Origin of the sequence: Capnocytophaga gingivalis ATCC 33624 (genome assembly GCF_000174755.1) — a bacterium.
Classification (GTDB): Bacteria; Bacteroidota; Bacteroidia; order Flavobacteriales; family Flavobacteriaceae; genus Capnocytophaga; species Capnocytophaga gingivalis.
In genome coordinates this window covers 1-115,343 of the sequence record NZ_ACLQ01000023.1, presented here as the reverse complement: position 1 = coordinate 115,343, position 115,343 = coordinate 1, and the positions used below count along the sequence as shown (strand labels likewise).

106 protein-coding genes, 4 tRNA genes and 1 pseudogene (1 of these 111 running past the window's edge) are annotated in these 115,343 nt (G+C 42.4%); 54 read left to right on the top strand and 57 right to left on the bottom strand.

The features are described 5' to 3' along the window. A protein-coding gene (locus CAPGI0001_RS09620) for an FKBP-type peptidyl-prolyl cis-trans isomerase (protein WP_040360167.1) crosses the window boundary here: on the bottom strand, positions 1-316 show its 5' end (the start). It extends 494 nt beyond the left edge of the window; the window shows 316 of its 810 coding nt (coding positions 1-316); its start codon is at positions 314-316; the stop codon falls past the left edge of the window. Positions 317-475: 159 nt separating this feature from the next. Here CAPGI0001_RS09620 and CAPGI0001_RS09615 point away from each other — a divergent pair, with 159 nt between their 5' ends. The 3 genes from CAPGI0001_RS09615 to CAPGI0001_RS09605 all read left to right on the top strand — a co-directional run bounded on the left by CAPGI0001_RS09615 (position 476) and on the right by CAPGI0001_RS09605 (position 2,491). Continuing rightward, on the top strand, positions 476-871 hold the full coding sequence (locus CAPGI0001_RS09615) for an RNA-binding S4 domain-containing protein (RefSeq protein ID WP_002669201.1): 396 nt from the start codon (positions 476-478) through the stop codon (positions 869-871). A 463-nt stretch (positions 872-1,334) separates the two neighbouring features. Next, complete coding sequence (locus tag CAPGI0001_RS09610; protein WP_002669258.1) at positions 1,335-1,823, top strand: phosphoribosyltransferase family protein; 489 nt, start codon at positions 1,335-1,337, stop codon at positions 1,821-1,823. Positions 1,824-1,831: 8 nt separating this feature from the next. Beyond that, entirely contained in the window at positions 1,832-2,491 is a 660-nt protein-coding gene (locus CAPGI0001_RS09605; RefSeq protein WP_002669260.1) for a hypothetical protein, read from the top strand. 171 nt (positions 2,492-2,662) lie between these two features. Here CAPGI0001_RS09605 and CAPGI0001_RS09600 read toward each other — a convergent pair whose 3' ends face one another. Further along, positions 2,663-3,526, bottom strand: a complete 864-nt coding sequence (locus CAPGI0001_RS09600) for a geranylgeranylglycerol-phosphate geranylgeranyltransferase (protein ID WP_002669148.1) — start codon at positions 3,524-3,526, stop codon at positions 2,663-2,665. Between the two features lie 9 nt (positions 3,527-3,535). Then, the gene (locus tag CAPGI0001_RS09595) at positions 3,536-4,414 is read right to left on the bottom strand and encodes a cell division protein FtsX (protein ID WP_002669228.1); all 879 of its coding nucleotides are present in this window, start codon (positions 4,412-4,414) and stop codon (positions 3,536-3,538) included. A 185-nt stretch (positions 4,415-4,599) separates the two neighbouring features. Between CAPGI0001_RS09595 and CAPGI0001_RS09590 the strand changes: the two genes are divergently transcribed. Beyond that, positions 4,600-5,565, top strand: coding sequence for a hydrogen peroxide-inducible genes activator (locus tag CAPGI0001_RS09590; RefSeq protein ID WP_002669207.1), 966 nt, complete (start codon positions 4,600-4,602; stop codon positions 5,563-5,565). A gap of 90 nt (positions 5,566-5,655) precedes the next feature. Here CAPGI0001_RS09590 and CAPGI0001_RS09585 read toward each other — a convergent pair whose 3' ends face one another. Further along, a complete protein-coding gene (locus CAPGI0001_RS09585) occupies positions 5,656-6,546 on the bottom strand; it encodes a Ppx/GppA phosphatase family protein (RefSeq protein ID WP_040360164.1) in 891 nt (296 codons plus the stop codon). Positions 6,547-6,650: 104 nt separating this feature from the next. Beyond that, a complete protein-coding gene (gene hemB / locus CAPGI0001_RS09580; RefSeq protein WP_002669315.1) occupies positions 6,651-7,637 on the bottom strand; it encodes a porphobilinogen synthase in 987 nt (328 codons plus the stop codon). Positions 7,638-7,908: 271 nt separating this feature from the next. On the opposite strand from hemB, the gene CAPGI0001_RS09575 reads away from it, so the two are divergent. The 6 genes from CAPGI0001_RS09575 to CAPGI0001_RS09545 all read left to right on the top strand — a co-directional run bounded on the left by CAPGI0001_RS09575 (position 7,909) and on the right by CAPGI0001_RS09545 (position 17,018). Then, positions 7,909-8,595 carry an outer membrane beta-barrel protein gene (locus CAPGI0001_RS09575; RefSeq protein ID WP_002669303.1) on the top strand — a complete coding sequence of 229 codons (687 nt, stop codon included), beginning with the start codon at positions 7,909-7,911 and terminating at the stop codon, positions 8,593-8,595. A gap of 62 nt (positions 8,596-8,657) precedes the next feature. Continuing rightward, positions 8,658-9,038, top strand: a complete 381-nt coding sequence (mscL, locus tag CAPGI0001_RS09570; protein ID WP_002669282.1) for a large conductance mechanosensitive channel protein MscL — start codon at positions 8,658-8,660, stop codon at positions 9,036-9,038. Positions 9,039-9,696: 658 nt separating this feature from the next. Then, entirely contained in the window at positions 9,697-11,142 is a 1,446-nt protein-coding gene (locus tag CAPGI0001_RS09565; RefSeq protein ID WP_002669293.1) for an RNA-binding domain-containing protein, read from the top strand. A 275-nt stretch (positions 11,143-11,417) separates the two neighbouring features. Then, complete coding sequence (locus CAPGI0001_RS09560) at positions 11,418-12,782, top strand: hypothetical protein (protein ID WP_002669286.1); 1,365 nt, start codon at positions 11,418-11,420, stop codon at positions 12,780-12,782. A 302-nt stretch (positions 12,783-13,084) separates the two neighbouring features. Beyond that, on the top strand, positions 13,085-16,336 hold the full coding sequence (locus CAPGI0001_RS09550) for a hypothetical protein (protein ID WP_002669278.1): 3,252 nt from the start codon (positions 13,085-13,087) through the stop codon (positions 16,334-16,336). A 4-nt stretch (positions 16,337-16,340) separates the two neighbouring features. Then, complete coding sequence (locus tag CAPGI0001_RS09545; RefSeq protein WP_002669232.1) at positions 16,341-17,018, top strand: SIR2 family NAD-dependent protein deacylase; 678 nt, start codon at positions 16,341-16,343, stop codon at positions 17,016-17,018. Here the strand turns inward: CAPGI0001_RS09545 and hemE are convergent. Beyond that, the gene (gene hemE, locus CAPGI0001_RS09540) at positions 17,005-18,033 is read right to left on the bottom strand and encodes a uroporphyrinogen decarboxylase (RefSeq protein WP_002669197.1); all 1,029 of its coding nucleotides are present in this window, start codon (positions 18,031-18,033) and stop codon (positions 17,005-17,007) included. The genes CAPGI0001_RS09545 and hemE overlap by 14 nt on opposite strands. Before the next feature lie 3 nt (positions 18,034-18,036). Beyond that, entirely contained in the window at positions 18,037-18,705 is a 669-nt protein-coding gene (locus CAPGI0001_RS09535) for a uroporphyrinogen-III synthase (protein ID WP_002669183.1), read from the bottom strand. Positions 18,706-18,885: 180 nt separating this feature from the next. Here CAPGI0001_RS09535 and CAPGI0001_RS09530 point away from each other — a divergent pair, with 180 nt between their 5' ends. After that, a complete protein-coding gene (locus CAPGI0001_RS09530) occupies positions 18,886-19,524 on the top strand; it encodes a C40 family peptidase (protein WP_002669209.1) in 639 nt (212 codons plus the stop codon). Positions 19,525-19,817: 293 nt separating this feature from the next. Next, positions 19,818-21,089, top strand: a complete 1,272-nt coding sequence (gene serS / locus CAPGI0001_RS09525; protein WP_002669193.1) for a serine--tRNA ligase — start codon at positions 19,818-19,820, stop codon at positions 21,087-21,089. Positions 21,090-21,228: 139 nt separating this feature from the next. Here the strand turns inward: serS and gpmA are convergent, their stop codons facing one another. The 11 genes from gpmA to tsaD form a co-directional block, all read right to left on the bottom strand. Continuing rightward, entirely contained in the window at positions 21,229-21,975 is a 747-nt protein-coding gene (gene gpmA / locus CAPGI0001_RS09520; RefSeq protein ID WP_002669230.1) for a 2,3-diphosphoglycerate-dependent phosphoglycerate mutase, read from the bottom strand. 90 nt (positions 21,976-22,065) lie between these two features. Then, positions 22,066-22,848, bottom strand: a complete 783-nt coding sequence (locus tag CAPGI0001_RS09515; protein WP_002669165.1) for an ABC transporter permease — start codon at positions 22,846-22,848, stop codon at positions 22,066-22,068. Next, positions 22,841-23,551, bottom strand: a complete 711-nt coding sequence (locus CAPGI0001_RS09510; RefSeq protein ID WP_002669335.1) for an ABC transporter ATP-binding protein — start codon at positions 23,549-23,551, stop codon at positions 22,841-22,843. The genes CAPGI0001_RS09515 and CAPGI0001_RS09510 overlap by 8 nt, the downstream gene beginning before the upstream one ends. A gap of 27 nt (positions 23,552-23,578) precedes the next feature. Then, positions 23,579-24,829 (bottom strand): nitrous oxide reductase family maturation protein NosD, encoded by a 1,251-nt coding sequence (locus CAPGI0001_RS09505; protein ID WP_002669169.1) that lies wholly within the window; start codon positions 24,827-24,829, stop codon positions 23,579-23,581. A gap of 15 nt (positions 24,830-24,844) precedes the next feature. Beyond that, positions 24,845-25,312, bottom strand: a complete 468-nt coding sequence (locus CAPGI0001_RS09500) for a nitrous oxide reductase accessory protein NosL (RefSeq protein WP_002669152.1) — start codon at positions 25,310-25,312, stop codon at positions 24,845-24,847. Positions 25,313-25,403: 91 nt separating this feature from the next. Continuing rightward, positions 25,404-26,003 (bottom strand): hypothetical protein, encoded by a 600-nt coding sequence (locus tag CAPGI0001_RS09495; RefSeq protein ID WP_040360161.1) that lies wholly within the window; start codon positions 26,001-26,003, stop codon positions 25,404-25,406. Positions 26,004-26,063: 60 nt separating this feature from the next. Next, positions 26,064-28,034 (bottom strand): Sec-dependent nitrous-oxide reductase, encoded by a 1,971-nt coding sequence (gene nosZ / locus CAPGI0001_RS09490; protein ID WP_002669350.1) that lies wholly within the window; start codon positions 28,032-28,034, stop codon positions 26,064-26,066. A 106-nt stretch (positions 28,035-28,140) separates the two neighbouring features. Further along, positions 28,141-28,674 carry a c-type cytochrome gene (locus tag CAPGI0001_RS09485; RefSeq protein WP_002669323.1) on the bottom strand — a complete coding sequence of 178 codons (534 nt, stop codon included), beginning with the start codon at positions 28,672-28,674 and terminating at the stop codon, positions 28,141-28,143. A gap of 262 nt (positions 28,675-28,936) precedes the next feature. Further along, a complete protein-coding gene (locus tag CAPGI0001_RS09480) occupies positions 28,937-29,347 on the bottom strand; it encodes a hypothetical protein (protein ID WP_002669205.1) in 411 nt (136 codons plus the stop codon). Between the two features lie 120 nt (positions 29,348-29,467). Continuing rightward, positions 29,468-30,583, bottom strand: a complete 1,116-nt coding sequence (gene bshA, locus CAPGI0001_RS09475) for an N-acetyl-alpha-D-glucosaminyl L-malate synthase BshA (protein WP_002669206.1) — start codon at positions 30,581-30,583, stop codon at positions 29,468-29,470. Between the two features lie 116 nt (positions 30,584-30,699). Further along, on the bottom strand, positions 30,700-31,719 hold the full coding sequence (gene tsaD, locus CAPGI0001_RS09470; protein ID WP_002669352.1) for a tRNA (adenosine(37)-N6)-threonylcarbamoyltransferase complex transferase subunit TsaD: 1,020 nt from the start codon (positions 31,717-31,719) through the stop codon (positions 30,700-30,702). Between the two features lie 174 nt (positions 31,720-31,893). Between tsaD and CAPGI0001_RS09465 the strand changes: the two genes are divergently transcribed. From CAPGI0001_RS09465 to CAPGI0001_RS09420, 10 genes are all read left to right on the top strand, one after another. After that, positions 31,894-32,313 carry a lipocalin-like domain-containing protein gene (locus CAPGI0001_RS09465; RefSeq protein ID WP_002669284.1) on the top strand — a complete coding sequence of 140 codons (420 nt, stop codon included), beginning with the start codon at positions 31,894-31,896 and terminating at the stop codon, positions 32,311-32,313. Positions 32,314-32,488: 175 nt separating this feature from the next. Further along, positions 32,489-36,865 carry a translocation/assembly module TamB domain-containing protein gene (locus tag CAPGI0001_RS09460; protein WP_002669221.1) on the top strand — a complete coding sequence of 1,459 codons (4,377 nt, stop codon included), beginning with the start codon at positions 32,489-32,491 and terminating at the stop codon, positions 36,863-36,865. After that, a complete protein-coding gene (prmC, locus tag CAPGI0001_RS09455) occupies positions 36,865-37,710 on the top strand; it encodes a peptide chain release factor N(5)-glutamine methyltransferase (RefSeq protein WP_002669212.1) in 846 nt (281 codons plus the stop codon). Before CAPGI0001_RS09460 ends, prmC begins: the two co-directional genes overlap by 1 nt. A 236-nt stretch (positions 37,711-37,946) precedes the next feature. Beyond that, positions 37,947-39,062, top strand: a complete 1,116-nt coding sequence (locus tag CAPGI0001_RS09450) for a hypothetical protein (protein ID WP_002669272.1) — start codon at positions 37,947-37,949, stop codon at positions 39,060-39,062. A gap of 24 nt (positions 39,063-39,086) precedes the next feature. After that, entirely contained in the window at positions 39,087-40,163 is a 1,077-nt protein-coding gene (locus tag CAPGI0001_RS09445; protein ID WP_002669287.1) for an AI-2E family transporter, read from the top strand. Position 40,164: 1 nt separating this feature from the next. After that, the gene (locus tag CAPGI0001_RS09440) at positions 40,165-41,358 is read left to right on the top strand and encodes a THUMP-like domain-containing protein (protein WP_002669329.1); all 1,194 of its coding nucleotides are present in this window, start codon (positions 40,165-40,167) and stop codon (positions 41,356-41,358) included. Between the two features lie 31 nt (positions 41,359-41,389). Continuing rightward, positions 41,390-42,643, top strand: a complete 1,254-nt coding sequence (locus CAPGI0001_RS09435) for an ABC transporter permease (protein WP_002669158.1) — start codon at positions 41,390-41,392, stop codon at positions 42,641-42,643. A gap of 15 nt (positions 42,644-42,658) precedes the next feature. Beyond that, positions 42,659-43,324, top strand: coding sequence for a M15 family metallopeptidase (locus CAPGI0001_RS09430; protein ID WP_002669235.1), 666 nt, complete (start codon positions 42,659-42,661; stop codon positions 43,322-43,324). Between the two features lie 102 nt (positions 43,325-43,426). Continuing rightward, positions 43,427-44,194, top strand: coding sequence for an OmpH/Skp family outer membrane protein (locus CAPGI0001_RS09425; RefSeq protein WP_002669210.1), 768 nt, complete (start codon positions 43,427-43,429; stop codon positions 44,192-44,194). A gap of 95 nt (positions 44,195-44,289) precedes the next feature. Continuing rightward, a complete protein-coding gene (locus CAPGI0001_RS09420) occupies positions 44,290-44,823 on the top strand; it encodes an OmpH/Skp family outer membrane protein (protein WP_040360157.1) in 534 nt (177 codons plus the stop codon). A 263-nt stretch (positions 44,824-45,086) separates the two neighbouring features. Here the strand turns inward: CAPGI0001_RS09420 and CAPGI0001_RS09415 are convergent, their stop codons facing one another. The 3 genes from CAPGI0001_RS09415 to glgP form a co-directional block, all read right to left on the bottom strand. Next, positions 45,087-45,770 carry a DedA family protein gene (locus CAPGI0001_RS09415; RefSeq protein WP_002669254.1) on the bottom strand — a complete coding sequence of 228 codons (684 nt, stop codon included), beginning with the start codon at positions 45,768-45,770 and terminating at the stop codon, positions 45,087-45,089. Positions 45,771-45,786: 16 nt separating this feature from the next. Next, positions 45,787-47,181 carry a tetratricopeptide repeat protein gene (locus tag CAPGI0001_RS09410; protein WP_002669279.1) on the bottom strand — a complete coding sequence of 465 codons (1,395 nt, stop codon included), beginning with the start codon at positions 47,179-47,181 and terminating at the stop codon, positions 45,787-45,789. 745 nt (positions 47,182-47,926) lie between these two features. Then, complete coding sequence (gene glgP, locus CAPGI0001_RS09400; protein ID WP_002669369.1) at positions 47,927-52,117, bottom strand: alpha-glucan family phosphorylase; 4,191 nt, start codon at positions 52,115-52,117, stop codon at positions 47,927-47,929. A 264-nt stretch (positions 52,118-52,381) separates the two neighbouring features. Between glgP and CAPGI0001_RS09395 the strand changes: the two genes are divergently transcribed. From CAPGI0001_RS09395 to CAPGI0001_RS09365, 7 genes are all read left to right on the top strand, one after another. Further along, on the top strand, positions 52,382-53,206 hold the full coding sequence (locus CAPGI0001_RS09395) for a metallophosphoesterase (RefSeq protein ID WP_002669170.1): 825 nt from the start codon (positions 52,382-52,384) through the stop codon (positions 53,204-53,206). After that, entirely contained in the window at positions 53,203-53,493 is a 291-nt protein-coding gene (locus CAPGI0001_RS09390) for a cyclic-phosphate processing receiver domain-containing protein (protein WP_002669295.1), read from the top strand. Before CAPGI0001_RS09395 ends, CAPGI0001_RS09390 begins: the two co-directional genes overlap by 4 nt. 184 nt (positions 53,494-53,677) lie before the next feature. Continuing rightward, positions 53,678-54,613, top strand: a complete 936-nt coding sequence (locus CAPGI0001_RS09385; RefSeq protein WP_002669234.1) for a helix-turn-helix transcriptional regulator — start codon at positions 53,678-53,680, stop codon at positions 54,611-54,613. Between the two features lie 108 nt (positions 54,614-54,721). Next, on the top strand, positions 54,722-55,690 hold the full coding sequence (locus tag CAPGI0001_RS09380) for a GSCFA domain-containing protein (RefSeq protein WP_002669348.1): 969 nt from the start codon (positions 54,722-54,724) through the stop codon (positions 55,688-55,690). A gap of 83 nt (positions 55,691-55,773) precedes the next feature. Further along, positions 55,774-56,391 carry a DUF4230 domain-containing protein gene (locus tag CAPGI0001_RS09375; protein ID WP_002669346.1) on the top strand — a complete coding sequence of 206 codons (618 nt, stop codon included), beginning with the start codon at positions 55,774-55,776 and terminating at the stop codon, positions 56,389-56,391. Positions 56,392-56,459: 68 nt separating this feature from the next. Beyond that, entirely contained in the window at positions 56,460-57,821 is a 1,362-nt protein-coding gene (locus CAPGI0001_RS09370) for a Na+/H+ antiporter NhaC family protein (RefSeq protein WP_002669334.1), read from the top strand. Positions 57,822-57,888: 67 nt separating this feature from the next. Next, positions 57,889-58,803: an alpha/beta hydrolase gene (locus tag CAPGI0001_RS09365; protein ID WP_002669364.1), complete on the top strand. Its 915-nt coding sequence runs from the start codon at positions 57,889-57,891 to the stop codon at positions 58,801-58,803. Positions 58,804-58,820: 17 nt separating this feature from the next. Here CAPGI0001_RS09365 and CAPGI0001_RS09360 read toward each other — a convergent pair whose 3' ends face one another. The 16 genes from CAPGI0001_RS09360 to CAPGI0001_RS09285 form a co-directional block, all read right to left on the bottom strand. Then, complete coding sequence (locus tag CAPGI0001_RS09360) at positions 58,821-59,912, bottom strand: DUF6688 domain-containing protein (protein ID WP_002669154.1); 1,092 nt, start codon at positions 59,910-59,912, stop codon at positions 58,821-58,823. A gap of 110 nt (positions 59,913-60,022) precedes the next feature. Then, complete coding sequence (locus CAPGI0001_RS09355; RefSeq protein WP_002669328.1) at positions 60,023-62,161, bottom strand: S46 family peptidase; 2,139 nt, start codon at positions 62,159-62,161, stop codon at positions 60,023-60,025. 38 nt (positions 62,162-62,199) lie between these two features. Next, positions 62,200-62,406, bottom strand: a complete 207-nt coding sequence (locus tag CAPGI0001_RS09350) for an SGNH/GDSL hydrolase family protein (protein ID WP_002669202.1) — start codon at positions 62,404-62,406, stop codon at positions 62,200-62,202. A gap of 142 nt (positions 62,407-62,548) precedes the next feature. Beyond that, on the bottom strand, positions 62,549-63,271 hold the full coding sequence (locus tag CAPGI0001_RS09345; RefSeq protein WP_002669262.1) for a DUF4262 domain-containing protein: 723 nt from the start codon (positions 63,269-63,271) through the stop codon (positions 62,549-62,551). Positions 63,272-63,333: 62 nt separating this feature from the next. Continuing rightward, on the bottom strand, positions 63,334-64,578 hold the full coding sequence (locus CAPGI0001_RS09340) for a peptidase U32 family protein (RefSeq protein WP_002669179.1): 1,245 nt from the start codon (positions 64,576-64,578) through the stop codon (positions 63,334-63,336). Between the two features lie 189 nt (positions 64,579-64,767). After that, positions 64,768-66,240, bottom strand: coding sequence for an SGNH/GDSL hydrolase family protein (locus CAPGI0001_RS09335; protein WP_002669249.1), 1,473 nt, complete (start codon positions 66,238-66,240; stop codon positions 64,768-64,770). 72 nt (positions 66,241-66,312) lie between these two features. Then, positions 66,313-66,999 carry a TIGR02117 family protein gene (locus tag CAPGI0001_RS09330; RefSeq protein WP_002669181.1) on the bottom strand — a complete coding sequence of 229 codons (687 nt, stop codon included), beginning with the start codon at positions 66,997-66,999 and terminating at the stop codon, positions 66,313-66,315. After that, on the bottom strand, positions 66,999-67,487 hold the full coding sequence (locus CAPGI0001_RS09325; RefSeq protein WP_002669172.1) for an SMI1/KNR4 family protein: 489 nt from the start codon (positions 67,485-67,487) through the stop codon (positions 66,999-67,001). Before CAPGI0001_RS09325 ends, CAPGI0001_RS09330 begins: the two co-directional genes overlap by 1 nt. Positions 67,488-67,549: 62 nt before the next feature. Then, the gene (locus CAPGI0001_RS09320) at positions 67,550-68,233 is read right to left on the bottom strand and encodes an RloB family protein (protein WP_002669321.1); all 684 of its coding nucleotides are present in this window, start codon (positions 68,231-68,233) and stop codon (positions 67,550-67,552) included. A 5-nt stretch (positions 68,234-68,238) separates the two neighbouring features. Continuing rightward, positions 68,239-69,498 carry an AAA family ATPase gene (locus tag CAPGI0001_RS09315; protein WP_002669274.1) on the bottom strand — a complete coding sequence of 420 codons (1,260 nt, stop codon included), beginning with the start codon at positions 69,496-69,498 and terminating at the stop codon, positions 68,239-68,241. Between the two features lie 75 nt (positions 69,499-69,573). Then, positions 69,574-70,158: a GrpB family protein gene (locus CAPGI0001_RS09310; protein ID WP_002669217.1), complete on the bottom strand. Its 585-nt coding sequence runs from the start codon at positions 70,156-70,158 to the stop codon at positions 69,574-69,576. Positions 70,159-70,168: 10 nt separating this feature from the next. Further along, complete coding sequence (gene polA / locus CAPGI0001_RS09305; protein WP_002669156.1) at positions 70,169-72,964, bottom strand: DNA polymerase I; 2,796 nt, start codon at positions 72,962-72,964, stop codon at positions 70,169-70,171. Between the two features lie 16 nt (positions 72,965-72,980). After that, entirely contained in the window at positions 72,981-73,673 is a 693-nt protein-coding gene (locus tag CAPGI0001_RS09300) for a YceI family protein (RefSeq protein WP_002669271.1), read from the bottom strand. 94 nt (positions 73,674-73,767) lie between these two features. After that, complete coding sequence (locus CAPGI0001_RS09295) at positions 73,768-74,337, bottom strand: YceI family protein (RefSeq protein ID WP_002669299.1); 570 nt, start codon at positions 74,335-74,337, stop codon at positions 73,768-73,770. A gap of 64 nt (positions 74,338-74,401) precedes the next feature. Then, the gene (locus tag CAPGI0001_RS09290) at positions 74,402-75,445 is read right to left on the bottom strand and encodes an FAD:protein FMN transferase (RefSeq protein WP_002669187.1); all 1,044 of its coding nucleotides are present in this window, start codon (positions 75,443-75,445) and stop codon (positions 74,402-74,404) included. Further along, entirely contained in the window at positions 75,446-75,769 is a 324-nt protein-coding gene (locus tag CAPGI0001_RS09285) for a hypothetical protein (protein ID WP_050769241.1), read from the bottom strand. A gap of 286 nt (positions 75,770-76,055) precedes the next feature. Between CAPGI0001_RS09285 and CAPGI0001_RS09280 the strand changes: the two are divergent. From CAPGI0001_RS09280 to CAPGI0001_RS09265, 3 genes and pseudogenes are all read left to right on the top strand, one after another. After that, positions 76,056-76,745: pseudogene (locus CAPGI0001_RS09280) on the top strand (DNA alkylation repair protein); the annotation flags it as partial. Between the two features lie 791 nt (positions 76,746-77,536). Further along, the gene (locus CAPGI0001_RS09270) at positions 77,537-80,263 is read left to right on the top strand and encodes a calcium-translocating P-type ATPase, PMCA-type (RefSeq protein ID WP_002669204.1); all 2,727 of its coding nucleotides are present in this window, start codon (positions 77,537-77,539) and stop codon (positions 80,261-80,263) included. Positions 80,264-80,346: 83 nt separating this feature from the next. Next, positions 80,347-80,418 (top strand) — tRNA-Arg (locus tag CAPGI0001_RS09265). 39 nt (positions 80,419-80,457) lie between these two features. Here CAPGI0001_RS09265 and CAPGI0001_RS09260 read toward each other — a convergent pair. Further along, complete coding sequence (locus CAPGI0001_RS09260) at positions 80,458-80,769, bottom strand: hypothetical protein (RefSeq protein WP_002669185.1); 312 nt, start codon at positions 80,767-80,769, stop codon at positions 80,458-80,460. Between the two features lie 194 nt (positions 80,770-80,963). Between CAPGI0001_RS09260 and CAPGI0001_RS09255 the strand changes: the two genes are divergently transcribed. From CAPGI0001_RS09255 to CAPGI0001_RS09240, 4 genes are all read left to right on the top strand, one after another. Further along, positions 80,964-81,037, top strand: a tRNA-Ala gene (locus tag CAPGI0001_RS09255). A gap of 94 nt (positions 81,038-81,131) precedes the next feature. After that, positions 81,132-81,914: an ADP-ribosylglycohydrolase family protein gene (locus CAPGI0001_RS09250; protein ID WP_002669160.1), complete on the top strand. Its 783-nt coding sequence runs from the start codon at positions 81,132-81,134 to the stop codon at positions 81,912-81,914. Positions 81,915-82,275: 361 nt separating this feature from the next. Further along, positions 82,276-84,861, top strand: coding sequence for an ATP-dependent chaperone ClpB (clpB, locus tag CAPGI0001_RS09245; RefSeq protein ID WP_002669173.1), 2,586 nt, complete (start codon positions 82,276-82,278; stop codon positions 84,859-84,861). A gap of 202 nt (positions 84,862-85,063) precedes the next feature. Continuing rightward, positions 85,064-85,333: a transcriptional regulator gene (locus CAPGI0001_RS09240; RefSeq protein ID WP_002669266.1), complete on the top strand. Its 270-nt coding sequence runs from the start codon at positions 85,064-85,066 to the stop codon at positions 85,331-85,333. Positions 85,334-85,409: 76 nt separating this feature from the next. On the opposite strand, the gene CAPGI0001_RS09235 is transcribed toward CAPGI0001_RS09240, so the two are convergent. The 4 genes from CAPGI0001_RS09235 to CAPGI0001_RS09220 form a co-directional block, all read right to left on the bottom strand. After that, positions 85,410-85,483: transfer RNA gene (locus CAPGI0001_RS09235), tRNA-Ile, on the bottom strand. 98 nt (positions 85,484-85,581) lie between these two features. Continuing rightward, positions 85,582-85,818, bottom strand: coding sequence for a DUF6327 family protein (locus CAPGI0001_RS09230; RefSeq protein ID WP_002669290.1), 237 nt, complete (start codon positions 85,816-85,818; stop codon positions 85,582-85,584). Between the two features lie 4 nt (positions 85,819-85,822). Continuing rightward, positions 85,823-86,173 (bottom strand): hypothetical protein, encoded by a 351-nt coding sequence (locus tag CAPGI0001_RS09225; protein ID WP_002669195.1) that lies wholly within the window; start codon positions 86,171-86,173, stop codon positions 85,823-85,825. 17 nt (positions 86,174-86,190) lie between these two features. Beyond that, complete coding sequence (locus tag CAPGI0001_RS09220) at positions 86,191-86,517, bottom strand: YtxH domain-containing protein (protein ID WP_002669188.1); 327 nt, start codon at positions 86,515-86,517, stop codon at positions 86,191-86,193. Positions 86,518-86,801: 284 nt separating this feature from the next. Between CAPGI0001_RS09220 and accD the strand changes: the two genes are divergently transcribed. Next, entirely contained in the window at positions 86,802-87,656 is an 855-nt protein-coding gene (accD, locus tag CAPGI0001_RS09215; protein WP_002669238.1) for an acetyl-CoA carboxylase, carboxyltransferase subunit beta, read from the top strand. A gap of 44 nt (positions 87,657-87,700) precedes the next feature. On the opposite strand, the gene dtd is transcribed toward accD, so the two are convergent. The 3 genes from dtd to epsC are packed head-to-tail and all read right to left on the bottom strand — an operon-like array spanning position 87,701 to position 89,992. Then, on the bottom strand, positions 87,701-88,156 hold the full coding sequence (dtd, locus tag CAPGI0001_RS09210) for a D-aminoacyl-tRNA deacylase (protein WP_002669264.1): 456 nt from the start codon (positions 88,154-88,156) through the stop codon (positions 87,701-87,703). A gap of 56 nt (positions 88,157-88,212) precedes the next feature. Further along, the gene (gene cysK, locus CAPGI0001_RS09205) at positions 88,213-89,136 is read right to left on the bottom strand and encodes a cysteine synthase A (protein WP_002669337.1); all 924 of its coding nucleotides are present in this window, start codon (positions 89,134-89,136) and stop codon (positions 88,213-88,215) included. 31 nt (positions 89,137-89,167) lie between these two features. After that, positions 89,168-89,992, bottom strand: a complete 825-nt coding sequence (epsC, locus tag CAPGI0001_RS09200; RefSeq protein WP_002669366.1) for a serine O-acetyltransferase EpsC — start codon at positions 89,990-89,992, stop codon at positions 89,168-89,170. A 252-nt stretch (positions 89,993-90,244) separates the two neighbouring features. Between epsC and CAPGI0001_RS12985 the strand changes: the two genes are divergently transcribed. The 11 genes from CAPGI0001_RS12985 (at position 90,245) to CAPGI0001_RS12620 (ending at position 101,347) form a co-directional block, all read left to right on the top strand. Continuing rightward, the gene (locus CAPGI0001_RS12985; RefSeq protein ID WP_002669269.1) at positions 90,245-90,367 is read left to right on the top strand and encodes a hypothetical protein; all 123 of its coding nucleotides are present in this window, start codon (positions 90,245-90,247) and stop codon (positions 90,365-90,367) included. A gap of 36 nt (positions 90,368-90,403) precedes the next feature. After that, positions 90,404-91,117, top strand: coding sequence for a pyridoxine 5'-phosphate synthase (locus tag CAPGI0001_RS09195; RefSeq protein WP_002669372.1), 714 nt, complete (start codon positions 90,404-90,406; stop codon positions 91,115-91,117). A gap of 9 nt (positions 91,118-91,126) precedes the next feature. Beyond that, positions 91,127-91,897, top strand: a complete 771-nt coding sequence (locus CAPGI0001_RS09190) for an alpha/beta fold hydrolase (RefSeq protein WP_002669219.1) — start codon at positions 91,127-91,129, stop codon at positions 91,895-91,897. A 7-nt stretch (positions 91,898-91,904) separates the two neighbouring features. Beyond that, entirely contained in the window at positions 91,905-92,240 is a 336-nt protein-coding gene (locus CAPGI0001_RS09185) for a phage holin family protein (protein WP_002669168.1), read from the top strand. Positions 92,241-92,311: 71 nt separating this feature from the next. Next, positions 92,312-93,025, top strand: coding sequence for a type IX secretion system protein PorG (gene porG / locus CAPGI0001_RS09180; RefSeq protein ID WP_002669354.1), 714 nt, complete (start codon positions 92,312-92,314; stop codon positions 93,023-93,025). Positions 93,026-93,097: 72 nt separating this feature from the next. Then, on the top strand, positions 93,098-93,826 hold the full coding sequence (gene uppS / locus CAPGI0001_RS09175) for an undecaprenyl pyrophosphate synthase (RefSeq protein WP_002669331.1): 729 nt from the start codon (positions 93,098-93,100) through the stop codon (positions 93,824-93,826). A gap of 1 nt (position 93,827) precedes the next feature. Further along, positions 93,828-96,449: a BamA/OMP85 family outer membrane protein gene (locus CAPGI0001_RS09170; RefSeq protein WP_002669339.1), complete on the top strand. Its 2,622-nt coding sequence runs from the start codon at positions 93,828-93,830 to the stop codon at positions 96,447-96,449. A gap of 82 nt (positions 96,450-96,531) precedes the next feature. Beyond that, complete coding sequence (locus tag CAPGI0001_RS09165; RefSeq protein ID WP_002669241.1) at positions 96,532-99,123, top strand: DNA gyrase/topoisomerase IV subunit A; 2,592 nt, start codon at positions 96,532-96,534, stop codon at positions 99,121-99,123. A gap of 267 nt (positions 99,124-99,390) precedes the next feature. Continuing rightward, positions 99,391-100,353: a hypothetical protein gene (locus tag CAPGI0001_RS09160; protein WP_002669297.1), complete on the top strand. Its 963-nt coding sequence runs from the start codon at positions 99,391-99,393 to the stop codon at positions 100,351-100,353. A gap of 18 nt (positions 100,354-100,371) precedes the next feature. After that, positions 100,372-100,773: a DUF4279 domain-containing protein gene (locus CAPGI0001_RS09155; protein ID WP_002669147.1), complete on the top strand. Its 402-nt coding sequence runs from the start codon at positions 100,372-100,374 to the stop codon at positions 100,771-100,773. 34 nt (positions 100,774-100,807) lie between these two features. Then, on the top strand, positions 100,808-101,347 hold the full coding sequence (locus CAPGI0001_RS12620) for a YceI family protein (protein ID WP_002669150.1): 540 nt from the start codon (positions 100,808-100,810) through the stop codon (positions 101,345-101,347). 55 nt (positions 101,348-101,402) lie between these two features. Here CAPGI0001_RS12620 and CAPGI0001_RS09145 read toward each other — a convergent pair whose 3' ends face one another. The 6 genes from CAPGI0001_RS09145 to CAPGI0001_RS09120 all read right to left on the bottom strand — a co-directional run bounded on the left by CAPGI0001_RS09145 (position 101,403) and on the right by CAPGI0001_RS09120 (position 104,816). Next, complete coding sequence (locus CAPGI0001_RS09145) at positions 101,403-102,254, bottom strand: DUF2911 domain-containing protein (protein WP_002669301.1); 852 nt, start codon at positions 102,252-102,254, stop codon at positions 101,403-101,405. Between the two features lie 169 nt (positions 102,255-102,423). Then, entirely contained in the window at positions 102,424-102,750 is a 327-nt protein-coding gene (locus CAPGI0001_RS09140; RefSeq protein ID WP_002669307.1) for a DMT family transporter, read from the bottom strand. 25 nt (positions 102,751-102,775) lie between these two features. Then, positions 102,776-103,060 carry a hypothetical protein gene (locus CAPGI0001_RS09135; protein ID WP_002669250.1) on the bottom strand — a complete coding sequence of 95 codons (285 nt, stop codon included), beginning with the start codon at positions 103,058-103,060 and terminating at the stop codon, positions 102,776-102,778. 28 nt (positions 103,061-103,088) lie between these two features. Next, a complete protein-coding gene (locus CAPGI0001_RS09130) occupies positions 103,089-103,316 on the bottom strand; it encodes an Imm74 family immunity protein (protein ID WP_002669246.1) in 228 nt (75 codons plus the stop codon). Between the two features lie 181 nt (positions 103,317-103,497). Beyond that, positions 103,498-103,722, bottom strand: a complete 225-nt coding sequence (locus tag CAPGI0001_RS09125; RefSeq protein WP_002669199.1) for a hypothetical protein — start codon at positions 103,720-103,722, stop codon at positions 103,498-103,500. Positions 103,723-103,727: 5 nt separating this feature from the next. Beyond that, entirely contained in the window at positions 103,728-104,816 is a 1,089-nt protein-coding gene (locus CAPGI0001_RS09120; protein ID WP_002669162.1) for a YARHG domain-containing protein, read from the bottom strand. 224 nt (positions 104,817-105,040) lie between these two features. Here CAPGI0001_RS09120 and CAPGI0001_RS09115 point away from each other — a divergent pair. Then, positions 105,041-105,116 (top strand) — tRNA-His (locus CAPGI0001_RS09115). 94 nt (positions 105,117-105,210) lie between these two features. Here the strand turns inward: CAPGI0001_RS09115 and bioB are convergent. Next, complete coding sequence (bioB, locus tag CAPGI0001_RS09110) at positions 105,211-106,272, bottom strand: biotin synthase BioB (RefSeq protein WP_002669371.1); 1,062 nt, start codon at positions 106,270-106,272, stop codon at positions 105,211-105,213. A 219-nt stretch (positions 106,273-106,491) separates the two neighbouring features. Here bioB and CAPGI0001_RS09105 point away from each other — a divergent pair, with 219 nt between their 5' ends. The 4 genes from CAPGI0001_RS09105 to CAPGI0001_RS09090 are packed head-to-tail and all read left to right on the top strand — an operon-like array spanning position 106,492 to position 108,928. Continuing rightward, positions 106,492-107,406 (top strand): ribonuclease Z, encoded by a 915-nt coding sequence (locus CAPGI0001_RS09105; protein WP_002669344.1) that lies wholly within the window; start codon positions 106,492-106,494, stop codon positions 107,404-107,406. Positions 107,407-107,465: 59 nt separating this feature from the next. Beyond that, positions 107,466-107,906 carry a hypothetical protein gene (locus tag CAPGI0001_RS09100; RefSeq protein WP_002669342.1) on the top strand — a complete coding sequence of 147 codons (441 nt, stop codon included), beginning with the start codon at positions 107,466-107,468 and terminating at the stop codon, positions 107,904-107,906. Position 107,907: 1 nt separating this feature from the next. Then, positions 107,908-108,387, top strand: a complete 480-nt coding sequence (locus CAPGI0001_RS09095) for a regulatory protein RecX (RefSeq protein ID WP_002669189.1) — start codon at positions 107,908-107,910, stop codon at positions 108,385-108,387. Then, a complete protein-coding gene (locus CAPGI0001_RS09090) occupies positions 108,380-108,928 on the top strand; it encodes a TatD family hydrolase (RefSeq protein WP_002669222.1) in 549 nt (182 codons plus the stop codon). Before CAPGI0001_RS09095 ends, CAPGI0001_RS09090 begins: the two co-directional genes overlap by 8 nt. 116 nt (positions 108,929-109,044) lie before the next feature. Here the strand turns inward: CAPGI0001_RS09090 and CAPGI0001_RS09085 are convergent, their stop codons facing one another. The 5 genes from CAPGI0001_RS09085 to CAPGI0001_RS09065 all read right to left on the bottom strand — a co-directional run bounded on the left by CAPGI0001_RS09085 (position 109,045) and on the right by CAPGI0001_RS09065 (position 114,474). Continuing rightward, positions 109,045-109,998: a hypothetical protein gene (locus tag CAPGI0001_RS09085; protein ID WP_002669252.1), complete on the bottom strand. Its 954-nt coding sequence runs from the start codon at positions 109,996-109,998 to the stop codon at positions 109,045-109,047. Positions 109,999-110,193: 195 nt separating this feature from the next. Then, entirely contained in the window at positions 110,194-111,153 is a 960-nt protein-coding gene (locus tag CAPGI0001_RS09080) for a hypothetical protein (RefSeq protein WP_002669358.1), read from the bottom strand. Between the two features lie 195 nt (positions 111,154-111,348). After that, positions 111,349-112,311: a hypothetical protein gene (locus CAPGI0001_RS09075; protein WP_002669186.1), complete on the bottom strand. Its 963-nt coding sequence runs from the start codon at positions 112,309-112,311 to the stop codon at positions 111,349-111,351. 221 nt (positions 112,312-112,532) lie between these two features. Next, positions 112,533-113,162 (bottom strand): porin family protein, encoded by a 630-nt coding sequence (locus tag CAPGI0001_RS09070; RefSeq protein ID WP_002669305.1) that lies wholly within the window; start codon positions 113,160-113,162, stop codon positions 112,533-112,535. 289 nt (positions 113,163-113,451) lie between these two features. Further along, positions 113,452-114,474: a TlpA disulfide reductase family protein gene (locus tag CAPGI0001_RS09065; RefSeq protein WP_002669330.1), complete on the bottom strand. Its 1,023-nt coding sequence runs from the start codon at positions 114,472-114,474 to the stop codon at positions 113,452-113,454. A 260-nt stretch (positions 114,475-114,734) separates the two neighbouring features. On the opposite strand from CAPGI0001_RS09065, the gene CAPGI0001_RS09060 reads away from it, so the two are divergent. Further along, a partial coding sequence (locus CAPGI0001_RS09060; protein ID WP_002669318.1) for an FAD-dependent oxidoreductase occupies positions 114,735-115,343 on the top strand: 609 nt, incomplete at its 3' end.

Genomic DNA, 115,343 nt, shown 5'->3' with positions numbered 1-115,343 from the left:
CTTGTAGGATAAGGTAGTACATCGTATGGTTGATGTAGTTGCCGTGTATATCAGGCACTTTCAGGGTCTTACGCTTTAGGTTGGGGCTGTCCCATAGGGAGGTCTTCCCTGTATTGCCCGCCAGAGTGCCTAAGACTATATTCTTATCAGCGTCCAATTCGCAATAATGACTCTTGAGGTAGGCTTGTATGTCATTGTCATTCTCCACCACCACCTCGGACATTTCTCGTAATTTCTGGCTGTCATCACCACTTTTCTTGCAGGAAAACAAGGAGATAGCCCCACAGCTAAGTAATAGCAAACTTCTTCTAATCATCTTATGAAAAATAAATATTCGAATTTGGGCGCAAGTTACGAAAAATTCTTGTATTTTTGCATGATTTTTTAATCAATTTAGGTTTCGGTAGGCAGTCAGTGGTGAGTACAGAATAGAGTTCATCCTCTCCTATTACCTAACCCCCAACCCCTAACTAAAGTGAGAATAGACAAATACCTATGGTGTGTGCGGTATTATAAGACACGCAACATCGCTACGGAGGCCTGTAAGAAAGGACATGTCCGCATCGGAGGGGAAATCGCCAAAGCCTCCAAGGAGGTCTTCCCACAGGATAAGATACAAGTACGCAAGGGTGCGATTACCTACGAGATAGAAGTCTTGGACATCCCCACCAGTAGGGTAGGGGCTAAGCTTGTAGGGCTCTATTGTATAGACCACACCCCTGAAGAAGCCTTTGAACAAGAGGAACTCCGACAGCTCGCCCAAGAGTATTATCGCAAGAAAGGCGAAGGTCGCCCTACCAAAAAAGACCGCCGCGACCTCGACGATTTCTTCTCAAGCGAAGAAGACGAAGAGTGGGGGAGTGAGCAGTGAACAGAGGTCAGTGAACAGTGAACAGAGGTCAGTGAGCATTAATCATTGAACATTAATCATTAATCATTAATCATTGAACATTAATCATTGATATTAGGCATGAGTGCTTTTGCGTTCTGTCGTAGGGGCGATTTGCAAATCGCCCTATGTCGGCACATGAGGGAGTGAAAAATGAAAAATGAAAAGTGAAGAGTGAACAGAAGTCAGTGATCATTAATCATTGAACATTAATCATTAATCATTGATATAGGCATGAGTGCTTTTTCGTTCTGTTGTAGGGGCGATTTGCAAATCGCCCTATGTCCGCACATGAGGGAGTGAAGAGTGAAAAATGAAAAATGAAAAATGAAGGAGAATCAGAGGTAATTATCAATACCTAAGCTCTTTTTCCTTTTAATTTCTAAGACCTTATAACCCTTAATTTCTATAATTCTAAAACCTAAAACCTAAAACCTAAATCTCTATGACTATCATTTTAGATGCAACCCAGATAGAACATAAGATTCGCCGTATCGCCTATCAGATATACGAGGCGAATATTCACCAAGAGCGCTTTATCCTTGCGGGGATAGCCGAAAATGGCTATATTTTAGCCGAAAAGCTCTATGAGCAACTGCAACAGTTTTGCCCAATTCCTATCACCCTGTGCAAGGTCTTTGTCAAGAAAACAGACCCCTTAGCCCCTGTGACCACCTCTCTGCCGGAAGAAGCCTACCGAGGAGAATCCGTGGTTTTGGTCGATGATGTGCTCAGCAGTGGTGCTACCCTGATCTATGGGGTACGACACTTTCTCTCTGTCCCTCTCAAGCAGCTCAAAACAGCCGTTTTGGTGAATCGTAATCATAAGAAATATCCTATCAAGGCCGATTTCAAGGGTATCTCCCTATCCACCTCCTTACAAGAACATATCGAGGTGAGTTTCGAGGGCGACCCTGTGGCCTTTTTACAATGATTAAAACAATGCTTTATCTTTTACTTTTTTGTATTCTTATCAATTCCGTGCTCAAGTTGAGCTTCTGGAAGTTCTGGCAGGTAGGAATCTTCTCCTTGGGAGTAGGTGCCTTTCTCTATGGAGTATCTGACTTTGCTACAGAACAATCGCAACTGACTATCTCTCAATGGCTTAGCGATACCAAGGTGCTGAGCAATATGGCCGTACTGGTCACCATAGAGTCGGTCATAGGGCTCTTCTTCTGCTTTATCTCCCTCAAGGCCTTCTATGAGGAGAAGCGCAACCGCTGGGCAAGAATTTTGCTTTGGTTCCCAGGAGTGCTACTCTTCCCATGTCTTTTCTTGGGGCTTACAGAGAGTTTCTTTTTCTTTTCAGGAGTTGATTTTGGGGAAGTTACATTTGCATTCATCGCTCTTACCATAGCAGGTTTTCTTCTGGGAGCTTGGGGATTCCGCGCCTTGGTACCCGAGCGTGAACTTCGCTTGGAACTACATTTGCTCATGAGTATATGGGTAACCCTGATGGGATTGGCGATGACTGCCAGTGGACAGATTGTCTATGTGCCTAAGAGTGAGCCTATCAACCTATGGCTCATAGGGAAAGTATTTCTTTTCTTCACCTCTCTTTTCTTCTTGGGCTGGCTTCTAAGCAAAATAAGAAGACGCTGAATAATGAATAATGTTCAATGATTAATGAACAATGATTAATGATTTGTGTATGATAGGGTCTTGGTAGAGATGCCTATTAGGGTGATGCAATTTCACTCTTCACTCTTCACTTTTCATTCTTCACTCTTCACTTTTCATTCTTCACTTTTCACTCTTCACTCAAAACGTTTTTCATCGCCTGATGAGCGCAATGCAGAATACCCCTACCACGATGATAACTTTCAGGAGGTTTCTCAGAAAAGCATAATGTATCTGGGTGCGTCCCTTCCAGAGTATTGGCAAAAAGCCCCCCAGAAGGATGATGGCTGTCAGAATAAAGTAGTACTTCATACTGCCCGTGTCCGGAAAGGCTGTCAGAAAGTAGATGCACACAAGGGTAAGACCAATGAGCACAGTGATGAGCTGCTTGGAACTACGCTCCCCATAGTCGGTGGCGATGGTATGGTAGCCTAAGGCAAAATCCCCTTTGATATTCTGCAAGTCCTTCACAAAATCCTTAGCCAAGAGTAGGTAATAGAGAAAAGCGGCATGGACAAAGATAATCTTTTGGAAATTGTGATAATATACAAAAATAGCAAAGAAAGGAATAATGGAGAGTATCCCTGATACGATATTTCCTACCAATACTATCTTCTTGATTCTGTGGGAGTAAAACCACATCATAAAGATATAGATAGAGAAGAACAACACCGCTCGGAAGGATACATAACTGGCCACTATTACAGAAAGAAAATTCAGTATAAAGTATAGCGAGAGCTTAGTATGCTGCCCTACCATGCGCTCCATCAGGGTACGTGTAGGCTTATTGATTAGGTCTTTTTCTTGGTCATAAAAAGCATTGATGATATATCCACCGGCCACCGCCAAAGCTCCTGCCAAGACAATGGCAAAAAGGCGTGGATCCAATAACACCTGCCTTAGTGGCTGGCGCGAAAGGATAAAGATGGCCGTCAGATACTGGGCGATACAGATCATCATGATATTATACCCCCTGACCACCGAAAAAAGGCCTATGAATTTTTCAAATGGTAGCATAGTGTTGCTTTAGTAATAAAGCTCGTCGGTATGTAGGTTCAAGAACCGCTGAGCTGCAAAATAGGTACTGATCCAGCTGAGGAACACCCCAATAAGGAACAGGGCAGCACCCACCCAGATAAAATCTCGATAGTGCATGATAAGCCCCCATTCTGGCCACGATTGGTCTATGGCATAGAAGGTAAAAGCCAAGGCTGCACATGCCAATATAGCACTGAGAATCCCCAACCAGATGTTGGTGATGATAAAGGGACGCCTGATAAAGGCTTTGGTAGCTCCTACCAGCTGCATAGTCTTGATAATAAATCGCTTAGAGTATACGGAGAGTCGTATAGAAGCATTGATAAGCAGCATGGCCACCACGGTAAAAATCGCCGAAACTGCCAGAATGACCAAGCTGATACTCTGTATATTGGAGTGTATCTTCTTGACCGAATCCTTGTCATAGTTCACTTCCTTGACCGAGGCATTCTGCAGGATACTCTCCTTGACTTCTTCCATCTTCTGAGGGGTTACATAGTCGGCTTTCAGTGCCAGATCAAAAGAGTTCCCCAGAGGATTGTCCCCTATGAAGGAGATAAAGTCCTCCCCAAGCTCCTCACTGAAGGACTGGGCGGCTTGCTCCTTGGAGATAAACTCTACCTGCTTGGTATACGAGGCTAAGGAAAGACTCTTTTGCAATTGCTCTATGTCGGCTTCCTTGGCCGTATCCTTGAGAAAAACATTGATAATTAGGTGTTCCTTATAACTATCGGTCAAGTTTTTCACATTGATAAGTAAAAAACCCAATAACCCTAAGAGGAATAAAACTAAGGTAATACTCAGGGTGACAGAAAAATAAGAAGAAATGAGCTTCCTACGATTGTGACGTTCGGTTCGGGTATGCACTTTTTAATCTACTTAGAAAATGAGCGTAAAAGTAATAAAAATCCTTTACTTAGCAGCTTTATTAGTGTAGATACACATAAGTTTAACGTTTGTTAGTTTTTTTTTAAGAGTAAACAAAGGGAATTATAGCGATTAGGTATTTATTTTTTTGTACATTTGCCCAAAATTTAATCACTATTCTTTTTATGACAATAGTACAGTTTCAATATATATTAGCTGTAGCTCAGTATAAGAATTTCAGTGTGGCCGCCCAGAAGTGTTTCGTCACTCAGCCTACACTCAGCATGCAAGTACAGCGCTTGGAGGAAGAGCTGGATGTGCTTATTTTTGACCGTGCCAAAAAGCCTCTTCGCGTCACAGAAGTAGGGGAGAAGATCCTTCAGCAGGCCGAGAGCATTGTCAGTGAGTCCGAACGTATCAAGGACATTATTGCCCAGCATAAGGGGTTCATAGGTGGGCGTTTCCGATTGGGGATTATCCCTACAGTAGCACCAACCTTGTTGCCTATGTTTCTGAACAATTTTACTAAGAAATATCCTAAGGTGGAGCTCAAGGTGGAGGAGATGACCACCCGAGAGTGTATCCGTGAGCTTGCAGAAGGTACCCTGGATGTGGCTATTGTGGCTACTCCCTTGCACGAAAAGCATCTTATAGAGCGCCCTCTCTACTATGAGCCTTTTGTCGCTTATATCCCCAATGCAAAATACCACCTGACTGAAAATCAGAAAATCCAAGTCTCTGACCTTCATCTCAACGATATCCTTATGCTACAGGATGGACACTGTTTCCGCGAGAGTGTATTGAATATCTGTCAGGAGAATGGCTCCTCGGATAAGGGCAGGGACAACAGCCTTGAGATCAAGAGTGGTAGCTTTGAGACCTTGATCAAGCTTGCCAATGAGGGCATGGGCATGACCCTCTTGCCTTATCTACATACCTTAGATCTCTCTGAGGCAGAAAAGAAAAACCTTCACTACTTCGAGGAACCCTCTCCCGCTCGTGAGATAAGTCTGCTGTATCATAGCAACGAACTCAAAATAAGCATTATAGATGCACTATACAATGTCATTTCAGGGGTCATAAGGGGGGCTATCACCTTCGAAAATCTCAATATCATAGACCCTATCCTTAAGAAGAAAAAGAAACAGTGAACAGTGAGCAGTGAGCAGTAAGCGGTAAGCGGTGAGCAGTAAGCCTGACAACTGATCCCTGACAACTGATCCCTGATCACTGACCCCTGCTCACTGCTCACTGGACAAATAGAGTTGTCTTACAATCCCATCGGCCAGACCGACTTTCGGAACGAGGATATGCTTTATCTTTGCCCATTTCATGGCTTTGATGTAGATAGGCAATGCCAAAGGAAGGATATCTGCGCGGTCAGGGTTGAGTTCTAAGTCACGGATACGCTCCTCATAGCTCAGTGAGTTGATTTCCTTGAGGTAATCCTCCAAGAAATGCAGCGAAAGAGGGCTGTCCTTGCGCTTGCCGGAGACCTTGAATATCTTGTTGATATTGCCTCCAGAGCCTATGGCCTCTATTGTTTTGAGCCCTTTGGTATGGATGTGTATCCACTCCTTGAGCTCCTCCCATACTTGCTCGTCGGCTTTCCCTTTCAGTAGGCGCACCCCTCCTATGGGAAAAGACCTGGCAGCACGTACCTCTCCTTGACTATAGATGGTGAACTCAGTACTACCCCCTCCCACATCTATATACAAATAGTTTTTATCACTTTCCACAAGGGTATGCAGGTCAGTATTGGCGATAATCGCTGCTTCCTCTGCCCCTCCTATAATCTCTATTTGCACCCCTGTATGCTGCGCTATCTCTCGGACAATCTCTGTGCCATTGGTAGCCTCGCGCATGGCTGAGGTAGCACAAGCACGATAAGCCTCCACTCCTTGTACCTTCATGAGCAAGTGATAGGCCTGCATGGTATCACTCAGGCGTGAGGCATTCTCAGCACTTATACGCCCCTGTTCGAAGACATCGGCACCCAAGCGAATCGGCACTCTCACAAGGCTCCCTTTGGAGAAAATAGGTGTCTTGCCTTCTTCTTCTAATATGTTGGCAATCAGTAATCGAACCCCATTGGAGCCAATATCGATACCTGCAAATTTCCGGATATTCATAACTATTTTTTTTGCAAAGCTACAATAATAAATGGAAAAATAAAAAAATCCTCCCATAATTTTTTACAGGAGGATTTTAAAATTAAGTAGAATGAAAAAGAAATCTATAACAATTTGACAACATCCTTGGCAAAGTAGGAGGCGATAAGGTCGGCTCCCGCACGCTTGATAGCGTATATCTGTTCAAGCATGATAGCATCATGGTCTAACCATCCGTTTTGGGCAGCGGCTTTGATCATGGCATATTCTCCAGATACTTGGTATACGGATACAGGTACATTCACAGCATTCTTCACCTCGCGTACTACGTCCAAATATACGATACCAGGTTTTACCATTACCATATCAGCACCTTCTTCCACATCCATAATCACTTCCTTGATTGCTTCTAAGCGGTTGGCATAGTCCATCTGGTAGGTTTTCTTATCCTTAGGGATATCCTGCTCATCTACAGGAGCGCTATCCAAGGCATCTCGGAAAGGACCATAGAGAGCAGAAGCATATTTGGCAGAATAAGCCATGATACCTGCGTTGGTATAATTGTATTTGTCTAAGAAAAGACGGATTTGCTCTATACGCCCATCCATCATATCGCTGGGAGCTACCCAGTCAGCCCCTGCTCTTACATGCGAAAGGCTCATTTGTGCCAATATCGATACGGTAGTATCGTTCTCTACCACCCCATTTTTGATAATACCATCATGTCCGTAGATGGAATAAGGGTCAAGTGCGACATCAGTCATCACCAGCATATCAGGAGTCGCCTCTTTGACAGTCTTGATGGCTCGTTGCATAAGTCCATCAGGGTTGATTGCTTCTGTTCCTTCGTTGTCCTTAAGGTGATCTGGTACTTTGACAAAGAGCAATACGCTCTTGATCCCCAAGCTCCAGAGTTCTTTCACCTCTTGGGCTAAGTAGTCCAAGCTATAGCGATAATAATTAGGCATGGAAGGAATCTCCGCCCTGATACCAAGCCCCTCTACTACAAAAAGAGGCACAATAAAATCATTGGGTGTTATGGTTGTTTCCCTTACTAAGGCTCGTATAGTTTCATTTACACGAAGCCTACGGTTTCTTCTGAGTATATTCACTTTTATAAAGGATTAATTTTTCACTGCTTACTGCTCACCGTTCACTGTCCCTCACAACAGCATAGGACGATTTGCAAATTGCTCCTACAACAGGACGCAAAAGCCCTCATGCCAATATAGGGAAACCTCTCTTCACTCTTCACCACATACCCAGCTGTGGGCACTCGCTGGCTACACTCTTCACTCTTTACTCGCGCAAAGGTACGTTTTTTTTTGTTAAAAAAGAAATTATATTTGTTAGATTTTGTACTTTTGCTTCAAATTTTTTTTCATGAGGAATTATATACTATGGATAAGCCTGTTCTTGGGAATGGTTAGCTACGGACAATCGGATTCTTTAGCCTTGGACAACAAGTACTTAGAAGACCAATTCCACATAGGGATCAGTTATGATTGGGTGGTTTCCAGACCATCAGGGGTGAGGCAACACAGCTTCTCGCGAAGTCTCTTTGGGGGCTATCAGCGAGACATTCCTCTGAATAAGCAGCGCAATATAGGTTTTGCCGCAGGGGTCAGTTACAGCTATGACCTTCTGTATCTGAACATACAAGCCAAGGAGATCGGGGGGCAGATGTCCTATGAGATCATCTCTATCAGCGATAAAAAAGTAGAAGATTCTTACTACGAACAGCATTCGATAGGCTTTCCTATTGAGTTCCGCTGGCGTACCTCCACACCCTATTCCCATAAGTTCTGGAGGATATATACAGGGGTGAAGCCTACCTATACCTTTGCCTCACGCTACAAATTCTCAGGTAGTGAAGGGAGCTATAGCCTTTCCGACCCCAACCTTAAGGGATATATGGATGCAAAACTCTATATAGCTGTCGGGCATAATACTTGGAATGTGTATCTACAATATGCACTTCGCCCCCTATTCAAGGGCGAAAATTCACAAAATGGGCAAAATTTGCAAAGTAATATCCTAAAAATAGGGCTTATTTTTTATATTTTATAATTTTTCTTTGTCAATTCAAATAAAACATTTATTTTTGCCCCCAAAATATAATAGATTTTGTTATGGGATTTTTAAAAGAATTCAAAGAATTTGCTGTAAAAGGCAATGTAGTTGATTTGGCCATCGGGGTAATCATCGGGGGTGCTTTTGGAGCGATTGTCTCTTCCTTAGTTGCCGATGTGATTACACCACTACTACTTACTCCTGCTTTCAAGGCTACAGGTGCTGAAAACCTACAAGACCTTGTATGGAATGGGGTAGCGTATGGAAAATTTTTAGCTGCCGTGATTAATTTCTTGTGTGTAGCTTTCGTATTGTTTATGTTGGTTAAAGGAATCAATAAGTTCAAAAAGAAAGAAGAACCAGCTCCTGAAGCTCCAGCAGGACCTACTCAAGAAGAACTTTTGACTGAGATCCGTGACCTACTGAAGAAAAACAACTAATTTTTTTTCTTATTATCAAACTTAAGAAGTTAATATGATAAAATTGCCCTCCCTCCAAAGGAGGGTAATTTTTTTATATATAATTATAGCTAAGTCTGAGAAAAATTAGTATTTTTGCAGACTATTATCACAGAATTTGTTTATGACTCATTATCCTAAAATCACAGCAAATAGTTATATTATTTCATTGGGAAATACAAGTGCACGCTTGAGTGATCCCCTGTGCTATTGTACAAGTGCTCTCTTATGAATTGGGTAAGGGTCAAGGATACTATAGCATACTCAGCTAAATGGTTAAGCGATACCACCTTACTCTTTTTATAAAACCAAGAATGTAATTTTTTATTTGATGGTCATTTGACAGAACAGACCTTTTAAAAATTAAATCATTGATATTCAATGAGTTTTTATTTGATGGTCATTTGATAGAAAAGCCCTTTTTAAAAATAAAACATTGATAATCAATAACTTTTTATTTGATGGTCATTTGATAGAAAAGCCCTTTTAAAAATTAAAACATTGATAATCAATGAGTTTTTATTTGATGGTCATTTGATAGAAAAGCCCTTTTGAAAATTAAAACATTGATAATCAATAACTTTTTATTTGATGGTTATTTGATAGGATGGAAGGAATGTAAAAATGAAAAAATGAAAAGATGGAAAAAGAACACTTAATAGAATTGGTAAATCAATTGGTACAACAGCCACACGAAAGTGAGTGGTTAGAATTTAAACTCAATTTCCATTCTGTGGAAGAGATCGGCGAGCGCATTTCAGCCTTGTCCAATGGGGCTTGTATCCATAATCAGCTTTATGGATATTTAGTTTTTGGAGTAGAAGACCAGACACATACTATAAAAGGCACTTCTTTTAAAGCAAAAACGTACAAGAAAGGAAACGAAGATTTAGAACATTGGCTACTTACTCGTCTCAGTCCAAGAATCGATTTTTCCATTTATGAATTTGACTATCAGAAAGGGGTACACATCTCTATTTTTATAATTCCTGCTGCTAAAAATCAACCTATTGAGTTTTTACATCAGTCATATATCCGTGTAGGAAGTATTACTCGGAGACTAAATGATTTTCCTCAAAAACAAGCTAAAATATGGAATAATAAAGAAATCCCTTTTGAAAAGGAAATAGCGAAAGATAACCTTTTGGCTTCTGAAATCATTCAGTACTTAAGTACACAAACCTATTTTGATTTGATGAAAATTCCATACCCCACCAACCAACAAGGGGTAATCGAAAAATTTATTGAAGAAGGTTTTATAATCAAAAACAAACAATATGCTATTACAAAATTGGGTGCTATTTTGCTAGCAAAACAGCTAAAAGACTTTGACGGTTTAGAGAGAAAAGCCTTGCGAATCATTGTTTATAAAGGTAAAAATAAAATAGAAACCCAACGAGAACATATAGAAACTCAAGGATATGCTGTCGAACTAAAGACACTGATAGAATGGATAAATAGTCAATTGCCAGCCAATGAAGAAATTGGTAAAATATTGCGAGAAGATAAGCGAATGTATCCTGAAATAGCTATCAGAGAGCTCGTAACTAATGCCGTCATACATCAAGATTTTTCTGAAAAAGGGTTTCCAATGGTAGAAATTTTTAAAGATAGGATAGAGATTTCAAATCCAGGTACCCCTTTGGTTACTCCCGAGCGATTTATTGATGCGTACTTGTCAAGAAATGAAAAATTGGCCGACCTGATGCGAAGAATGGGATTTTGTGAGGAAAAAGGTAGTGGATTAGACAAAGTTATTTTCTATAACGAACTTTATCAACTTCCTCCCATTAATGTTACAATTGTAGAGAATAGGACAAAAGTTGTAATGTATAGTTATAAAACACTCAATGATTTAGATAAAAAGGAAAAAATTCAGGCTTGTTATCAACATGCTTGCTTGAAATACGTCTCAAATGAAAAAATGTCTAACCAAAGTCTAAGAGAACGTTTTGAAATAGATGATAAAAATGCCGCTACTGCCTCTCGTATTATCAGAGATGCCTTGGACGAAAAAGCCATCAAGGAAGATGACCCTGAAAATAAATCAAGAAAATTTAAATATTATATCCCTTTTTGGGCATAATTTTTATTTGATGGTCATTTGATAGAAAAGCCCTTTTAAAAATTAAGCCACTGATAATCAATTAGTTTTTATTTGATGGTCATTTGATAGAAAAGCCCTTTTTAAAAATAAAACATTGATAATCAATAACTTTTATTTGATGGTCATTTCATAGAAAAGTCCTTTTAAAAACAAGAACCCTTGATAACCAATAAGTTTTTATTTGATAGATGTAAAAAGGTTTTTGTCCATTTTTTTTACTATTTTTGCTTCATGGTATCTCTAATTGATTAAATATGAAAAAAACTACCATTCTTTTTGTACTGCTTTGTTTCTCAATCTGTTGGGGACAAAGAAAGGTTGTGCTGGATGATGTTCAAAGAATAATCAACCAACGAATTGATGATGCTAAGCTAAAGGCTACTACTAATCTTTTCTTTTCCAATTATACAACCGCTAAGCCTATCAGCCGCGCTGAATTAATGGAAAGCAAGGTGGGTATCTGTATAGATGTACTCCCACAGAAGAATAGCCTTGTATATTATCCAGCGAAGTTCGATGTTAATTATGCAACTTTTGACACCAATGTCTTTAGTATAGAAGACAACAAGGACAAAGAAGCCCAAAAGAAGTATATTCAGTGGTTCCAAAAAGGAGAAAGAAGCAAAATACAAAAGTCTACTTACTTTGACCATGTCAAGTATCAGTATTTGAACCAAAAAACTGAAAAAACAACTATCTATACCGACGATATTTTTATCCGAAATAAGCGTTATGCCACTTTCCTTAGAAGCCAAGGAGATTATATCTATGGCTTGGCTGTGGACAACAAGCATGATGGTAATTTCGAAGATGCTATTCTCAAATTGTATATCTTTGATAAAAAGCTCCTTTCAGAAAAGGACTTGATAGAAATTAATGACAAGAGAAAAGAAGCATTAAGTGCTACAAGAGACGACTATTCTCTCTATCATGAAAAACGTATCAACGAGTTAATTACCCTCTTGGAAAAGCTCTTTGAAACCTTTCCCTCTTATAAGAATGACCCCAAACTTGTAGCTGCTTATGAGAAACTGAAAGAACAAGAGCCTTTAGACAAGGGAAGTCTTTGGCTTGCAAAGGATATACTCCCTTATCTGGCTGATTTGAAGATAGAAGAGTCTCAAGGTAGAATGCTACTATATAATTTGCAGAACATAGCACACTTAGCAGCACACTCATTGGCTGACATCTACTATGGGAATAAAGAATATGACAAGGCAGAAAAATATTTTCTAAAAGCCTTATATGAGGCACCTTACGAGCAAACAAGCGCCACCACTGTAAAAAAAGACAACGAACGCATATTCTTTGACCTGATAAGTATTTACCAAGGGACAACAGACAAAACAAATAAGATTATTGCCTACTCATTCCCTCTATTAGTATCCTTTTACTATCAGAAAGAGAGTAATGAACTACTCATTGCCTATATTCCTGAAGGCAAGAAAGCGCGTGTCGCTTTCAAGGGAGAAGTAGATAAAGCCTTGCACTCAGCCATTACAACTGATAATGGCGATATAGAAATAGTTTTCAAAGGAGAGAAAGTACGCTTTTGGTATTATGGGATAAAACAATTTGTAGAGGGAGTTAAAGGTAGTGATTTTTATAAAAAGTTGTGATTTTCTCATTTTATTCACTATCTTTGCTCCATAGTTTTTTAGAAGCCAATGCTTTATAGTCAATCAGAAATGGTTCGTGAACTGTAGGGGCGAATTGCAATTCGCCCTCTTATAGGAAGCGATTCGTCCTTTCTGAATTGTGATTCGTCCTTTCAGAATTGCAATTCGCCCTCTTATAGGAAGCAATTCGCCCTTTAAAATAAGCAAATTAAATTAGTTATCTTATCTATAGGCTAAATATGTTTGATTATAACTTGGCATACTGATGAAGACTTACCAGAAATGATGGAAGAACATTTGTGATGAAAAAACTTTTACTATTTTTTTTAGTTTTTGTATCTTTGGCCTGCCAAAGAGCTACTCCTGTGGCAAGCCTTGCGGTATATTATTGGCGCACCTCTCTCTCCCTGACTCCTGAGCAGGAGGGCTTTCTCACCGAGCAAAGGATTACAAAGCTCTATGTACGCTACTGCGATGTAGGCCTCAGGGGTGGGGAAGCAGTCCCTATTGCTCCTATCGAGATGGATAGTCTGGCACTGGTGGGCAAGCAAGTTGTCCCGGTGATATACCTCAAGAATGAGGTGTTCCTGGACAAACAAACGGATTCTAAGGCACTCGCCGCCAAGGTGGGTAAGTATATAGAACAGATTAATAATAGTTATCATCTCACCGTAGCGGAGGTACAGTTCGATTGTGATTGGTCACTCTCAAGCAAGGAGCGTTATTTCGCTTTCTTGGAGCACTTCAGGGGGCTATACCCATATCACCTCTCGGCAACCATTCGCCTGCATCAGGTGAAGTATCAGGATACTACGGGCGTCCCTCCTGTGGAGAGAGGAGTACTCATGTACTATAATATGGGCAAGATTACCGCTACGGGGAGCAATTCTATCTATGACCGAGAGGTGGCCAAGCGTTATTTGCCTTCGCTCAGGAGCTATCCTTTGCCTTTGGATCTTGCCTTGCCGCTCTTTAGCTGGGGCGTACACTCCATAGCGGGCGATGTCAATGCGCTCATCGGAGGACTTACCTCTGCCCAGATGGATACCCTCAAGGGGGTGGAGCGCATGGGGGAGACTTCCTCCTATCTGGTAACCCACCAAACCAACTACCTCGGTAGGCTCTGGCAAAAGGGGGATGTGGTCAAGGTAGAAGAAATCACCCCTGAAAACCTCAGAGAGATGAAGGCTGACTTGATCAAATATATGAAACAACCCCCCAAAGAGATTATTTTGTACGATTTGAATAAAAACATTACTACTTATGAAAAAAACTTTTTGAAGACTTGCGTTAAACTATCCGTGCTCGCGGGTATAGGCTACGGGGCCTATCTCTATGCCTGTGCAGGAGAAGGCTTGGGGGATTATTACAACTCGGTTTTCTCTCCCGAGATAGCCGTGGGCAATACCTCTTATAAAGCCTTATTCCTCAGCGAAGACTCTTTTTTCTATGGAGGTTATATAGATATAGATGAAAAGAAAAGTGAACAACTCACCGCTGATGCCAAAGAGTGGCGTACTTATTTGGCTCAGGCAAAACAGCCTAATGCCGAGAGCTGGCTCTCTCTCTTCTTCAATCCTAAGACCAAGCTTCAGGACGCACAAAAAGCACTTCACCGTATCGAGCAGAAGGAATATCCCAAAAAAACGCAAAACTTCGTAGACTTCCTACGCATAGCTGTGGGCAACGAGGGGGCTACCAATATGCCTTATGACCCTTGGAATTATGAAAATCGTAAGGTGGAAAAGGTACAACAGCTACAGATACAAAAGGCAGACAACCTCTATGCTTCGGCTCAGAAGGATAAGGATGCTTTCTTTGCCAATCGTATGTGGTTCCAAGCCCTGCGCCTACGCTTCTACTCCTATGACCGAAGTGCGGTGATTGCCTATTTCGAGCAGACACACCGCGACCAACCTAAGAATGCGCTCTACTACCGTGCGCTGCACTATGTAGCAGGGGCTTATATCGCTCAGAAGAATTATCGCAAAGCCAATGCGCTTTTAGCTACTCTCTTCCATGAGGTGCCAGCACTAAGGCAAACGGTTACTTATGAATATCATCCTCTCACGGATAATGAAGTTGGTACCATTGCTCAAGAGTTGCCACCCTCTCAGGCTGCCGCGCTTTGGGCTATGCAAGGCTATTATCGCAATGAGAAAGAGGCTATTGAGCATATTCTTGCCTTAGAGCCTCGCTCACCGTATGTGGATTTCCTTCTTACTCGCTATATCAATAGAATAGAGATTAAAACCAATACTTATGATGACAAGTGGGTGATTATGGCTTCCTATAAGGGATACCGCTCTTATACTCATAGGGTGGTGACCAAGGATTTCGATACCCAATGGGTGTTGCAAACAGCACAAAAAGAAACACTTGCCAACCCTTACCTCTGGCATATTGCTGCGGGCTACCTCTCTATGTTTCGCAACGATTTCCAAGGTGCTGCTTCCTTTTTGAAAAAAGCAAAAGCAGAGGCCAAAAACACCGCTATGCAAGACCAAGTACGCCTCTTGGAGACTCTCAATGAGGTAAGTAGCCTTGAACAAATCTCCAAAGAAGCGGAGGACAAGCTCCTGAAGGATATCCAATGGCTCTGGACTCATAAAAAGAATGAGGATATGCGCTATAACTATGCTTTCTCTTTTGTAAGAGCCTATCTCTCACGCTTGTACAAAGACACTAATAATACACTTATGAGGGAGCTTACCTCGCCAGAACAGGGCTTTTACAAAAATACACAACACTCACTGGACATGGAACAATTCTTGCTCAAAAATAACAAAACACCTTGGGAAAAGTTCTGGGCAGAGTATTATACCTATACCTTGGGTGATATCTATGAGAGTAGGGCTATCTATGCTTTCTATGAGGATAATATCTCTAAAGCAATAGCCGAACTCAAGAAGGTACCTTTCCAAGAGGAAAACGTATATAATGAAGTGACACGAAGGATGGAAAAGAAAAAAATAAAGCTCAGTGACTATATATTGCCCGCCAATCCTTTCAATGGATTTATCAAGGACTGTAATGATTGCCAACATGCCATGCCACAAAAGGTGAAATACTCTAAGCTCTCTTTCTTAGAAAAAGTAAAAGAAATGCAGGGGAAAATCACCAAAGGAGAGGATGTATATAACAATGCCCTTCTGATAGGGAATGCTTTCTATAATGCTTCTTATTTTGGAAGTATTCGCGCTTTTTATCATAATAGAATTATAGGCGAATATGGTTTAGGCATCGACCCAGAGAATCAAGAAGTACTCCTTGGTATGGGAAATGCTAAAAAGTATTACCTCTTGGCTCAAAAGCATGCCACTACCGATGAACAAAGGGCTAAAATGGCTTACCTACTTGCCAAAATAGAGCGCAATGAGTTCTATATAGAGGCGTATTTTAGCAAGCCTGATAATTATGGTGGGGCATGGGCTGATGATGTCCTTGTCAAGGATTGGAAGGGCTTTCAGGAACTGAGAAACAAGTACAGACACACCCAGTATTACAAAGAGGTGATTCGCGAGTGTGGCTATTTTAGAAAAACAATCAAATAAACAAATGCAAAAATTAGTTGTACTTACCGGAGCGGGTATTTCTGCCGAAAGTGGTATTAGTACTTTTCGTGATTCGGGAGGTCTTTGGGAGGGGCACGATGTCAATCAGGTAGCTACTCCCGAAGGCTTTGCCGCAGATCCTGCCTTAGTGCTGGACTTCTACAACCAGCGCCGCCGCCAGCTCTCTCAGGTGGAACCCAATGAGGCACATCGCCTTTTGGCACATCTGGAAAAACGCTATGAAGTAGTGATTATCACTCAGAATGTGGACGACCTACACGAGCGTGCAGGAAGTCATAATATCATTCACCTCCATGGCGAATTGCTCAAAAGTCGCGGGGTGGATAACCCCAATGTTACCTATCCATGTACAGGGGATATTCATGTAGGAGACAAAAGTCCTACTGGAGCACAATTGCGCCCCCATATCGTATGGTTTGGCGAGGAAGTGCCTATGTTGGAGAAAGCTATAGCCCAAGTCTATTCAGCAGATATACTGATGATTATAGGGACTTCTCTACAGGTGTATCCTGCGGCAAGCCTTATAGACTATGTCAAGGAGGGTACCCCTATCTTCTACATAGACCCAAACCCCTCACTACACAGCAAGGGGGATCTTACGGTCATTGCACAGAAAGCCTCCACCGGAGTGGCCAAGGCTATCGAGCTTATGACTCCTTAAAACTCTTGACAGCCTCTACAAAAGCACGGGCATGCTCCACGGGTACTTCTGGGAGGATACCATGTCCTAAGTTGGCTATATAGTGTTCTTTGCCAAAGGCGCGAATCATCTGTTGGGTTTTCTCCTTAATTTGGGTGATAGGTGCCAAGAGCCATGCAGGGTCTAAGTTGCCTTGTAGGACTTTCTTGCCACCGGTGAGCTTGCGTGCCATCTCGGGCGAGCAGGTCCAGTCTACCCCAAGAGCTGCTGCCTTGCTCTGGCTCATCTCTTCTAGGGCATACCAACAGCCTTTGGCAAAGACAATCACGGGGACTTCCTCAGAGAGCGCCTCCACGATCTGGCGGGTATAGGGCCAGGAGTACTTCTGATAGTCTTCTGCAGAGAGCACCCCTCCCCAGCTATCGAAGAGTTGTAGGGCATCCACTCCAGCTTTTACCTTTTCTCTTAGGTAAGCGATGGTCGTATCAGTGATTTTCTGTAGGAACTCAGCTGTCCACTCTGGGTAGGAGAATGCGAATGACTTAGCTGTATCAAAGTTCTTAGACCCTTTTCCTTCTACTGCATAGCAAAAAATAGTCCATGGTGCTCCTGCAAAGCCTATCAAGGGTACTTCCCCTGCCAAGCGCTCCTTGGTAAGGCGGATTCCCTCCATCACATAGCCTAATGCCTCGGATACCTCGGGTATCTGCACGCGCTCTATATCCGCTTTGGTACGGATGGGGTGCGGTAGGTAGGGACCTACTTGTTCTTTCATCTCGATATGTATCCCCATCGCTTGGGGTACCACCAGAATATCACTGAAGAGGATAGCCGCATCCACCCCTACGATATCTACCGGTTGAGTGGTAATCTCGGCAACCAGCTCAGGGGTACGGCAGCGGGTGAAGAAGTCATATTTGGTGCGTAAGGCTCTGAATTCAGGTAGGTAACGCCCCGCTTGGCGCATCATCCACACGGCAGGACGCTCGGTTTTCTCTCCTTGGAGAATCCTTAGGAAAAGGTCATTTTTTATCATAAATTACGTTTGTCTATTGTTGAATATCTCTCGGCATCGCTCCATCATTCCCTCCAAGGTAGGCGACTGCGCGATATAGCTGCTAACACCTTCAGGGAGGGCACTTTGTGTCGTACTTCCTATACAGAAAATTTTTTCCTCAGCAAAGCTATTTGCCGCAAGAAAGCTCCTCACTGCCGAGGGACTGAAAAAGAGCAGCCCATCGTAGTGCTTGGATAACTTCTTAGGTGTCAGCTCTGTAGTGTAAGTAAGGCATTCATGGCAAGGGATTCCCCTCTTAGCAAGTACTTTAGGCAGGGTCTCCATACGGCTCTCCCCACAGAAGAAGACAAAGGAATAGCTGGCGTACTGTTCCACTAAGTAGTTGGCCAGCTGCTGAGCATAGCCAAAAGAAGCTATCACCTCCCAGCCTGCACTCTCGAGGCGCTCTCGGGTCTTGGCTCCTACACAGAAAGCCCTATGCGGAGCAAGCGCTTTAGCTGCCGGATGTTTCTGCAGTGCCTCCAATGCATTCCCACTGGTGAAGATAGCAAAATCTGCTTGAGGAAAAGCCTCTATAGTCTCTGATAGCTGTACTCTGATAAGCGGAAGAGACTCCACCTGAAAGCCTAAGGCAGCAAAAGCCTCTACTTCTTGGGGCAAAAGGAGCTTGGTACTTAGAAGGCGAATCATCTGTTTTTAGGTGCAAAAATAATGAAAAATTGTGAATAATATACGTAACTGGATTGTTTTTAACAATTTGAAAATTGAAAACTTATCTTTTTTTCAACAATAAGAAAAAAATAAGAAAAGAAAGGTACAAGTAATCAATTAATTCCGTAACTTTGCAGGTGCTTTTCAAAATATGGATCTATGAAAAAAATACTACCTATTCTACTTTTTTTTGCAGGCACAGCGTATCACCAAGAAGTGCAAGCGCAGAACCGTCCTTCGAAACCTTTGGTGGACAATCCTACCTACCTAGAGGGAAAGAATGATATGCTCATAGCAGCGACAGACTTCGGAAATATCTCCCGCTATGAGAATGCAGTGATAGACGAGTCCATGCCGATCAGCCGCCGAGGAGAACTCTTGGTAAAGCCCGACTTAGAGGCTATGGGTGCTGAAGAGAGGGTAGTAGCCCTTATCGATGCCGCTTATTCGTATATAGGAACCCCCTATAAGTGGTCAGGCACTACCCGCGAGGGAATGGATTGTTCGGGCTTTGTAAGCACCGCCTTTAGCTCCATCAATGTTCCCCTGAGCCGCTCTTCTACTGAGATGTCTACCCAAGGTGTGGATATTCCCCTAAGCCAAGCTCAGGTCGGCGATTTGCTTTTTTTTAAGACTACTCGCAAGCGCAACCGCATCAGCCATGTAGGTATTGTCGTAGGTACTGGCGACGAGGTCAAGTTCATACACGCTTCCACTTCCCAAGGCATTACCGTCTCCAGCCTCTCTGAGAACTATTGGCAGAAAGCTTATGCCAAAACCAGTAGAGTACTTAAGTAATCCGATAAACACAGATGCAATAAATACAGACGCAATTTATTGCGTCTCTACCATAACGTAGAGACGCAATTTTTGTCTCCACTAGCTACATTTTTCACTTTTTCCTCTCTAATCCCCCACTTCTCTAATATTTTTAAAATAATATTCGGAAAAATAAAAAAATAGTAGTATCTTTGTACTTCATATACTGACACCTTGTGAGGGGGGTGACCTCCTGAGAGGAAAATAGAAAAATCCCCAAAGGGTCTAAAGTGTTTTGTAAGATATAACTAACTTAAAATCAATGACATACTATGTTGCAAATCAGTTACATAAGAGAGAATAAAGAGAAGGTTCTCACAGGACTTAAGAAAAGAAATTTTGGTGAATTAGAGCTTGTAGAGCAAGCTATTGCTTTGGATGAAAAACGCCGTGCGCTCCAGACAGAGCTTGACGAGGCGCTCTCCAAGAGCAATAAGCTCTCCAAGGAAATAGGCGCGCTGATGAAGGAAGGGAAAAAGGAAGAAGCCGAAGCTGCCAAAGAACAAACTGCTCAGTATAAGGAGCTTACCAAGCGTCTCAATGCAGAACTTGATGAGACGGCTACCTCCCTTACTCAGGTGCTTTACCGTATCCCCAATATCCCCAACGAGATTGTTCCTGAAGGAAAATCAGCAGAGGACAACCTCAATGTGTTCCAAGCAGGAGAGATTCCCGCCCTCTACGAAGGGGCACTCCCTCACTGGGAATTAGCCAAAAAATATGATATTATCGACTTCGAACTCGGGGTGAAGCTCACTGGAGCGGGATTCCCTGTATACAAGGGTAAGGGAGCAAAACTGCAAAGAGCCTTGATTTCTTACTTCTTGGACAAGAATACCGCCGCGGGTTACCAAGAGTTTCAAGTACCTCATATGGTCAATGAGGATTCTGGCTATGGTACCGGACAGCTCCCTGACAAGGAAGGACAGATGTACCATGTACAGCTCGATAACCTCTACCTGATTCCTACTGCCGAGGTGCCTGTAACGAATATCTTCCGCGATGTGATTCTCTCCGAAGCAGATTTCCCTATCTGTTGTACCGCTTATACGCCTTGTTTCCGTCGCGAAGCAGGTAGCTATGGGGCTCATGTAAGAGGGCTAAACCGCTTGCACCAGTTTGACAAAGTAGAGATTGTCCGTATAGAACATCCCGACCGTTCCTACCAAGCACTCACCCAGATGGTAGAGCATGTCAAGGGTATTCTCAACGAACTGAAACTCCCTTATCGTATCCTACGCCTCTGTGGGGGTGATTTGGGCTTTACCTCAGCTATTACTTATGACTTCGAGGTATACTCTACCGCTCAGGAGAAATGGCTCGAAATAAGCTCTGTTTCCAATTTTGAGACCTTCCAAGCCAACCGACTCAAGCTCCGCTTCCGCAATAGCGAAGGCAAAACACAGCTTGTCCATACCCTCAATGGTAGCTCCTTGGCATTGCCTCGTGTCTTGGCAGGTATCTTGGAAAACTACCAAACCCCAGAGGGTATCCTCATCCCTGAGGTATTGCGCAAGTATACAGGATTCGATATCATTAATTAATGATTAATGGTCAATGATTAATGAATAATATTACTAAAAGCCGCATAAGGAAATCTCCTTATGCGGCTTTTTTAGGTAATAGGTAAAGTAGCGTGAACAAGTATGAGGAACAGCCTGCTCACTCTTCACTCTTCACTTTTCACTGTTTCTTCCCTTGATTAGCTACGCTATTGATAGCGGCAGCGATGGCCTCTTGGTCGCCTAAGTAGTAGTGCTTGATAGGCTTTAGGTCGGCATCGAGTTCGTATACCAATGGCACCCCAGTAGGGATATTGAGTTTTAGGATTTCTTCCTCAGAGAGGCTGTCCAAGTATTGTACTAAGGAGCGCAAGCTATTACCATGGGCGGCAATGATTACACTTTTTCCTTGCTTGATTGCAGGAGCGATATCGCTGAACCAAAGGGGGAGCATGCGATCGTAACAGTCCTTGAGGCTCTCTCCACCTGTCTTCTCAGCATCGGTGAGTGTGTCATAGCGGCGGTCATGAGAGGGGTGACGCTCGTCGCTTTTCTCCAACAAAGGAGGTTGTACATCGTAGGAGCGTCTCCAGAGGAGCACCTGATCCTCGCCATATTTGGCAGCTGTCTCAGCCTTGTTAAGTCCTTGTAGTGCACCATAGCTTTTCTCGTTCAGGCGCCAGCTCTTGTAGGTAGGTACCCATAGCTCGCCCATCACCTCTAGGGCATTGTTCAGTGTCTTGATAGCTCGCTTGAGGACAGAGGTATAAGCCACATCAAAGCGGAATCCCTCTTCCTTGAGTACACGACCAGCCTCACGGGCTTCTTGTACTCCTTGCTCAGTGAGGTCTACATCTTGCCATCCAGTGAATAGATTGAGCTTGTTCCATTCACTCTGTCCATGACGTAAAAGAACTACTTTATACATAATTTAGAATATTAGGGTTGTAGAAATTACAGGGTTATAGAATTATAGAAATTACAGGGTTAATCATTAAACATTAATCATTGATCATTATTAAAAGTCTTTTCTCTTAATCTTTCTTAGGATCAAGAAGATAATGGCTATCACCCATAAGCTTAGGGAGCCTAAGGAAGCAGCAATACCGGTGGTCGAACCAAAGAATGACTTAAAGAAAGCACTGGTATAACCCATCAGCGCCGAAATATCCAATTTCAGTAGGATAAGGATACGTGATAGGTCTATTGGATTGGCTAAAATCATCGCAAGGGAGAATGAGTCCAAAGGATATTGGCGGAATACCATAAAGCATATTAGGAAGATACCATCGAAGATTACCGCCATGAAAAGCCATATAAAAATAGCCAAACTAAAGCCCTTGATCTTGTTCTCATGATAGAGCCCAATAAGGTAGGAAATTCCTACAAAAATAAAGCTAAGAAAAACCCCTGTGACAATCAGCATCAGAAAGTTGAATATTTCCGAAGATAGGAATAATCCGTATAGCAGAAAAGGTACCCCCAGCCCGATAACAAGGCTTAAGGAAAGTGATAGTGAAATCCCCAAGTACTGCCCTAAGAAAATATGCTTCCTCGGTATCGGTTGGGCTAAGAGTAGCTCAATGAACTCACGAGCATTGTAATAATACATTACCCCGAAGATGGTGGAAATCAACGGAATAAGAACAATAATTACATTCATCAGGGTAATGACCGATTTGGATATATCATGGTTCAGGAATAGGAGTATACTACTTAGGACCAGGTAGAACCCAAAGTAGAAATATGTCCAACTGCTGCGGATAAGGTCAAAAAAAGTATATCGGATAATCTTAAGCATATTTTTCGTTTTTTAGGAGTTCGGCAATGGCTTCTTGGAAATTGTCCTTTTGGGTGGTAGCTAAGAGTTCCTGAGGGGTTCCTCTAAAGTAGATATTCCCTTCTAAGATAAAGAGAATCTCATCGGAGAGTTCCTCTAAGAAGCTAAGGATGTGGGAGGTGATTAGGATAGTTTTTCCCTTCTCTTTCTCGCGAAGGATGAGCTTTTTTAGTGCTAAAACGGCGATAGGGTCAAGTCCTGAGGTAGGCTCGTCCAAGACCAGTACAGGCACATCGACCATGAAGGTCAAGACTAAGTTCACCTTCTGCTTGGTTCCTCCAGAGAGGTTCCCCAAGGACTTATTCAGATGCTTCTGTAGGCCAAAGAGCTCGATGAGTTCTTGGTCATTGCAAGGCACCTTCTTGATGTTCTTGATCATGGAGATAAGCTCTTTCACCTTGAGGTTACTGGGGAAGTTGGCTATCTGAGGGAGGTAAGAGATCTGCTCCCTATAAGCCCATTGTCCTTTGATGGACTTCCCATTGAAAAGGATATCCCCTTTGGTAGGCACCACCATGCCTAAGAAACTCTTCATGGAGGTTGTCTTCCCAGAGCCATTAGGGCCTAAGATGGCGATAATCCCCCCATCCTTGATGGTAAAGTTCACGCCCTTGAGCACTTCCAACTTGCCGTATTTCTTATGTATATCTTTGAATTCTATCATAGATGTATTAGGGTAATTAGTTGATTATTAGTTTTTCTTTTTAGAAAAAGGATTCATACGAGGGGTCTCATCGACCAGGTTCTCAGGAGTAAAGGCAGGTGCTACTTTCTCTGAAAAGTTCATGATGTCGATAAAAAGACTCCTTAAGAGTACAATACTCTCTGGGGTACGGTTGCTGATATAGGAGAAGAGCTTCACTGGGCGGTAGGGGACATCGCCGATACCGTCTTTGTTCAGGTCATAACCAGTGTAGTCACTCCAATAATTATCATAGAACTTGTTGTCATTCACATTGTTATCATAAGCCACATCGAAGGTGTTGTTCAGGAAATTATTATCCCAGAAATCGTTCTGATAGCACCCTCCTCGGATACGGATCCCCCAACCATTCTCACTGAAGATATTTTCGTTGTACTTCATACGGGTACAGTTCTCCCCATTGATACCGATGGTGTTGCGGTAGAAGGTATTGCCTGTGAGTTCGGAATCGTACAGCTCCTTAAGCAACAGCCCATAGGAGGCCGGTCCCCAGTTGTCTTGGAAAGTATTCCCAGTCATTTTTACTCGCTTGGAGAACATCACTGCGGCACCTGCACCATTTCGGGCAAACTTGTTTTTGTGGTACTCGTTGTCATCCGAGAACATAAAGTGTAGTCCATAGCGTAGGTTTCCCTCAGCATAGTTTCCCTCTATATAGCACTTGGAGGAGAATTGTATATAGATTCCGTCACGGCAGTTTTTGGCTTTGTTCTTGAGGATTTTTACATCCTTGCAGCTCCATAGGTGGATGGCATTGCCGGAGTTATACTGTTCTTTGGCATTGGATGAAATGTCATTGCCTCGTACAATCCCATCGCGTCCCTTTCTCAGGAGCACCCCGAAACATACCTGCTCCATGACATTGTCTTCTATGAGAAATTCTTTGGACTTGTCCAAAAGGATTGCGGCTTGCTCTTCAGTGGCTTTGAAGGCAACATTGGCAAAGCGAAATCCCTTGACCGTCACCCTATCGGCACGGATCTTGAGGATACTGCCCTTGAACTGACCATTGATTACAGGTCTGTCTTTGCCAATGAGGGTTAGGGGTTTGTCTATCAATAGGTTACTTTCTCCATAGACACCCTTTTGCACAATGACTGTGTCATTTTCCTTGGCTTGGGCAAGCCCTTGGGCAATAGTGCGTATGGGGCACTGAGGGCATACAGTTATAGTCTGTGTCTGGGCAAAAGTACCCAAACATCCTAAAAATAGAAAGGGTATAAGTAGTTTTTTAAGCATAAAAAAGGGGGCTAATTAGTGATCATGCATGTTGTCATGGTCAGAAGAGGCAGGGTGCTGATGTCCTTGGAACTTAGCTTGGATACCTTGCCAGTCGTAGAGTTCTCCTCCTTTTTCCCTTTGTATCTTTTGGGCATCCTCACGGGAGGCAAAAGCAGCCAAGTGAGCTCCCATAGGGCTCTCTATTTCTTTGGAAATAAGGTAAGTAGCCTTGGTAGCATCGATTAGGTTGCCTTCCTTGAGGTAGTCACACACCAAGTGCAGCGCTACTTGGTCTTCTTGAGGGGCTTGGAGCATGCACTCCACGGCATCATACTTGAAGGCTTTGGACTTCTGAGTAACCACTTCTGAGGCGAACTGAGGACTTACAATAGTCATCTTGCAGAAGGCACATTCTTCCTTCCCATAGTCAATAGGCTCTGCCTTAGGGGCACACGAAGCCATAAGGAGCCCAAGGCTCAATAGAGATAATACTTTTTTCATGTTGCGATATTTAGACTGCAAATATAAGAAAAAAAATCATCTTAGCAATGAATTAAGTCACTACTAAGATGATTTTTTCTCTTAAGATTAATTAAGCTACTTTTTTCTTACTGATGAAGAAGGCTACTAAGGCGAGTACTGCTGCCAAGACCATGGCATAAGTACCCCAGCTTGGGTAGGATTCCGCATAGAAGTTCAGCAGTTCCTTACCTCCAAAGAAAGGAGGTTGGTAGGCCATACCAGGGATTTTGATCTGAGCGGTGTCGCTTAGGTTGTGCCCATAGTCATACTCCCACTTATAGAAGTCATACATTCCCAATACACCTGCTACTCCCATAAGAGCAGCCCATGCAAAGTAAAGGATTCTCTTGCCTGCAAAGGCGATGAGCAAGCCCAAAACAAGGAAGCTGCCGATGACCCATGGGAAGGCTTTGAATTCCCAGAAATTCTCAGCATGAATATGCTTCATTCCTATATAGTGGTTTAGGAGATTGATATTCTCAATGGTATGGATGGAAAGTTCATCCTCTTGGGCAGAGAAGCTGCTCTTTCCATTAATGTCGTTAATCCAGATATACATTTTGATACCTTCTGGATATTGAGGAGCATCCAACTTGATACTCCAGATAGGGAAAATAAAGAGTAAGAGTAGCAAAAGGGAGGCTACTACCATTAAAATTCGTGCTTTCATTTTCAATTAAAATTTGTAAAAAAGGCTGATACAAGACCAGCCTTTTTTTGGTTATAAAGATTATTCTGCGTCGCTACCGAGGCTCCACTTAAGCGGAGTATTGGCATTAGCAGCAGATACACGGATGTATCCTTGCATTTCTTGGTGAAGAGCAGAACAGAAGTCTGTACAATAGAATGGCCATACACCCACTTTAGTAGGTTTCCATACGAGGGTTTCTGTTTGTCCAGGCATGATAAGCAATTCTGCATTCTGAGCACCCAATACAGCGAATCCGTGAGGGATATCCCAGTCTTGTTCTACGTTGGTTACGTGGAAGTATACAGTGTCACCCACTTTGACACCTTCGATGTTGTCAGGAGAGAAGTGGCTACGGATACAAGTCATGTACACATGTACGTTGTTTCCTTCTCTTACTACCTTAGCATCGGCATCGGTACGAGTCACGTAAGGGTGGTGGTTATCCTTAAGTGGATAGATTTTGGTTTGTTGTGATTTTATCTTGTCAGCAGCAATACCTTGTGCATAGTGAGGCTCTCCGATAGTTGGGAAGTCCAAGAGGAGTTCCATTTTGTCTCCAGAGATGTCAAATAACTGTGCAGATTGGCAAAGTTCAGGACCGGTAGGGAGGTAACGGTCTTTGGTAATCTTGTTCATAGCTACCAAATATTTACCATAAGGTTTGCGAGAGTCCCCACCTGGGATCATAAGGTGACCAGGTGCATAGTAAGTTGGTTTTCTATCCAATACTTCTCGAGTATCTACTTTCCATTTTACTACTTCAGAAGAGATGAAGAAAGTAGTATACGCATTACCTTTGTCGTCGAACTCAGTGTGCAATGGGCCAAGGCCGGAGCTCTTCACTGTACCTGCTACTACAGCATCCATTTTGATAGTAGGGATACCATATTTTTCACCATCAAAAGCTTTGTCTTCGATGGCTTTTAGCATCTTAGTGAAAGAGTGTACAGTAAGTTCAGAAGCAAGCTTACCATTACCAATGATGTATTCCCCTGTTGGGTCTACGTCCACTCCGTGAGGAGATTTAGGAGTAGGAAGTAGGTATACCAATCCTGGAAGCTGAGAAGCGTCGAGGATTTTTACAGTTTCTACTACTTCACTCTTACCTGTGTGTGTCTCATCACTGTAAGTGTTGTGGTAGTGAGGAGCTTTCATTTCGGTGAATTTACCTTGTTTGATATAGTCCTCAGCTACTTTCCAGTTGATAGCTGCTACATAGTCGTAGTCGTTTTCAGAAGCTTCTACTTCCAAAAGAGTATTAGCTTCCTCAGTGTTGTAAGTGGTGAAGAATACCCATCCGTGAGATTTTCCTTTACCAGAGTGAGCTAAGTCGTAGTTGAATCCTGGCATAAGCACTTGGAACTCAAGGTTCATCTTTCCTGAATCAGGATTGATTTTTACGAAAGAGATTACCCCTTTGAATTTTCCTTTGTAATCCTTGATAGATACGTCTTCCTGAGGAATAGGCACAGAGAAGCGAGTTCCCCCTACGATATACTCAGTGTTTTCAGTAACGAAAGTAGAAGAGTGGTTACCAGCAGCATTAGGAAGCTCCAAGGTTTCTTCTGTTTCGAAAGTTTTGAGGCTGATACGCGCTACACGAGGTGTGTTGTTCGCGTTGATGAAGATCCAGCGCCCGTCCACTTCTCCATTGGTTTGAGAAAGGTCAGGGTGGTGGGTGTCATCCCAAGGAATGAATCCGTGGGTAGTTTGCAAAAGAGGCTTGGTTTCTTCGTTATAACCATATCCTTTTTCTGGGTCTTGTGAGAACACAGGAATCACTTTGAGTAGTCGTCCTGAAGGAAGTCCGTAAGTGGCAAGTTGTCCACTGAACCCTCCTGATAGGAATGCATAGTACTCGTCATATTGTCCTGGTGCTACATACACTCTGGAGGCAGCATCTGAAGCTCCCATAGCCCCAGACTTATTGTTGTCACTTTTGCTGCCATTTCCACAACTGGCAAGAAAAGCTCCAGCAATTGCCAAAGATAACAATTTGCTTGTTTTCATAAAACAATTTATTTAAAAATATTTATATCCTAAAAGTTTGATTTAGGGAGTAAAAGCCTGCTTAGAGTTTTTGAGTGCTCTAAACAGACTTTCTCTCTTTGAGAGCTTACTCAATAGTACGGAAGTACTCTAAGACAGCTCTGGCTTGTTCTTCTGTAAGGTGTTGGTTAGCCATAGGTGATCCGTTAGCCTCTGCTAAGAGTTGCTTAGCGATAGGGTCATTGGCGATCATTTCCTCAGGATTGAGGATCATGTTCATTATCCATTCAGGCGAACGTCTTTCCAAGATGCCCTTAGGAGCAGGTCCTATGAACTTCTTAGTTGGCTTGTGGCAAGCAGTACAGTTGAGCTTGAATAGCTCTTGTCCTTTGGCTGCCAAGGCCTGATCTACAGTATTTCCTAATGGTGGATTCACTGCTTTTACAGGGCCTATTCCTTTGTTGCTTAGGTCTACTCCAGCACCACCGGTAGGGGCTGCAGGGGTCTCTGTAGCAGGAGTATTAGTCGCTGCAGGAGTTTCAGTTGTTGTGCTGGGTGTGCTGTTGTCAGTATTGGCATTATCTCCATTGGAGCTACCACCGCCACAGCTTACCATGGCCATAGTAGCCAATACAGCAAGCGTTAGTTTCACTGATTTCATTAAAAAATAGATTTAGTATTTTATGGGACAAAGGTACATATTTTTTTTAAAAAAAACTACAATTTTCTCTCTTTTTTTTTACTTAAAAATATAGAGACTTTTCTCTTAAAGAGGAGATAACTTCTCCAAAGTGGCTATATTATTGAAAATGCCATGCTTGTCTCTTCCTAAAAGAGTTTTTAACAATTCTTGCTAAAGGTAAAAAAAAGCACAGGTGGGGAATACCCCCACCTGTGCTTTTGAAAAATACTTCTGCACGGGGCTAAAGTTGTTCGTCCAAGGCCATAGCAAGGGGTCTACTTTTCTCAATAAGTGCTCTTGCGATGCCGATATTGGCTTTGTCTCTTTCTAAGACTAAGAGGTTAAAAAACTTTCCCTTATTCGAAACCCCGATGACATAGGTGACCTTGTCGGTCTCTATAAGAATACTATGTATTTCTTTGATTTGTAGGGATTCACTTAGGAAAACAACATTTTTCACCTGTGTTACAATCGTGGTGAAGAAAGGGCTTGTTTCTTCAGCAGTTTTTAACAGTTCGACAGAGGCGGAGGCCTTTGCCATAATAGTCCCATCGGAACATTTGAGGATTCCACAGAAAAGGAATCCAGATAGACTGTCTTTCATTTCTAAGCAAAGCTTGTCAAGAGCTTCTTGTATTTCAGATCCTGTCATAAAATTGGTTTTTGATATTATTTTGCTGCAAATGTAGCTATAATATCTATAATAATTGTATTTTTTAACATTTAATAAGCTATGAACACTATTTATTAATCATTAATCATTGCTCATTAATCATTGTTCATGGTATACCGCTTCATACATAGGGATGATCTTTTTTTCGTCAAAAAGGCTGGCTCTCTCCAAGGCTTGTTCCTTGAACCGGGCAAGGGTCTCTCTGTCATGGAGGATAGTAAGGGCATTGCGTGCCATGTCGTCCACATCACCAACACGGCTGAGAAAGCCCGATACACCCTGCTTATTCACCTCAGGGATTCCTCCAGCATTGCTCGAGATGACAGGTACTCCTTCAGCCATCGCTTCCAAGGCAGCTAAGCCGAAACTCTCTGATTCTGAAGGGAGTAGGAATAAGTCGCTCGAACAGAGTATATCGTTCACATCCAAGTAGTTACCCAGAAAATTGACATAGTTCTGTATCTCCAAGTCATGGGCAAGGGCTTGGGCATTCTCTCTGTCGGGGCCATCACCGACCATGATCAAGTGTGCTTTCTTCTGTTGGAGGACTTTGTGGAAGACACGCACCACATCGCAGGCTCTTTTTACCTTTCGGAAGTTGCTCACATGGGTGAGTATCAGCTCGTCAGGTTCCGCCAACATAGCACGCTGGCAGCGCTTGGGCTCGCTTTTTTTCTTTTCTATATTGATGAAGTTCGGAATTACATTGATGTGTTTCTGTACATCGAAGAGCTCATAGGTCATATCTCTGAGGCTCTCTGAGACAGCGGTCACTGCATCGGAGGCATTGATACTGAAGTTTACCGCAGTCTTGTAGTAAGGATGGTTCCCTACCAGGGTAATATCTGTGCCGTGTAGGGTGGTGATGATCTTCACCTCCAAACCTTCCTTGCGGAGAATCTCCTTGGCCATGAAGGCTGTATAGGCATGGGGAATGGCATAGTGAGCATGGATAATGTCGATATTATATTCGCGTACTACCTCCACCATCTTGCTTGAGAGTGCAAGTTCGTAAGGCTGATAGCGGAATAGGGGGTATTCCTCCACATATACTTGGTGCAAGTGGATGTTCTTATGAAAGGCCGAGAGTCTCACTGGCTGGCCATAGGTTATAAAGTGTATCTGATAGCCTTTCTGAGCAAGGGCAACTCCCAGCTCGGTAGCTACCACTCCACTTCCTCCAAAAGTAGAATAACAAACAATAGCGATCTTCATAATGATTAGGATTAATAGGGTATTAGGGTTAGAGAGTTTTAGAGTTATTAGTATTAAAGGATTAATAGTACCTTGGCTAAAACCCTTTATCCCTCATTTCTATATTCCTCTATCCCTTAAAAATGGTATCTTGCCTGTGCTGTGACATGCATATCGGCAAAGTCTTTTTGTAAATATTTGTAATAAGCGGCGATGCCTATCATAGCAGCATTGTCGGTGCAATACTCAAAGGCGGGAACAAAGACCCTCCAGTGGTATTTCTCGCCATAGGTTTTTAGCGCACTTCTCAGCCCTGAGTTCGCACAGACGCCCCCTCCTATGGCAATCTGGCGTATACCTGTTTGTTCGACTGCCTTCTTGAGCTTGCGCATAAGGATTTCTATGATGGTATATTGTACCGAAGCACAGATGTCGGCCAAGTGTTCTTGGACAAAGTTTGGGTTTTCCTTTACCTCCTTCTGTATGAAATAGAGCACTGCGGTCTTCAGTCCTGAAAAGCTGAAGTTTAGCCCCTCTACTTTAGGGAAAGGGAAAGCAAACGCCTTTGGGTTGCCTTTTTGGGCATATTTGTCGATCAAGGGGCCGCCAGGGTAGGGGAGACCGAGTATCTTGGCTGTCTTGTCGAAAGCCTCGCCTGTAGCATCGTCCTGTGTCTCTCCCAGAACTTCCATAGTGAAGTAGTCACTGACCTTGAGAATCTGGGTATGCCCCCCGCTGATGGTCATTCCCAAAAAAGGAAAGGAAGGTTTCTCCTGCCCCTCTTGGTCTATGAAGTGGGAGAGGATATGCCCCTGGAGGTGGTTTACCTCCACCAAGGGAATTCCTAAGGAGAGTGCTAAGGATTTGGCAAAGGAAACGCCTACTAATAGCGACCCCTGCAAGCCAGGCCCTCGAGTGAAGGCAATGGCCGAGAGTTGCTCCTTGCCCACTCCTGCTCGCTGCAAGGCCTGATGTACCACGGGAATGATATGCTGCTGGTGAGCACGCGAGGCTAGCTCTGGTACTACACCTCCGTATTCTTGGTGAATCTTCTGCGAGGCAATCACATTCGAGAGAACTTTGTCGCCCTGCATCACCGCCGCTGAGGTATCATCACAAGAGGATTCTATAGCTAATATATATGGTATGTCGTTCATTTCTGTAGAAAAGGGAAATAGCCCATAGTCATTTTATGCGGCAAAGGTACAACATTATCAGTATTTGTCAATGATTAATTTAAGGAAATCTCGTGTCAAAAGTTGTTAATTGTTCATTGTCAAAGAATAATTATTTATACCTTTGCCACAGTTGAAACTGAAAAAACATGTATTATGATGAGAAATATTTTAAAAGCGGCCTTTATAGTCATCGCTATTTTGGCAATCTCTTGTGATAAGTCAGAAGACCTCTCTTCTAAGGATCTTGTAGGCTCTTGGTACTTAGAGAGTGTCACTTATGGAGGGCAACCTCAGGGACTTTCTTCTTGTGCTAAGCAGTCAAATATAGTTTTTACAGAAACAGAATATACTAAAACAGAATATGCAGGAATCGATGGTGGTCTCTGTTCTGAGACTCATAAAAAGACAGGGACTTATACAACATCTGGCTCTAAAGTTTTAGTAAAATACAAAGAAGGGAACAACGAGACAGTACCTACTATAAGGATATCAGGCAAAACACTTACCCTCTCTTTGGTGAAAGAACAGGGTGACAAAAATATGCCTTTGGTCATGACTTTTGTAAAACGATAGTCCCTAAGTCGGTATTATATTGGGAACACTCCAAGAGAGAAAAGCATCTGAATAAGTTGCCTATGGGTTTCTAATCACTAAAAAAAACAAAACATCTCGCAAAAAAAGATATTTTTGTTGTACATTTGTGCCGAATTTTATACATTAGCTAACCTCTCTAAAATAAGCACACAAGGTGATAGGCAAAATATTCCGTATACTTAAAACGATTATAAAAATAGGAATCTATACACTTATTTTTATATTCCTCGCCCTGATGATTCCAGCGGTACAAACCAAGTTGGCCTCATGGGTAATGGAGCGTATCAACACGGACTACAATGTCAATATACATATAGATAAGGTATCCATTAGCCTTACGGGTATGGTAGGGCTCGATGGGGTACTTATCCGCGACCATCATCAGGATACCTTGATCGCAGCTCAGAGTATCCGCACCCCACTGCTCGACCTCAAAGCGGCGATGGATGGCAATCTGATCTTCTCTCATATCGAGGCCAATGAGCTCTTCTTGAATATGAAGACTCACAAAGGGGATACCCTGACCAATCTCGATGTGTTCGTCTCTCGCTTTGATAGTGGTACACCTCGCAGCAAGGATCCCTTTGTCATGCGATCCAATACCATCAAGCTCCGCGATACACATTTTCGTGTGAGTGATTACAATATTGCACAGGGGGAAAACCCTATACAGACCGATATAAAGCATATCGCTGGAACGATTGTGGATTTCGATATTGTGGATTCCGAGGTGAAGTTCCAGATGAAGAAGGGTTCACTGCTCTTTGACAATCATCTGAAGGTGGAAGAGCTTGAAACCTATTTCCAATATACAGATTCTCTGATTTTCCTCGATCGGGTGAATATCCGTACTCCCTCTACTCATATAGATGCTGATTTGGCTTTTGAGCCTTATAATAATAGCTTTGCCGACTTCCTCAACAAGATTACTGTCCGCGCAGAGCTTAGAAGTTCCTTCATAGGAACGGATGATATCAACGGATTCTATAATGGCTTTGGTAAGGGGAAAACTCTTGAGGTAGAGGGGAAGTTCTCCGGAACACTGAACAACCTCTCTATCAAGGAAGTACATCTATATCATGCCAATACAAATATAGAGGGACAGGATATCCTTCTTAGGAATGCTTTTTCCTCGGACAAGGATTTTGTCTTCTGGGGGGATTTCTCCCATTTCTCCACCTCTTACTCGGATCTGGTAGGGCTTATGCCCGAGCTCATCGGCGAGAGTCTTCCCAAAGAACTCCGTGATTTTGGCCTTCTCGAGGGACAAGCGGAGCTGACCTATACTACCCGAGACCTTCTATTGGATGCCGATGTCTTTACCCAAAAAGGAGACTTTATTCTCAGTGGTTCTTTCTACGGACTGAAGGACTTGAATAAGACTACCTACAAAGGTACTATCGATACTTATCAGTTACAGCTGGGTAACCTGCTTGAAGTCAAAGACTTAGGAAAGCTCTCGGCGGGCTTACAGTTTGTAGGTACAGGATTGAGCCTTAAGAAGTTACAAAAATTATCCCTACATGGAAATGTCAGGGAGGTTTCCTATAAGGATTACCTATATAAGGATATCAAGCTTGATGCAGAGTATTTCAACAAAAAGATTAAGGCAACGGCATCCATAGGGGATGACAACCTACAGATGGACTTCAAGGGAATGGCCGATATCACCTCCTCCCAGCGCTCGAACTATATGCTCTCTGGTCAGATGAAGTATATAGACCTGAAGGCTTTGGGCTTGGTACAGAAGGATTCTATTGCCAAGGTAAAAGGGGAAATCGATTTGGACATTACTGGAAATACGATAGATAACATGGTGGGTAAGGTGGTGCTCAAGAATGCTTCTTATCAGAAAAATTCACAGACGTATGACTTTGCCGACTTTGCTATCAATATAGAGAAGGATACCACCAGCCTTAGAACCATTACTTTGGAGTCCTCGGATATTATTTCGGGTAAGGTGCAAGGCGAATTTAAATTTGCCGAAATAGGGAAGGTATTGGTCAATACCTTGGCTTATGGGTTTGAGAACTATAAGCCTTTCAAGGTCATGCAGGGACAGTACCTCACCTTTGATTTCAAGATATATAACAAAATCATTGAGATATTCTTCCCTGAGCTTTCCTTTGCCCCGAATACCTTTATCCGAGGGAAATTGGTGGGCGATGACTATGATTTCAAGCTTAATTTCCGTTCGCCTTATATCAATATCTCGGATTATTCTCTTCGAGGGGTCAATCTCGAGTATGACAAGAAGAACCCTGTTTATAGGTCTCTCATCCAGATGTCTTCCATCCAGAATCCTTACTATAAGATATCTGATCTGAATGTACTGAATACCTCCGTGAACGATACCCTTTTCTTCCAAACGGAATTCAAGGGGGGCAAGAATTCCGAGGATGACTATACCATCAAGCTCTACCACACGATCAATGAGCGTAGGGAGTCGGTGATCGGGATGAAGCACTCCACAATCTATTTCAAGGGGAACGAATGGGCTTTTGATCAGCGTAGCGAAAACCAATTGCGCATCAATCGCAAGCTCGATTCTATCACCATACGCCCCTTTACCCTCCATCATAAGGATGAGTCTATTACCTTCAACGGGATGGCCTCCAAGCATAACAATTACAAAGACCTCCACTTGGTTTTTGATAAGGTGGATATCAATAAGATAATTCCTGCTATAGACAACTTGGACTTGGCAGGAGTGCTCAATGGTCACCTCTCCCTCATGCAGGATAGGAACAAATACACTCCCGAGGCGGATCTGACCCTCAAGAGCTTTATGCTCAACAAGTACGAGATGGGAGACCTACAAGCCAATATCTCCGGCAACGAAGACCTTACCTCCTTCAAAACGAAACTGGAGTTCCTCAATGGCTTGGGTGAGGGACTACTGGCACAAGGGAATATATTTATCAAGGATGCCAATACTTACTTGGACTTGCGTGCCACCCTTACCAAGCTCAACCTCAAGCCTTTCGGACCTTTTATGCAGGATATACTCTCCAACCTTCGGGGGGCACTCTCCGGAGAGGCACAGATCACAGGCGAGGTTTCCAAGCCTAAGGTGGAAGGGGTGCTACAGCTCTCCCAGGCCGGACTTGGAGTCCCTTATCTGAATATAGATATGGAGCTCTCGGACAATGCACAAATCTTTCTGGAGGATAACAAATTCATTTTCAAAGATATAACCCTTACCGATACAGCTTATAAGACCAAGGCTCTTTTCAATGGGCTTATCTCACACCGTCGCTTTACCGACTGGTACTTAGATCTGAAGTTTGACACCCAGAATAAGCGCTTTCTGGCTCTGAACACCTCGGCCAAGGACAATGATCTTTTCTATGGAACAGGTTTTATCGTAGGTAAGGCGAATATCATCGGGGATGTCAATGCGCTGACAATCAATGTCAATGCTGTAACTGGAGAAGGTACTAAGTTCAAGATTCCACTGAGTGATACCCAGACAGTGGGCGATGACTCCTTTATCACCTTTGTCTCCAAGGAAAAGAGTAAAAAGAATCTCGTGGTCAAGACCTACCAAGGTCTGGAGTTACACTTCGATGTCGATATCCTTCCTTCGGCCGAGGTCGAGATTATCGTGGATCCTAAGAACAACTCCAGTCTCATAGGTCGTGGGGCGGGGACACTGCTGATGGAGATCAATACCAATGGCAAGTTCAATATGTGGGGGGACTTTATCACCACCTCAGGGGAGTATAACTTCAAGTACGAAGGACTCATCGATAAGAAATTCAAGGTGTTGCCCAATGGGTCTATCTCTTGGAATGGCGACCCTATGGGAGCGACCCTACAAAACCTCAGGGCTGCCTATACCCTCTATGCGAACCCTTCCGTCTTGCTCAACTCTTCTCAGTACAACCGAAAGATACAGACTCAGGTGATTATCAACCTACAAGGGGACTTAGCACATCCTGAAACGGTCTTCGACCTGAAATTCCCCGATAGTAGTCCAAGCTTAGTTTCCGAGCTGAACTATCGCTTGGAGAGCTCTGACAAAAAGCAATTGCAGGCATTCTCCCTCTTGGCACAAGGTAGCTTCCTGAGCGATGCCGCAGCAGGGGAGAAGCTCTTGGCTTACAATATGCTTGAGACCGCAGCAGGAATCTTTAACCAACTCCTCTCAAGTGAGGATGATAAGCTCAACCTTGGGGTGAGCTATGAGGCAGGTACGATAGACCCCAACCGTGCTTACAACAGTGCTGACCGCTTAGGAATCACTGTATCCACTCAGATTACCGATCGTGTCCTCTTCAATGGTAAGTTGGGAATCCCTGTAGGAGGGGTCACCCAGACAGCTGTAGCAGGAGACTTTGAGGTGCAGTTCCTGCTAACGAAGGACGGCCGACTCAGTGCTAAGATATTCAACCGAGAAAACGAACTCCAGCAGTATCTCATCGATAAGATAGACTACTCCCAAGGGGTCGGACTCACTTACAAGGTCGATTTCGATACCTTCAAGCAGCTCATTCGTGATATTTTTACTAAAGCAAAGAAAAAATAATGACGGTAGGTGACTTCAAACGATATTTCGTTCAGCATTTTCTTAGTTATGATATGGCTGAGCGCACAAGTATCCTCTCTATAATCATAGAAGAGACTTTGGGAATGAATCAAGTAGAAGCAATCCTATATCATGACCAAGAAATCGCCCAAGAAAAAAAGATGGAGCTTCAGCGGGTATGCCAAGAGCTAAGCAAGAATATCCCTATACAATATATCTACCAGAAGGCACATTTCTTAGGGCTCTCTCTCTATGTAGACTCGAGGGTACTCATCCCTCGACAAGAGACAGAAGAACTGGTGGACTGGATTGTCACCTCCTACATGGCAGCACCGCAGCTGCGTATCTTGGATATAGGCACTGGAAGTGGTGCTATTGCCATTGCTCTAAAAAAACATCTGCCACAGGCCTCCCTGACAGCTATCGACATCAGTGAAGGAGCGCTGGCAGTAGCTCAGCAGAATGCCAAGCGCCATGGAGTGGCCATCACTTTCCTTCAGCAGGATATACTTGGGGTGGAGGATTTGGGGACTTCCTATGATATTATTGTCTCCAACCCTCCCTATGTACGAGAATTAGAGAAAAAAGAGATGCACGCCAATGTCTTAGACTACGAACCCTCCTTGGCACTCTTTGTTCCTGATGACAACCCTTTGCTTTTCTATGAGAAAATAGCAGAGATAGCCGCCCGAAACCTTACAGAAGAGGGGACACTTTACTTTGAGATAAATCAATACTTAGGTCAGCAGACCCTTGAGATGCTCCACAAAAAAGGTTTTAAAGCCCTTCTTAGAAAAGACCTCAATGACAACGATCGAATGATTCGAGCAGGCCGCGCCATATAGGCGAATAAGAGAACCGAGAACGAGATAGGGGACAATAACCAATGAAAGATACCTTCAAGAGGTGTTGTGGCACACTTGTAGGGGCGAATTGCAATTCGCCCTTCAAAGAGGCAATTCGCCCTTCAAAGGGGCAATTCGCCTTCCATCGCCCCCAATAGAAACCATTCACTCTGGGGATAGCAATAAATCATGGAGGAGATTTTTGAAATAAGACCATAAAAATAAAAGGATATTCTATGAATATCAAGAAAAATAAACTTTTGATATACCTAAGCTTAGGGGTTCTATTACTTTTGTTTACCCATTGTACCACTTTTATCTCTGATAATAATATGAGGTGGACAGCCCAATATGACTTTATAGATTTGTACAAAAAAAGAAACAATGGTTTCAATCCTGGTTCAGACAAAGAATTAAGTGTGGTATTTTCACCTACCAAAAATATCATTGTCTTAGGAGCCCAGAAAAACACCCATAGGTTTGATCCTACTATTATAGAAGATCAAGCTGTACTTTATATCTCGACGGATAGAGGCCAATCCTATAGGGAACTCATTCTTGATGGAGATGATGTATATGATGCTGTAGCCTATACGAAGGATAATAGCATCATTTATACCTCTGATTATAAATATGAATATGTATACCTCTTTAATCATAAAACTCTTAAGATAAAGGAAATAGATAAGTATGATAGAAGGAATAAAATCTACTATGATGATTTCGATGGGCGATTTCTCAAATGTGAAAAGAATGAGATTCGTTTTTTAGTAGATGTGTTGGCTAAAGATAGTATAAAACTATATGAAATCCCTAAAAAACTCACTGCTTATCAGTATTATCCTATTCATCAGAATGGAGATATCTTATATTATGATAGGATATTAGAACTCCGCACTTATAATGTAGTCACAGGAGAAGATAAGCTCTTTAAACAACTCAAACATAAGTATGATTATTTCCTTACAGAAGATTATTCAAGTTATAACACCCCTCTTTCTTTGCAAAAAGTAGAAAATGAAAATGACGAAGAAAAAGAAATAATAACCATTTACGACCTCGAGGAGAACTTTGTTCGTAAGATAACTAAAGAGAATCGTGAAAAGTATTATTTTTATAAGGACTTTATCTGCGATTATACAAACCTTCATAGTCGGGGAAATACCTTGCGTTTTTCTTTTGACAAGGGGAAAACATGGAAAACACACCATATCCCAATGGATGGTTTGTTAGTTTTCAACAAGAATGTAGGTTTCTTTGAGGATAAATATATTGTTTTTGAGGGGATTTTCTTTCGAGGAGCTTCTACTGAGAGTGGAAATAGGATCATGGTAGGGGAATTTATTAAATAATTTAGGTGACAAAATAAAAATAAAATGACATCGAACACCATTGCACAAGGAATCCTCAAAGCGGTGGGGATTATGGTAGGCATTGTCCTACTGGCTTTAGCTTTGTATAAGCTACAGAACATTATTATCTATATCGTCTTGGCGGCGGTACTAGCCCTCATAGGCAGACCTATGGTAGGCTTTCTAAAGCGTAGGCTCAAGTTCAAAAACACTTGGGCGACAGTCACTGCCATTGCCATCATCATGAGTTTCTTTGCGGGAATTATCAGCCTCTTTGTACCGCTACTTATTTCGCAAGGGAAGAACTTAGCTTCTATTGATTTTAAGGCCTTGAACGATAATGTTCATCGTTTCTTAGATAACCTACTTCATTCCTTAGGCATGGGTAGGATCGAGTCTCAAGTGGGCAATATCCCTGAGTTGCTCAATATCGAGGATATCTCCTCTGTCCTCAATGGCTTTATTGGAGTTATTAGCAATATAGGGATAGGACTTTTCTCTGTCCTTTTCATTGCCTTTTTCTTTATGAAGGATGGTACTGCTATCAGTGAAGGTTTTCTTAGTTTGGTCAAGCCCAAGCGCTTACCTAAGGTACGTGAGACCTTGGAGGACATCAAGACAATTCTCTCCCGCTATTTTGTTGGCTTGTTCTTACAGCTAAGTGTGGTCTTTATCCTGCTTACTATTGTCCTGCTTATCTTTGGGGTCAAGGATGCGTTGATTATTGCTTTTCTCTGTGCGTTGCTCAATCTGATTCCTTACGTGGGACCTATGATAGGTGCGGTGGTCATCTCTGTGCTCACTATCTCCAATTTTATGGATGCCGACTTGCAGAGTGTTATCCTTCCAAAAACTCTCTATGTACTGATAGGTTTCTTCTTTACTCAGTTTATAGATAATGTTTTCAGTCAGCCTATTATATTCTCCAACTCTATGAAATCCAGTCCTTTGGAGATATTTATTGTCACTTTGGTTATTGGTACTCTTTTTGGTATAGCGGGTATGGTTGTGGCTATCCCTGCTTATACGGTACTCAAGGTCATTCTCAAGGCAGTTTTTCCTAACAACAAACTCGTACAGTTGCTTACAGCCAAGATATAACATGCTCAATTACCAATTAGTAACCCCCGAGATACAGGCCTACCTGCAAGAACACCTCTGGGAGGAAGCCCCGAAGTTTGCCCTCAAGAAATCTCCTTTCTCGGGGGTGAGTGCGAGCGAACTTTCGCAGCAGCTCTTAGGTCGCCAGAAAGCCAGGGACAAGCTCCCTCTCTGGCATAGGACCCAGGGGATCTACTATCCTGCCAAGCTCTCCTTGGAGCAGGCCTCGTCCGAGGCTACCGCACGCTACAAAGCCTCTTTGGTCACAGGTCATCTATTAGACGCTACGGGGGGCTTTGGGGTGGATGATTACTTCTTCGCTCAGCACTGCAAAAGTGTCACTCACTGTGAACTACAGGAAGAACTCTCGGAAATAGTGGCTCACAACTTTGCTGTATTGGGGGCTCATATCCACTGTGTAGCACAGGATTCTTATGCTTACTTGTCAAGTGAGGGTAAGCACTATGATGTGATATACTTAGACCCTGCCCGCCGTGATAGCCACAAGCGCAAGGTTTTTTTCTTAGAGGACTGCACCCCCGATGTGCCTCATAGCCTTGATTTTCTTTGGCAATATACCGATACGATTTTGCTCAAAGCTTCTCCCATGCTTGATATCAGTCGGGCACTTACCCAGCTACCCCAAACACATGAGATACATATCGTAGCGATAGAGGGCGAGGTCAAGGAACTCCTTTTCTTGCTGAAAAAGACACCTCTTGCAAGGGAGGTGCAGATCAAGACAGTCAATATGCTGCCTACCCGTACCGATATTTTTAGCTTTTTCCCTTCAGAAATAGACCAAAAGGATATTCCTATGACCCGCGGCTATCTCTGTCGCTACCTCTATGAGCCTAATGCCGCCTTGGTCAAGGGGAAGGGGCTCTTCCCAGTGGGACTTGCTTATGGGTTGGCTTATCTGAACAAGGATTCTCAACTGCTCTTAGGAGAGGAGTATATTCCTGATTTTCCAGGACGAGTCTTCCTCATCGATGAGATTCTCCCCTATGACCGAAAACTCCTCAAGAGTGGCAAGATAGATCAGGCCAATATCACCGTGCGCAATTTTCCGATGAAAGTGGCTGAGATACGCGAGCGCTTTTCCATAGCCGAAGGAGGTAATTGCTATCTGTTTTTTACCTTGGGAGGAATAGGAAATAAGCTCATGATTATTTGTCGCAAACCGTTTGTATAATTGCTAATAAAGTTGTAACTTTGCACGAGTTATGAAACAGTTACGTCTTATCATTTTCCGCGAATACCTCACCAAGGTACGCAATAAATCTTTCTTGCTGATGACCCTGCTTAGTCCATTGGCAGTGGTAGTCTTGTCCTTAGTGATAGGCTACCTCACTCAGGTCAATAGCAACACCAAGCGCCATATACAGGTCTTAGACCTCAGCGGTTCCTTTGTCAAAGCCTTTGAGGCAGATGCAGGGATAACCTACTCCTACACCAGCGAAGGTGATTTGTCCACTCTACAGAAGCAATCACAAAAGCAAGGTGACTATGGGCTCTTGTATATAGATGCACAAGCTACTCATTTTGAGTTCTTTAGCGAAGATACTCCTAGTCCTACTTTCTTGGAAAAAATACAAGGAAAGGTAGAAAAGGCCTTGTTCTTCCGCAACCTACAGCGGGAAAATATAGATCCTTCTCAGATAGATAAAGCACAAGAGCGAGTGAAGATCTCCCTAACCAATTTCTCTGGAGATAAAAGCTCTGAGGCAGCCGGTTGGATCAAGCTCATCTTTGGTAGTATGGCAGGCTATCTGCTGATGATTTTCATCGTAGTGTATGGTAATATGATCATGCGTAGTGTCATTGAGGAGAAGGTCAATCGTATTGTGGAGGTGATTATCTCCTCCGTACCGGCTCGCACCTTGCTTTTGGGCAAGATTATTGGTACCTCGCTGGTGGGCATCACCCAGTTTGCCATCTGGCTGCTCTTGGGTGGGGCACTACTATCCTTTTTGCCATCACTACAGGGCAGTGTACCCGCTACGGCGGATTCCCATATGCTCTCCGATTTTATAACTGAGGTGAACACCCTGCCTTTGGGTAAGCTCTCAGTATGCTTTTTGCTCTACTTCATAGGGGGGTATTTGGTATATAGTGCCTTCTATGCCATGATAGGTGCTGCTGTGGATAACGAAACGGACACTCAGCAGTTCCTCCTTCCGGTGCTGACCCCCTTGATCTTGGCAATCTATGTAGGAATCTTTACTGTAATAGAAGCCCCTCATGGCACTGTATCGGTTATCTTCTCTTATATTCCCTTGACCTCCTCGGTAGTGATGCTCATGCGTATTCCCTTTGGAGTCTCTTGGGGAGAGTTGCTGCTCTCCTTGGGATTGCTCTATGCTTTTTTCTTCCTAAGTATCTGGGTAGCAGCACGTATCTACCGTGTGGGGATTCTCTCCTATGGAAAAAAACCTTCGTATAAGGAATTGTTCAAGTGGTTGCGAATGTCCAACTAATATACTGATTTGTAGATGTTTGTACGTATATCTTTGCTTGTTCTCTGCTCCTTCGTAAGCACTTTCTCTCTTACTGCTCAGAAGAAACAATCCGCCAAGCACCCTTCGATAGAGGATAAGTTTGTCAATATAAAGACCTTATCTCCAGAAATACTCTTGGATATGAAGTATGCTACGGCAGATAATTTCCTCGGGCAGGTAGTGTATGATTGTGCGGAGTGTTACCTGAGAAAAGCTACAGCACAGGCCTTGGTAGCAGCACAGAAGGACTTTGTCGCGCGGGGCTATTCCCTTAAGCTCTTTGACTGCTATCGACCGCTTTCGGTACAGAAGAAGATGTGGAAGATACTCCCTGGTACCCACTATGTGGCGAATCCTGCCAAGGGTTCCAAGCACAACCGAGGCGCCGCAGTAGACCTTACCTTGGTTGAGATAGCCACCGGTAAGGAAGTGGATATGGGCACTCCCTTTGATACCTTCTCTCCCAAGGCACACCATAGTTATACCGACCTGCCCAAGGAAGTCTTAGCCCATCGCCAATTGCTCAGAGAGGTCTTGGGAAAGCATAATTTTAAGCCTATCTTTTCCGAGTGGTGGCACTATGAATACCGTCCTGAGATGACCTCCCCCGTGGAAGACCTCGCTTGGCCATGCCCTGATGATAAGCAGTACAATCAATAAAAAAACAGCCAAAAACAACTTAATAAGCATAAATAATTCTTAAATCATTATTATTCGGGAAAAAATGATTAATTTTGGCACGATATTTTATATACCATAATCATGAATATAAAAGCTTTTTTTCTTTCTTTGTCTTTGGTAGCTACCTCGTCTCTATGGGCGCAGAAGGCCACAAGGATTGCCTATGTGGATATGAACTATATCCTCAACAATATGGAGGAATACAAAGTAGCCAGTGAGCAGCTAAGCCAAAAAGTGGCACAATGGGAGAAGGAGATAGAGGAAAAACAGGCAGAAATAGATACACGCAAGCAAAAGTTAGAGGCTGAAAAACCCCTACTTACCCCCCAGACAGTCAAGGATAGGGAAGAGGAGATTCAGGTACTCGAACAGAACTTGGAGGACTATAAGCAAAAACGCTTTGGAGCTGAAAACGGGGACTATATCACCCAGCGCTGGAAGCTTGTGCAGCCTATTCAGGATCAGGTATTCAACATCACCCAGCAGATAGGAAAAACCAAAAAGTTTGACTATATATTCACCTCCGATGATGCTGCTTCGATCTATGCTGATGAGAAAAATGACATCACTAAGATTGTCCTACGCTTACTCAAGAGAAAGGACAATGCCGAGGATAGAAATAAGGAAATAAGCACTTTGCTCAAGGAAAACCTCAGTTTTGAGCTTAAGGACGAGAAACAACGCAAACTTGAGGAACGCCAGCGTGCTCGTGAACAAGAACTCTCCAAGCGACAAGCTGAAAGAGAAAAGATCAAACAAAAGCAACTCGAAGATAGGCAAAGACGTGAACAAGAACGCCAACAAGCCTTAGAAAAGAAAAGAGAAGAAAAGAAAAAAGCAAAGCAATAGGGGTAGGTCAAAATGATCCATATAACAGCTAACAGCTCATAAACTAACTCCCTATAAGCCTAAAAAAGAAAGTAAATAATTTAACACATAGAAAAATGATAAGAAAAATTAGAAATTGGGTAATGACAGCAGCCTTTGTCCTTGGTGGGACTACAATTGCTATGGCACAAGCCAAAATAGCACACATCGACTCTCAGAAGCTCCTTAAGGAGATGCCTGAGATGAAAACCGCTCAAGCACAATTGCAGAAATTGGAACAATCTTATACCAATGATATCCAAGCCTCTGTGAAGGAATACCAAAAGAAATTGGAGGATTTCCAACGCAAAGTAAGTGCTCTTACAGAAGCCCAACTCAAAGAAAAACAAGCTGAGTTAGAAAAAGAACAACGTGCCTTGGAGACTATGCAGAACAACATCCGTCAAGCACAACAAACCGCTTCTGAGGAATATCAAAAGAAAAGCCAAGCCCTCATAGAGCCTATTATGGAAAAAGCGAAAAAAGCAGTACAAAAAGTAGCTAAAACACAAGGCTATCAGTATGTATTGGATTCCGCTGCTGGAGCAGGTGTCATCGTTTCTGATGGAAAAGATCTCTTCAACGATGTGAAAAAAGAATTAGGATTCTAAATAATGATCAATTTCATTATTACTCAAAATTATTAATCATTAAAAAAATCCGTATAAGCACTGCTTATACGGATTTTTTTCAGCATATAACTGTAAAATATTATCGAATAACCTTTTAAGACGCAATCAATGGCGTCTCTACCCTAATGTTGGCTAAGACAATTTCAGTTGTTTTGGGTTCTGTCGTAGGGGTAGATTGCAATTTGCCTTAAAGACAAGGCTTTTCGGACAGCCTCATTATCACCCCAACTGCTTGTTATTAATCATTGATCATTGCTCTCATTGTTTTCTTTACTTGGCATAAAGAGCTTGATAAGGATAGGAGCGGTGGTTATTAGTACGATAAAGAGCACGATGAGCTCCAAGTGTTTTTTGAGGTCTATGCCAAACTGCTCTATAAAGAGCTTGTCCAAGTAGTGCCCCATGAAGACAAGAGAGAAAGACCATGCTACAGCACCTATGATATTGTATACCATGAACTTGCCTCGGCGCATTCCGACAATCCCCGCTACAATAGGGGCAAAGGTGCGCACGATAGGAAGAAAACGCGCTGCAATCACCGCTACAGCTCCATGTTTTTCATAGAATACATGCGCTTTGAGTAAGTATTTGCGCTTGAAGAAGAACGAATCCTTACGCTCATACAATCCATGCCCACTACGCCTGCCGAACCAGTAGCTGACCATATTTCCTATGATGGCTGCCAGGGATATAGAAGAGGCTATGATGGTTGTATCCAAAAGATCACTACCGGTGATTCCAAAGGTATCCCTCACCATAGGTACTGCATAGATACCCGAAATGAAGAGCAGACTATCCCCAGGAAGGAAAAAGCCTACAAAAAGCCCTGTCTCGGCAAAGATGATAAAAAGAACGAGCCAATAACCTCCTAACTTGATGTAAAATTCCGGATTGACAAGGTCGCTCCAACTCTGAAAGTGTTCCATAGTGTTTTATATTTTTTTAGTGTTTGTCAGTGTTCTTTACAATTTCTTCTACAAGGGGACAGAAGGAGAACACCTCTGGATATTTTTTCTCAAAATAAGCAAGCCATTCGCCTCCTTGCTTAAGAGCGGTACCGAGGTAGGTATATTCTTTTTCTTTCTCTCCTAGCATATGGTAGGCGATGCCTATACGATAGTAGGCGCTAACCTCTTGTGGATATAGATGAAGTGTACTCAGCGATAGCATTAGTGCACGTTCGTAGGCTTTTTCCTGAAGCAGTAGGTCAGATAGCTCATTGCGTATCTCCACGGAGTAATCGCCTAAGTCTATCGCTTGGGTATATATCTGTATGGCATCCTCTCGCCTACCTACATGAGCGTATACCTCGGCACAACGGCGTAAGAACGAGGGGTTGTCGCCCTCATTGAGGAGTACCTTGGAGACGTATTTTTCGGCTTTTGTGTAATCATTCTCCCTTACATAGTAGTCCACCAAGGCTAGCCATGCCTTGCTCGACTGGGGATCCTCATGCACTGCCTTGAAGTAATATTGCTCGGCCATGGCACTCTCTCCTAACTTCTCATAGCAGATACCTATACGTAGGTAAGCAAAAGAAGAAGGATCGTCAAGAGAAAGGGTAATCTTGTAGTTTTCAATAGCTTGCTTGTAGTCCTTGAGCAGTTCCAGTACCTTTCCTTTCTCGAAATAGGCTCCAGTGAAAGTATCGTCGCTGATGATGGCAAAGTCGAATGCTCGGAGGGCTTCCTGCAGGTTGTTCTGCACCATATACTGCTTGCCTAAGCTATGCCATGCTACCTCACAATAAGGATTTTCGTCAAGGAAGGCTGTGAGAAAAGCAATGGCTTGCTCATCTTCCTTGAGGAAGTCAAAACAGTGAAGCAACTGCTGGAGGGAAAAGTAGTCCTCAGGGTCTTTAGCTAGGCATTTTTTGAAGTATTTCTTAGCCAAGGCATATTCCTCCATGTACATATACTCCATTGCGATAAGGGAGTGTATGTCAGATAGCTCCTCTGATAGAGAGGCAGCATACTTGAGGAGCTCTATAGCCTTGATATGGTCATTTTTTTTAGAATATAGGTTAGCCCGCTGTACATGTATCTCGGCATTGTACGGCTCTTCGCGAAGGATATCGTCGAGAATCTCCCCTGCTTGTTGTAGATTATCCTCATAGATGAGTATTTCCACTTGCAGCAAGCGTAAAGCAGAAGCTGTAGGGTATTGGCTCAGTGCTACCTCTAAGGCCTGTTTTGCCTTGGCATACTTAGCATATTCTAAATAATATAAGATAATATCTTCATACTGGTAACTGTCAAAAAAAATTGTCTCGTGCTCCAGAAGCATCTTTTCATAGCGCGTGACAGCCTCCCGAAGGTCATCATTCTTGGAAAACATCGTCTTTTTATAAGTAATTAAAAACAATAATAAATTGTATTTCAATACATTACAAATGATTGAATTTGTGTTTTTTCAGGGAGCTAAAGTACAACTTTTTGGCTTATATACCACAGGATTGGTTATAACTTTTAATTTTGTTGATAACTTGTTAGTGCTCAGTGAGCAGAGGTCAGTGAGCAGTGAACAGAGGTTGCCCCATATAGGTATGAGAATTTTTGCGTTCTGTGGTAGGGGCGATTTGTAAATCGCCCTATGCTGGGCATGAGACAGTGGTCGGTGAACAGAGAGCAGAGAGCAGAGAGCAGAGGTTGCCCCATATAGGCATGAGAATTTTTGCATCCTGTGGTAGGGGCGATTTGCAAATCGCCCTATCCTGGGCATGAGACAGTGGTCGGTGAATAGAGAGCAGAGGTCAGTGAGCAGTGAACAGAGGTTGCCCCATATAGGCATGAGAATTTTTGCATCCTGTGGTAGGGGCGATTTGCAAATCGCCCTATGCTGGGCATGAGACAGTGGTCAGTGAGCAGAGAGCAGTGAACAGAGGTCGCCTCATATAGGCATGAGAATTTTTGCGTTCTGTGGTAGGGGCGATTTGCAAATCGCCCTATGCTAGTGCATGAGACAGTGGTCAGTGAGCAGTGAGCAGAGGTCAGTGAACAGTAAGCAAAAAAATGACTAGTGACTAATCCGTTATGGTTAGTCACTAGTCATTAATCATTAATCATTAAACATTAATCATTATTTAGAGCCACTTCACCAGAGCAAAGTCTTGTCGGTGAGGGAGGAGTTCATGCTTGGGGTATAGGCGTAGAGCAATCATGAATAAGCCAGCATCTTCGGTGGAGGTGGAGAGCTTATAGGAAGCCACACGACCAGAGAAGGATATCAGTTCTGCTTGTATCAGTTGGGTTACCTTCAGCTGTCCCTCTTCTTTGCAAGTGACCACCAGTTCTAAGCCCACATCCTCAGGGGTAAGTTCTCCAAGGTAGAGGTCGATCGTAGCCTCATAGATATTGCCCAAGGAGATAAGCTCACGATCACGCTTAGGAGCTACCACCTTTTCTACGCGCAATTCAGGCCACTCATGCGCCACCCGCTTCTTCCACTGGGAGAGTTCGATTGCCTTCTCAAAACCATTGGCTCTGAGCAGTGCCGAACGTTTTTGCTGAGGGTAGTAGTACTGCCTTTCGTAGTCGGAGAGCATACGATAGGTAGTGAACTGAGGTGCTACCTTGCCAATGGTATTCTTGATAAAGTTGCACCATTGTATGGAGATACCATTACTGTCCTTGTTATAGTAAGCAGGAGCTATTTGGTCTTCTATGATATTGTATATCAGCTCGGCATCCAATTCGTCTTGGTACTGCTGGTTTTCGTAAGTACGTTTTTGAGGGAGCATCCAGCCGGCATCCTCGCGGTAGCCCTCTACCCACCAGCCGTCCAATACACTGAAGTGCATTACCCCGTTCATAGCAGCTTTTTCCCCACTGGTACCAGAGGCTTCCAGAGGGCGTGTAGGAGTATTCATCCATACATCCACCCCTTGGATAAGCGCACGCGCCAAGTCCATATCGTAGTTGGAGAGGAAGATAATTTTGCCTAAGAAGCGTGGTTGTTTGGATATTTCTACAATGTGCTTAATCAGGTCTTGTCCAGCCTTATCCGCAGGATGCGCCTTGCCGGCAAAGATAAACTGTACTGGACGATCGGGGTTGTTCACGATGGCATCCAATCGGTCAAGGTTGGTAAAGAGCAGGTGGGCACGCTTATAAGTGGCGAAACGACGGGCAAAACCAATGGTAAGCACATCATCACGCAGGGTATCGGATACCTCGACAATCTCACGTGGCGTGAAGTAAGTGATGTTTAGGGTCTCTTTCAGATTGTTCTTGATGCGCCCCACGAGCTTGGTACGGAGTTCCTGCTGTATGTGTGCGATCTTCTCATCAGGTACATTGTAGATACCCTCAAAAGAAGCGGCGGTATAGGCTCCCCCTTCTTTCTTGAAATATTTTTGTTCTACTTCCTTCCATAGAGGGGCTGTCCAAGTAGGGCGGTGTACCCCATTGGTTACATAGCTAATGTGCAGCTCCTCAGGGAAATAACCTTTCCACATATCTTTGAAGATTTCACGACTCACCTCGCCATGGAGCATACTTACCCCATTGACCTCCTGAGAGAGGTTCGCTGCCAAGAAGCTCATAGAGAATTTCTCATGAGGATCAGAGACATTTATTTTACCTAAGGCGAGAATCTGTTGCCAATCCACATGCAACTTCTCTGCATAGTCGCCTATGAAAGCACGGAGCATACCTTCCTCGAAGGCATCGTGCCCTGCGGGTACTGGTGTATGAGTGGTAAAGAGTGATGAAGCACGTACTACCTCTATCGCTTCGGAGAAGGAGAGGTGGAACTCGTTGATAAACTTGTTCAGGCGTTCCAAGCCAATCAAGGCGGCATGTCCCTCATTACAATGATAAATGTCGTAGCTTACCCCTAAGCTGCGGAGTACCTTGATACCCCCTAAGCCCAAGAGCATTTCCTGCTTGAGGCGGTTTTCCCAGTTTCCACCATATAAATGGTGAGTGATGGTGCGGTCTTCTTCGCTATTGTCTTCGAAATCCGCATCCAACAGATATAGTTCAATACGTCCTACATCGACCCGCCACACCCGCGCATAGAGGGTGCGCCCTGGTAGGTCTAAGGAGATTTTCAGCCATTTGCCCTCGCTATCAGTAACTGGGGAAACAGGTATTTTGGTAAAGTCCTGTGCTTCGTACTCGGATTCTTGGTGTCCAAAGGCAGATATTTTTTGGGTAAAATACCCATAACGGTACAGCAAGCCCACTCCAGTAATCTTGGTAGCCTTGTCACTGGCTTCCTTGAGGTAGTCTCCTGCCAAGATACCCAAGCCCCCTGAATAGATTTTCAGAGAGGAGTGCAAGCCAAATTCCATACTAAAGTAAGCGATGGAGGGGCTAATCATTTCCTTCTTCTTTTCCATATAAGTAAGGAAGTCCGCATATACCTTGTGTAGGCGTGCCATGAATTGAGTATCATTCTCAAGCGCCTTGAACTGACTCACCGAAATAGAGTCCAGAAGCAGGATAGGATTCTTGTGCACTCGGTGCCACTCCTCGGGGTCTATACTCTTGAAGAGCTGTTCGGCCTCTTCATTCCATGACCACCATAGGTTTTTGGCCATTTCCTCAAGAGCTTTGAACTTTTCCGGAGTAGAACGGTATACGATGACACTTCGCCAGAAAGGTGTATTGATTTGTTGGGACTGTTCCCAGTAGCGCGAAGCCTCAGTATCGGCAATAGGTCTATCCTGTAGGCGAGGTTGCATACGCTCAAGGGTAAGGGTGTAAGCCTCTTGATAGTAAGCGAAGAACTTATCCCAGAGAGCTGCCTTGCCTATCTGTTGGGCATCCTCCCAAAGCGCCTCGTAAGCGGTAGGGGAGAGCCCTGCTATTTTTTCTATCTGGCGGGTAACCCCTTCGACTACCTCCACATAGTTATTGTCGTCCCTATTGAGCACCCTTAGGGCAAGGTTTTCATTAGGAAAATGTCCCAAAGCCCAAGAACCGAAGCCTGCCAAAGAAGTAGTGACAGTAGGCACTCCTAAGCACAGACTCTCCAAGGGAGTGTAGCCCCAAGGCTCATAGTACGAAGGAAATACACTAAGATCAATCCCTGTCAGTAGGTCATAGTAAGGAAGGTTGAACACCCCATCACTGCCCAAGAGGTAGCTCGGACAGAACACTACCTTGACCTTGTCCTCTACATGGTTGAAGAGCTGTGCCTCCTTGAGCTTGGAGAAAATAGTATTGTGAAATTCGTTCTTAACCAAATGGGTGGTATAAGGCTGAGAAATAGTATTAACCCCTTCATAATCAGAAGGAATGAGGATAAAAGCCACTATTTCACGGGGAAGTGTAGCCTTCTTGTTGATTTGCTCTAAAGCATCGATGAATACATCTATTCCTTTGTTTCTGAATTCATTACGTCCGCTGATGGCTACAAAGAAAGGTTTTTCCTCGAAAGTACTTCCGGTAACCTTTTCAGCCACCTCCCAGAGCTTTCCAGAAGCACGTTTGTGTCGTTCTAAATAGCTGGTTCTGTCCATGATATGGGATTCGTCGAAGCCATTGGGGGTGATCACTTCAGGGTTGCGAGATAGGAAGTGTTTGCATTCGCGGGCGGTGATATCACTCACAGTGGTGAATATATCAGCTCCAGCAGCGGCTTTTTGTTCTAAGAAGTGCTTATGCTGTACAGAGAAGCGGTAGGCGAGCTCCTCAGGCTTGTATTCCTCCAAGTAGTTGTATAGCGCCCAGCCATTGCCGGCTATGCTGCGCCCCAATACAGTGGCATGGGTGGTGAAGATAGTTCCCACCTCGGGGAGTGCTTCCTTAAGATATAGTAAGCCTGTACCTGTCATCCACTCATGAAAATGTGCAATGACACGCTCACGAGCCCCTACTTGAAAGTGGACAAAACTCTCGATGACCTTACCTACGGCATAGCCAAAGAGTACCGACTCGGTATAGTCCCAAGAAGCATCCAAGGAATCCAGCTGTTGGGTATTCCAAAAGTAGGTAAGGATCTCATTTTTTTCACTGATATAATGGGAGAAATCCACCAAGATAGCAATAGGCTTTCCTTTGATATTCCAATACCCCGTACGTACACGCAAGCCCTCCTGTTGCGCCCTATTGAGCCAAGAAGGAAAGAGAGAGGTATCTTCGACAAATTCAGGGTTTTCCTTGCGTAGCCACAGGTCAGGACCTATGGTGATATACTTTTGGGCAAACTGTTCTTTGAGGATTGTTGCCCTGGTGGCCAATACCGTATGTATGCCTCCTATCTTGTTGCAGACCTCCCAACTAACCTCAAAAAGGTAGTTAGGACTTGTTGTTTCTCCTTTCATTATTGCAGTTTTTAATATCCCGCAAATATAATGAATAATCCCCAAAAAAGAAATATAAAACACTACTTTTTATTAACAACAAACCTGTTTTTCTGTAAATAATTGACTATCAATATATAGTTATCAGTGGTCAGTGGTCAGTGAGCATTGAACATTAATCATTGAAAATTATTCATTAAGGTGGTCGTAGTTTGTCCACTATTTTTCATATCTTTGCCATAAAATGATAAACATAATCTAATTCCTTAAACTCCTAACACCTTCATGAAAATACAATACTTTTCCGACTTACATCTTGAATTTCAAGACAATCTCAACTGGATTGACAACAACACCATAGAGCGGGTGGGCGATGTCCTAATCATTGCAGGGGACTTGTGCCCCTTTGTGAAGCTATCTAACATAATGTATAAGAGTGAGATAGCAGACCTATGCAAGGGCTACAAAAAAGTATTTTGGATTCCTGGTAACCACGAATACTACATCTTTACCCACAATTACGCTGCTACTCGCTACGAACAACCTATAAAGGAGATACGAAATCTCTTTTTGGTGGACAACTATACCGAGCGTATTGGTCGTACTCAGCTGATCCTATGTACGATGTGGAGTCATATCGGTAGGAAGAATGCCGACAAAATCAAATATGGCATGAGTGACTTCCACTATATCACCGTACAAAATCCCGAAAAAGGTGAGGAGATAGAGTCCCTACAAGTGACAGACTTCAACGCCATCAACAAAACAGCGGTTAAGTTCCTCAAAAAAGCCGTCAAAGCAGCTACTCAAGCAAAAAAGGCTGGAGAGATAGACCATATCATTGTAGCTACCCACTACGTCCCTACCCTCAAGTATTACCCTGAAATGTATTTAGGCAGTGTACTGAACGAGGCTTTTGTCCTTGACCTAACCGATTTCATAGAAAAAAGCGCCATCGACTATTGGATTTATGGGCATCACCACTTCAACCAACCCGATTTCAGGCTTGGCAAGACCATACTAACCACTAACCAACTCGGCTATGTGATGCGAGAGGAACACGAGGGGTTTGAGTGGGGAAAATATATAGAAGTGAAGAATGAAAAATGAGAAGACTTTATTTAGATGACTTGCGCCCTACTCCAGAGGGCTTTGTCCGAGTGTATAACTATGAGGAGTTTGTAGAATATCTTGAGAGAAAAGGTTTGCCTGATTTTATCTCTTTTGACCACGACTTAGGGGAAGACTTATCAGGGTATGATTGTGCTAAGTACTTAGTAGACTATTGCTTAGCACACCAGCTCCCTTTGCCCAACTATCAAGTACATAGCCAAAACCCTGTAGGCAAGGAGAATATAGAGAGACTATTGGAGAATTTTAGAAGGTTTGAATTTTGAATTTTGAGTTCTGAGTTGCAAATAAATATATTTTGAACCCTAATTTAATATATTGAATACATTATTCATTAAGACGAAATAAACTCACATCTCTACGCAAGACTACGCCAATCGGGGTAGGGCTTATCCATCGCCTGTGTAGAGACGCAATTTATTGTTTCTTAGATAATTAATCATTAAAATTGTGGCAAAAGTAGATCAGATATTCCGTCTGGTACGGATCATCAAGGAATTAGAAAGACACAAAGAGAGCGGGGGGCTCACCTATGAGGAGCTCAAAGAGCGCTTGGAGAATGTACATGACAACGAATACGATGCGGGACGCCTCCAGAGCGAGGAGCTTCGCTTTAGTGAAAAGACCTTCCAGCGCGACCGCCGCTTGCTCAGCGACCTCTTCGACGTGGAGGTGGTCTTCGAGGATAAAAAATGGCGGTTGGAGGAGAATGACTTTGCCAACAAATACGCCTTCTTCGACAATCTCTTGCTGATGAATGCCTATCGCCGGAGTAAGGAGCTTTCCAATATTCTCCTCTTCGAACGACAGCAACAAAGCTCATTGCGCTTCTTGGAGGATATTATCGAGGCCATACAAGAGCGCATGCTCATCCGCTTTGACTATACTAAGTTCTGGGAAGGGGTGCCTCATTCTCGAAGGGTGATCCCCTATGCGATCAAGGAGTATAAGCGCCGATGGTACTTGGTGGGGGAGGATTCGACAGGAGCGGAGGGGCTTAAGTGCTTTGGACTGGATCGCATCTCTCATCTGGAGGTATTGGATATTCCCGTAGTACGTAAGGAAGTAGATTTCGAGAAACTTTTTAGCAATGCTTTCGGCATCTCTATCGCTACAGACGAGAAACCTCAGGAGATTGTGCTTTCCTTCAACTACGAGCAGGGACAGTATATCAAGAGCCTCCCACTACACCCTACCCAGGAGTTATTAGTAGACAATGATCAGGAGGTGCGTATCCGCCTGAGATTGGTTCCTACTTATGATTTTGTAATGGAAATATGTGCCCGCAGCTGCTATGTAAAGGTACTCTCTCCTTCTTCCTTGATAGAAGAAGTACAAAACCTCCTCAAGACTGGTTATCAGCAATATGAACAATTTGCCCATTAGCTAATTATTTGTTAGTTTCATTGAGATACTTGAGGGGATCGGCATTTTGATAAATTTGTAGGATCTTGGTTGGTATTACTAATTTATTTTGTACATTTGCTGCTGTCTATGAACTTTACTACTAAGATACCCATTTCTCCGGTGGCGGAGGATAACCAGCTTTCCTATGCGACCCCTGTGGTGAGTATGGGCTCATGCTTTGCAGCACACATGCAGGAGAAGTTCGCCTACTATAAGTTGCCTTTTTTCTCCCACCCTTTTGGCACTCTCTTTCATCCTTTGGCCATTGAGCGAAGTCTGGAACGGGCGTGCTTAGGACGGCTTTTCACTGAGGAGGATTTCTTTCTTGAGGAGGATCTGTGGCTCTCCTTTGACCTACATTCCCAGTGGGCAAATCCCTCTCTTCCTACGCTCTTGGAGCATCTGAATCAGGAAGTTAAGCAAGTAGGGGAAGCACTTGGCAAAGCCTCCTTTCTGATTCTTACCTTGGGGACGGCCTGGGTGTATGAACACCTCGCTACGGGAAATATAGTGGCCAATTGTCATAAGCAACCTCAGAAGATTTTTAGCAAACAATTACTCTCTGCCCAACAGATACAGGCTTCTTTAGAGCATATAGTCGCTTTGGTGAGGGAGCGACAGCCTCAGATCAAGGTTATCTTTACCCTTTCTCCAGTGAGGCATCTTCGCGATGGAGCGGTGGAGAATCAGCTGAGTAAGTCATTGTTGCTCTGTGCAATACATGCACTCTTAGGTACAGGCACCTCCCAGAAGGCAGAAGGTCTTTTCTACTTTCCTTCCTATGAGATTCTGATGGATGAGCTAAGGGATTATCGTTTTTATAAGGAGGATATGCTCCACCCCACCGAGCAGGCGGTGCAGTATGTATGGGAGCGCTTTGTGGAGACTTTTTTTACCACTGAGGCGCAGTCCCTCATGCAGGAGGTGGGCAGTATTCAGCGGGCTTTGGCGCATCGTCCCTTTAACCCAGAGGGGGAAAAACACCTACAGTTCCTTGCTGCTCTACAGGAGAAAATAAAAAAGATGGAAGAGAAGATAAGCAAGCGCTTGGAGTGAAAAGTAAAGTCGTGTGCGAGTAGGTGACCAATGAGTGTTCACAGCAGGACTGTGTGTAATAGGCAAAAAATAATATTATAACCATGAGAAAACTTTTATTAGGCCTTTTAATAGGTATAGGTGCAGCGTTTCTGTTGCAATATTTTTTCAAAAAAGAGCAAGATCACAGTTCTCTTACTGAGGATAGTGCACTGATTGTACAGCAGATCAACAATGTGGGTAAATTGGTAGTTACCGAAGGCTATTTCTCGGAAATTATGACCTACCAAGATGCCAAGAAATACTTCAATAATTGGGTGTCCTTTGACAAAAAGGCACTGGTAGTGGTCAATGCCGAAGCGACTATCTCCTATGACTTGCACCAGCTTCGCTATGAGATAGATGAGGCTCACAAGGTGGTGCGCCTTACCCAAATCCCTCCAGAGGAGCTCAAGATATACCCTAAGGTGCAGTACTACAATATAGAGGAAAGCTCCTTCAATCCCTTTACAGCTGAGGATCACAACAAAATTAACAAGCGGGTTACCGATCTTATCTCTCGTAAAATAGAACAATCTTCTCTACGAAGCAATGCCCAAAACCGCTTACTTACAGAACTTTCTAAGATATTTATTCTTACCCATACCATGGGCTGGAAATTAGAATATACTGATATTCCTATCGAAAAAGAAAGCGACTTAGCATTACCGCTAAAAAAATAGGAAGTAAAGAGCAATTATTAGGAAAAATTTTTCTACCTTTGCGCTTTATTTCGTAAAATATTTTTAGAATGTCTTCAGAAACAAAAAAAGCAAGTGCCATAGCGCTTTTGCCTTTGATTATTTTTGTAGCCGTTTTCTTATGGAGCGGTATTCAGTATGGGAGTTTTTATGAGTTTCCAGCTCCTATTGCAGTATTGATAGGGATTATAGCTGCCTTTTTTATCTTCCGTCGCAATGGGATAGGGGGGAATGTAGCTGCTTTTATCAAGGGAGCAGGGAATCCCAGTATCTTGATGATGTGCTTAATCGCTTTATTCTCAGGGGCTTTCAGTGTGGTAACTAAGCAGATAGGCGCTACAGATACTTTTGTACAAATCACCAAGAATTATCTCTCCTTACAGTACTTATATGCAGGGGTTTTTGTCATCGCCTCTTTCCTTTCTTTTGCCTCAGGTACTTCAGTAGGGGCTATCGTGAGCTTAGCACCTATAGCGGCGGGCTTTGTCTCTCTACCCAATGTCAATGTAGAGCTTATCGCTGGAGCGCTCTTGGGAGGGGCTATGTTCGGGGATAATCTCTCTTTTATCTCCGATACGACCATTGCAGCTACTCAGTCGCAGGGGTGTGAGATGAAGGATAAGTTCCGTATGAATGGGAAGATTGCCTTGCCTGCTTCTGTGCTTACAGTATTGATACTTATTGTTGTAGGGGTGTTACTTCATCCCAGTGGACATTCACTCAGCCAAGAGGAGGTATCTATACAATGGATGAACTTACTACCATATATCGCTGTTATTATCTTGGCAGTAGCTGGGCTCAATGTATATGTAACCTTCCTGATAGGTACAGTGCTTTCAGGGATTTTAGGCTTTTGGTATGGTACTTTTAACCTCTTGAGCTATAGCAAGACTATTTTCGAGGGATTTGCTTCTATGAATGATATTTTCTTGGTATTCCTCTTCACCGGAGGGTTGGCATATCTTATAGAAAGGGAAGGAGGGATTTCTTTCCTTACCCAGAAAATAGGAAAGTTCATTACGAACAAAGGACGTGCAGCTACAGGGATAGGCTTCTTAGTCGCTCTGATAGATGCGGCTGTGGCTAATAATACAGTGGCTATTGTCATCAGTGCGCCTGTGGCAAAGAAAATCAGTGAAGAATATAAAATCTCTCCTATACAGACAGCTTCGATTCTTGATATTTCTTCTTGTGTCGTACAGGGGATTATTCCCTATGGAGCACAAGTACTACTGCTTATCAAGCTCTTAGGGGTCGATGTGAATTATAGCAGTATGATTGCCCAGAGCTATTATATCTGGCTGTTGCTCTTGTGTACTATAGTCTTCTTCCTTAAGGGAGTGAAGAGAGTGAAGAATGAAGAGAGTAGCCAAGTGAATGAGCTTGGGTATGTGGTGAAGAATAAAAAATGAAGAATAAAAGTGAAGAATGAAATTTTTTTTGTAACTTTGTAGGGTATAACCCTAAACTGTTTTTATCATGAAATCTTTTATCTTTTTATTTTTTATTTGTTTTGGAGCTTTTGCTCAAGAAGGGAATTACGATAGTCAGCAGGTCGTTATAGACGCTGAAGTCCAGGGTACTTTACTCTCTCCTAAAGGAAGTGCACAGCCTCCCTTGGCGATACTGATAGCAGGTTCTGGACCCACTGACCGCGATGGGAATCAAGTGCAATTCAAGAATAATTCTCTGAAATATCTTGCAGAAGGATTGGCTCAGAAGGGGATTGCAACTTTTCGTTATGACAAGCGTGTTATTGCACAGATAAAAAATGGAACTGCACAGGAGGAGAAGATGACTTTCGAAGACGAGGTGAAGGATGCTCTTTTAGTAGTGGATTATTTTAAGAAGAAATATAAAAATATCACTCTTGTTGGCCATTCTGAAGGGGCTTTGATAGGTCTTCTTGTTGCCCAAAAGGGAGTCATCTCCAAGTTTGTTTCTCTTTCAGGTGCAGGCAGTAGCAGTGCTACCCTTATAGAAGAGCAAATAGCAAAGAATGCTCCACAACTCAAGGAGGAAAGTCAAAAAGTGATCAATCAGTTAAGAAAAGGCGAACTCGTGGAGAATCTCTCCTCTTATTTGGCACCTGTATTTAGAAAAAGTGTCCAACCCTACCTTATCTCTTGGTTCAAATATGAACCTACTAAAGAGATAGCAAAACTATCAATACCTATTCTTATTGTTCAGGGTACCAATGATTTGCAAGTGGAAAGCAAGCAAGCACAACTTCTCAAAGAAGCCCAACCCAAGGCACAACTTCTTCTTATAGAGGGTATGAACCATGTGCTCAAAAAGGTAAAAACAATGGAAGAAAACCAGCAATCTTATCTAAATCCTGATCTTCCTGTCCCCACCGAACTTGTAGAAGGCATTGCAAGTTTTATAAAGTAGAAAGTAAAGACAAAAGATCACTGCTCACTGCTCACTGACAACTGCTCACTGCTCCTATACTGTTTTTCTATTTTCTTCTCAGGGTGCAGGCAGAAGGTATATAAGCAAAGCAAAAAGAACCATTCCAAGGGCTTCATTAGCAAATAAGTGAGATTGGAAGCAAAGGGGGTGTTGATCTTCTGGGAAAGGTCATATCCGTATTTGTCATAATTGGTACGCAAGAAGCGGTGTAGCGCAGGGGAGAAGTCGGCGACAAGCTCCTCAAAGGCATTGGCTATCTGTAACTGACGATTGACGATAATAGGCCTGCCTCCTCGCTTGCCCCAACGCAAGGGCTTCACTAAGCGTGGCGAGCCACAGGCAGCCACTGTACATAGGTAGTGCCCTGTGTGTTCTAAATAAGGAGGGTGCTCCTTCTGCGAAAATGCCCAAGTGGTCGTCTCCGTAAAGCCTTTGGCTACCGAATCATAGTCCTGCCCAAAAAGCATTAGCAAAAGGGTGATGAGTACAAAGACAGGGAAGATCAAGAGAACCGACCAAGTAAGTACCGTAAAGTGAGAGGAAAGTAGGGTGTTGAGCTTATTGAGCCACCGATTTCTAAAGGTCTTTGTAGAAAGTTCTTCTCGAACCGCCATAAGCGTACGGCCTATAACCAATATGGCTATAAGACTGCTGAACAAAGGAAAGGAAGCTAAGACAAAGTCTCCACTTTCTCCTGAGGATACTTGGCTGGCGATACCGATATTCACAACAATCCCTATATATAAGAAGCACAAACAAAGCACCAAAGGAAGTGGAGGTAGCTTTGCTCGGCGTACCCAAAGTGTCCCAAGTGCTATATGATACAAAAGGAAATAGGTAAGAAAGGTAGGCCAATACTGCACCGAAATAAAGGTGTAGCTCTCTCCATCTGCAGGGTCTATAGCTGCAGTATATTCAGCTCCAAAGAAAGAACTTAAAAAAAGGAACAATAAAAGCCATAACACATAGATAAAAGCTATGGGATACTGCCAAAGGGGGACATTTTGCTTATGTAAGTAGCCCACAATGAAAAAAAGTATAGCTAAAATGGCTATAAGAAAGGCGAAAATAAATACAAAACTAAACATAAGAGACAGATTTGAGTAAAAACTTCGCCCCGAAAAACGCTTCTTAGTCATCGAGAGAAGTGTTTTTCAGGGCGAAGCAAATTTAAAAACCAAAATAATATGAAAAAATCTTACTTGATGAGTTTCATTTCATTGACTAAGTGACCTGCACCGGCATATTTGTCAATAACAAAGAGCACATAGCGAATGTCCACCATGATATTGCGGCATAGCTTAGGATCATAGTGAATGTCACTCATAGTACCTTCCCACACACGGTCAAAGTTAAGTCCGATAAGGTTTCCGTTGGCATCGATGGCAGGGCTTCCAGAGTTACCTCCTGTAGTGTGGCAGGTAGAAAGGAAGCATAGAGGCATCTTGCCATTCTTATCTCCATAGCGACCGAAATCCTTCTTCGCTTGTAGGTCACGCAAGTGCTGTGGTACGTCAAATTCGTAATCCCCAGGAACATATTTTTCCATCACTCCGTCCAAGGTAGTGTGTGCACTATAGGTAACCGCATCAGCAGGAGAGAAGCCTGCTACCTTTCCATAGGTTACACGTAGTGTACCATTGGCATCAGGGAAGATTCTATCTGATGGTTTTGAAAATTCCAAGATGGCTTTCATATAGGTGCGTTGTAAGGCATGTATCTGTGTATTGAGACGATCATATACAGGGAATACCTGAGTATCATTCATTTCCTTAAGTTCGCGAACAAACTGTATTCCTACGTCATTTTTCATTCTTTCCTTGAATTCAGCAGCAGAAAGATTTAGTACACTCTCTACTCCAGAAAGAGAGGTAAGGAAGGAATTGTTATAGAGATTGTCAGCCAATTTTTTGGCATCAAAGTTTTTCAAAGAGTTGATAAGTAGGTTCTTAGGCATATTTGCTGCATAGAAAACAACTACTTTTTCGAAAACATCTTTATCTACTTGTTTGTCATTGTCTTTGAATATTTCTTTGAAAGTGTTTAGTAGATTTTTCTTTCTATCATTGAAGGATTGTTCTCCTTTGTCTTCCAATGCTTTTTCTAATTGGAGCAAGCGAGATCCATTGGATAGTAAGTCTATATTTCTGAAGATAAATTCAGAGTTTAGGTTGGCTGCAAGGGTATAAGGTTCTATTTCCTTGTACAAACGGTTGAAGTCAGAAAGGAGGTTGCCATACTGAGCTTGTTTGTTTGCTTTTTGGATTGCTTGTTGGAATTTGGCTTCCTGTTGTTGTTTGAGAGCTACTGCGCCTGATTTTTTAAGACCTTTGGTTTCTCCCATCCATTTTTTCCAGTAGTTAGCCACACGAGCGTATTTAGCTGCATATTTGATCTTAATTCCTTGGTCTTTGCGCATATAGCTATCTTGTACTTTGAGTACTATATCACGAATACCAATTCTAGCAGGGTTGATTACATTTTCTATCTGAGCCACAGCAGCTGAAGGTAAATATTCTTGGGTAGTTCCTGGGTAACCGAAAACCAAAACAAAGTCTCCTTCTTTTACTCCTTTGAGAGAGATAGGGAAGAAGTGTTTAGGTTTGTAAGGGACATTATCCTTGGAGTATTCCGCAGGGCGATTGTTTTTGTCAGCATAGATACGGAATAGGGAGAAATCCCCAGTGTGGCGTGGCCATACCCAGTTGTCTGTATCGGAACCGAACTTACCGATAGAGGAGGGGGGAGCTCCTACCAAGCGTACATCCTTGAAGGTCTCTGTGACAAAGAGAATGTATTGGTTTCCATCATAGAAAGCCTTTACACTATTTTCTTGCCAAGCCTCTTTCGGAGCTGTTTTGATGACCTCAGCAATATTTTTCTCGATGAGTTTGGCTTTTTCAGTCTCGTCAGTGATGCTTTCTGTACCTTTGAGTACCTGCTTGGTGACATCGTCGATACGCACCATAAAGGTAACTTTTAGGTTCTTGTTAGGAAGTTCCTCTGCCAGACTTTTTGCCCAGAATCCATTGGCAAGGTAGTCATTCTGCAGCGTAGAGTGTGCTTGGATCTGTCCATAACCGCAGTGGTGGTTGGTAAGTAATAATCCCTTGTCAGAGATCACCTCTGAGGAGCATCCTCCATTGAAGTGAGGTGCCGCATCCTTGAGACTTGATTTGTTTACACTGTAGATGTCGGCCACAGTCATTTTCATGCCCAAGGTCTTCATCTCCTTAGCGTTCATTCCTTCCAATAGTGAAGGAATCCACATCCCGCCTTGCTGTCCATAGAGGGCTGATACCCCTAAGAACAAGGCCATTTTAAAAAATCTCTTCATATAGTATTGTATTTATTCTTTTAGTATGTATTTCTATCTTATTCTTTTACAAAAGGTAAAACAAAATCACGCCATTTGAAATACGCTGCTCCTACTAAGTGAAGGCCATCATTGGTATAAGCAGGGTCTAATAGTTGTGAACCTGGGGTAACCAATTCCTTATACAGATCAATATAGGTGAGCTCATTTTCCTGACAAAGTACCTTTATCTTCTCATTCAGTGTCGCAATAGAAGCGTGTTTCATATGTCCTGAGAAAAGCCCAAAGGAATGATTGGTGGGCAATACACTCTGTATATATAGCTTGCAATTCTTTTATAAAGAGCTAAAAGGATCTCTTATGATAGATACAAGCTTGCAAGAAATGAGCTAACATGAGGTAACATTTTTATTCCTCATAAATGTCTCTTTTCCATCTTCCTCCTACAAACTCTCTATTGGCACACTCCCCATAATCAAGATCAAAAATATCATTGAGAGTAGGATCAACTTTTATTAGTTCTTCCAAGGACACTAATTTCCAATCAGGTTCTCCCGAGGGAAGAAAAAACCAATGGCCCTCTTTATCATGTATCACCTCTACAATAGGTTGCTGATTTTCTAACCAAGCTGATGTTGTGAATACAGGACAGAGTTTGTCTTCTCTGAATTTGAAATCAGCATTCCTATCTAAGAGCGGTTGTAAGTAGATAAGATCTTCTCTGAAATCTGATTCATATGGGAATATTCCTTTGTCATCAGGCCATATCAGTTGCAAAGCAGGAAAATCGACTGTTTGGTAATAACTAATTGCCTGTCCAAAATAATCAGGGATATTACGCTTATCCACTGCTAAGAATTGTACAGGATATTTTTCTAATATATCATGATAATTCCTACCTATTTCTATCAGTTTTTCTTTTTTTATTACTTCAAACACTACAGTATTGAGCATAGTATGGAGTGTATCTATAGGCAATCCTAAGGAAATAAGTTCAGGATGCTTGTAGCTTTTCCATAGACCTACAGTATAGGCAAAAGATGGCAAGTAATTGGTTTGTGGAACCATTATTACCTCAAAACCATACTTTACAATATCATCTGTTAGTTTGTTAGAGTATTCATCTGACATTCGCTAATTTATTGATTTGTTACTATCTCTAAGCTCACTGTTCACCGCTCACCGCTCACCGCTCACTGATTACTAACTATCTTATATAGCTTGTCAGAGGGGCGGGTGCGGAATTCGGTACGGAAGGTACAAGAATCTCCTTTCTTGGCACTCTCAGAGAGTTGATCATTGACATACATATCCTCCAAGATGAGTTCCTGTACCCCTGTGGTGGGGCCTGTGATAAGGAGATTATCCCCTCGCTTGATGTCAAAAGCCTCAATTTTGAACTCAGAAATATTCGTTTTCGGGAAAAAGTGCATGGCCTTGCCTATATACACCTTCTTCTGAGTAGCCTGAGAGCCAGGAACACCGCTCCATTCTCCTAATTTCTGTCCTAGATAATACCCACCCCAGAAACCACGATTGTATACAGTGGCAAGCGCTTCCATCCATTTCTCTACTTTTTCCTTGGTGTAAGTGCCCTCATAATAAGCGTCTATAGCCTCTCTATAGGTGCGAATTACGGTCGCTACATACTCAGGGGCGCGACCTCTCCCTTCTATCTTGAGTACTTTAGCTCCTGTATCAATCACCTGGTCTAAGAAATCCAAGGTACATAAGTCCTTGGGGGACATCATATACTCGTTGTCCAATTCTATCTCGAATCCACTTTCTTGGTCTATTACTGTATATTTCTTGCGGCAATTCTGCTTGCAAGCTCCTCTATTGGCGGAGGAGTTGTGAGAATGTAAGCTCAAATAACACTTTCCAGAGACAGCCATACACAAGGCACCATGTCCAAAAATCTCTACCTCTACCAAGTTCCCTGAAGGGCCTTTGACCTGTTCTCTCTCTATTTGTTCACATATTTTCTTGATCTGTCGCAAGGAAAGCTCACGGCTCATTACCATAGTATCAGCAAAAAGCGCATAGAACTTCACGGTTTCTATATTGGTAATATTGATCTGGGTCGAGATATGTACCTCCATCCCTATTTGCCTTGCGTAAGCGATTACAGCCTGATCCATTGCAATGACTGCTGTGATATGAGCCTGCTTGGCTCTGTCCAATAAAGTCTTTATGATGGAGAGATCATGGTCATAGATGATGGTATTGAGTGTCAGATAAGTGCGAACATTCTTTTCCTTACAGCGGCGCGCAATCTCGTCCAAGTCGTCCAAAGTAAAGTTGATACTCGAGCGAGCTCTCATATTGAGCTGTTCTACTCCAAAGTATACAGAATCAGCCCCATTGTCCAAGGCAGCTTGCAGGGATTCAAAGCTACCTGCAGGAGCCATTAGTTCTATCTTTCCGGTTGTTGTCATTTCTTTCGTTAGGCGTTACAAATTTACAGCAAATTATTTGAATACCAAAATAATAATATGAATTTTTCTCTGTTTTAGGAATAGATTTTTTAGAGAATTATCCTGATAGAAAAATGTTATAGGATTGGCTAAAGTTCTTATTATTTTTTAGTATAAACAGATTGTTTTTCAGTCTGTAGAGAAGAGTGGTTAAGGTTTTTTCTTAGGATCCAAAAAGTCCAGTATGGAATCCTTGTGTAGGAGAGAATCCTTGGAGGTCTGCATGAGCTCATCTATCTTCTCGGTTGAGGATTTAGGATGCTTGAAGGATAAGTATTTTCGCATCAGTTCTTTGTACAATAGCTGAGCTACCTTCTTGGAACCACGAGCATTGAAGTGAGTATAGTCCTTTCCTGCCAAGGGAGGAGTAGCCCCTACCCACTTGAGCATGGAGCCTTCGCCACCCATGAGCTTGTATAGGTTGATAAATCCAGCATGTGTCTGCTTTGCATAGGATTCTTGTGCTAAGGAAAGAGGTACTACAGCATTGTCTGTTTTCATTTCCATGCCATACTTGGATGATTTGTCGGCAGTGGAGATGATTAGGAAGGATGCCTTGGGGAAGCAAGTACGCAATTGGTTGATCACTTTGGTCATACCTTTTTCATACCATCGGTAGTCCAAAGTACCGTAGTTCAGTACGTTAGCTCCAAAATGCAATACGATAAGGTCATAATTGCCCAAGGCGGTATCAAAGTCCTGCATCAGTGCAGTATTGAATAGGGAAAGAGGTAAACCTGAATTCCCTCTACTGGAGAAATTGTCTACATGTACCCCTCCATCGCTGGCAGAGTTGATGCCATAGATAGGGATAGAATCCGCTTTGAAGAAGTTCACACGTACTCCTTTTACATTTCCTTTGGCTAAGGTGAGGCTGTTGAGTCGTTTGGAGGCGTTCAGTGGCTTTACGATATGGGTGGTATCTCCTTCGTGGCGAATCTCCACATATGCTTCCGTATTCCCTGATTGTCCGAAGAAAAGGGTAGGAGAGTACATTTGGTTGATATGAGGCTGAGCAGAGGCCTTGTAGGAGACCCAAGTAAGGGCTGGGCTTTTTACAAAGAAGACCTGTCCGGCAACTCCAAAGGGACGGGTTGGACGCTTTACATTGACATAAGATTCTCGCTTCCAATTGTTCGAATAGGTGTGATGTACACTTCCTCGTGAGGCGGCAGACTCCGAGGTGATGGGTAAGAAACCTACTCCATTACCTCCAAAAGCTCCTTGGAAGAGTGCACGTAAGTCCTGTACGATAAAGTCCCCATCGGTCATAGAGTCACCGAAATACCCAATGCGCACATGCCCTTGCCCTGTAGTTTCTAAGTGTTGCAGTTTCTCAAAGAAAGGCTGTAGATACTGTTGGGGAGTTTGCCCCTTGAGGGAGTCAGAGGTCGTGTGCTTGGGGGCTTTTCCATGAGCGAGTGTATCTTTGTTCTCATTCAGTACCTCCTCAATATCCTTGCCCGAGAGTGCCTCCAGCATGAGACTGTCCACAACCACATTGGTAGAAGAGGCATTCCCTTCAGGGAAGATACGAGTAGGTAAATAAGGCCTTAGCCCTACAAAAAGAAGGGCTGCTAAAAGCAATATAAAGAAAGATTGCTTGAAATAAGATATGTTCACAGGAATAAAAATCTAAATGCTACTAAGGGGCAAAGGTACAAAATTAATGATTAATGAATGATGATTAATCTGTTAATTTTTTTCTTGATAATTTCGTATGATATCAAAGGCAAAAGGTGTCCATACACAAGCGCGTATACCACTGTTTTTGAGCATTTTATTTGTCCAACTATTGCAGGTGAAAAACAGCTGATAGTGCCCCTTAGCTTCATAGAAAGCATCGGTATCCCCATACACGGCATCGGTGGGGACAAGGAGCGCTTTACCTTCTTCCAAGACAAAGGTTTGTGAGATGTGCTCTGCTAACTTCTTATATTGGGCTTGGCTCACAGAGAGTGCGGCAATCATATCAGAGGAGGGAATCTCCTCATAGAAGGTAGCATGCATGAGAGTGCCCCCTTGTCCTGTAACCGCTTGAAAGGCTGTAGTAAATTTCAGGTCAGCCCAAGTGGGTGTTTCTAAGTAAAACTTCCTACACCCCCACCCTAAAGCAATATAGGGACTTTGTCCTTTCCCTCGTGTATCTTGCTGGCTGACAATATTCTGCCAATCGAAAAGGTCATTCTTCACAGGCATGATAATATCTGTATGGGCTCCATTGGAGAGTACCCAAATGGTCTCTTCTTCTGTGCTAACTTCTTTGGCATTGACCTCAATACGGGAGAGTATCACTGCCGAGAGCAGGTAGAGTAAAAGGAAAGCTACCAAGCCTAATATGCTGTAGGCGAGGTATTTTAAAGTTTTAAGAATGATTTTCATTATCCTTTGCACATTTCTATTTCTTCTTCAAGCCACTGGGAGAAAGGGACTAATTCAGTATCTTCTTCCCAATACTCAGGAGGGATATCGGAGTAGAAAATTCCAAACTGATCTTTTTCGCCCAATACAAATCCTGCCTGATGGCCTACAGTGGGATAGCAGACTAAAAGGATATGAGGGAATAAATAGACCCCTGTCCCCTCAAAGACCTCTTTGGCATAGCTTTCCCATTGTTCAGGGTGGTAGAACTGATACGAAAAACCTCTTTCGTCCTCGAAAAGGGTACAAGCACCCAAGGTAAGAAGAAAGTTTTTGAAGTCTTCGGGCAGTTGCACATTATATTGTTGCTCAAAGAGCGTAAGTTGCTCAGGAGTAACCTCACTTTGTCGAGAAAAACAATAGGTTTCATTGCCAAAATGAATCGGTTTGCCCCCACTTTGTTTTATAAGGTCTTGTAATAAGGAAAGAGTTTTATTAAAAGTACTCATAATCTTCTATTTTCTTGCAAAGATACTATTTTTTTATTGAATCGGAAAAGAGGTAGTTCTTGTTATACTCTTTTGTATTCGTTGAGCAATTGTACCAATTGGTATACTAGGGTCACAGGTTTCTGTTGGTGATAGGGAAGGTCTTTCTGTCTGAGATGTAACTTCTCAGCACGAGCAATAGCCTGTAATTCAGAAGAATTATTATCTTCTTGCAGTAGTGTATAGAGCCTCTTACAGAAATCAAGTCTCTTGCCTTCTTTTACATAATTCATCTTAAAGTATTTTCCCAACTGTTCATAGTAATATTCTCTATTCTGAGTGCTTTGTATATCTTTGTAATGTAATAAAAGCCATAGTTCAAAACAATCATTAGAATAAGCTACATTGTAACTCAAGGATTTGGCTTTATCTATAGAATTATCAAAGTTAGTAAAGTCCTTATCCATATTTTGCACATCCATATCAAACACACACCATACTTCATCGAAGATAAAATCCTCATTTTTTACAATCTCTTGAGTGGCTTGTACTAAATTCATCTTCGATTGCCCTTGTAGGTTGACACATCTTACAGATAGTGAAATAACAGGGAATTTGCTAAAGTACCATTCTTCAGTCTGCCCTTCACAGACGATCAATATGGTTTTATTGGCTCTTCTAATAGCTTCATATTGATAGCTATTTTTACGCTTTTCCCAAGGTTTCCCTTGATTAGTAACCTTTATAGCTTTGGTTTTCTTTCCCATATCGCTTATGAATTGGTTACTAATTCTGAAAAATCCTCTACCCAAGGAATTGCCCCATATTTACCATGGATATAATCCTTTTCAAAAGAGGCTTCTGCACGTACCCCATTGATCTCGGCTAAGCTGTAGAGATGACTGGCGCCTTCTTCATCCTTTTCGACAAACTCAATCTGATCGCGTCTTAGAAGGTTATTAGATAGCAAAGAAGTATCATGAGTAACGAAAATGAACTGTGTTTGTTTGTTCTCTTCCGAATTGAATAATTGTACAATACGCTTAGTTAAGAGAGGGTGAAAGCGAGCATCGAACTCATCAATCACCAGAGGGCGCCCTTCTTTGAGAGCTTCATAAATGTAAGGACTTAATTCAAAAAGCTTACGTGTACCCTCCGATTCGTATTTTTCAAAAGAAAAAACCCCATGGGCTAAACCTCCCATATATTTTCTTTTAGAAACAAGTAGTTGTGTTTTTTTCTGTTTTTCTAAATCAACAGATTTTTCAGGTTCTCTCAACTCTAAGTCATCGATGGAGGTATCTCCTTTTTTTAGCATACTAATAATAAACTCTTTTTTAGTAGTATCTTCTAAAGCTTCTTTTGCATAACTCATCATTGCAGGGTTGCTCAGTCCACTGATGATATTAATACTACTTAGATTACTAGTGATATGCTTGGATATCTTTCCAAAGCCAAAGGAAGCCAAGACTGTAAGAAATAAATTGGTAGATAAAAGCATTTCCCCTGTATCGCCCCCTTGTTGGGTGAGGTTCATATAGATAACCCCTTCGGCAAAGTTTGTTTTGTCTATCTCTGTAATTGTATTACCCTCACGAATAAAATAACACAATTCTCGTTTTCCCTTTTTTCCATAGAGCCATTCGGAGGTAATTCTCCCAGTTTGGACTTCAAACCCATAGCGATATTTTACTTCATCTATATAGAAAATCATCTGAAAGAAAGCAGCCTGATATATGGTTTCAATACTTATAAAAGAATTCATCAGTAAAAGTACCTTGTTGTCTTTTACAGAATCAGATACTATTTTTATAAAAGCATGCAAAGCCTTTATAACATTACTTTTCCCACTAGCATTTGCTCCATAGATAGCTTTTGTCTTTAGGAAAGCACTGTCTTTGTACTTGAAAGTATGTGTAGATTCCAAGGCAATATCCTTGGTGGAAGTCAGTGGTGCTTTGGAAAGACTTAGTGTCTGTATTTCTTTGAAAGATCGGAAGTTTCCGAAACTAAAATCTTGCAATACTATCATAATTCTGTTTTTGCTTATTTTTCGCAAAAATACAAATAAGAAATGATATAACAAAATATTTCTTAGGAATAAGGATTAGGCATAGCGTCCTTGGTACATTTTTTTGGCTATTTGCGTATATTTTTTTATGAAATCGGTCTTATGCGCTGTATAAGCATCTCTATCATGCTCATAAGGTTTCCATAGGGAGATTTTAAGCGCTTCATATTGCCTTGCCACCAGCAGATGTTCCTGTACATAATCTCGGAAATACAACTCATCATTATCCCCTCCATAGCGCAAATGTAGGTGAAATACCTTCTCAGCAAAACCTTGTAAAGTATACCCTTTGTTGAGAGTGATTCTTGTAGAAGTCTCATTCATACAGAGATAGCCTGCCTCAAGAAGCTTCTCTTTGATCTGTGAAAGTGAAGCTTCTTGGGGTATCTCTACAAGGATATCTATAATGGGTTTTGCCCATATTCCACCAATAGCAGTACTACCTATATGGCTAATTCTCAATACCTTTTCATGAGCCAATTGTTTTAGGAGAAAAGACTTTTCTTCCTCAAACCATTCCCTCCACAGTGGGTTAAAAGGGGAAAGAATGATGGGGAATAACTCCCATAGTTGCCTAAGAGACATTCTCAGCAATGGGTGGGGCTGTTCATCATGACTCATGACTCATTATTTAGTGGGCTTCCAGCCAGTTATTCCCTGTTCCTATCTCCACGATAAGGGGAACAGAAAGGGCGTATGCATGTCCCATTTCCTCACGGATAAGAGGGGTTACTACTTCGAGTTCCCTCTTAGGAACGTCAAAGAGCAATTCGTCATGTACTTGTAGGAGCATGCGGGTAGCCAATTTCTCTTTTTCAAGACGCTCAGCGATACGTACCATGGCTATTTTGATAATATCGGCAGCACTTCCTTGTATAGGGGCATTTACGGCATTGCGTTCGGCAGCCCCTCTCACTACCTGATTACGGGAATGGATATCTGGCAGATAGCGACGACGCCCTAAGAGAGTCTGTACATATCCATGTTCGCGAGCAAAGAAAATCTGCTGTTCTATATAGGTCTTGAGCTTAGGATAGGTCTGGTAATAGGTATCGATCAGTTCCTTACTTTGGCTGCGGCTTAGCGAGGTTTGCTGGCTTAGCCCTATGGCCGATACTCCATAGATGATTCCAAAGTTCACGGTCTTGGCATGGCTACGCTGCTCCTTGGTCACGGCTTCCAAGGGTACGCCAAATACCTTGGCAGCGGTAGAGCGGTGGATGTCCTGTCCGTCGAGGAAGGCCTCTATCATATGTGTTTCCTCACTCAGTGCTGCGATGATACGCAGTTCTATCTGCGAATAGTCGGCCGAAAGCAGGGTGTAGTTCTCATCACGAGGAACAAAGGCCTTGCGAATCTGGCTACCACGAGGGGTGCGGATGGGAATGTTTTGGAGGTTTGGCTGGTTGCTGCTAAGCCTACCAGTAGCGGTTACTGCCTGCATGAAGGTAGTATGGATACGCCCTGTACGCGGGTTCACCTCACGGGGAAGGGCATCGGTGTAGGTGCTCTGTAGTTTCTGTAAGGCACGGAACTCCAATACATTGGCTACAATAGGGTGCTGAGAAGCCAGTTCGGATAGTACCTCTTCGGAAGTGGCATATTGTCCAGTCTTGGTCTTCTTGGGTTTGGAAAGTAACTTTAGCTTCTCGAAAAGGATATCCCCCAATTGCTTCGGAGAGGAGAGGTTAAAGGATTCCCCAGCTTGTTCAAAGATAGCTGTTTGTAGGGCGATAAGATCGGTGTTGATTTCCTTCGAAAGTTGGGAGAGGAAAGCTGTATCTACTGCAATACCCTCATATTCCATCTGAGCCAATACGCGAACCAAAGGCGCTTCTACTTCAGTGAAGAGTGGGGTCATTTTGTCCTTTTCCAGCAGAGGGAGAAAGGTATGTTTGAGTTGTAGGGTGACATCGGTATCCTCCACGGCATATTCCTTTTGCAGTTCCGCTGGTACTGAACACATAGAGAGTTGTCCCTTGCCTTTCTTGCCGATAAGGGTTTCTATGGCAACAGGGGCATAGCTTAGGTAGGCTTCTGCAAGCAAGTCCATATTGTGTCTCATATCTGGATTGAGCAGGTAATGAGCGATCATAGTATCAAAGAGTTGTCCCCTTACCTCGATGTCATAATTGGCCAAGATCTTAAGGTCATACTTGAGGTTTTGACCTATCTTGAGTATGTTTTCTGCTTCAAAAAAGGGTTTTAGAAGGCTAAGCCACTCTTTGGCAAGGGAGAAATCTTCCGGAAAGAGGATATAATAGCCTTTGTGTACTTCCCAAGAGAATGCCAAGCCAACGATCTGGGCTTCCATTTCGTCCAGGGAGGTTGTTTCGGTATCAAAACATACTTCTTTTTGTTTCAGTAGCTCAGGCAATAGGGCTTTTACTTCGTCTTGGGTGGTTAGTAGTTGATACTCATGAGGGACATCTTTGATTGTTTGGAGCTTTTTGGAAGGGGCTAAGTCAAAGAGCGAAGGGGTTGCTGTTCCTGCAATAGGGGAGGGTTGTCCAGCCAAGGAGAACAAGTCGGGCTGGGTGGATATAGGAGCCACATTGAAGGCCTTTTGTAGGGTGGTGAGCATGGTGCGGAACTCCAGTTCCTCGAATAGGGGTTCTATCTCAGCCATTTTTGGCGAGGAGAGTTCAAAGTCTTTTTCATCAAAGGTTACAGGCACATCCAAGATGATACGAGCCAAGGTCTTGGAGAGGATTCCTTTGTCCTTGTTTGCTTCAATATTCTCACGGAGTTTCCCCTTGAGCTTATCTGTATTGTCCAAGAGGTTCTCTAAGGAACCAAATTCCTTGAGGAGCTTTTGTGCTGTTTTCTCACCCACCCCTGGTAGGCCGGGTATATTATCTACCGCATCGCCCATCATACCTAAGAGGTCTATCACTTGCTCTGGGTTTTCCACTTGGAAATTCTCCTTGACCTCTTCCACTCCCCATATTTCGGTATCTTTGCCCCCACGGGCAGGCTTATACATGAAGATATTAGGGCTTACCAGTTGTCCATAGTCCTTATCGGGAGTTACCATATATACGGTATATCCCTGTTTTTCAGCCTGCTTTGCTAAGGTTCCTATGATGTCATCTGCTTCATATCCTTCTTTTTCTATCACAGGGATCTGCATAGCGTGGAGTATCTGGTGGATATAGGGAATAGCAAAGCGAATGGCCTCGGGAGTCTCTTCACGGTTGGCCTTGTATTCAGGGAAAAGAGCTGAGCGCTCTTGGCTTCCTCCTTTGTCAAAACAAACAGCCAAGAGGTGTGGTTGTTCCTTGCGGATGACCTCCAAAAGGGAGTTCATAAAGCCCACAATGGCAGAGGTGTTCATGCCCTTGGAGTTGATACGAGGATTCTTGATAAAGGCATAATAGCCTCTGAATATCAATGCATAAGCATCTAAAAGGAATAATTTCTTCATCGTAAAGTCTGGGTTGTTAGTAAATAAGAGTAACGTTCAGGGAGAAGAACTTATCAATAGCCTTGTCCCCTAAGTAGTCCGAGAAGCTCTCAGCAGCGAAGCTCACCCCATAGGCGGTTCTATCGATAGTAAGAGCCGTCTGGAAGCTGCGCTGTGCGATGGCTGGAATCAGTACAAAGACTATAGGCTTGGTAGTGCCTTTGATGGTCATATCTGCCTGTATCTCATAACTTTTGTTGTTTATCTCGGTCACTTGTTTTATTAGCAAGGTAGCTAAGGGGTATTCCTTGACAGAGAAGAAATCCCCTGACTTGAGGTGTTCCTCGAGCTTGCCACGGCGATTATCAGTAAGGTCTAATACCCTTAAGGACGACATATCCACCGCCAGGCTGCCCCCTTTGAGCTTGCCCTCCTTGGAGAAAACCAATTCGCCCGACTTGAACGAAAGCACTCCCTGGTGGGAAGCTCCAATCATCTTCTTGCCCGTCCACTGTATACTGCTTGATTCGGTATCTATAGGGTGGGCAATCATTTTTTTAGAAGTTTTTTTCCCTTTCTTTCCTTTTAGGGAAGAAGTATTCTTAGCTCCCGAGGGTTTTTTATCTGTCTGTACTGTCTGGGCTTTATTTTTTTTCTTTTTCACTTGTCCTTCTGCGGTAAAAGAAAGCAAGAAGGCAGCTATAGATAGTATTGTAATAATTTTTCTCATGGCACATAATAGGGTTAGAATGATGAAATACCTTTGGCAAAATTACTTCGCCAAAGGTATTCTTGTATATAAAATCACCAAATCAACTTACAGTTTAGTTTTCAGGAATTACAAAGGCGTAGAGTGTGAAATTATCCTCGATAGCCTTGTCTCCCAAGTTGGAGAAGAAGCTTCCAGAGCCATACTTGATGTCGAACTCGGTGCGGTTCACCACCAAAGTAGAAGCATATCCCTCTACAGCAGTTCTAAGGAGCTCCACCTCTACAGGCTTAGTGATTCCCTTGATAGTAAGGTCTCCCTTAGCCTTGTAGCCCTGTTGGGTACGAGTTACCTGCTTTAGTGTAAGGGTTGCGGTTGGGAATTTTTTTACATAGAAGAAATCATCGGACTTGAGGTGCCCTATGAGTTTTTCCTTTCCTTTGGCATCCATTCCCTCATCGGTAACCGCCAGAGAGTTCATATCTACTACAAAAGTGCCCCCTGTGAGTTCATTATTCTTATAGGTAAGCTCGCCAGACTTGAAGGCAAGAGTTCCTTTATGCCCCCCAGCAACCACTTTTTTGGCTTCCCACTGAAGGTTGCTCCCCTTCAGATGTAGTTTCTTTGTCTGCCCTATAGCTACTACACTAACTAAGAGCGCTACAATGCTTAGTAATTTTTTCATAAAACGTATTTTAATTGGGCAAAGATAGTAATAAAAATGGAACTAACAAGCGAATATTCGCAAATTAATTTTCGGATAAGGTTTGGCTCTCGAACTCTACGGTAAGGTTCTCAGTCACATACTTCTGTATCTGTCCCTTATGGGCTTCATCGGAATAGAGGAGCACTGCCTTGAGCTCTTTGTGCTGTGCAAGGAAGTCCTTAGCCTTCTCTATACCTCCCAAGGCCATCAGGGTAGTGGCATAGCCATCGGCAAGCATAGCCGAAGGAGCTATCACAGTAGCACTGAGTAGATTACTTGGTTGTGGGCGACCTGTCTTAGGGTTAATGGTATGTACATATTTCTGCCCTGTGAGGGAATCTGTCCAGAGCTTGCGGTAGTTACCAGAAGTAGCCAAACCACAATCTGTTAGCTCCACTGTAGCCACAATTTCTCTGTCTTCATCAGGCTTCTGCAAGGGGTTATCGATACCGATTCTCCAAGGCTTGTTCTTGAGCGTATTTCGCCCATGAATGACCAGCTCTCCCCCTACTTCTACAATAAAATTGGAGATCTGCTTAGAGAGGAAATATTCTGCAATCACATCGGAGGTGTAACCCTGTGCTATTGCATTGAAATTTAACTGTATATTAGGGTTATCCTTTTTTATAAAAGCACCTCTGGGGGTGTCTATGTAATGCACCTTATCCATACCAGTTAGGGCAAGCAGGCTATCTATCTGCTTTTGAGTAGGCGGGGTATGGTTTTCCTTTTTGCCAAAGCCCCAAGCATTGATCAGTTGTCCTATAGAAGGGTCAAAGGCTCCTTTACTCTGCCAATATATATCAAAAGAAGCTGAAAAAACCTTCTCAAAATGTGGATCTATAGGTAGATTTTCTCCCCTGTTTATTCTGGAGATCAAAGAGTTATCTATATAGGTGGACATCGATAGGTCTATGACCTGTAGTATAGAATCAATGGCTGTCTTTTCCACAGGAGCTTTGGCAATATAAGTAATACTATAGGTAGTACCTTGCGCCTCCCCTTTTATATAATAGACATTCTCCTTTGGGGTCGTCCCACAAGCGGTCACTAAGACGGCTATACATAAGGTATATAGATATTTCATTTATTCAATTTTTAAAAGACCTCTGAAATCCACTTGGTAGGACTTGCCATGCTCCAATGGGGCTAATGGGTTGGCTACATCATAGAGTCCTACACCCGCCCAATAGGCATCGCCCTTATGCTCCTGTGCCTTGCGGTGTACGGCTTCCATCAGGACAGGGTCGTACACATCGGGATCATCCCCCTGTAGGATAGGGCGTACAATGATAAAGCTCTTTTGTCCCTGCGGATCTATACAGACAAATTGTGGGTTCTTCTTGCGGTCACTATTGACCAATAAGAACTCCCAGCCCAGCTCCTGCAAAGCCTCTCCTACGATATTCATCGCCAAATTATGTAATTCTTGTTCGGTAAGCACTTTTTTAATGTTTAATTATCAATGTTCAATGTTCAATGTTCAATGTTCAATGTTCAATGTTCAATGTTCAATGTTCAATGTTCAATGTTCAATGTTCAATGTTCAATGTTCAATGTTCAATGTTCAATGTTCAATGTTCAATGTTCAATGTTCCTCTAATCAAAGAGGCAAAAGTACGAAATAAATAGGAGAATATCACGAAAAAATAATGATTTTTTTTGTACTTTTGTCTTCTCTAAAGAACCTTCTAATCATGCCTCAAGAAAGTGCTTTTGTCCGATTACTACTTGCCCTGCAAGATATACCCTATGGGGATTTTACCCATAAGCTTATCCCTACCCTCTCTCGTGAGCGTATCATAGGGGTACGCCTGCCTGCCCTACGCAAAGCAGCCAAAGAGCTCACTAAGCAACAGCCCGAAGAAGTTGCACGATTTCTCCATACGCTCCCTCACTACTATTATGAGGAAAACCTCTTACATGGCTTTCTCATAGAACAAATGAAAACCTTTGACAAAGCCATTGCCTATACCGAAGCCTTTCTCCCCCATATTGACAATTGGGCGGTGTGTGATACCTTTTCTCCTAAGCTCTTCCAAAAGCATCCCAAGGAGACCTATACCCATATCCTCCAGTGGCTCAAAAGTCCGCAGCCCTACACCATTCGCTATGGCATAGGGCTGCTACTGTCCAATTACTTAGATGACTACTTTGAGAGTGAAATGCTCTCCCTCGTTGCCAGCATCCAGTCGGACGAATATTATGTCAATATGATGATTGCTTGGTACTTCGCCACTGCTTTGGCCAAGCAGTACGAAGCGACCCTGCCTCTTATCCAAAGCCAAACCCTCTCGCCCTTTGTCCAAAACAAAACTATCCAAAAAGCCCGCGAAAGCAGGAGAATTTCGCAGGAGGTGAAGGATTTTTTACTTCAATATAAATTACCTACAACTATGAATCTCTGGCATATACAACTACACCCCACTGGGGCTGCTGATTGGACAGCTGAAGACACCCGTCGTATTGTCGCTACGGGCTATATAGGTTGCTCAGGGAAGGCTGTACAAACTTTCGAAAAGCTCCTTGTAGGCGATTTGGTATTGGTACGTTATGGAGCACAAGTAGTAGCTTTAGCAGCAGTGGAGGATATGCCCCGTTTGTTGCGGGATTATGAAAAGCACCCCTTGCACTGGTTTACCCATGGTTGTCGGGTTAAGCCCCTTGCCTACTATGACGAGCTAAAAATAGGCGGTCGTGGCTGGTATCTACCCACTACACTCCAACAGATAAAACCTGAGAATGAAATAGCTTATACCTTTGTAAACAGCTTATGGGAAAAGACAAATTCTCGCCTGCTTTTTTCTGTAGATTTCAACGAACTAATGGCGCATGATTTAGTGCTATTTTCGCAAAAAGACGCTCGGGAGAATGTATGTGGAGAGCCTATACCCTTATACGAAGGTTTGAAAGTAAATATCTATATGGACGATGGTGATGAGCAGAACAATCGTGATGACCTTATTGCCTCGGGCTATGTAACAGCAAACACTACAGAGTACTATCCTTATGTAAAGTGGTGTTGCCGAATAGATGAAAAAGGTATCCGCTGTGAGTCTGAAGGGAACTAATTTTTTTATTGAGAAAAACTTCTTAACATGGGAAAAATATAAATACTAAAACCTCTCTTTATTCGGATAAAAATAGTATTTTTGCCCCTTGTAAATGATAGCTTTATATGTCTGAAAAACATCACTACAAAGGGCTTACCGATGCCCAAGTTGTTGAAAGTCGCCGAAAATATGGCGAAAACACCTTCACTGCGGTGGAGGGGGAACCGCTCTGGAAACAGTTCTTAGAGAAATTTACCGACCCTATTATCATCATCCTATTAGTGGCTTTGGTCTTTTCTTTTGGAGTTTCTTTCTACGAATATACAGTACATGATACCGGTATCCATGCTTTCTTAGAGCCTGTGGGTATCCTCTTTGCGATTCTTTTAGCCACCGGAGTCGCTTTCTACTTTGAACAAAAAGCAAACAAGCAATTTGAAATCCTCAATCAGGTCAATGACGATATTTATTACAAGGTCATTCGCAATGAACGCATCACTCAAGTGCTAAAGAAGGATATTGTCGTGGGGGACATTGTCATCATTGAGACAGGAGAGGAAGTACCTGCCGATGGGGAGTTGTTGGAGGCGGTATCTCTTCACCTGAACGAATCCACCCTCACAGGAGAGCCTCTCATACACAAGAGCATTCTTCCAGAGGACTTCGAGGCAGAAGCTACCTATCCTACTAATTATGTATGCCGCGGTACTTCGGTAGCCGATGGACATGGTATCTTTGAGGTAAAAAAGGTGGGAGATGCTACCGAATATGGGAAAGTGTTTGAGGGGGTACAGATAGATGATTCTGTAAAAACACCACTCAATGAGCAGTTAGACCGTTTGGCAGATCTCATTACCAAGGTGAGTTACGGAATTGCTGCCCTTGTCATCGTAGGAAGACTTATTGTTTATTTTGCAGATCCTACCCATAGTTTGGATAACCTTGATTGGGTGTCTTTCGGAGGGTATCTACTTAATACTGTGATGATTGCTATTACGGTAGTAGTGGTTGCTGTGCCGGAGGGGTTGCCTATGAGTGTTACCCTGAGCTTGGCCTACAGTATGCGTAGTATGATGGCTACCAACAACCTCGTACGCAAGATGCATGCCTGCGAGACCATGGGGGCTACTACAGTAATCTGTACCGACAAAACGGGTACACTCACTCAGAATCAAATGACTATCTACGAAACATACTTTAATCAGTTCCCAGATAGTTCTTTCGCCGATCGACTTATCGCCGAGTCTATGGCGGTCAATTCCACTGCTTATCTTGATTTTTCTGATAAGGAAAAGCCCAGTGTACTCGGCAATCCTACCGAAGGGGCACTTCTTCTTTGGCTCTATGGCAAGGGTATCAACTACTTGCCTATACGTGAGGAAAGTGAAGTGCTACAACAGCTTACCTTCTCCACCGAGCGTAAGTATATGGCGACGCTCATCTATTCACCTACGCTAAAGAAAAATATACTCTATGTAAAAGGGGCTCCTGAGATTGTGATGACTTTCTGTCAGGAGGGCGCAAGACTGAATTCGAACCTCTCCCAAGCTGATTTCGAAGCTAAGTTGCTCCAATACCAAAACCAGGCGATGCGCACCATTGGTTTTGCTTACAAGGAAATAGACGATCCTAAAGCGATCATCTCCGAAAATGGCAAGTTAGTAGTCAAAGGATTACATTTTATCGGTGTCACAGCTATTTCTGATCCTGTTCGTGCAGACGTGCCTGCAGCTATTGAGGAATGTATGCAGGCGGGCATTCAGGTGAAGATTGTAACAGGGGATACCCCAGGTACTGCCAAGGAAATTGCTCGACAGATACGCCTATGGGACGAGAGCTGTACCGATCGCAACCATATCACAGGAGCTGAGTTTGCCACTATGAGCGATGCTGACCTCTTGGAGCGTGTGAGTGACCTTAGAGTCATCTCTCGTGCACGTCCGTTGGACAAAGCGCGCTTGGTGAACCTGCTCCAGCAAAAGGGTGAAGTAGTAGCTGTAACAGGCGATGGGACTAACGATGCCCCTGCGCTCAAGGCGGCTCAGGTAGGACTTTCCATGGGCGATGGTACCTCGGTAGCCAAGGAAGCCAGTGATATTACTATCTTGGACAACTCCTTTAGTAGTATTGGCAAGGCGGTGATGTGGGGGCGCTCGCTCTACTTGAACATTCAGCGCTTTATTCTCTTCCAGATGACGATCAATGTGGCTGCGTGTATCATTGTGCTCATTGGGGCTTTCTTAGGGGTAGAATCACCTTTGACTGTAACCCAGATGCTATGGGTGAACCTTATTATGGATACTTTTGCTGCTTTGGCTTTGGCATCCTTGCCACCGAGCCACCGTGTGATGCATGATAAGCCACGTCCACGCAAGGCAAATATCATCAGCAGTGCCATGGCCAAGGGGATCTTCGGGGTAGGTGGATTCTTTGTATTACTACTCTTCGGATTTATACAATATTTCAAAAACGAAGATATTACCAGCTTGACACAATTCTCTTTAGGGGACTATATGAGCCACTTCTTCCACTTTGGAGCACCCAAGGGAAGCCTATCGGCTTATGAACTTTCGTTGTTCTTTTCCATTTTTGTATTCTTGCAGTTCTGGAATATGTTCAATGCCAAAGCCTATCGTACAGGAAGGAGTGCTTTCCATAATATAGGTAAGAGCCAAGGTTTCTTAATGATTGCTGCTGCAATTGTCTTAGGACAAGTATTTATCACTACCTTTGGGGGAGGAATGTTCAGTGTAACTCCATTGCAATTAGTGGATTGGGCTATTATCATCGGAGCTACCAGTATAGTACTTTGGATAGGAGAAATCCGTCGTTCAGTTGCCAAAGGTCAGTAAACAGAGGCCAGTTTAATAATTAACAATTAATAATTAATAATTAATCATTATTTTTTGTATCTTTGCGCCTCAATAATAGAAGGGGTCTCATAGTTCAACGGATAGAATAGAAGTTTCCTAAACTTTTGATCCAAGTTCGATTCTTGGTGAGACCACTTTTTCAAAAACTATCTTGATGCTTTTTCAGGATAGTTTTATTTTTTCTCCAAATCTATTTTGTTAAGAAGCCCATTGATGATAAGGGCGAACAAGGTCCCCAAAGGAAAAGCTAATAGGGCTACAGAAAGAAAGGCACAGGGGAAGAATAAGGGAATATATCGCTGTACAAAGTAAAAAACTTCTTGATATGCATAGCAAATCCCCCAGATCACAGGATAACGGATACCAGTAGGGGAGAGCTCTTCTTCTCCATAGAGGAAGAATCCTATAAAGAAAATGATAAATACCAATAGCAAGAAGGCCATAAGGTAGAATAGGGAAAAGTCTTTTAGTAGCTTACACTTCATTTGTTTGGGTATGGGAAATAAAATCTAATATTCTTCGGGCAAAATTACGAAAATATTTTTGGAGAAAAAGGTTTCTGTAACAAACATCTGTGTATAGGTATTCATTTGTTATATCTTAGAGTGTTCTGGGAAAAAAATAAAAAAAGATTAGGAAGATTCAGAAAAAAGGTGTACCTTTGCCGCTGAAAAATAATGGGGGATTGGCGCAGCTGGCTAGCGCGTTTGCATGGCATGCAAAAGGTCACGGGTTCGAATCCCGTATTCTCCACTTCTACAAAATATAAATGACCAATGACTAATACCTAATGGGATTTGTCATTGGTCATTTACCATTGATCATTAATCATTAATCATTTACCATTATGTTAGGTTCTATTATAGGAGATATTGTAGGTTCTCGATATGAGTTTGCCAATATCCATACTACAGATTTTGAATTGTTTACTTCTCATAATAGCTTTACCGATGATACCATATGTACCATCGCCATCGCTGATGCACTGCTTCATGGAAAATCTTTCAAGGATAGTCTGCTCTATTGGTGTAGGAGATACCCTTCGCCTATGGGATCTTATGGAGGGCGTTTTGGTCAGTGGATACGTAGTGAAAATCCACAACCATACAATAGTTTTGGCAATGGTTCTGCTATGCGTGTCTCTCCTTGTGGTTGGTTAGGGAGCATGGACCAGGTGCTAAGTTTTGCTCGCGAGAGTGCTGAATGTACTCACAACCATCCAGAAGGGGTCAAGGGTGCTGAGTGTGTCGCTTATGCCATTGCTTTGGCTCTTGAGGGAAAAAACAAAGAACAGATAAAAGAGAAAGTCTGCTGGCTCTATGGGTATGACCTCTCTATGACTTGTCAGGAGCTTCGCCGAACATATCGTTTCGATGAAACTTGCCAAGGAACAGTACCACAAGCCATTATCTGCTTTTTAGAAAGCCACGATTTCGAGAGTGCCCTTCGCCTTGCCGTCTCCATAGGGGGTGATAGTGATACCCTTGCCGCCATTACAGGCGGTATAGCCGAGGCTTATTATGGTATTCCTAAAGAAATTGAGCAGAAAGCACTTACCTATCTGCCTGAGGAGTTTAAGGATTTGATCAGGGAGTTTAGAGAAAAGGTAATAAGACGAATCAAGGAGTAAAATATACCAGTTTGTCATTTTTTAATACAGAATACAAAGACGCAATTTATTGCATCTGCGTCTATTAATGCTTTCTCAAGATTATATTTCTTCATTAGATACTTTCTGTAATAAGAAAACATGCCATTTTTACATGTTTTAATCAATTGAAAATCAAAATAAATTTCTTTTTCTGTAAGTATAAAATCTTAAAAACATGCCAATTTGTCAGTTTTTGAGGTTTGGAATACTTCTTGATAGATAAGGGACAAGGAGGGGGAAGAAAGTGAAGAATTAAAAGAACAACCTAATTCTATAATTCTTTAATTTCTAAGAACCTCACTCCTTAATAATTAATTATAACCCTTAAATTGTAAAGAAAATGAATTTTGACAACTATACTATCAAGTCCCAAGAGGCTATCCAAAGAGCTCAGCAACTGGCTCAGGGTCTTGGGCAACAAGATATCCAAGTAGAGCATATCTTCAAGGGTATCCAAGAGGTGGACAATAACGTACTGCCTTTTGTACTTAAAAAGTTGCAAGTGAATACCGCTACCCTATCTCAGGCGGTGGATAAGGCTTTGGCTTCCTATCCCAAGGTACAGGGAGGTCAAATGTCGCTCTCTCGTGCCGCAGGAGAAGTGCTTCTGGAAGCAAGTAATATTGCTAAAAAAAGGAATGATGAGTATGTTTCGATAGAGCATCTGCTTTTGGCTATTTTCAAGGTTAAAAATCAAGTAGGACAAGCGCTTAAGGAACAGGGAGTGACTGAAAAAGAATTTGAAAAGGTCATCACCGAACTTCGCAAGGGTGAACGTGTTACTTCCGCTTCAGCAGAAGATACCTACAATTCGCTCAATAAGTATGCGAAGAACCTAACCCAGTTGGCACACAGTGGCAAGCTAGACCCTGTCATCGGGCGTGATGAGGAGATTCGTCGTGTACTTCAGATTCTTTCCCGTCGTACCAAGAACAATCCTATGCTCGTAGGGGAACCTGGGGTAGGGAAGACAGCTATTGCCGAAGGACTAGCACACCGTATTGTCAATGGAGACGTGCCTGAAAATCTAAAAGATAAAACAATCTATTCCTTGGATATGGGGGCTCTTATTGCAGGAGCGAAGTACAAGGGAGAGTTCGAGGAACGACTCAAATCGGTAGTAAAAGAAGTAACTTCTTCCGATGGTAATATCATCCTTTTTATCGATGAAATCCATACTCTTGTAGGAGCAGGTGGAGGAGAAGGGGCTATGGATGCCGCTAATATTCTAAAACCAGCTTTGGCACGTGGAGAACTTCGCGCCATTGGGGCAACAACTTTGGATGAATACCAGAAGTATTTCGAAAAGGATAAGGCACTAGAGCGTCGTTTTCAAAAAGTAATGGTCGAAGAGCCTGATACTGAGAGTGCTATTTCTATTCTTCGTGGTATCAAGGAAAAATATGAAGCACACCATAAGGTACGTATCAAGGATGAGGCTATCATTGCAGCGGTAGAGCTCTCCGAGCGATATATTCCTAACCGCTACTTACCGGACAAGGCTATTGACCTGATGGATGAGGCGGCTGCTAAGCTTCGTATGGAGATCAACTCCAAGCCTGAGGAGCTCGATGTACTCGACCGTAAGATCATGCAGCTGGAGATTGAAATAGAGGCTATCAAGCGTGAAAATGATGAGGAAAAACTCCGCATGCTCAATGCTGAGGTAGGTAACCTAAGGGAAGAACGTAATGCTCTCTTTACCAAATGGCAGGGAGAAAAGACCCTTGTGGACGAGATACAAGCCGCCAAGAACAATATAGAAAACTATAAGATAGAGGCCGAGCGTGCCGAACGTGAGGGTAATTATGGTAAGGTGGCCGAACTCCGTTATGGGAAGATAACCCAAGAGGAAGAAAAGCTCGAAGCGCTTCAAAAGGAAATCGACAAGCATGAGATGACCATGATCAAGGAAGAGGTTACCCGTGAGGATATCGCTGAGGTGATTGCCAAATGGACGGGAGTGCCAGTAACCAAGATGATGCAGGGCGAGCGTGAAAAGCTCCTTCACTTAGAGGAAGAGCTTCACAAGCGCGTAGTAGGACAGGAAGAAGCCATCGCGGCTGTTTCTGATGCTATCCGCCGTAGCCGTGCAGGCTTGCAGGATCCTAAAAAACCTATAGGTTCTTTCCTTTTCTTAGGTACCACTGGGGTTGGGAAAACCGAGCTTGCCAAGGCCTTGGCCGAATATCTCTTTGACGATGAGAATGCCATGACACGTATCGATATGAGTGAATATCAGGAAAAACATGCGGTGAGCCGATTGGTGGGAGCGCCTCCCGGATATGTAGGGTATGACGAAGGTGGACAACTTACCGAGGCTGTGCGTCGTCGCCCTTATTCTGTAGTCTTATTGGATGAGATAGAGAAGGCACACCCCGATACATTCAATATTCTTTTGCAGGTCTTGGACGAAGGACGACTTACAGACAACAAGGGGCGTACGGCCGACTTCAAGAATACGATTATTATCATGACTTCCAATATGGGTAGCCACCTTATTCAGGAAAGTTTTGAAAAATATAAGGATACAGAGGAAGCCACCGAGAAGGCAAAAGAAGAAGTACTACAATTGCTCAAGCAAACAGTGCGTCCTGAATTTATCAATCGTATAGATGATATAGTAATGTTTACACCTCTTACTCAGGACAATATCAAGCAGATTGTACGCTTGCAGTTGGGTGGTATCATCAAGTTAGTAGCCCGTGAGAACATCACCTTGGAGGCTACCAATGAAGCGATAGATTACTTGGCTAAGCGTGGATATGATCCTCAGTTTGGAGCACGACCTGTAAAGCGTGTTATCCAGAAAGAAGTAATGAATGCTCTTTCCAAGGAAATACTCCAAGGAAAGATCAAGGCAGGTAGTCTGGTATTGATAGATTCCTTTGACAATGGCCTTGTCTTTAGAAATAAAACTGAATAGTTTTAAATTGTAATAATTTAGAGACACTTTTTACTCATAAAAAGTGTCTCTAATTTTTTTAATGAATTAGACTGATTGTAGAGAAGATTTTAAGCAAATTATGATTAATAAGTAAAGCCTCATAAAATTAGTGTAGATATATGTAGGGGCGAATGGCAATTCGCCCTATATAAGAAGAGCAAAAAATATTGACAAAATACTTATGGAGGAATGTGAAAAAGATAATGATTGGGATTTTGTCAATCGTTACAAAAATGGAGTAGAGTTTGTCTATGAAATAGAGTTGGACGGTATAAGCAAACAGCTTCCTGAACTCAATATGGCTGAGTTGGCACGCAGAATAGCCGTTAGCCCAGTGATGATAAGAAAATATGCAACGGGGAAAAGTAAGGCATCCGAAAAAAGACTTTTAGAAATTCAAAATGGAATAAGAGAGATAGGGAAGGAGTTGTCTCAGATAACATTGTTATAGTGATCCCTAGCTTAAGGCAGTTCTACTTACAAATAACAAAAGCACTTACATGATTGTAAGTGCTTTTTCTTTGAGGTGGTCCAGCTTGGGCTCGAACCAAGGACCCCCTGATTATGAGTCAGGTGCTCTAACCAGCTGAGCTACAAGACCTCGCTTTTTTCAGGGTGCAAAAGTACAACCTTTTTTGCATATATCAAAATTTTACACCTTATTTTTTTAAAAAAATAGTGTAAAATATTGGCTACTACCTATCTAAAAAATCTTCTAAGCAGAAATCCTGCTGCTAAGGAAAGAAGGCTCTTCTGCTTGCTCACAAAGGCTTGTGTAAGTTCAGAGACAGAGTCTGAGAACAACTGAGAAACGGAGAGATTGCGTACAAGAGTCTGATAGTCAGTCTTTAGGCACATCAAGTCTACGTCCTTTTTAAGCTTTAGGGCGTGTAGGTCTTTTTCTATTTCATCCAGTGAGGTGTATTTTCTTTCCATAGTACTATTCTTTGAAATATATTTCAGATAATTTTCCTAATATAGGCTTGTGTACAAAACTCTTTCTCCATTTGTAGATAACAAATAGAATGATAAGGAATACACTTCCCATGATGAGGAATCCTAAGGCCATACTACCGAGCCATTCTCCTAAAGCAAAAGCAGAGGCACAAGCTAAGAAAAACGCAATGATTAGCACAAAGAGGGCTACCACAAATAGGCTTACAAAGCCCATAGTGGACTTGGCTATGATACGGAATATATATAGCTTGTAGTACTCTGAATGAGAATTCAAGGTGGACTGTACCTCATCGGGGAGGGTCTGTGCGGTTTCCTTTAGTTGCTGGAGTGCCATAATGATTTGCTTAGGGGTTATTTTTGAAATTTAGCATTGGCCTTTTTTAGGTCCTCGAGTTTACGCTCTAAAGCATTGATAAGTTCCTCTGCCTTATAGCTAGACTTGGAAAGAAGTTTCTCTACATTTTCCTCCAAGGTGCCTTTGAATTTGAGCTTTTTCTCCTTCAAATCCTCATTCAGGTGAGTGAGACGATCTCTGAGATTGTCAGAAACTCCTTCTAAGGACTTGCGGATACGCTTGCGTGTTTTCTTTCCTTCGTCAGGAGCAAAAAGAATTCCTACTCCTGCACCAATAGCAGCTCCTACAAGCAGAGCAGCTAATGCATTTCCTACTTTAGACATAACGGTAATATTTAATATTTACTGCAAAGTTACATTTTTATTTCTAAATAAAAACATTTTAAGGTGTTATTTTTTTCAAAAAGAAATATTTTTCACAAAGAATTCGTATATATTTGATTTTCAATATGTTATAAATTGTGAATAAAAACTTGTCAATATTAACATAAAAAGAAATCGCCATCTGAGAAAAAAATAGTAACTTTGCCCTGCAAAAATTCTTAGAATGTATCTTGTGAAAGAGAACTATGTCAGAGATGGATATGGGCTAAGAGAATGAAAAATATATGTCTTGGTTTAAGAGAAAAACAAAGGGGATACAGACCGCCACAGAGGAGAAAAAAGATATTCCACAGGGATTGTGGTACAAGTCTCCTACTGGGAAAATTGTAGAAACAGAAGAGCTTGCTCAGAACTGTTATATAAGCCCTGAGGATGGCTATCATGTTCGTATAGGTAGCAAGGAATATTTTGAAATTCTTTTCGATGGGAAGTTCAGCGAGTTGGACAAGACCATGAAGTCCAAGGATCCTTTGGATTTTGAGGATACAAAGCGATACAAAGACAGGCTCAAGGAAGCTCAGAAGAAAACGGATCTATATGATGCTGTGCGCTGTGCAGTAGGAGAGTCCAAAGGGCGTGAGATTGTTATTGCTTGTATGGATTTTGACTTCATCGGAGGCTCTATGGGAAGTGTCGTAGGGGAGAAGATTGCCCGCGGGATCGACTATGCCATCAAGAACCGATTGCCTTTTATGATGATCTCCAAGTCCGGAGGAGCTCGTATGATGGAGGCTGCTTTCTCTCTGATGCAGATGGCCAAAACTTCCGCCAAGCTCGCTCAGCTTGATGATGCTGGCTTGCCTTATATCTCACTTTGTACAGATCCTACTACAGGTGGGGTGACTGCCTCCTTTGCTATGCTGGGGGATATCAATATAGCCGAACCTGGCGCACTGATAGGCTTTGCAGGGCCTCGTGTGGTAAAGGATACCACAGGAAAAGACTTGCCAGAAGGCTTCCAAACAGCAGAGTTTGTACAAGAACATGGCTTCTTGGATTTTATTGTCAATCGTAAGGAGCTCAAGGACAAGGTGAACTTGTATATAGACCTTGTGATGAACCTTCCAGTAAGAGCGTAAATATTGTCGAAACCTTATTTATAAAAAAATGCGTGATTTCTTCTTTAGAAGTCACGCATTTTGCTGTCGATAAAGATAGTAACAGGGCCATCGTTGCATAGGCTTACCTGCATATCGGCTCCGAATACTCCTGTGGCAATTTCCTTTCCTGATAGTTGTTGTAGGGTATGGACAAACTGCTCATATAGAGGAATTGCCCTTTCGGGTCTTGCCGCTCGAATGTAGGAGGGGCGGTTCCCCTTCTTTGTCTGGGCATATAGGGTGAATTGACTTACTACCATTAGGGCACCACCTGCTTCCTGTACCGAGAGGTTCATCACCCCATTATCATCGTTGAACAGACGGATTTGAGTTGTTTTCTTACAGAGAAAATCAATATCCTCTTGGCTATCACTCTCTTCTATACCTAAAAGCAGAAGTAGCCCTTGGGAGATCTGGGAATGAATCCTTCCTCCAATGGCTACTTGTGCTTCTTTGACTCGCTGGATAAGTAAACGCATAAATAATTGTTAGTCTTCAATGGTTAATTTCCAATACTAATGGGAGTCATTAATCATTAATTAGGGTTTTCCTCGAAGAGGTCAGCTACAGACCAGTAGCGGTCTCCAGAGTCATAGTTGACAGTAAGCACCACTTCATTAGCTTTGATTTCAGGGAGTTTCTTAGCGATAGCGGCTAAAGAAGTTCCAGTGGAGATACCTGCTAAGATACCTTCTGTTCGGGCTAAGCGGCGGGTATAGTCATAAGCTTCATCTTTATCAATGGTGATGATACCATCATAGATAGAAGTATTGAGTGTCTTAGGGATAAAGCCTGTTCCGATACCTTGTAGTGGGTGAGGGCCGGGTTTGTTTCCGCTAAGCACAGCAGAGGTGGCAGGTTCTATACCGAATACTTTGGTCTGAGGGAATTTCGCTTTGAGTATTTCTCCAATTCCAGAGAGATGCCCTCCGGTACCAATTCCAGAGATAAAGTAGTCTACTCCTTCGGGGAAGTCGCTCACGATTTCTTGTGCTGTCGTTAGGCGGTGTATCTCGGGGTTGGCAGGGTTTTCGAACTGTTGAGGTACCCAAGAATTAGGGATAGAAGCGGCCAATTCTTTGGCTTTCTCTACAGCACCCCCAGTACCTTTTTCTTTAGGAGTAAGCACAAAAGAAGCTCCATAGGCAGAGACCAATTTGCGGCGCTCCACACTCATGGATTCAGGCATTACCAGAATGAGCTTGTACCCTTTTACAGCTGCTACAAGAGCAAGACCTACTCCAGTATTCCCAGAGGTGGGTTCTATAATAGTGGTATCTTTGTTGATAAGCCCTTGTTTTTCAGCTTGCTCAATCATAGCCAAGGCGATACGATCCTTGATACTTCCTCCAGGGTTGCTCTTCTCAAGCTTAATCCAAACTTGGTGTGAAGGGAAAAGCTTGGCCAAACGAATCACGGGAGTGTTTCCGATAGCTCCCAAAATGTTGTTGTACTTCATAAAAATATAATTATAGGTTATGTATTAAGGTTTATATATGAAAAAATATAGGTTCAGGTGATAGGTTTTTTCCTTTGGTAATCATCTCACTCTTGTAATAGATTACGGTATAGGGGTCTATTCCTTCGGTAAGCCATACATTGCCCCCTATAGTGCTGTCGTGTCCTATATGTCCACTACCCAAGATGGTTGCTCCGGAGTAGATGACCACATTGTCACCAATATTCGGGTGGCGTACGGTATCTTTCTTATCCTTGGCTACCGATAGCGCCCCAAGGGTAACTCCTTGGTATATTTTTACATTATTACCAATCACACAGGTCTCTCCTATGACAATACCTGTTCCGTGGTCTATACAGAAATTGTCTCCTATCTGCGCACCAGGGTGAATGTCTATTCCGGTCTTGCTATGGGCAAATTCGCTCCACACGCGGGCTAAAAGCTTCAAGTCCTGTAACCATAGCTGATGGGCAAAGCGATGTACCACAATCGCATAGAAGCCAGGGTAAGCTATATATACTTCTTCCAAATTCTGTGCCGCAGGGTCATTGTCCAAGATGGCTTGTGCATCGCGGAGCAATCGGCAGTAGACCTCCTCTATAGAAGAGAAAAAGGTAGTGGTTGCCTGCTGAGCACGTTGGTTATCCCTGAAGTAGTCATAGATAATCTCGGAAAATTCCAATTGTTTGGCTTTCAGTTTTTGTTCTACCTCATAACTACATTGGCAAGGTTCTGTATCCAAGGAGAAGAGCAAGCGGTATAGACCATCTATGAAATCCTCTGCTTTTTTCTTTGGAAGCGTATTGGTAATATTGTTTCGCTGTGCTAATATGAGTTCCGTGAGTCGGTATTCCATTTTCTAATTTAAAAAAATAATCTTTTAATAAAAAAGATAGTAAAAAAATCTTTGCAAAGGTACATATTTTTTCCGAAAAAAAATTTAAAAGCATTTTTTTTCAAGAATTTTTTTTTATTTATTTTCGTTTTTAGTGAAATAAACTTGTAAATATATGATTTACAGGGTTTTGTAATTTATTATTTATCATTAATCATTGAGCATTAATTATTTGTCATTATTTTGTACCTTTGTCACGAAAATAGTATACAGATGATACAAGATATTATTACCTATGTTTTAGTGGCATTAGCCATTGTTTTTTTAGTAAAAAAATTCTTTTTCACTAAGAAAAAAAAATGTGGGGGAGGCCCTGATTGTAAATGTGGAGGATAATTTGTACCTTTGCCCCTTGTTAAAAGTTATATTCAAATGACAAAGCTCAGTGTAAATATCAATAAGATAGCTACTCTTCGTAATTCACGAGGCGGGAATGTTCCTAATCTGTTGCAGGTAGCTACTGATTTACAAGACTTTGGAGCGGAGGGGATTACCATACACCCACGACCCGATGAGCGCCATATCCGCTACCAAGATGCCTTAGATCTCAAGGAAATAGTACATACAGAATACAATATAGAAGGGAATCCGATTCCTAAGTTTGTAGACCTTGTCCTCAAGGTGAAGCCTACCCAAGTAACTCTTGTCCCTGATGCTGAGGATGCTATTACCTCCAATGCTGGTTGGGATACCCTTACTCATGGGGCATATCTGACGGAAATTGTTGCCGAGTTCAAGCGTCATGGGATTCGCACCTCTCTCTTTGTAGATCCTGTAGAACGTATGGTGGAGGCTGCTGCTAAAACAGGAACCGACCGTGTGGAACTCTATACAGAAGCCTATGCTCGAGAGTACGCTCGTGGCAACAAGGAGGGGATTCGCCCTTATGTACAGGCTGCTGAGGTAGCTCAGAAGGTCGGGTTGGGGCTCAATGCAGGGCATGATCTTAGTTTAGACAATTTACAATATTTCAAAGAGCAGATACCTGGCCTTTTGGAAGTCTCCATAGGGCACGCCCTCATTAGTGAGGCTCTCTACTTAGGCCTTCAGAATGTGGTGAGTATGTATCTGTATCGTCTCAAATAGTATAATAATATGGAGCTTATTAATTCTCAAATAGTAGGAGAGGGAAAGCCGCTAATTATCCTTCATGGTTTCTTAGGTATGGGGGACAACTGGCGTACCCACTCCCTTCACTTTGCTGAAAAAGGGTATCAGGTACATGTGATTGATGCTCGTAATCATGGGCATAGCTTTCATTCTCCTGAATTTTCGTATGCTCTTATGATGGAGGATCTGATTCGCTATATGGATTATCACCAGATCGCCTCAGCACCTCTTATTGGACATTCTATGGGAGGGAAGACCACTATGCTCTTGGCTGTCACTTATCCTGAGCGGGCTGAACGTATCGTGGTGGTCGATATGTCGCCTAAGTACTATCCAGTGCACCACAAGGTCATCTTGGATGCCCTCTCTACCTTGGACTTTTCTCAGATCAAGACCCGTGAGCAGGCTGATCAGCAGTTAGGCAAGTTCATCATAGATGTCCCTATACGCCAGTTCTTGCTTAAGAATGTCTATAGAAAGACAGCAGATCAGTTGGCCCTGCGTATCAACCTACCTGTACTGCGTGAGCGTGTAGCCGAGATAGGTACAGCGCTCCCAGTAGGAACTATCTATCAAGGGAAAACACTCTTTTTGATAGGAGGAAAGTCTCACTATGTATTGCCAGAGGATATGCCCCTGATCATGCAACATTTTCCTAAGGCTGAGGCTGTAACCATACCCGATGCTGGACACTGGGTACAGGTGGAAAAGCCTAAAGAATTTTTCGAGATTACTTATCAATTCCTACAAAAATAATCACAAAATGAAGTATATAGTCAATCTGATTATTACCAGTATTCTCATATTGGGGCTGAGCAAGGTATTGCCTCATATCCAAGTAAGGGATTTTTCGGATGCCTTGTTATTTGCCTTGGTAGTGGGAGTACTCAATATATTTCTAAAGCCGATCTTGATAGTACTTTCTTTACCTATTACCATGATCACCTTTGGATTGTTCCTCATCATTATCAATACCATTATTATAATATTGGCAGATAGGCTTATTGAGGGAATTCATATTGAGGGATTTTGGTATGCTGTACTTTTTAGTCTCTGTCTCTCAGCGGTACAATCTCTTTTGCAGGGCAATAATCAGTGATTAGTTCTTACTAAATCGAAAACCTAACCTTCCCCTGAAATTAACAATTAACGATTAACAATTATAGAGTAATGCATAAATATTTTCTTTGGTTGATACTTACCTGCTGTGCCATCACGAAGGGGTGGGGGCAGTATAATGAAATAGGGGTTTTCTTTGGAGGAGTGAACCCCATTGCGGACATTGGTTCTACTTATTATGTCTTTCCCACCAAGCCCGCTATAGGCTTACTCTACAAGCGCAATATCCGCAAGCAGCTCTCTCTACGTGCCGATATCAAGTGGTTTGACCTCTGGGATAGCGACCGTAGAGCCACCACCGATGCCCGCCGTAACAGGGACTTTGCTTTTCAGAATCGTATGGTCGAGATGGGAGCAGGTGTGGAGTATGATTTTCTGCATTTCGATACTCATGAGCCTTTTAAGCTTCTTTTTACCCCTTATGTACATACAGGCTTCTATTATTTCAAGATGGATCGATTGTATTTTGACGATATTACCACCCCCAGTCAGCATGCCAAGTATCAGACCTACCCAGAGCGTGATGAATCATGGGCAATACCTTTTACCTTGGGTGTCAAGACTCGCCTATGGGGATCCCGCTTCTTAGTAGGGGCAGAAGTGAGTATGCGCTATACCTTTACCAACAATCTTGATGGGAGTAAATCGGGCAAAGGGGTACACTTCGGCAACCTTAATACCAACGATTGGTACATGGTATCAGGACTATACCTTACCTATACCTTCGGAGCTAAAAAATGTAATTGTTTCGAATTTGCCAAATAAGATATAAATTTTTTCAGGTTTGCCAAAAAAATCATATCTTTGCACACTTGATAGTAACTTGCAGATAAGCCAATGGATATAGAAAGTAAAATGCTCCCCCGACATTTGGCAATTATCATGGACGGGAATGGGCGTTGGGCAAAACAACGAGGCAAACAACGCATTTTGGGGCATGAAAAAGGCGCTAAGACCGTGCGCGAAATTATACAGGAGGTAACCCAGTTAGGGATTCCTTACCTGACTCTCTATACTTTTTCTACAGAGAACTGGAAGCGCCCCAAACTGGAAGTGGAGGCGCTTATGCACTTACTATCTCGTTATCTTAAGAAAGAGGTGGAGATCATGCAGCAGAACAATGTACGCCTCAATGCTATAGGGGATTTAGAAAGCCTGCCTTCCAAAATCCAAAAGGAACTCCACAAAGCCATGGAAGCTACTAAGGGTAATACCAAGACTGTGGTAAGCTTGGCTTTGGGATATGGAGGACAACAGGAGATCCTCCAGATGGTACAACACATAGCTCGAAAGGTACAGCAGGGCGAACTCTCCTTGGACGAAATCACAGCTGAGAGAGTGCAAGCGGCTCTTTATACCAAGGAAATTCCCCCAGTGGACTTGCTTATACGTACCAGTGGAGAATGTCGCATTAGTAACTTCTTGCTCTGGCAAATAGCTTATGCTGAGCTCTACTTTACTGATGTCCTATGGCCTGACTTTTCTTCAGAGGAACTACATAAAGCACTTTTTAATTATCAAAATAGAGAACGCAGATTTGGAAAAACCAGTGAACAACTTAGTTAGTATGAGAAGAACTTTCATATACATTTTTGGGATACTTTTTCTCCATACCGCCTATGGGCAACAAGAGGAAACCCATCAGGCTACTACTGTGAGAGATACTCTCCAGTCGGTGGCTGTCATCGATACCCTCTCGCAGGAACAGAATCTTACCGCTTTGGAAAGAGGTAGAGATTTTGTCATTGGGGGCATAGAGGTCAAAGGGGCTAAGCACTACAATGCACAGACTATTATTGTTGCCTCTGGGCTGAAGGTTGGAGATAGGATTACCATCCCCAGCGAACGATTTACCCGAATCATTCATAAGCTTTGGAACTATCAGGTATTCAATGATATAGATATATATATAGCCAAAACAGAGGGGGATAAGGTCTTCTTGGAGTTTGTCATTCAAGAGATTCCTGAACTCACTGAGGTCAAGGTAGAGGGTATTCGCAAGAGAAAAGCAGAGGAACTCCTCAAAAAGCTTGAATTGGACAAGACTCATTTGGAATCCAGAAAGAAGGTCAATGAGAGCCTCATCGCCAAGACTAAGTCCTATATCACTGATAAGTATCGCAAGGAAGGTTACCTAAATACCAAGGTACATATTACTACTTCTCCAGCGGATTCCTTGGGTACCAAGGAACGTATGCTTATCCGTATAGATAGGGGTAACAAGGTGAAAATCAATAGCATATCTTTTGAAGGAAATGAAAAGTTTGCCGATAGCAAGCTCCGCCGCAAGATGAAAAAGACCAAACAACGCTTCTTCGGACGCTTCTGGAAACGCTCTAAGTATGTGCAAGATAAGTACAACGAAGACTTGGCTTCCTTGATTGATTTCTATAAGGAAAACGGATATCGTGATGCGCGTATCACTCATGATACTCTCTATGATGGCAAGGAGAATATCAACCTAAAAATATCTTTGCAAGAAGGGAAAAAATACTATTTTGGTGATATTAAGTTCCTCGGAAATAGTGTCTATAGCAACCAGATGTTAGATCACATATTAGGACTTAAGAAAGGAGAAGTATATAATGGTGTACAGCTACGCAACCGTATCAATGACCCTAAAGATCCTGATGCCAATAGTATCTCCAACCTCTACCAGAATACAGGGTATCTCTTCTCTCAGATCAATCCTGTGGAGACTTCGGTAGTGAATGATACGATCAATTTCGAGATACGTATCCATGAAGGGAAACCGGCTCACTTTAATAATATTACGGTAACAGGTAATACCACTACCAATGATAAGGTCATTTATCGAGAATTGCGTACACGCCCAGGGTACCTCTATTCCAAAGAAGATGTAATCCGTACCGTACGAGAGCTTTCTCAGTTAGGGATATTCGATGCACAAAGCATCAACCCTCAGATCAAGAATCCAGATCCGAACTCTGGTACAGTGGATTTAGAGTATGTGCTCAATGATACCAGTTCTTCTAGCCAGATACAGCTACAAGGAGGTTATGGGGGGGGAGGCTTCATGGGAACCCTTGGGTTGAACTTCAATAACTTCTCTATACAAAATATTTTTGATAAGAAGTCCTATAAGCCGCTCCCTATGGGAGATGCCCAGAAGTTAGCTCTCAATGTCAGTGTAGGGCGTGCTTATAGGGTGGCCAGCTTCTCTTTCATGGAGCCATGGATGGGAGGAGAGAGACCCGTTCAGTTCTCCATAGGGTTCAACTATTCGGTGAGCTATGACTATAACTATTATACCTATGATGTAGATAAGAGCAAGCGCTTCTATATCACAGGGGTTACTTTAGGATTGGCCAAAAGGCTCAGAGTGCCTGATGATTATTTCCAATTGGCTCAGTACGTCAGCTACAACTATTATGACCTAAGGAACTATAACACTACCCTCTTTACTTTTGGGAATGGACATTCGAATGCCTTGGCTTATACCGTATCGCTAAGTCGTCGCTCCAGTGGGCCTAACCCTATATTTCCTTTGGGAGGTAGTGACTTTACCATTACAGCCAAGCTCACTCCCCCTTACTCTCTTTTCAATGGGGTAGACTACAAGTCCCTCATGGAACAGCGTGCTGTGGCGGAGGCTAACAAGAATACCAACCGTATTGGGGAGATAGATCAAGAGCGCTTTAAGTGGTTGGAGTACTATAAGCTGCGATTACAAGGTAACTGGTATCTCAATCTCGTAGATAAGCTCGTACTGCGCCCTGCTGTGGATTTTGGTTACTTAGGATACTATAACAGAGACAGAGGTACTGTACCTTTCGAACGTTTCTTAGTAGGGGGAGATGGAATGTCCTACAACTCCTTAGAGGGTAGGGAATACATACAAATGCGTGGTTACCCGAACCAATCTCTCTCCTCACGCGATGGAGATGTGATCTATAACAAGTTCTCTTTGGAATTGCGCTACCCAATTACCCTCAAGCCTATGGCTTCCATCTACGGCTTGGTATTTGCAGAGGGGGCGAACTCCTTCGGAAGTTTCTCTCAGTACAATCCGTTCGATATCAAGCGCTCTGCCGGTTTTGGAGTGCGTATCTTTATGCCGATGCTAGGGCTCTTAGGGTTTGACTTCGGATACGGATATGACGGTATTAACGGAAAGACCACTCCTCATGGTTGGGAGACACATTTTATCTTTGGACAACAATTTTAATATAAGGTAATAGGTAATAGGAAACAGGTAACAGATAACAGATGTCCTATTACCTATTATCTATTACCTTTTACCTTATTTTATGGAAGAACACCCTATACCACCACAAGCCTCACAAGGGGAACCTCAAGAGACCATTACCCGTATCAGTGGGATGTATCAGAATTGGTTTCTCGACTATGCCTCCTATGTAATCCTCGAACGTGCTGTCCCCGCCTTGGAGGATGGCTTTAAGCCTGTACAGCGTCGTATCATGCACTCCATGGATGAGTTGGAGGACGGCCGCTATAACAAAGTAGCCAATATAGTAGGGAATACCATGAAGTACCACCCTCATGGCGATGCTTCCATAGGGGATGCTATTATTCAGCTTGGGCAAAAAGAATTGCTGATCGATACCCAGGGAAGCTGGGGGAATATCCTCACTGGCGACGATGCTGCTGCTCCCCGATATATCGAGGCTCGCCTTTCCAAATTTGCTCTGGACGTCCTCTTTAGCCCTAAGGTTACCCAGTGGCAGAAGAGTTATGACGGCCGTAATGACGAGCCTGTACACCTACCTGTGAAGTTTCCCCTGCTCTTAGCCCAAGGAGCAGAAGGAATTGCCGTAGGACTCTCTACCAAAATCCTACCTCATAACTTCAACGAACTCATTGATGCTTCTGTACTTTACCTCGAAGGCAAGCCCTTTGAGCTGTATCCCGATTTCCCTACTGCAGGGATTATGGACGCTACTGGATACAGTGATGGTATGCGTGGAGGGCGTATCAGGGTACGTGCTCGTATCGCTCAGAGGGACAAATCTACCTTGGTCATCACCGAGATACCTTTTGGCACCACTACCTCTTCCCTGATAGATTCTATTCTCAAAGCCAATGAAAAAGGTAAGATAAAGGTACTTAAGGTAGATGACAATACCGCTGCCAATGTAGAAATATTAGTACACTTGCCCAAAGGAATTTCTCCAGATAAGACTATCGATGCACTCTATGCTTTCACCGATTGTGAGACCTCCGTATCTCCTCTTTGTTGTGTAATTGAGGGGAGTAGACCTCTCTTTATAGGGGTAAGTGATATTCTAAAGAAAAGCACGGACAGGACAGTAGAGATTCTCAAAAAAGAATTGGAGGTCAAGCTCGATGACCTTGAGCAGAAGTGGCATAATGCTTCCTTGGAGAAAATATTTATCCGTGAGGAGATGTATATTGACTTCAAAAACTATAGTGATAAGGAATCACTCTATGCCTACTTATATAAGCGCTTCGAGCCTTTTGCAGAACAACTCCTGCGCCCTATCACCGATGAGGACTTGGAGCGCCTCACCCAGATTCCTATGATTCGTATCACTCGCTATGATACTTACAAGGCGGAGGAAAATCTCCTCAAGATAGAAGAGAATATAGCAGAGGTGAAAGATCACTTGGCCAACCTCATTGCCTTTGCCATAGATTATTTCAGAAATCTCCAAAAGAAATACGGAAAGGGCAAAGACCGCAAGACTGAAATACGTCCATTCGATACCATTGAGGCAACCAAGGTTGTCGTGCGCAATCTTAAGCTCTATGTCAATCGCGAAGAAGGTTTCGTAGGGACATCCCTCAAGAAGGACGAATATGTAGCTGATTGTAGCGATATAGATGATATAATTGTCTTCACTGCCGATGGAAAGATGATTATCACTAAGGTTACCGAAAAGAGCTATATAGGCAAGAATATTGTTCATGTAGGGGTATTTAAGAAGAATGACACCCGTACAGTATACAATTTGGTATACCGCAACGGGAATGATAAGATCTCCTATATCAAGCGCTTTACCGTTACAGGAATTATCCGAGACAAGGAATACGATGTGGTAGAGCCTCATAAGGATTCTCAAGTACTGTATTTCTCGGCCAACCCCAATGGAGAAGCAGAGGTGATCTCTGTCATACTTCGCCAAGCAGGGAGCGTAAAGAAGCTCAAATGGGATATCAATTTCGCCGATATCCTTATCAAAGGAAGAAGCTCTCGTGGAAATATCGTAACCAAATATGCCATCAAGCGTATAGAGCTCAAGGAAAAAGGTGTATCCACTCTCAAGCCTCGTAAGATATGGTACGATCCTATCGTACATCGCCTCAATACTGAGGGGCGTGGGGAGCTACTCGGCTCCTTCAAGGGTGAGGATAGGTTGCTACTTATCAGCAAGGATGCCATCGTCAAGACGGTAATCCCAGACCTCTCCCTACACTTTGACCCGAACCTGCTCATCATAGAGAAGTGGAATCCTGAAAAGCCTATTTCAGTAATTCATTACGAAGGGGAAAAGGAACGTTATTTTATCAAACGTTTCTTGGTGGAAAATCCTAACCGTGAGGAACTGGTTATCTCCGACCATCCTAAGTCTCAGCTGCTCTTTGTCTCCACCCAGTGGCGTCCTATGGCTGAGGTAATATTTACCAAGACAGGCAGAGAGCGTGCTGAAAACCAAACGGTTAATATAGAAGAGTTTATCGCTATCAAGGGTATCAAAGCCATTGGTAACCAACTCTCTACCGAGCGTATCAAGGAAATTGTCCCCTTGGAGCCTCTTCCATACGAAGAATCCCAAGAGGAGGAAACCGCTACTGAAGAGGAGGAAACCTCAGCACCAGAGATGATACAGCCCGATTTGTTTAGCGGATTAGACCAGTAGTCAAAAGTCAGTTTTCAGTCTTTTACAAACAGAGTAGGAGCAAAGTCTGCGAGGGCTTGTAGGGGCGAATGGCAATTCGCCCTTGAAAAAGAGTGAAATAAGAATTAACCTCTCATTCTATTTATTCACATTCTAATTGTTTCCATATCCATTAGATTAGAGAATGGGTAATTTGGTAAAGTATCAGATATGTAGCTACGTCTTAACAATCTCAATTCATCACCAATGTGGTGATGAATTATAAAAACACTAATAAATAACCAACTAATGAAACACTTTATAATATTCTTTGTAACATTATTATTGGCTGGCTGTAACCTCTTTCAAGGGCAACAGCCGGGAGAGGAAAGTGTTGCAGTAGAGGAAAAACAACAACAAGAAGAAGCGTTTGTGCCAGTGCAGAAGGAGTTGTATGTGATTGACAAGGAAGAACGGGAAGATAATTATCTTTTCGGTGAGAAAATAAAAATAAGTGCAGAAGGAAATGAGTTTTACAAAACTGATAGAGGAGATTATATAAAAAAGAAAGATGTAGGCGATTGGAATACCCTGAAAACTAAAATCACTGGGGATGATCTTACAAAAAACGTAGATATTAACGGAAATTCTAACGATAGTATCTCTAAATACCTGAGTATAGATCAAATTTCTTATGAAGAATATCAAGAAGCTCTTAGAAATAAGATAGATTTCCTTATAGAAGACACCCTTGCAATTGTAAAAAAGAATGGCAAACTTACCTTCCCTTGTGAGCATAAAACAGTTTATCTAAAAGACCAGTCTGATAGCATTGAAGATCCTTTTTCTACAACCTATGCTTATGTAGGGAATATACCTATTCTCAATCAATATTTAGTTTTTGAAGATTCTGAAGATTTTTATGCTTATATTTTTATAGATAAAACCACTGGTAAGAAAACTGATTTTGAGCGTTTTCCATTTCTCTCTCCCGATAAGAAGTATATCATTACAATAGGGAGAGCTTATGAAGATTTAGTGGGAATAATTTCTTTGTATCGTATAAAAAGTATTAAACCATTTGTGATTGAAACTTTAGTAAATGAAGACACAAAATGGTGGGCAGCCTATGATTTTGATAAAGAACCCATCTTTTTTAGTAAAAATGGTTTCTTATACGCCCCAATGAATGTTATCCCAAACTTTTTTGACGAGCATAATAACCCTAACAAACAACGAATGTATATCAAGATAGGAATCAAACGTCAGTAAATAACAAATAACCAACTAATGAAACACAAACCAACCACTATTCGGCTTTCCTTCTGTATATATGGAGACTATTTTGATGTGGATAAGGTGACAGATATAATAGGGCTTTCGCCTACTCAAACCGCTTACAGGGGAGACCAACTAAAATATCGTGTCAGTGAAGAGACTTTTTGGGAATATAACTTTGCTCCTCTTGAAACTCTTCTTATAGAAGATAATTTGCAAGTATTTGCCGCTCAGGTAACGCCTTGTTTGGAAGAATTAGCTTCTTTTATCAAAGCGTTTGCTCTTACTTCAAAATTACTTTTTTGTGTAGAAATGAGTCCTGAGGAGAGCTGCCCTGCCATCGTTTTTGATAACAAAATATTAGAACTACTTCACAGGCTTAATGCTTGGATAGATATTGATATGTATAAATGACAAAGGAACTAACAAAAATTACTTAATTCATAAAATGAAAACACACCTATTTCAACAGCTATTTATAGGGTTTTCCCTATTCTTTGCTACAGTGGTAACGAACCCTCTTTGGGGACAAACGCAAACAAAATCGTTTATTACTTTCTCTATCAAGAAAGGTTTTCTCACGATAAAGGGGGAGTTTAAGAACTATGTCCATGACATACATTTAGACAGAAAGATCTTTGGAAGAGTACGAGTGGCCAGTGTAGATACCGGAAACAAAAAGCGAGATGCACACTTGCAAAGTGAAGAGTGGTTTGATGCTGCTACTTATCCCTATATCGAAATGCAGTCTACCAAAATCACTGGAGTGTCTGAAAGGAAATACCTCGGTACCTTTGATATAAAGATAAAAGGGAAAACGCTAAGTAAGGAGATTTCTTTTACTACAGAAGGAAATGTTTTCAAAATGGATTTTGAGCTTTCACGTAAGTCTTTCGGTGTAGGAAGTGGTTTTCTGGGAGCTATTGTAGGGGATAATGTAAAGATAAGTATTCATCTCCCCATCTTCGGTTACATAGAGGCAGAATAGCTAAAAAAGTAACAGGTAATAGTTCTATTTCTATTACCTGTTATTTTTTTTATTCCTATCTCTTTTTCTTCCATTGGGAAATGGAATCCTGATTCATTTTGACATAATCCTCATTACCTGCTTTTTTGGCTTTTTGTAGGGAGGTTTCTGCGGCTTTGATAGCTTCTTTGGTCTTTCCTAACTTAGAGAGGATGATGGCTTGTGCGCGATACATATAGTAGGGAGCATCTTCCTGCATGCTAAGGGATTTGGTAATGAACTCATTAGCTTTGCTGAGGTCTCCGTTGGCATTGAGTAGGTAGTTAGCAGCTTCGTAGTAATCACGTGCGGAGGACTCAGCCGTGATCTTGTCCGCTATATTATCCATAGATTGCTCTTGCGTATGGGTATGGAAAGGCAGTTCTACGAGGGTCTTATCCCAGCGTATGGCTATTTTTCCATCGTTATAGTTGATAGGGTTTAGCTCTATGGTGAGGTATTCTGTTTCCATAGGGTAGGGGATAGGCTTGCCCTCAGCTTGTAGGGCTATTTGGCTTTCCTCCCATGGTTGGGGAAGCCCCCAGTTATCATTTTTCTTGTAGAAATAGAAAGTCCATTTGTCCATTTCTGGCTTGGTGTATAGGGCATATTTTCCTTTGGGGAGTACCTTCCCTGTGATCATTACATCTTCACTAAAGGAAATGGTGGTATTCTCATTGGCTCCAGTACGCCATACACGTCCGTAAGGGACTAACTCTCCGAAGATTTTTCTTCCTCGCTTAGCAGGGCGGGTATAGTCTACCTCTACCTCAGTGAGTCCTACCACTTGTTCTATACTTCCCCTCACGCTGGGCTGAGGGAGTTTTATCTGCGCCATTGCTTCACTAAGAAAGCATAGCATACTAGCAATAAAAACTATTTTTTTCATTCTACGGTTGTTTTTCTAAAGGGGAGTTTGTAGCAAAAACTATACCAAATTAGTTTTGAGTTTTAAGTTTTGAATTTTGAGTTTCCTACGAACTCAAAACTATAAACAGAGAACTACGAACTATAAACTGGGAACTACGAACTCAAAACTATGAATTCAAAACTCAAAACTAACTAGATACTGCTTTGAGTCCCACTACAGAACCAATAAGGGTAGAGAGAAAGAAGAGGCGCCAGAAGGAAGCGGGTTCCTTGAAGACGAAAATTCCCACTAAGGCGGTACCTACCGCTCCTATGCCAGTCCATACGGCATAGGCAGTGCCTAAGGGGAGGTGTTGGGAAACCTTCATCAGCAGAGACATACTCACAAAAGTACAGAGCAAGAAACCTCCATACCATAGGTACATAGTGGTACCCTGTGTTTCTTTTCCTTTGCCAAGACAGAAAGTAAAAGCGACCTCGAAAAGGCCTGCTATAATAAGTAAAATCCAATACATAAATTTGAGTTTTCAGTTATGGGGGCTATTCCATTCTCATAAGACATTCCTTTAATCTTTGTAGGAGATTTGGAGCTGCGATACAGTCGGTAATGCTTAGATTGTCTAAAGCAGGCACAGGCTGTGTGATGACAGAGAGGCTGCTGGATCCAAATTTTCCCCAAATCACTTGGGCAATATCCCTATGATAGTTCAACTGTTGTAATAGTTCTTTGGTAAGGGAATTGCTGGTGTCGAATTCCTCATAAAGACTTACAAACTGATTCCAAGCCCAATCGCCTGAATAATAGTTTTCTAAATGATGGTTCATCTTTAAAAATTAAGAGTTGAGAAACAAACTATTCAATGAGTACCTTTTGTCCTTTGCTCGAAAAATGTTCTATAATAGCCTGTAATATAGTCTCTTGTTCCACAGAGGAAAGTGTATTATCTATTGAATTACGATAGATAATGTAACTATAGGTATTATCTTTGGTAAGTAAAAGACCCTCTCCTAAGATATGGTAATACTGACCTTTGTAAGATATGGTAATTTCTCCTCTTGTAATTTTTTCTATTTTGACCATTACATATTTTGGTGAATTGTTTCCTAAACTAATGTGAGTTCAATATAACAAAATCTCTCACGGATTATGATAAGAGCAAAGGTTTCATCTCAGACTTACAGCTCTCAATAAAGAGCCAGAGGAGGCTGCTTATAATCGGCAGTAGCTGCAAGAAGCGCGCCAGAGAGGGAATTATCCTATGTCATTTTAAACTATTTTTAGCTTCTCCTAATAGTTCGATAAAGGTATTGTATTCTACCTTATGGGTTATTATTTCCTCATTGCTTCGATTGGTGGTAGGTGTTTCTACGAAAAAATTATGATCTTCATCGTAGCTAACAAGCGCAATATATTTGTCATCAATGTAGATTTCGGCGACCAAATTGTCATAATTACTATCACTACTTATGAGTATTTCTTTCTTCATCCGTTTTATTTTAGGCTATTGATTAGCTCTTTTTCCTTTGGGGTCAGGTATTCTACTTCAGGGATATAGCTGGGGTTAGGCTGGTACCAATCCTGTTTGTTGAAGAAGGCTTGTAGTGTTTTGTCCTTGAAGATATAACCACGGCGGGCGAAGGGGAGATTGCGTAGCAGGCGCTTCTCTTCTTCTGTCTTGGGTTCTGTTTCGTATTTGAAATTGGGTAGGTCAATGGTAAAGGGGTAGTCAATAGGGAAGCCCGCACTCTGATGCATCCATAATGCCCAATCACAGATATGGAGTTCTCCCTTGGGGGTAAAGTTTTTCTTTTGGAAAAGGAGTAATCCCTGCTGTACATAGAAGTTGGTAGTATTTAGGTCAGTACCATCTCCTGGAGTTTTGAGGGCTGTTTCGGTGATTTTCCCTACACCGCTGAGAAGCCATTCTCTGCCGCTTTTGAAAAAGGTACGTTCGATGGAGGCGGTTTGGAAATCCCCCATGTCTATGATGAGGGTAAAGTCGTCTATGCGCTTGTTCGCCCAGCGGTTGGCGGCGGTGAGGATATAGTCAAAGTGATAGTTGTACGCAACGCCGCCAGAGATGTTGTATTTGTAGGTATGTTTGAGGATATTCACACCCTTTTTGAACTTGGCTTTGAAGTGATAGACATACCTAAAATCAATATAGTTGCCATCCTTATTACCGTTGAAAGTATTGAGGTCTACGCTTTGTATTTTCCCTCCTTTGGCATAGAGGGAATCGGTTACGTAGGCGATTTGGTAGGGGAGGAAGGCATTGTTCAGGTTTACCGTAAAATCAAACATATAAGGGTGGTGTCCGTTTTTTGGAGCACCATCTACATCGCCGCTGGGGCTTTCCGCCTCAAAGCCGACGATGATTTCCTTGTCCTCCTTGGGGTTGAAGAACTCGTAATACACAGAGACTTCTATATATTTGTTCTGTATCTTCTTGAGATATAGAATCTCCTTTTGTACAGAAATGTCGGTTTCTCTGATGGGAACCAAGTGATTGCCTGATCCGAAGAAAGCCCCGTCATTGGCGTAAAGGGCTGTGCTTAATAAGAGTAAAAACCATTTCATGAATTTAGGGTTTTAGGTAAAATTCTTTTTTGGGGGCAAAGATACAGATTAATTTTTTAGTAGCCTACTATAGATTCTTTCATAAAGGGAGTGTTTTTTAGCATGAGTATATATAAATAGCTATGGGTCAATATGATATGTATTTTAAAAATGAAATCAATAATTTTTTCAATAAAAATTTTTCTATTTAGAAAAAAAGTATTACTTTTGCACCCGAAATAAATGGTGGTTTTAGCTCAGTTGGTTAGAGCGTCGGATTGTGGTTCCGAAGGTCGTGGGTTCGAGCCCCATACTCCACCCTTTACAAAACCAACCCCTGATAAGCATTGCTTATCAGGGGTTTCTCTTTATCAAAAAAAGCTATCCTATTAGGATAGCTTTTTATTTCACGATTTTACTTTTCACTATTCACTTTATTGGGTCTTGACCACTTAGGTTTTTCTCCGAGGGCGGGTATCTGTGAGTCAGCAGCCTCTACAGTTACCGGCTGAGGGTGTTTCTCGAAAGGCTTTTGGGTACGCATGCCTAAGGCTTCGAGCATGTGCATATCCTCCTTGATGTCAGGGTTGGGTGTTGTCAGAAGCTTGTCTCCAGCAAAGATGGAGTTTGCCCCAGCAAAGAAGCACAAGGCCTGTCCTTCGCGAGACATATTCATACGTCCTGCCGAGAGGCGTACTTGTGATTGTGGCATCACAATGCGTGCGGTAGCGATCATGCGTACCATTTCCCAGATATCCACAGGAGGGAGTTCCTCCAAAGGAGTACCCTCTATAGGTACTAAGGCATTGATAGGTACGGACTCTGGTTGTGGATCTAGGGTGGAGAGGGCTACGAGCATCTTTGCTCTATCTTCGAGGGATTCTCCCATGCCTATGATTCCCCCACTACATATAGTGATGCTTGTCTTGCGTACATTCTCTATTGTCTTGAGGCGGTCTTCGTAGCTACGAGTGGTTACAATCTCGCTATAATAATCCTCGGAAGTGTCTAAGTTGTGGTTGTAGGCATAGAGTCCTGCTTCGCTTAGGCGCTTGGCTTGGTTCTCTGTAAGCATCCCCAGTGTACAGCACACTTCCATATCGAGCTTATTGATGGTACGTACCATCTCCAATACTTGCTCGAACTCAGGACCATCCTTCACATTGCGCCAGGCAGCTCCCATACATACACGGGAGCTCCCAGAGGCTTTGGCTCGCAAGGCTTGTGCCTTTACTTGCGAGAGGCTCATCATGGGCTCTATCTCCACCTCCGTGTGGTAGCGTGCCGACTGAGAGCAGTAGCAACAGTCCTCCGAGCAACCTCCAGTCTTAACCGAAAGCAAGGTAGATACCTGTACGGTATTCGGGTCATGGTATTGGCGATGCACTGTCGCAGCCTCATAGAGTAAGTCCATCAAAGGTCTGTTATAGATATCTATAATCTCCTGAGCTGTCCAGTTATGTCGTATTTCGTTCATGTCGTTTTTTCTTTGTGATTTATTACAAGGGGCAAAAGTACGAATTTTAATTGTTAATTGTCAATGGTTAATTGTTAATTTAGTGAGTGGTGAACACTAAGTGGTGAGCAGTCACTTTTCACCCTTCACTCTTTTTGGCAACTTATTTATCATGGTTCACTTGTCATTTGTTATTAATTTTGTATCTTTGCCGAAAAATAGTTCTCACTCATTGATAGAATGAAATTAACTACTTTAGGCTGCCATAGTGCTTCTCCTCGGGATAAGGCACGTACTACCGCTCAGCTTCTTGAGATGCGAGGACACCTTTTCTTGATTGATTGTGGAGAAGGTACCCAGATGGCTCTTAGGCAATCCAGTGCTAAGTTTGCTCGCATTAAGCATATTTTTATCTCCCACCTCCATGGGGATCATTTCTATGGGCTGGCCGGGCTGATCTCCACTTTCCAGCTGCAGGGTAGGGAAGCGGAGCTACATATCTATGCCCCTAAGGGGGCTAAAGAAGCCATGTTGCTATTGCTCAAAGTGAGTGGAGCTCATATGGTCTTTCCGCTTTATTTTCACGAGCTGGAGGGGAAGGAGAGCCAACTGATTTTCGAAGACGACAAGGTGGCAGTAACCACCATCCCTCTAGACCATCGTATCTATGCTAATGGATTTCTATTCAAGGAGAAGAACAAAGAGCGTAAGCTCAATGTAGATGCAGTGCAGCAATATGGTATCGATGTGTGCTACTATCAGAATATTAAAAATGGCAAGGATATCCTTTTGGATTCTGGTGAGTGTATCCCCAATGAGCTTTTGAGCTTTCCTCCAGCACCTCCTGAGAGTTATGCCTTTTGTAGTGATACGATATACCGCCCCGAGATCGTCCCTCTGATCAAGGGAGTTCAGGTACTCTACCATGAGAGTACTTTCCTAGAGGATAATCGAGCTTTAGCTGAAAAAACCAAACACTCCACAGCACTACAAGCAGCACAAATAGCACAAGCAGCAGGGGCACAAACCCTTATCTTAGGACATTATTCCTCCCGATACAAGGATAAAAGAGTCTTCCAAGAAGAAGCCCAAACCCTCTTTCCCAATACCCTCCTAAGCGAAGATGGAAAAGAATTTAATTTTAATGATCAATGATTAATGATTAATGTTCTAAAACTCTAAGAACTCAAAACTAAGAACTCAAAACTAACTTGATGTATACATTACTAAGAACTACCCATTCGCTTACTGCCTATATAGTGTTGGCAGTACTTTGTTTTGCTGTTGTCAATGCCCTATTAGGGGTTTTACAAAAGCGTAAATATACCAAGGCAGACTTGCGTATTAATCTCTTTGCGCTGATATTCGCGCACTTACAGGTTACCTTAGGGTTGATCCTTTACTTTGTAACTCCTTTGTTCCAGAGTTGGTCTGCTATGGGGGCTGGAGTGATGAAGGATGCTTACCTTAGGAAAATGTTGGTAGAACATCCTTTTGGACTCGTAGCTGTAGCGCTGATTACTATCGGCTGGTCACTACATAAGAAACAGAAAACGGATACAGGAGCTTTCAAGCGTATCTTGGTATTCTATGCCTTGGGATTGCTCCTTATCTTGGGAGTACTTCCTTGGAAGACGTGGATGAGTGCTTTCTAATATGAGTGATACGGTCAAGACTTATACAGTGCAGGAAGCCACTGCACGTATGGAACGCTTCTGTGCTTATCAGGAGCGCTGCCATAAGGAAGTCGTTGCCAAGCTCCGCCAGATGCGTATGATCCCAGAGGCAATTGACCTTATCCTCACGCACCTTATCGAGGATAACTACCTCAATGAGGAGCGTTTTGCCCGTAGCTTTGCCCGTGGTAAGTTCCGCTTCAAAAAATGGGGAAGGGTACGGATCACCCGAGAGCTGAAGCTCCGCGCTATCTCTCGCTACAATATAGCCTGTGCTATGGAGGAGATTGAGGAGAACTATGACGAGGTTTTCGATACCTTGGCCCAGAAGAAAGCGGATACAATCTCTGAAAAGAATATTCAAAAAGCACGCCGCAAGCTCGCAGACTACCTTCTCTACAAGGGGTGGGAGTCTGCTCGGGTATATGCTAAGGCGGTAGAACTCTTCCCTTATGAATAGTAATCCTCTTTTTCCTTATCCCAATATCCATACACACAAGGCGCGCCATAGCCAAGAGGTTCAGAACTGCTTCCCCGAGGATACGTATGAACAAGGAGTCTTCTCGGTGGGTATACACCCTTGTTATATCAAGGGGGAAGGTCGAGAGCAGTGGGAACAAGTGGTGGCACGTGCTACCCATCCGCTCTGTGTCGCCATAGGCGAATGCGGCTTGGACAAAAGGGCTTCTTCGCCCCTTGTACTACAAGAAGAAATTTTTCGCTGGCATATCTCCCTTGCTCAAGAGCTCCAAAAGCCACTTATTATCCATTGTGTAAAAAGCTATGGGGAGATCATCCGACTGCGAAAGGAAACAGGGGCTACAGGTCTGTGGATACTTCATGGTTTTCGAAAGAGCGAAGCACTAGCACACCAGCTTTTGGCCTCCGGCATAAAACTCTCTTTTGGTACCGCCCTTGAGCGGGATCCACGCTTGCAGCATTTGGTACAAACCCTCCCTCGTGAAGATTATTTCTTCGAGACAGACGAGGATAATGAGTAATGAATAATGAATAATGATCAATGAACGATAAAAAAAGGCTGTCTTTTTCGGACAGCCTTTTTTAGTTATAAGTTTTTCAGACCAAGGAATTACTCTCTTAGACTGAACTATTTGGATTAGTAAGTATACTCAAAAATCTCGATTAGATCCTTCTTTTCTACCCCATTTTCAGTTTTCTTATAGAATATTTTTTGAGTAAGAGGGTAATTGTTATCTGCATAAGTGTACTCATATACATGTTCACTTACATAAGGACTATCATTGTTATCTTTACGAGTTTCTTTACGAGTAAGTACATTGTTTTTAGAACCTTCTGTACTAATAAAATAATCAGGTTTTACTAGTTTACTAGAATTTTGCAAATAAGGATTGTTTTTTCCATCATAGGTATACTCTGTAGTATATTCATGATTCGTAGTGATTTCAGTTTTCTTAATCAGATTCTCATTTTCAAAAGTATAGGTGTAGGTTTTCAAGCTTGTATCTCCATCTCGTTTGTTTCCTTGAGCATCTTTGGTATATTTTTTTTCAGCAGCTGAGATTACATTACCTGTATGTGTATAATCAGTTTCTCTGACAAAGGTAATTTCTTCTGTTTGTCCATTTTGACCTGCGTAACCTGGTGATTCAACGAGAACCTTAGCCAATTTTCCATCACTATGGTAGCTATAAGTAGTAGTCGCTCTATGAGCTGTACCATATTTTCGTGTAGTAGTTTTTAGTTTTCCGTCCACAAAGGAATGAGTTTCAGTAAAGTTCTCTTTTTCTCCATTTGATCTTGATTTTGTATAAGTAACTTCCTTAGGATAGTCTCCTTCATAGGAAATGGATCTTAAGATTTTGCTTTCTACACTCCCACCGAGCCCATAGGAAGTATAACTACTAGAGAGTATTTTTCCTCCTTGGAGGTTGTAAGTTGTCTCAGAAATAAGGCTGCCACTACCAAATTTGTTGACAACTTTTTTAGGATAGGTACCTTCAGAGATAGAAATACCTCCTCCATTATCATCACTTTTACTACAGCCTACTAATGCTGCGATAGCCACAAGGCTTGCCATAATTTTTTTCATGATATTTTAATTTATTATTATTGCCACAAAGATACAAATTGCCTTTTTCTTTTCAGTTAATAAGAATATAAATTAAAGAATTTGGCATGTTAAATTTAATAGTTGGAATGTAAAAAAGCGAGATTTCAAAAAATCTCGCTTTTTAGTTATAAGTTTCAGACCAAGGGATTGTTTCTTGAAAACAAACTATTTGGATTAGTAAGTATACTCTTTAGTCAGAACTAATTCCTTCTTTTCTACTCCATTTTCAGTTGTTTTACGGAATATTTTTTCAGTAAGAGGGTAATTGTTATCTGCATAAGTGTACTCATATACATATTCACTTACATAAGGACTAGCGTTATGGCTGCCTTTATAAGTCGTTTTTTCAGTAAGTATATTGTTTTTAGAGCCACTTGCACTAATAAAATAATCAGGTTTTACTAGTTTGATAAAGTTTTGCAAATTAGGATTGTTTTTTCCATCATAGGTATACTCTCTAGTAGATTCATGATCCGTAGTACTTTCAGTTACCTTAATCAGATTGTCATTTTCAAAAGTATAGGTGTAGGTTGTCAAACTTGTATTTCCATCTCGTTTGTTTCCTTGAGCATCTTTGGTATATCTTTTTTCAGCAGCTGAGGTTACATTGCCTATATGCGTATAATCGGTTTCTGTAACAAAAGTGATTTTTTCTATTTGTCCATTTTCACCTGCGTTACCTGGTTCTTCAAAGAGAACTTTTGCCAATTTTCCATCATTATGGTAGCTATAAGTCGTAGTAGTTGCTCTATCAGAATTATCATATTTTTTAATGGTAGTTTTTAGTTTTCCATCTACAAAAGAATAAGTTTCGGTATAGTTCTTTTCTTCTCCATTTGATCTTGATTCTGTATGGGTAATTTCCTTAGGATAGTCTCCCTCATAGGAAGCAGAGATTAAGCTTTTGCTTTCTATACTCCCATCGGGCTTATAGGAAATAGAAGTAGTAGAGAGTATTTTTCCTCCTTGGAGGTTGTAAATTGTCTCATAGGTAACGTTGCCACTACTTCCTTTGTTGACAATTTTCTTAGGAAAGGTACCTTCAGAGATAGAAATACCTCCTCCATTATCATCACTTTTACTACAGCCCACTAATGCTGCGATAGCCACAAGGCTTGCCATGATTTTTTTCATGATATTTTAATTTATTATTATTGCCACAAAGGTACAAATTGCCTTTTTCTTTTTAGTTAATAAGAATATAAATTAAGGAATTTGGCATGTTAAATTTAATAGTTGGAATGTAAAAAAGCGAGATTTTTTAAAATCTCGCTTTTTAGTTATAAGTTTCAGACTAAGGAATTACTCCCTGAAAACGAACTATTTGGATTAGTAAGCATACTCTGTAGTCTCATCTAATTCCTTCTTTTCTACCCCGTTTTCAGTTGTTTTATCGAATACTTTTTCAGTAAGAGGGTAATTGTTATCTGCATAAGTGTACTCATATACATATTCCTTTACTATAGTAGAGTTGTTGTAATTATATTTAGTAGTTATCTTTCTAGTAAGTATGTTGTTCTTGGAGTTCTTTGCATCATTAAAATAATCAGGGTCGATTAGTTTTTTGAAATTTTGAAAGAGAGGGTTGTTTTTTTCATCATAAATATACTCTGTAGTAGATTCATCATCCGTAGTGCTTTCAGTTACCTTAATCAGATTTTCATTTTCAAAAGTATAGGTATAGGTTGTTAGACTTGTATTTTCATCTCGTTTGTTCCCTTGAGTATCTTTAAAGTATCTTTTCTCAGTAGCTGTGATTACATTACCTGTATGCGTATAATCAGTTTCTGTAACATAAATGTCCTCCACTATTTGTCCATTTAGACTTGATTTACGTGGTTCTTCAACAAGAACCTTAGCCAATTTTCCATCATTATGGTAGCTATAAGTAGTAGTTGTTGTTGCTCTAGGATTCGTATCGTGTTTTAGCGTAGTGTTTTTTAGTTTTCCATCCACAAAAGAATAAGTTTCGGTATAGTTCTCATTTTCTCCATTTGTTTTTGATCTTTTATAAGTAGCTTCCTTAGGATAGTCTCCCTCATAAGAAAAAGAGATTAAGATTTTGCTTTCTATACTGCCATCACGTTTGTAGGAAATAGAAGTAGTAGAAAGTACTTTTTCTCCTTGAACATTATTAGTTATTTCATAGCTAATGTTGCCATTTTCTGCTTTGTGGACAATTTTCTTAGGAAAGGTACCTTCAGAGATAGAAATACCTCCTCCATTATCATCACTTTTACTGCAACCTACTAGTGCTGCCATAGCCGCAAGGCATGTCATAATTTTTTTCATTATTTTTTCAGTTTATTGTTAGTGTGGCAAAGGTACAAAATATCCTCTTCTTTACTTAGTTAATAAAAACACAAATTTAAAGATTTGACTTGTGAAAATCAGTAGTTAGATTTCAGTAGGCAGTAATCAAAATATAAAAAAGCGAGATTTTTAAAATCTCGCTTTTCTTTGTTATTTAGGTATGTTAGGTTTTACTCATATACGCGCTCACGTGGCTTTATCTAAAACTTCACTCCTACCCCCAAGGAAAGTACGGCATTCTTGAAATTGTTGGTATCGCTGATACGTGCATTTCTTAGCGAAGTGTTACTGTTGTCAAAAGAGTTGGTCAAGGAGTGTGTGTAGCGTGCTTCTGCGAAGAAGTGAGAGTTAAAGTTGATCCCTAATCCCGCTCCTACCCCAAAGTCAAAAGCAGCATAAGCGTCTTTGTCCAACTTCTGGGAGTTACTTAGGTTACCCACTGTATAGCTTACCTCTGGTTTGCCTACCAAGAAACCAAACTGCACTCCTCCCTGTAGGAAAAGAGGTCCAAGGTTCACCTTAGCCATCACAGGGATATTTAGGTAGTCCATCTTGAGATCTTTGGTTGTAGTGGTGCCAAGAGTTTTGTACTCCCAAGAAGCTCCTTGTCGTGAGTAGACAAGCTCTGGTTGTAGGGAGATCACATCTCCTAAGGGTAGTTCCAGAAGGGCTCCTACATAGAATCCACTACGCCCTTTTAGGCTTGAATCATTGGCTACTTCTCCATTGAGAGAAGAGTAGTTGTATCCTCCTTTGAACCCGAAATTCTGTGCTACAGCTTGGGTCATTCCTATGAGAATAAATGTTAATAAAAGTGCGATTTTTTTCATCTTTTATGAATTTTACAGCTAATAATTCATTAGCTTGGTTAATTGATTATTTAAATCGCAAAAACCGTGCCAAAAATTTATATACAATAGGAAATAATGCTAATCAATAGTAGAAAATATTTTGTATAGCCCAATTTGTTAAGGCGCAACAAATAGCCTCTCTACGGATGACTACACTAATGAGGGGGTATCTTAGCCAGCGTTTAGGTCAGAGATGCGAGGATCGAATCGTTACCCCATTTACTCTTCACTCTTCACTCTTCACCGCTCACTGTTCACTTCTCACCGCTCACTGATTACTGATTACAGAACTGAGTTGTATACCTCTGGAGAGGATTTTTCCATCTTTGTCTAAGAGCATATAAGTAGGAATCCATCTAAGGGCATAGGTGAGTGCGGCATCGGATTGCCATACTCCTTTGGCTAAGGCTTGTGGCCAAGTATATTGATCCTTGGCGATGGCAGCCTGCCATGCGGCGGTATCTTCATCAAGAGAAATACTGAGTATCTCTAACCCTTTGTCCTTTTGTTCTTTGTATAGAGCTACTAGTTCAGGACTTGCCTTGCGGCAGTCAGGACACCAAGATGCCCAGAAATCTACTAAGAGTTTTTTGCCACGAAAATCCTTAAGAGATACTTTTTTCCCTTGTGCATCTACCAAATCGATTTCTGGAGCTTCTGCTCCGGGTTGTATCTTGGAGAGTTGCTCAAGAGCTAAGTCTAATTCTTTGATATAGGGATTGTTGTCCAAGGATTTGTCCAAGCTCTTACGTAGGGCGGATAGGGTAGGGAAGTCATAGCGGTAGGCATTACGTGCCAAGAAGTAAGCCAGCTGCGGAGAGGCAGGAGCCTCCTTGATCTCTTTAGGGAGATCTAAGGCATTGTTCAGTGCCATACGGTTGTAGAGTTCGAAAACTTGAGTACCATCGCTGGAGCGGAGAAACTCAAAATTCCAATCAGGATTGAGAATCAGGCTAATAGGACTATTTTCTATATATAAGTGAGCACGCTTGCCGCTGCCGTTCAGGCGTAGGGCGTAGACTAATGGTTCGGCAGTCTTTCCTTCAAAGTGGAAACGCCCTTGGCTGTCAAGAGCAACCGAATCCACAGGGGTATATACCCTATCTTTGTATTGATAGAGGAAGATACGAGCGCCCTCTTTTACGGGTGCTGTACCGTCTATTATATAATGGTCTCCTATGCTGATTTTCTCAGAGGTGTCCCCAGAGGTGGACGCATTCCCCGCAGGAGCGGTGTTCTGGCACCCTACCCAAAGAGCGGATAGGGCTACAATGTAAAGAATTTTATTCATATAATATATATCTTTTTAATTCTGCAAAGGTAGTAAAAAATAATAATACAATAACATATTTCAGTTGTTTTTTTTATCACTACCCTATTAGCCTGTTTGTTTGTTATTTAATATTAAAAGAAGTTTTCTCAAGAAAATTAATTTTGTGATCTAAAAAAAAATAACTACCTTTGTAGCGCATTGCAGTAGTGTGCTATTTCTTTTTAAAAAGAAATCCCTACTACAGACTACTTGGAGATAAATATTTTAAATGTGTCATAATGAAAAATTACGATGTTATTGTTATAGGAGCAGGCCCAGGGGGCTATGTAGCGGCTATTCGCGCCTCTCAGTTGGGGAAGAAAACCGCAATTGTAGAGAAGTATAACACCCTCGGAGGAACTTGCCTCAACGTGGGCTGTATCCCTTCTAAAGCGCTCTTGGACTCTACGCACCTCTTGGAGGATACCCACAAACATGCCATTTCTCATGGGATAGAAATTGATGGGAATATCATGGTGGATTTTGCTAAAATGGTCGAGCGCAAACAGGCGGTGGTAGATCAAAACACACAGGGAATCAACTTCCTGATGAAGAAAAACAATGTAGATGTATTCCACGGAAAGGCTTCTTTTACCTCTCCTACTGAGATACAGGTAGAGGGGGCTCAGCCTGAAACACTCTCTGCAACTCACTTTATCATCGCAACAGGCTCTAAGCCTTCAGCACTACCTTTTATTACTTTGGATAAGCAGCGTGTGATTACCTCCACTGAGGCGCTAAGCCTTCGTGAAGTGCCTAAGCACTTGATTATCATAGGCGGAGGGGTTATCGGGCTGGAACTTGGACAGGTGTACTTACGCTTAGGGGCTAAGGTCTCAGTGGTAGAA

What these genes read in the sequence shown, in the direction of transcription:
- CAPGI0001_RS09610 (WP_002669258.1), top strand. Translation starts at nt 1,335, where the DNA reads ATGACTATCATTTTAGATGCAACCCAGATAGAACATAAGATTCGCCGT.
- CAPGI0001_RS09605 (WP_002669260.1), top strand. Translation starts at nt 1,832, where the DNA reads ATGCTTTATCTTTTACTTTTTTGTATTCTTATCAATTCCGTGCTCAAG.
- CAPGI0001_RS09600 (WP_002669148.1), bottom strand. Translation starts at nt 3,526, where the DNA reads ATGCTACCATTTGAAAAATTCATAGGCCTTTTTTCGGTGGTCAGGGGG.
- CAPGI0001_RS09590 (WP_002669207.1), top strand. Translation starts at nt 4,600, where the DNA reads ATGACAATAGTACAGTTTCAATATATATTAGCTGTAGCTCAGTATAAG.
- CAPGI0001_RS09585 (WP_040360164.1), bottom strand. Translation starts at nt 6,546, where the DNA reads ATGAATATCCGGAAATTTGCAGGTATCGATATTGGCTCCAATGGGGTT.
- CAPGI0001_RS09575 (WP_002669303.1), top strand. Translation starts at nt 7,909, where the DNA reads ATGAGGAATTATATACTATGGATAAGCCTGTTCTTGGGAATGGTTAGC.
- mscL (WP_002669282.1), top strand. Translation starts at nt 8,658, where the DNA reads ATGGGATTTTTAAAAGAATTCAAAGAATTTGCTGTAAAAGGCAATGTA.
- CAPGI0001_RS09565 (WP_002669293.1), top strand. Translation starts at nt 9,697, where the DNA reads ATGGAAAAAGAACACTTAATAGAATTGGTAAATCAATTGGTACAACAG.
- CAPGI0001_RS09560 (WP_002669286.1), top strand. Translation starts at nt 11,418, where the DNA reads ATGAAAAAAACTACCATTCTTTTTGTACTGCTTTGTTTCTCAATCTGT.
- CAPGI0001_RS09550 (WP_002669278.1), top strand. Translation starts at nt 13,085, where the DNA reads ATGAAAAAACTTTTACTATTTTTTTTAGTTTTTGTATCTTTGGCCTGC.
- CAPGI0001_RS09545 (WP_002669232.1), top strand. Translation starts at nt 16,341, where the DNA reads ATGCAAAAATTAGTTGTACTTACCGGAGCGGGTATTTCTGCCGAAAGT.
- hemE (WP_002669197.1), bottom strand. Translation starts at nt 18,033, where the DNA reads ATGATAAAAAATGACCTTTTCCTAAGGATTCTCCAAGGAGAGAAAACC.
- CAPGI0001_RS09535 (WP_002669183.1), bottom strand. Translation starts at nt 18,705, where the DNA reads ATGATTCGCCTTCTAAGTACCAAGCTCCTTTTGCCCCAAGAAGTAGAG.
- CAPGI0001_RS09530 (WP_002669209.1), top strand. Translation starts at nt 18,886, where the DNA reads ATGAAAAAAATACTACCTATTCTACTTTTTTTTGCAGGCACAGCGTAT.
- serS (WP_002669193.1), top strand. Translation starts at nt 19,818, where the DNA reads ATGTTGCAAATCAGTTACATAAGAGAGAATAAAGAGAAGGTTCTCACA.
- gpmA (WP_002669230.1), bottom strand. Translation starts at nt 21,975, where the DNA reads ATGTATAAAGTAGTTCTTTTACGTCATGGACAGAGTGAATGGAACAAG.
- CAPGI0001_RS09515 (WP_002669165.1), bottom strand. Translation starts at nt 22,848, where the DNA reads ATGCTTAAGATTATCCGATATACTTTTTTTGACCTTATCCGCAGCAGT.
- CAPGI0001_RS09510 (WP_002669335.1), bottom strand. Translation starts at nt 23,551, where the DNA reads ATGATAGAATTCAAAGATATACATAAGAAATACGGCAAGTTGGAAGTG.
- CAPGI0001_RS09505 (WP_002669169.1), bottom strand. Translation starts at nt 24,829, where the DNA reads ATGCTTAAAAAACTACTTATACCCTTTCTATTTTTAGGATGTTTGGGT.
- CAPGI0001_RS09500 (WP_002669152.1), bottom strand. Translation starts at nt 25,312, where the DNA reads ATGAAAAAAGTATTATCTCTATTGAGCCTTGGGCTCCTTATGGCTTCG.
- CAPGI0001_RS09495 (WP_040360161.1), bottom strand. Translation starts at nt 26,003, where the DNA reads ATGAAAGCACGAATTTTAATGGTAGTAGCCTCCCTTTTGCTACTCTTA.
- nosZ (WP_002669350.1), bottom strand. Translation starts at nt 28,034, where the DNA reads ATGAAAACAAGCAAATTGTTATCTTTGGCAATTGCTGGAGCTTTTCTT.
- CAPGI0001_RS09485 (WP_002669323.1), bottom strand. Translation starts at nt 28,674, where the DNA reads ATGAAATCAGTGAAACTAACGCTTGCTGTATTGGCTACTATGGCCATG.
- CAPGI0001_RS09480 (WP_002669205.1), bottom strand. Translation starts at nt 29,347, where the DNA reads ATGACAGGATCTGAAATACAAGAAGCTCTTGACAAGCTTTGCTTAGAA.
- bshA (WP_002669206.1), bottom strand. Translation starts at nt 30,583, where the DNA reads ATGAAGATCGCTATTGTTTGTTATTCTACTTTTGGAGGAAGTGGAGTG.
- tsaD (WP_002669352.1), bottom strand. Translation starts at nt 31,719, where the DNA reads ATGAACGACATACCATATATATTAGCTATAGAATCCTCTTGTGATGAT.
- CAPGI0001_RS09465 (WP_002669284.1), top strand. Translation starts at nt 31,894, where the DNA reads ATGATGAGAAATATTTTAAAAGCGGCCTTTATAGTCATCGCTATTTTG.
- prmC (WP_002669212.1), top strand. Translation starts at nt 36,865, where the DNA reads ATGACGGTAGGTGACTTCAAACGATATTTCGTTCAGCATTTTCTTAGT.
- CAPGI0001_RS09450 (WP_002669272.1), top strand. Translation starts at nt 37,947, where the DNA reads ATGAATATCAAGAAAAATAAACTTTTGATATACCTAAGCTTAGGGGTT.
- CAPGI0001_RS09445 (WP_002669287.1), top strand. Translation starts at nt 39,087, where the DNA reads ATGACATCGAACACCATTGCACAAGGAATCCTCAAAGCGGTGGGGATT.
- CAPGI0001_RS09440 (WP_002669329.1), top strand. Translation starts at nt 40,165, where the DNA reads ATGCTCAATTACCAATTAGTAACCCCCGAGATACAGGCCTACCTGCAA.
- CAPGI0001_RS09435 (WP_002669158.1), top strand. Translation starts at nt 41,390, where the DNA reads ATGAAACAGTTACGTCTTATCATTTTCCGCGAATACCTCACCAAGGTA.
- CAPGI0001_RS09430 (WP_002669235.1), top strand. Translation starts at nt 42,659, where the DNA reads ATGTTTGTACGTATATCTTTGCTTGTTCTCTGCTCCTTCGTAAGCACT.
- CAPGI0001_RS09425 (WP_002669210.1), top strand. Translation starts at nt 43,427, where the DNA reads ATGAATATAAAAGCTTTTTTTCTTTCTTTGTCTTTGGTAGCTACCTCG.
- CAPGI0001_RS09420 (WP_040360157.1), top strand. Translation starts at nt 44,290, where the DNA reads ATGATAAGAAAAATTAGAAATTGGGTAATGACAGCAGCCTTTGTCCTT.
- CAPGI0001_RS09415 (WP_002669254.1), bottom strand. Translation starts at nt 45,770, where the DNA reads ATGGAACACTTTCAGAGTTGGAGCGACCTTGTCAATCCGGAATTTTAC.
- CAPGI0001_RS09410 (WP_002669279.1), bottom strand. Translation starts at nt 47,181, where the DNA reads ATGTTTTCCAAGAATGATGACCTTCGGGAGGCTGTCACGCGCTATGAA.
- glgP (WP_002669369.1), bottom strand. Translation starts at nt 52,117, where the DNA reads ATGAAAGGAGAAACAACAAGTCCTAACTACCTTTTTGAGGTTAGTTGG.
- CAPGI0001_RS09395 (WP_002669170.1), top strand. Translation starts at nt 52,382, where the DNA reads ATGAAAATACAATACTTTTCCGACTTACATCTTGAATTTCAAGACAAT.
- CAPGI0001_RS09390 (WP_002669295.1), top strand. Translation starts at nt 53,203, where the DNA reads ATGAGAAGACTTTATTTAGATGACTTGCGCCCTACTCCAGAGGGCTTT.
- CAPGI0001_RS09380 (WP_002669348.1), top strand. Translation starts at nt 54,722, where the DNA reads ATGAACTTTACTACTAAGATACCCATTTCTCCGGTGGCGGAGGATAAC.
- CAPGI0001_RS09375 (WP_002669346.1), top strand. Translation starts at nt 55,774, where the DNA reads ATGAGAAAACTTTTATTAGGCCTTTTAATAGGTATAGGTGCAGCGTTT.
- CAPGI0001_RS09370 (WP_002669334.1), top strand. Translation starts at nt 56,460, where the DNA reads ATGTCTTCAGAAACAAAAAAAGCAAGTGCCATAGCGCTTTTGCCTTTG.
- CAPGI0001_RS09365 (WP_002669364.1), top strand. Translation starts at nt 57,889, where the DNA reads ATGAAATCTTTTATCTTTTTATTTTTTATTTGTTTTGGAGCTTTTGCT.
- CAPGI0001_RS09360 (WP_002669154.1), bottom strand. Translation starts at nt 59,912, where the DNA reads ATGTTTAGTTTTGTATTTATTTTCGCCTTTCTTATAGCCATTTTAGCT.
- CAPGI0001_RS09355 (WP_002669328.1), bottom strand. Translation starts at nt 62,161, where the DNA reads ATGAAGAGATTTTTTAAAATGGCCTTGTTCTTAGGGGTATCAGCCCTC.
- CAPGI0001_RS09350 (WP_002669202.1), bottom strand. Translation starts at nt 62,406, where the DNA reads ATGAAACACGCTTCTATTGCGACACTGAATGAGAAGATAAAGGTACTT.
- CAPGI0001_RS09345 (WP_002669262.1), bottom strand. Translation starts at nt 63,271, where the DNA reads ATGTCAGATGAATACTCTAACAAACTAACAGATGATATTGTAAAGTAT.
- CAPGI0001_RS09340 (WP_002669179.1), bottom strand. Translation starts at nt 64,578, where the DNA reads ATGACAACAACCGGAAAGATAGAACTAATGGCTCCTGCAGGTAGCTTT.
- CAPGI0001_RS09330 (WP_002669181.1), bottom strand. Translation starts at nt 66,999, where the DNA reads ATGAAAATCATTCTTAAAACTTTAAAATACCTCGCCTACAGCATATTA.
- CAPGI0001_RS09325 (WP_002669172.1), bottom strand. Translation starts at nt 67,487, where the DNA reads ATGAGTACTTTTAATAAAACTCTTTCCTTATTACAAGACCTTATAAAA.
- CAPGI0001_RS09320 (WP_002669321.1), bottom strand. Translation starts at nt 68,233, where the DNA reads ATGGGAAAGAAAACCAAAGCTATAAAGGTTACTAATCAAGGGAAACCT.
- CAPGI0001_RS09315 (WP_002669274.1), bottom strand. Translation starts at nt 69,498, where the DNA reads ATGATAGTATTGCAAGATTTTAGTTTCGGAAACTTCCGATCTTTCAAA.
- CAPGI0001_RS09310 (WP_002669217.1), bottom strand. Translation starts at nt 70,158, where the DNA reads ATGAGTCATGATGAACAGCCCCACCCATTGCTGAGAATGTCTCTTAGG.
- polA (WP_002669156.1), bottom strand. Translation starts at nt 72,964, where the DNA reads ATGAAGAAATTATTCCTTTTAGATGCTTATGCATTGATATTCAGAGGC.
- CAPGI0001_RS09300 (WP_002669271.1), bottom strand. Translation starts at nt 73,673, where the DNA reads ATGAGAAAAATTATTACAATACTATCTATAGCTGCCTTCTTGCTTTCT.
- CAPGI0001_RS09295 (WP_002669299.1), bottom strand. Translation starts at nt 74,337, where the DNA reads ATGAAAAAATTACTAAGCATTGTAGCGCTCTTAGTTAGTGTAGTAGCT.
- CAPGI0001_RS09290 (WP_002669187.1), bottom strand. Translation starts at nt 75,445, where the DNA reads ATGAAATATCTATATACCTTATGTATAGCCGTCTTAGTGACCGCTTGT.
- CAPGI0001_RS09285 (WP_050769241.1), bottom strand. Translation starts at nt 75,769, where the DNA reads ATGAATATCGTAGGAGAGGCTTTGCAGGAGCTGGGCTGGGAGTTCTTA.
- CAPGI0001_RS09270 (WP_002669204.1), top strand. Translation starts at nt 77,537, where the DNA reads ATGTCTGAAAAACATCACTACAAAGGGCTTACCGATGCCCAAGTTGTT.
- CAPGI0001_RS09260 (WP_002669185.1), bottom strand. Translation starts at nt 80,769, where the DNA reads ATGAAGTGTAAGCTACTAAAAGACTTTTCCCTATTCTACCTTATGGCC.
- CAPGI0001_RS09250 (WP_002669160.1), top strand. Translation starts at nt 81,132, where the DNA reads ATGTTAGGTTCTATTATAGGAGATATTGTAGGTTCTCGATATGAGTTT.
- clpB (WP_002669173.1), top strand. Translation starts at nt 82,276, where the DNA reads ATGAATTTTGACAACTATACTATCAAGTCCCAAGAGGCTATCCAAAGA.
- CAPGI0001_RS09240 (WP_002669266.1), top strand. Translation starts at nt 85,064, where the DNA reads ATGGAGGAATGTGAAAAAGATAATGATTGGGATTTTGTCAATCGTTAC.
- CAPGI0001_RS09230 (WP_002669290.1), bottom strand. Translation starts at nt 85,818, where the DNA reads ATGGAAAGAAAATACACCTCACTGGATGAAATAGAAAAAGACCTACAC.
- CAPGI0001_RS09225 (WP_002669195.1), bottom strand. Translation starts at nt 86,173, where the DNA reads ATGGCACTCCAGCAACTAAAGGAAACCGCACAGACCCTCCCCGATGAG.
- CAPGI0001_RS09220 (WP_002669188.1), bottom strand. Translation starts at nt 86,517, where the DNA reads ATGTCTAAAGTAGGAAATGCATTAGCTGCTCTGCTTGTAGGAGCTGCT.
- accD (WP_002669238.1), top strand. Translation starts at nt 86,802, where the DNA reads ATGTCTTGGTTTAAGAGAAAAACAAAGGGGATACAGACCGCCACAGAG.
- dtd (WP_002669264.1), bottom strand. Translation starts at nt 88,156, where the DNA reads ATGCGTTTACTTATCCAGCGAGTCAAAGAAGCACAAGTAGCCATTGGA.
- cysK (WP_002669337.1), bottom strand. Translation starts at nt 89,136, where the DNA reads ATGAAGTACAACAACATTTTGGGAGCTATCGGAAACACTCCCGTGATT.
- epsC (WP_002669366.1), bottom strand. Translation starts at nt 89,992, where the DNA reads ATGGAATACCGACTCACGGAACTCATATTAGCACAGCGAAACAATATT.
- CAPGI0001_RS12985 (WP_002669269.1), top strand. Translation starts at nt 90,245, where the DNA reads ATGATACAAGATATTATTACCTATGTTTTAGTGGCATTAGCCATTGTT.
- CAPGI0001_RS09195 (WP_002669372.1), top strand. Translation starts at nt 90,404, where the DNA reads ATGACAAAGCTCAGTGTAAATATCAATAAGATAGCTACTCTTCGTAAT.
- CAPGI0001_RS09190 (WP_002669219.1), top strand. Translation starts at nt 91,127, where the DNA reads ATGGAGCTTATTAATTCTCAAATAGTAGGAGAGGGAAAGCCGCTAATT.
- CAPGI0001_RS09185 (WP_002669168.1), top strand. Translation starts at nt 91,905, where the DNA reads ATGAAGTATATAGTCAATCTGATTATTACCAGTATTCTCATATTGGGG.
- porG (WP_002669354.1), top strand. Translation starts at nt 92,312, where the DNA reads ATGCATAAATATTTTCTTTGGTTGATACTTACCTGCTGTGCCATCACG.
- uppS (WP_002669331.1), top strand. Translation starts at nt 93,098, where the DNA reads ATGGATATAGAAAGTAAAATGCTCCCCCGACATTTGGCAATTATCATG.
- CAPGI0001_RS09170 (WP_002669339.1), top strand. Translation starts at nt 93,828, where the DNA reads ATGAGAAGAACTTTCATATACATTTTTGGGATACTTTTTCTCCATACC.
- CAPGI0001_RS09165 (WP_002669241.1), top strand. Translation starts at nt 96,532, where the DNA reads ATGGAAGAACACCCTATACCACCACAAGCCTCACAAGGGGAACCTCAA.
- CAPGI0001_RS09160 (WP_002669297.1), top strand. Translation starts at nt 99,391, where the DNA reads ATGAAACACTTTATAATATTCTTTGTAACATTATTATTGGCTGGCTGT.
- CAPGI0001_RS09155 (WP_002669147.1), top strand. Translation starts at nt 100,372, where the DNA reads ATGAAACACAAACCAACCACTATTCGGCTTTCCTTCTGTATATATGGA.
- CAPGI0001_RS12620 (WP_002669150.1), top strand. Translation starts at nt 100,808, where the DNA reads ATGAAAACACACCTATTTCAACAGCTATTTATAGGGTTTTCCCTATTC.
- CAPGI0001_RS09145 (WP_002669301.1), bottom strand. Translation starts at nt 102,254, where the DNA reads ATGAAAAAAATAGTTTTTATTGCTAGTATGCTATGCTTTCTTAGTGAA.
- CAPGI0001_RS09140 (WP_002669307.1), bottom strand. Translation starts at nt 102,750, where the DNA reads ATGTATTGGATTTTACTTATTATAGCAGGCCTTTTCGAGGTCGCTTTT.
- CAPGI0001_RS09135 (WP_002669250.1), bottom strand. Translation starts at nt 103,060, where the DNA reads ATGAACCATCATTTAGAAAACTATTATTCAGGCGATTGGGCTTGGAAT.
- CAPGI0001_RS09130 (WP_002669246.1), bottom strand. Translation starts at nt 103,316, where the DNA reads ATGGTCAAAATAGAAAAAATTACAAGAGGAGAAATTACCATATCTTAC.
- CAPGI0001_RS09125 (WP_002669199.1), bottom strand. Translation starts at nt 103,722, where the DNA reads ATGAAGAAAGAAATACTCATAAGTAGTGATAGTAATTATGACAATTTG.
- CAPGI0001_RS09120 (WP_002669162.1), bottom strand. Translation starts at nt 104,816, where the DNA reads ATGAAATGGTTTTTACTCTTATTAAGCACAGCCCTTTACGCCAATGAC.
- bioB (WP_002669371.1), bottom strand. Translation starts at nt 106,272, where the DNA reads ATGAACGAAATACGACATAACTGGACAGCTCAGGAGATTATAGATATC.
- CAPGI0001_RS09105 (WP_002669344.1), top strand. Translation starts at nt 106,492, where the DNA reads ATGAAATTAACTACTTTAGGCTGCCATAGTGCTTCTCCTCGGGATAAG.
- CAPGI0001_RS09100 (WP_002669342.1), top strand. Translation starts at nt 107,466, where the DNA reads ATGTATACATTACTAAGAACTACCCATTCGCTTACTGCCTATATAGTG.
- CAPGI0001_RS09095 (WP_002669189.1), top strand. Translation starts at nt 107,908, where the DNA reads ATGAGTGATACGGTCAAGACTTATACAGTGCAGGAAGCCACTGCACGT.
- CAPGI0001_RS09090 (WP_002669222.1), top strand. Translation starts at nt 108,380, where the DNA reads ATGAATAGTAATCCTCTTTTTCCTTATCCCAATATCCATACACACAAG.
- CAPGI0001_RS09085 (WP_002669252.1), bottom strand. Translation starts at nt 109,998, where the DNA reads ATGAAAAAAATTATGGCAAGCCTTGTGGCTATCGCAGCATTAGTAGGC.
- CAPGI0001_RS09080 (WP_002669358.1), bottom strand. Translation starts at nt 111,153, where the DNA reads ATGAAAAAAATCATGGCAAGCCTTGTGGCTATCGCAGCATTAGTGGGC.
- CAPGI0001_RS09075 (WP_002669186.1), bottom strand. Translation starts at nt 112,311, where the DNA reads ATGAAAAAAATTATGACATGCCTTGCGGCTATGGCAGCACTAGTAGGT.
- CAPGI0001_RS09070 (WP_002669305.1), bottom strand. Translation starts at nt 113,162, where the DNA reads ATGAAAAAAATCGCACTTTTATTAACATTTATTCTCATAGGAATGACC.
- CAPGI0001_RS09065 (WP_002669330.1), bottom strand. Translation starts at nt 114,474, where the DNA reads ATGAATAAAATTCTTTACATTGTAGCCCTATCCGCTCTTTGGGTAGGG.